At 68.4% G+C, this 112,848-nt stretch carries 98 protein-coding genes and 10 pseudogenes (2 of these 108 cut by a window edge); 48 read left to right on the top strand and 60 right to left on the bottom strand.

All coding sequences use genetic code 11. The features are described 5' to 3' along the window. Positions 1-153: the end of a VOC family protein gene (locus tag AAFF41_RS48805; RefSeq protein ID WP_319754106.1), read on the top strand. Its footprint begins 288 nt before the window's first position; only the last 153 of its 441 coding nucleotides appear in the window; its start codon lies beyond the left edge, outside the window; the stop codon is at positions 151-153. Between the two features lie 581 nt (positions 154-734). Here AAFF41_RS48805 and AAFF41_RS48800 read toward each other — a convergent pair. The 4 genes from AAFF41_RS48800 to AAFF41_RS48785 form a co-directional block, all read right to left on the bottom strand. Then, entirely contained in the window at positions 735-1,820 is a 1,086-nt protein-coding gene (locus AAFF41_RS48800; RefSeq protein ID WP_343326108.1) for an IS630 family transposase, read from the bottom strand. 245 nt (positions 1,821-2,065) lie between these two features. Then, on the bottom strand, positions 2,066-2,632 hold the full coding sequence (locus tag AAFF41_RS48795; RefSeq protein ID WP_343326107.1) for a hypothetical protein: 567 nt from the start codon (positions 2,630-2,632) through the stop codon (positions 2,066-2,068). Positions 2,633-3,147: 515 nt separating this feature from the next. After that, positions 3,148-3,240, bottom strand: coding sequence for a hypothetical protein (locus AAFF41_RS48790; protein ID WP_343326106.1), 93 nt, complete (start codon positions 3,238-3,240; stop codon positions 3,148-3,150). Positions 3,241-3,622: 382 nt separating this feature from the next. Beyond that, entirely contained in the window at positions 3,623-4,060 is a 438-nt protein-coding gene (locus tag AAFF41_RS48785; RefSeq protein WP_319754103.1) for a cupin domain-containing protein, read from the bottom strand. 410 nt (positions 4,061-4,470) lie between these two features. Here AAFF41_RS48785 and AAFF41_RS48780 point away from each other — a divergent pair, with 410 nt between their 5' ends. Continuing rightward, on the top strand, positions 4,471-4,896 hold the full coding sequence (locus tag AAFF41_RS48780) for a hypothetical protein (protein WP_319754102.1): 426 nt from the start codon (positions 4,471-4,473) through the stop codon (positions 4,894-4,896). 216 nt (positions 4,897-5,112) lie between these two features. On the opposite strand, the gene fabV is transcribed toward AAFF41_RS48780, so the two are convergent. Further along, positions 5,113-6,327, bottom strand: a complete 1,215-nt coding sequence (gene fabV / locus AAFF41_RS48775) for an enoyl-[acyl-carrier-protein] reductase FabV (protein ID WP_319754101.1) — start codon at positions 6,325-6,327, stop codon at positions 5,113-5,115. Further along, positions 6,324-6,488: a hypothetical protein gene (locus tag AAFF41_RS48770; protein WP_343326507.1), complete on the bottom strand. Its 165-nt coding sequence runs from the start codon at positions 6,486-6,488 to the stop codon at positions 6,324-6,326. The genes fabV and AAFF41_RS48770 overlap by 4 nt, the downstream gene beginning before the upstream one ends. 168 nt (positions 6,489-6,656) lie before the next feature. Here AAFF41_RS48770 and AAFF41_RS48765 point away from each other — a divergent pair. Together AAFF41_RS48765 and AAFF41_RS48760 are read left to right on the top strand one after the other, a co-directional pair. After that, positions 6,657-6,764: pseudogene (locus tag AAFF41_RS48765) on the top strand (IS5/IS1182 family transposase); the annotation flags it as partial. A 53-nt stretch (positions 6,765-6,817) separates the two neighbouring features. Further along, entirely contained in the window at positions 6,818-7,360 is a 543-nt protein-coding gene (locus AAFF41_RS48760) for a GNAT family N-acetyltransferase (RefSeq protein ID WP_319754100.1), read from the top strand. Positions 7,361-7,557: 197 nt separating this feature from the next. Here the strand turns inward: AAFF41_RS48760 and AAFF41_RS48755 are convergent, their stop codons facing one another. Continuing rightward, the gene (locus tag AAFF41_RS48755) at positions 7,558-8,169 is read right to left on the bottom strand and encodes a TetR/AcrR family transcriptional regulator (RefSeq protein ID WP_319754120.1); all 612 of its coding nucleotides are present in this window, start codon (positions 8,167-8,169) and stop codon (positions 7,558-7,560) included. A 146-nt stretch (positions 8,170-8,315) separates the two neighbouring features. Between AAFF41_RS48755 and AAFF41_RS48750 the strand changes: the two genes are divergently transcribed. Together AAFF41_RS48750 and AAFF41_RS48745 are read left to right on the top strand one after the other, a co-directional pair. Beyond that, complete coding sequence (locus tag AAFF41_RS48750) at positions 8,316-9,470, top strand: MFS transporter (RefSeq protein ID WP_343326105.1); 1,155 nt, start codon at positions 8,316-8,318, stop codon at positions 9,468-9,470. Between the two features lie 448 nt (positions 9,471-9,918). Further along, positions 9,919-10,854: an alpha/beta fold hydrolase gene (locus AAFF41_RS48745; protein ID WP_319754098.1), complete on the top strand. Its 936-nt coding sequence runs from the start codon at positions 9,919-9,921 to the stop codon at positions 10,852-10,854. Positions 10,855-11,320: 466 nt separating this feature from the next. On the opposite strand, the gene AAFF41_RS48740 is transcribed toward AAFF41_RS48745, so the two are convergent. Next, the gene (locus tag AAFF41_RS48740; RefSeq protein ID WP_257040034.1) at positions 11,321-12,418 is read right to left on the bottom strand and encodes an IS4 family transposase; all 1,098 of its coding nucleotides are present in this window, start codon (positions 12,416-12,418) and stop codon (positions 11,321-11,323) included. Positions 12,419-12,629: 211 nt separating this feature from the next. On the opposite strand from AAFF41_RS48740, the pseudogene AAFF41_RS48735 reads away from it, so the two are divergent. Next, positions 12,630-12,857, top strand: a pseudogene (locus AAFF41_RS48735) (IS110 family transposase); the annotation flags it as partial. Here the strand turns inward: AAFF41_RS48735 and AAFF41_RS48730 are convergent. Beyond that, positions 12,850-13,335 (bottom strand): hypothetical protein, encoded by a 486-nt coding sequence (locus tag AAFF41_RS48730; protein WP_319753980.1) that lies wholly within the window; start codon positions 13,333-13,335, stop codon positions 12,850-12,852. The pseudogene AAFF41_RS48735 and the gene AAFF41_RS48730 sit on opposite strands and share 8 nt — an antisense overlap. 327 nt (positions 13,336-13,662) lie before the next feature. On the opposite strand from AAFF41_RS48730, the pseudogene AAFF41_RS48725 reads away from it, so the two are divergent. The 3 genes and pseudogenes from AAFF41_RS48725 to AAFF41_RS48715 form a co-directional block, all read left to right on the top strand. Next, a pseudogene (locus tag AAFF41_RS48725) lies at positions 13,663-13,815 on the top strand (ATP-binding protein); the annotation flags it as partial. Between the two features lie 303 nt (positions 13,816-14,118). After that, positions 14,119-14,241 carry a VanZ family protein gene (locus AAFF41_RS48720; RefSeq protein ID WP_388417312.1) on the top strand — a complete coding sequence of 41 codons (123 nt, stop codon included), beginning with the start codon at positions 14,119-14,121 and terminating at the stop codon, positions 14,239-14,241. A 194-nt stretch (positions 14,242-14,435) separates the two neighbouring features. After that, the gene (locus tag AAFF41_RS48715; protein ID WP_343326471.1) at positions 14,436-15,680 is read left to right on the top strand and encodes a ricin-type beta-trefoil lectin domain protein; all 1,245 of its coding nucleotides are present in this window, start codon (positions 14,436-14,438) and stop codon (positions 15,678-15,680) included. Between the two features lie 520 nt (positions 15,681-16,200). On the opposite strand, the gene AAFF41_RS48710 is transcribed toward AAFF41_RS48715, so the two are convergent. Beyond that, positions 16,201-17,313 (bottom strand): ABC transporter substrate-binding protein, encoded by a 1,113-nt coding sequence (locus AAFF41_RS48710; protein ID WP_343326104.1) that lies wholly within the window; start codon positions 17,311-17,313, stop codon positions 16,201-16,203. 446 nt (positions 17,314-17,759) lie between these two features. Here AAFF41_RS48710 and AAFF41_RS48705 point away from each other — a divergent pair, with 446 nt between their 5' ends. Both AAFF41_RS48705 and AAFF41_RS48700 read left to right on the top strand, forming a co-directional pair. Then, on the top strand, positions 17,760-18,575 hold the full coding sequence (locus tag AAFF41_RS48705) for a class I SAM-dependent methyltransferase (RefSeq protein ID WP_343326470.1): 816 nt from the start codon (positions 17,760-17,762) through the stop codon (positions 18,573-18,575). Positions 18,576-19,187: 612 nt separating this feature from the next. After that, on the top strand, positions 19,188-19,892 hold the full coding sequence (locus tag AAFF41_RS48700) for a response regulator transcription factor (RefSeq protein WP_319753982.1): 705 nt from the start codon (positions 19,188-19,190) through the stop codon (positions 19,890-19,892). 55 nt (positions 19,893-19,947) lie between these two features. On the opposite strand, the gene AAFF41_RS48695 is transcribed toward AAFF41_RS48700, so the two are convergent. Beyond that, entirely contained in the window at positions 19,948-21,465 is a 1,518-nt protein-coding gene (locus AAFF41_RS48695) for an aKG-HExxH-type peptide beta-hydroxylase (RefSeq protein ID WP_343326103.1), read from the bottom strand. 96 nt (positions 21,466-21,561) lie between these two features. Beyond that, complete coding sequence (locus tag AAFF41_RS48690) at positions 21,562-21,696, bottom strand: hypothetical protein (protein WP_257017117.1); 135 nt, start codon at positions 21,694-21,696, stop codon at positions 21,562-21,564. 548 nt (positions 21,697-22,244) lie between these two features. On the opposite strand from AAFF41_RS48690, the gene AAFF41_RS48685 reads away from it, so the two are divergent. The 4 genes from AAFF41_RS48685 (at position 22,245) to AAFF41_RS48670 (ending at position 26,434) form a co-directional block, all read left to right on the top strand. After that, complete coding sequence (locus AAFF41_RS48685; protein WP_343326102.1) at positions 22,245-22,451, top strand: hypothetical protein; 207 nt, start codon at positions 22,245-22,247, stop codon at positions 22,449-22,451. Between the two features lie 375 nt (positions 22,452-22,826). Then, on the top strand, positions 22,827-24,464 hold the full coding sequence (locus tag AAFF41_RS48680) for a sensor histidine kinase (RefSeq protein WP_343326101.1): 1,638 nt from the start codon (positions 22,827-22,829) through the stop codon (positions 24,462-24,464). After that, the gene (locus AAFF41_RS48675) at positions 24,455-25,138 is read left to right on the top strand and encodes a LuxR C-terminal-related transcriptional regulator (RefSeq protein WP_343326100.1); all 684 of its coding nucleotides are present in this window, start codon (positions 24,455-24,457) and stop codon (positions 25,136-25,138) included. Before AAFF41_RS48680 ends, AAFF41_RS48675 begins: the two co-directional genes overlap by 10 nt. A gap of 501 nt (positions 25,139-25,639) precedes the next feature. Further along, complete coding sequence (locus AAFF41_RS48670) at positions 25,640-26,434, top strand: SDR family NAD(P)-dependent oxidoreductase (RefSeq protein ID WP_054228092.1); 795 nt, start codon at positions 25,640-25,642, stop codon at positions 26,432-26,434. Between the two features lie 166 nt (positions 26,435-26,600). Here AAFF41_RS48670 and AAFF41_RS48665 read toward each other — a convergent pair whose 3' ends face one another. The 3 genes and pseudogenes from AAFF41_RS48665 to AAFF41_RS48655 form a co-directional block, all read right to left on the bottom strand. Then, on the bottom strand, positions 26,601-29,375 hold the full coding sequence (locus AAFF41_RS48665) for a multifunctional oxoglutarate decarboxylase/oxoglutarate dehydrogenase thiamine pyrophosphate-binding subunit/dihydrolipoyllysine-residue succinyltransferase subunit (protein ID WP_425526216.1): 2,775 nt from the start codon (positions 29,373-29,375) through the stop codon (positions 26,601-26,603). 267 nt (positions 29,376-29,642) lie between these two features. Next, positions 29,643-30,017 (bottom strand): annotated as a pseudogene (locus AAFF41_RS52035) (transposase); the annotation flags it as partial. A 139-nt stretch (positions 30,018-30,156) separates the two neighbouring features. Further along, positions 30,157-31,644 carry an FAD-dependent monooxygenase gene (locus AAFF41_RS48655; RefSeq protein WP_343326099.1) on the bottom strand — a complete coding sequence of 496 codons (1,488 nt, stop codon included), beginning with the start codon at positions 31,642-31,644 and terminating at the stop codon, positions 30,157-30,159. 335 nt (positions 31,645-31,979) lie between these two features. Between AAFF41_RS48655 and AAFF41_RS48650 the strand changes: the two genes are divergently transcribed. Continuing rightward, positions 31,980-32,807 carry an alpha/beta fold hydrolase gene (locus tag AAFF41_RS48650; RefSeq protein WP_319753989.1) on the top strand — a complete coding sequence of 276 codons (828 nt, stop codon included), beginning with the start codon at positions 31,980-31,982 and terminating at the stop codon, positions 32,805-32,807. A 258-nt stretch (positions 32,808-33,065) separates the two neighbouring features. Here AAFF41_RS48650 and AAFF41_RS48645 read toward each other — a convergent pair whose 3' ends face one another. Both AAFF41_RS48645 and AAFF41_RS48640 read right to left on the bottom strand, forming a co-directional pair. Then, entirely contained in the window at positions 33,066-33,509 is a 444-nt protein-coding gene (locus AAFF41_RS48645; protein ID WP_319753990.1) for a VOC family protein, read from the bottom strand. 607 nt (positions 33,510-34,116) lie between these two features. Next, entirely contained in the window at positions 34,117-34,704 is a 588-nt protein-coding gene (locus tag AAFF41_RS48640) for a TetR/AcrR family transcriptional regulator (protein WP_319753991.1), read from the bottom strand. Here AAFF41_RS48640 and AAFF41_RS48635 point away from each other — a divergent pair. Together AAFF41_RS48635 and AAFF41_RS48630 are read left to right on the top strand one after the other, a co-directional pair. Next, complete coding sequence (locus AAFF41_RS48635) at positions 34,703-34,840, top strand: hypothetical protein (RefSeq protein WP_319753992.1); 138 nt, start codon at positions 34,703-34,705, stop codon at positions 34,838-34,840. The two genes, AAFF41_RS48640 and AAFF41_RS48635, sit on opposite strands and share 2 nt — an antisense overlap. A 259-nt stretch (positions 34,841-35,099) precedes the next feature. Continuing rightward, positions 35,100-35,849, top strand: a complete 750-nt coding sequence (locus AAFF41_RS48630) for a glucose 1-dehydrogenase (protein ID WP_319753993.1) — start codon at positions 35,100-35,102, stop codon at positions 35,847-35,849. Between the two features lie 161 nt (positions 35,850-36,010). Here AAFF41_RS48630 and AAFF41_RS48625 read toward each other — a convergent pair. From AAFF41_RS48625 to AAFF41_RS48610, 4 genes and pseudogenes are all read right to left on the bottom strand, one after another. Continuing rightward, positions 36,011-36,328: pseudogene (locus AAFF41_RS48625) on the bottom strand (transposase); the annotation flags it as partial. Positions 36,329-36,335: 7 nt separating this feature from the next. Beyond that, the gene (locus tag AAFF41_RS48620) at positions 36,336-37,019 is read right to left on the bottom strand and encodes an IS3 family transposase (protein WP_343326469.1); all 684 of its coding nucleotides are present in this window, start codon (positions 37,017-37,019) and stop codon (positions 36,336-36,338) included. Positions 37,020-37,076: 57 nt separating this feature from the next. Beyond that, positions 37,077-37,553 (bottom strand): transposase, encoded by a 477-nt coding sequence (locus AAFF41_RS48615; RefSeq protein ID WP_343326098.1) that lies wholly within the window; start codon positions 37,551-37,553, stop codon positions 37,077-37,079. Then, complete coding sequence (locus tag AAFF41_RS48610) at positions 37,522-38,967, bottom strand: aldehyde dehydrogenase family protein (protein WP_343326097.1); 1,446 nt, start codon at positions 38,965-38,967, stop codon at positions 37,522-37,524. Before AAFF41_RS48610 ends, AAFF41_RS48615 begins: the two co-directional genes overlap by 32 nt. A 267-nt stretch (positions 38,968-39,234) precedes the next feature. On the opposite strand from AAFF41_RS48610, the pseudogene AAFF41_RS48605 reads away from it, so the two are divergent. Continuing rightward, positions 39,235-40,424, top strand: a pseudogene (locus tag AAFF41_RS48605) (IS3 family transposase). Positions 40,425-40,773: 349 nt separating this feature from the next. On the opposite strand, the gene AAFF41_RS48600 reads toward AAFF41_RS48605, so the two are convergent. After that, entirely contained in the window at positions 40,774-41,421 is a 648-nt protein-coding gene (locus tag AAFF41_RS48600) for a cysteine hydrolase family protein (RefSeq protein ID WP_266593859.1), read from the bottom strand. Positions 41,422-42,795: 1,374 nt separating this feature from the next. Here AAFF41_RS48600 and AAFF41_RS48595 point away from each other — a divergent pair. Then, entirely contained in the window at positions 42,796-43,269 is a 474-nt protein-coding gene (locus tag AAFF41_RS48595) for a DUF6884 domain-containing protein (protein WP_343326096.1), read from the top strand. Between the two features lie 254 nt (positions 43,270-43,523). Here AAFF41_RS48595 and AAFF41_RS48590 read toward each other — a convergent pair whose 3' ends face one another. Together AAFF41_RS48590 and AAFF41_RS48585 are read right to left on the bottom strand one after the other, a co-directional pair. After that, on the bottom strand, positions 43,524-44,927 hold the full coding sequence (locus tag AAFF41_RS48590; RefSeq protein ID WP_319753799.1) for an SLAC1 family transporter: 1,404 nt from the start codon (positions 44,925-44,927) through the stop codon (positions 43,524-43,526). Between the two features lie 369 nt (positions 44,928-45,296). Beyond that, on the bottom strand, positions 45,297-45,560 hold the full coding sequence (locus tag AAFF41_RS48585) for a hypothetical protein (RefSeq protein ID WP_319753798.1): 264 nt from the start codon (positions 45,558-45,560) through the stop codon (positions 45,297-45,299). Between the two features lie 708 nt (positions 45,561-46,268). Between AAFF41_RS48585 and AAFF41_RS48580 the strand changes: the two genes are divergently transcribed. Both AAFF41_RS48580 and AAFF41_RS48575 read left to right on the top strand, forming a co-directional pair. Next, a complete protein-coding gene (locus tag AAFF41_RS48580) occupies positions 46,269-47,201 on the top strand; it encodes an NAD-dependent epimerase/dehydratase family protein (protein WP_388417251.1) in 933 nt (310 codons plus the stop codon). Further along, positions 47,198-48,121, top strand: a complete 924-nt coding sequence (locus tag AAFF41_RS48575) for an RNA polymerase sigma-70 factor (protein ID WP_343326095.1) — start codon at positions 47,198-47,200, stop codon at positions 48,119-48,121. The genes AAFF41_RS48580 and AAFF41_RS48575 overlap by 4 nt, the downstream gene beginning before the upstream one ends. 10 nt (positions 48,122-48,131) lie before the next feature. Here the strand turns inward: AAFF41_RS48575 and AAFF41_RS48570 are convergent, their stop codons facing one another. Continuing rightward, entirely contained in the window at positions 48,132-48,338 is a 207-nt protein-coding gene (locus AAFF41_RS48570; RefSeq protein WP_343326094.1) for a hypothetical protein, read from the bottom strand. Between AAFF41_RS48570 and AAFF41_RS48565 the strand changes: the two genes are divergently transcribed. Then, positions 48,316-48,897 (top strand): NADPH-dependent FMN reductase, encoded by a 582-nt coding sequence (locus AAFF41_RS48565; RefSeq protein ID WP_319753794.1) that lies wholly within the window; start codon positions 48,316-48,318, stop codon positions 48,895-48,897. The two genes, AAFF41_RS48570 and AAFF41_RS48565, sit on opposite strands and share 23 nt — an antisense overlap. Before the next feature lie 94 nt (positions 48,898-48,991). Here the strand turns inward: AAFF41_RS48565 and AAFF41_RS48560 are convergent. Both AAFF41_RS48560 and AAFF41_RS48555 read right to left on the bottom strand, forming a co-directional pair. Continuing rightward, positions 48,992-49,133, bottom strand: a pseudogene (locus tag AAFF41_RS48560) (IS5/IS1182 family transposase); the annotation flags it as partial. A 2-nt stretch (positions 49,134-49,135) separates the two neighbouring features. Further along, on the bottom strand, positions 49,136-49,744 hold the full coding sequence (locus AAFF41_RS48555) for a TetR/AcrR family transcriptional regulator (RefSeq protein ID WP_319753793.1): 609 nt from the start codon (positions 49,742-49,744) through the stop codon (positions 49,136-49,138). A gap of 181 nt (positions 49,745-49,925) precedes the next feature. Here AAFF41_RS48555 and AAFF41_RS48550 point away from each other — a divergent pair, with 181 nt between their 5' ends. Continuing rightward, entirely contained in the window at positions 49,926-50,378 is a 453-nt protein-coding gene (locus AAFF41_RS48550; RefSeq protein WP_319753792.1) for an iron chaperone, read from the top strand. A 215-nt stretch (positions 50,379-50,593) separates the two neighbouring features. On the opposite strand, the gene AAFF41_RS48545 is transcribed toward AAFF41_RS48550, so the two are convergent. Both AAFF41_RS48545 and AAFF41_RS48540 read right to left on the bottom strand, forming a co-directional pair. Beyond that, complete coding sequence (locus AAFF41_RS48545) at positions 50,594-51,499, bottom strand: 3-hydroxyacyl-CoA dehydrogenase (RefSeq protein WP_343326093.1); 906 nt, start codon at positions 51,497-51,499, stop codon at positions 50,594-50,596. Next, the gene (locus AAFF41_RS48540; RefSeq protein ID WP_343326092.1) at positions 51,496-52,485 is read right to left on the bottom strand and encodes a 3-hydroxyacyl-CoA dehydrogenase NAD-binding domain-containing protein; all 990 of its coding nucleotides are present in this window, start codon (positions 52,483-52,485) and stop codon (positions 51,496-51,498) included. The genes AAFF41_RS48545 and AAFF41_RS48540 overlap by 4 nt, the downstream gene beginning before the upstream one ends. 135 nt (positions 52,486-52,620) lie before the next feature. Here AAFF41_RS48540 and AAFF41_RS48535 point away from each other — a divergent pair. Continuing rightward, positions 52,621-53,469 (top strand): annotated as a pseudogene (locus AAFF41_RS48535) (RNA-guided endonuclease InsQ/TnpB family protein); the annotation flags it as partial. A gap of 522 nt (positions 53,470-53,991) precedes the next feature. Here the strand turns inward: AAFF41_RS48535 and AAFF41_RS48530 are convergent. The 3 genes from AAFF41_RS48530 to AAFF41_RS48520 form a co-directional block, all read right to left on the bottom strand. Further along, the gene (locus AAFF41_RS48530) at positions 53,992-55,224 is read right to left on the bottom strand and encodes a CaiB/BaiF CoA transferase family protein (protein ID WP_319753789.1); all 1,233 of its coding nucleotides are present in this window, start codon (positions 55,222-55,224) and stop codon (positions 53,992-53,994) included. Positions 55,225-55,229: 5 nt separating this feature from the next. After that, positions 55,230-56,456 (bottom strand): acyl-CoA dehydrogenase family protein, encoded by a 1,227-nt coding sequence (locus AAFF41_RS48525; protein WP_319753788.1) that lies wholly within the window; start codon positions 56,454-56,456, stop codon positions 55,230-55,232. 269 nt (positions 56,457-56,725) lie between these two features. Next, the gene (locus AAFF41_RS48520; RefSeq protein ID WP_319753787.1) at positions 56,726-57,874 is read right to left on the bottom strand and encodes an FAD-dependent oxidoreductase; all 1,149 of its coding nucleotides are present in this window, start codon (positions 57,872-57,874) and stop codon (positions 56,726-56,728) included. 174 nt (positions 57,875-58,048) lie between these two features. Between AAFF41_RS48520 and AAFF41_RS48515 the strand changes: the two genes are divergently transcribed. Then, a complete protein-coding gene (locus tag AAFF41_RS48515; RefSeq protein WP_343326091.1) occupies positions 58,049-58,666 on the top strand; it encodes a TetR/AcrR family transcriptional regulator in 618 nt (205 codons plus the stop codon). A gap of 163 nt (positions 58,667-58,829) precedes the next feature. On the opposite strand, the gene AAFF41_RS48510 is transcribed toward AAFF41_RS48515, so the two are convergent. Then, on the bottom strand, positions 58,830-60,104 hold the full coding sequence (locus AAFF41_RS48510) for an MFS transporter (protein WP_343326090.1): 1,275 nt from the start codon (positions 60,102-60,104) through the stop codon (positions 58,830-58,832). 126 nt (positions 60,105-60,230) lie between these two features. On the opposite strand from AAFF41_RS48510, the gene AAFF41_RS48505 reads away from it, so the two are divergent. Next, positions 60,231-61,166 (top strand): LysR family transcriptional regulator, encoded by a 936-nt coding sequence (locus AAFF41_RS48505; RefSeq protein WP_343326089.1) that lies wholly within the window; start codon positions 60,231-60,233, stop codon positions 61,164-61,166. Positions 61,167-61,331: 165 nt separating this feature from the next. Here the strand turns inward: AAFF41_RS48505 and AAFF41_RS48500 are convergent, their stop codons facing one another. The 8 genes from AAFF41_RS48500 to AAFF41_RS48470 all read right to left on the bottom strand — a co-directional run bounded on the left by AAFF41_RS48500 (position 61,332) and on the right by AAFF41_RS48470 (position 69,429). Continuing rightward, positions 61,332-62,039: a hypothetical protein gene (locus AAFF41_RS48500; protein WP_319753783.1), complete on the bottom strand. Its 708-nt coding sequence runs from the start codon at positions 62,037-62,039 to the stop codon at positions 61,332-61,334. 137 nt (positions 62,040-62,176) lie between these two features. After that, positions 62,177-62,335, bottom strand: a complete 159-nt coding sequence (locus AAFF41_RS52030; RefSeq protein WP_425526269.1) for an SsgA family sporulation/cell division regulator — start codon at positions 62,333-62,335, stop codon at positions 62,177-62,179. A 259-nt stretch (positions 62,336-62,594) separates the two neighbouring features. Then, the gene (locus AAFF41_RS48495) at positions 62,595-62,999 is read right to left on the bottom strand and encodes a hypothetical protein (RefSeq protein ID WP_343326088.1); all 405 of its coding nucleotides are present in this window, start codon (positions 62,997-62,999) and stop codon (positions 62,595-62,597) included. Between the two features lie 236 nt (positions 63,000-63,235). After that, positions 63,236-63,391 (bottom strand): nitroreductase family protein, encoded by a 156-nt coding sequence (locus tag AAFF41_RS48490; protein ID WP_319753781.1) that lies wholly within the window; start codon positions 63,389-63,391, stop codon positions 63,236-63,238. A gap of 303 nt (positions 63,392-63,694) precedes the next feature. Then, positions 63,695-65,713 (bottom strand): acetoacetate--CoA ligase, encoded by a 2,019-nt coding sequence (locus AAFF41_RS48485; RefSeq protein WP_319753780.1) that lies wholly within the window; start codon positions 65,711-65,713, stop codon positions 63,695-63,697. A gap of 16 nt (positions 65,714-65,729) precedes the next feature. Next, positions 65,730-67,352, bottom strand: coding sequence for a bifunctional 3-(3-hydroxy-phenyl)propionate/3-hydroxycinnamic acid hydroxylase MhpA (gene mhpA / locus AAFF41_RS48480; protein ID WP_343326087.1), 1,623 nt, complete (start codon positions 67,350-67,352; stop codon positions 65,730-65,732). Further along, positions 67,349-68,287 carry a fumarylacetoacetate hydrolase family protein gene (locus AAFF41_RS48475; protein ID WP_319753778.1) on the bottom strand — a complete coding sequence of 313 codons (939 nt, stop codon included), beginning with the start codon at positions 68,285-68,287 and terminating at the stop codon, positions 67,349-67,351. Before AAFF41_RS48475 ends, mhpA begins: the two co-directional genes overlap by 4 nt. Continuing rightward, a complete protein-coding gene (locus AAFF41_RS48470; RefSeq protein ID WP_319753776.1) occupies positions 68,284-69,429 on the bottom strand; it encodes a VOC family protein in 1,146 nt (381 codons plus the stop codon). The genes AAFF41_RS48475 and AAFF41_RS48470 overlap by 4 nt, the downstream gene beginning before the upstream one ends. 137 nt (positions 69,430-69,566) lie before the next feature. Between AAFF41_RS48470 and AAFF41_RS48465 the strand changes: the two genes are divergently transcribed. Beyond that, positions 69,567-70,202: a TetR/AcrR family transcriptional regulator gene (locus tag AAFF41_RS48465; RefSeq protein WP_319753775.1), complete on the top strand. Its 636-nt coding sequence runs from the start codon at positions 69,567-69,569 to the stop codon at positions 70,200-70,202. 789 nt (positions 70,203-70,991) lie between these two features. Here AAFF41_RS48465 and AAFF41_RS48460 read toward each other — a convergent pair. Then, positions 70,992-72,038: a zinc-binding dehydrogenase gene (locus AAFF41_RS48460; RefSeq protein WP_319753773.1), complete on the bottom strand. Its 1,047-nt coding sequence runs from the start codon at positions 72,036-72,038 to the stop codon at positions 70,992-70,994. Positions 72,039-72,170: 132 nt separating this feature from the next. Continuing rightward, complete coding sequence (locus AAFF41_RS48455; RefSeq protein WP_343326086.1) at positions 72,171-75,392, bottom strand: bifunctional cytochrome P450/NADPH--P450 reductase; 3,222 nt, start codon at positions 75,390-75,392, stop codon at positions 72,171-72,173. Between the two features lie 501 nt (positions 75,393-75,893). On the opposite strand from AAFF41_RS48455, the gene AAFF41_RS48450 reads away from it, so the two are divergent. After that, the gene (locus AAFF41_RS48450; protein ID WP_343326085.1) at positions 75,894-76,550 is read left to right on the top strand and encodes a TetR/AcrR family transcriptional regulator; all 657 of its coding nucleotides are present in this window, start codon (positions 75,894-75,896) and stop codon (positions 76,548-76,550) included. An 89-nt stretch (positions 76,551-76,639) separates the two neighbouring features. On the opposite strand, the pseudogene AAFF41_RS48445 reads toward AAFF41_RS48450, so the two are convergent. From AAFF41_RS48445 to AAFF41_RS48420, 6 genes and pseudogenes are all read right to left on the bottom strand, one after another. After that, a pseudogene (locus tag AAFF41_RS48445) lies at positions 76,640-76,849 on the bottom strand (alpha/beta fold hydrolase); the annotation flags it as partial. A 52-nt stretch (positions 76,850-76,901) separates the two neighbouring features. After that, entirely contained in the window at positions 76,902-77,654 is a 753-nt protein-coding gene (locus AAFF41_RS48440; RefSeq protein WP_343326084.1) for a TetR/AcrR family transcriptional regulator, read from the bottom strand. Between the two features lie 799 nt (positions 77,655-78,453). Then, a complete protein-coding gene (locus tag AAFF41_RS48435) occupies positions 78,454-78,783 on the bottom strand; it encodes an NIPSNAP family protein (RefSeq protein ID WP_319754566.1) in 330 nt (109 codons plus the stop codon). Between the two features lie 70 nt (positions 78,784-78,853). After that, positions 78,854-79,273: an SsgA family sporulation/cell division regulator gene (locus AAFF41_RS48430; RefSeq protein ID WP_319754567.1), complete on the bottom strand. Its 420-nt coding sequence runs from the start codon at positions 79,271-79,273 to the stop codon at positions 78,854-78,856. A 27-nt stretch (positions 79,274-79,300) separates the two neighbouring features. Further along, complete coding sequence (locus tag AAFF41_RS48425) at positions 79,301-79,555, bottom strand: hypothetical protein (protein ID WP_319754568.1); 255 nt, start codon at positions 79,553-79,555, stop codon at positions 79,301-79,303. 617 nt (positions 79,556-80,172) lie between these two features. Continuing rightward, positions 80,173-80,529, bottom strand: a complete 357-nt coding sequence (locus tag AAFF41_RS48420) for a hypothetical protein (RefSeq protein ID WP_343326083.1) — start codon at positions 80,527-80,529, stop codon at positions 80,173-80,175. A 492-nt stretch (positions 80,530-81,021) separates the two neighbouring features. Here AAFF41_RS48420 and AAFF41_RS48415 point away from each other — a divergent pair, with 492 nt between their 5' ends. From AAFF41_RS48415 to AAFF41_RS48405, 3 genes are all read left to right on the top strand, one after another. Beyond that, positions 81,022-83,484 (top strand): SpoIIE family protein phosphatase, encoded by a 2,463-nt coding sequence (locus tag AAFF41_RS48415; protein ID WP_343326082.1) that lies wholly within the window; start codon positions 81,022-81,024, stop codon positions 83,482-83,484. An 80-nt stretch (positions 83,485-83,564) separates the two neighbouring features. Then, a complete protein-coding gene (locus AAFF41_RS48410; protein ID WP_319754570.1) occupies positions 83,565-86,000 on the top strand; it encodes an ATP-binding SpoIIE family protein phosphatase in 2,436 nt (811 codons plus the stop codon). A gap of 392 nt (positions 86,001-86,392) precedes the next feature. Next, positions 86,393-86,938: a P-loop nucleotide/nucleoside kinase family protein gene (locus AAFF41_RS48405; RefSeq protein WP_319754571.1), complete on the top strand. Its 546-nt coding sequence runs from the start codon at positions 86,393-86,395 to the stop codon at positions 86,936-86,938. Here AAFF41_RS48405 and AAFF41_RS48400 read toward each other — a convergent pair. Further along, positions 86,885-87,514 carry an SbtR family transcriptional regulator gene (locus tag AAFF41_RS48400; RefSeq protein WP_343326081.1) on the bottom strand — a complete coding sequence of 210 codons (630 nt, stop codon included), beginning with the start codon at positions 87,512-87,514 and terminating at the stop codon, positions 86,885-86,887. The genes AAFF41_RS48405 and AAFF41_RS48400 overlap by 54 nt on opposite strands. Here AAFF41_RS48400 and AAFF41_RS48395 point away from each other — a divergent pair. Then, positions 87,422-87,826 (top strand): annotated as a pseudogene (locus tag AAFF41_RS48395) (aldo/keto reductase); the annotation flags it as partial. The gene AAFF41_RS48400 and the pseudogene AAFF41_RS48395 sit on opposite strands and share 93 nt — an antisense overlap. A gap of 267 nt (positions 87,827-88,093) precedes the next feature. Here the strand turns inward: AAFF41_RS48395 and AAFF41_RS48385 are convergent. Further along, positions 88,094-88,573, bottom strand: coding sequence for a DUF6194 family protein (locus tag AAFF41_RS48385; protein WP_343326080.1), 480 nt, complete (start codon positions 88,571-88,573; stop codon positions 88,094-88,096). Between the two features lie 47 nt (positions 88,574-88,620). On the opposite strand from AAFF41_RS48385, the gene AAFF41_RS48380 reads away from it, so the two are divergent. Then, positions 88,621-89,358: a MerR family transcriptional regulator gene (locus AAFF41_RS48380; protein ID WP_319754574.1), complete on the top strand. Its 738-nt coding sequence runs from the start codon at positions 88,621-88,623 to the stop codon at positions 89,356-89,358. Between the two features lie 343 nt (positions 89,359-89,701). On the opposite strand, the gene AAFF41_RS48375 is transcribed toward AAFF41_RS48380, so the two are convergent. Next, positions 89,702-91,222 (bottom strand): cytochrome P450 family protein, encoded by a 1,521-nt coding sequence (locus tag AAFF41_RS48375; protein ID WP_319754910.1) that lies wholly within the window; start codon positions 91,220-91,222, stop codon positions 89,702-89,704. Between the two features lie 752 nt (positions 91,223-91,974). Here AAFF41_RS48375 and AAFF41_RS48370 point away from each other — a divergent pair. Then, the gene (locus tag AAFF41_RS48370; RefSeq protein ID WP_343326079.1) at positions 91,975-93,168 is read left to right on the top strand and encodes a ScbA/BarX family gamma-butyrolactone biosynthesis protein; all 1,194 of its coding nucleotides are present in this window, start codon (positions 91,975-91,977) and stop codon (positions 93,166-93,168) included. A gap of 502 nt (positions 93,169-93,670) precedes the next feature. Next, positions 93,671-94,891 carry a GNAT family N-acetyltransferase gene (locus tag AAFF41_RS48365; protein WP_343326078.1) on the top strand — a complete coding sequence of 407 codons (1,221 nt, stop codon included), beginning with the start codon at positions 93,671-93,673 and terminating at the stop codon, positions 94,889-94,891. 723 nt (positions 94,892-95,614) lie between these two features. Here the strand turns inward: AAFF41_RS48365 and AAFF41_RS48360 are convergent. Both AAFF41_RS48360 and AAFF41_RS48355 read right to left on the bottom strand, forming a co-directional pair. After that, positions 95,615-96,718 (bottom strand): sensor histidine kinase, encoded by a 1,104-nt coding sequence (locus AAFF41_RS48360; RefSeq protein WP_319752675.1) that lies wholly within the window; start codon positions 96,716-96,718, stop codon positions 95,615-95,617. Continuing rightward, complete coding sequence (locus tag AAFF41_RS48355; protein WP_343326077.1) at positions 96,715-97,380, bottom strand: response regulator; 666 nt, start codon at positions 97,378-97,380, stop codon at positions 96,715-96,717. The genes AAFF41_RS48360 and AAFF41_RS48355 overlap by 4 nt, the downstream gene beginning before the upstream one ends. A 176-nt stretch (positions 97,381-97,556) precedes the next feature. On the opposite strand from AAFF41_RS48355, the gene AAFF41_RS48350 reads away from it, so the two are divergent. From AAFF41_RS48350 to AAFF41_RS48330, 5 genes are all read left to right on the top strand, one after another. Next, positions 97,557-98,792, top strand: a complete 1,236-nt coding sequence (locus AAFF41_RS48350) for a DUF418 domain-containing protein (protein WP_319752677.1) — start codon at positions 97,557-97,559, stop codon at positions 98,790-98,792. 119 nt (positions 98,793-98,911) lie between these two features. Then, positions 98,912-99,592, top strand: a complete 681-nt coding sequence (locus AAFF41_RS48345) for a histidine phosphatase family protein (protein WP_319752678.1) — start codon at positions 98,912-98,914, stop codon at positions 99,590-99,592. A gap of 200 nt (positions 99,593-99,792) precedes the next feature. After that, positions 99,793-100,317, top strand: coding sequence for an FAD-dependent oxidoreductase (locus tag AAFF41_RS48340; RefSeq protein ID WP_343326076.1), 525 nt, complete (start codon positions 99,793-99,795; stop codon positions 100,315-100,317). 440 nt (positions 100,318-100,757) lie between these two features. Continuing rightward, positions 100,758-101,540 carry a DUF4037 domain-containing protein gene (locus AAFF41_RS48335; RefSeq protein ID WP_415925994.1) on the top strand — a complete coding sequence of 261 codons (783 nt, stop codon included), beginning with the start codon at positions 100,758-100,760 and terminating at the stop codon, positions 101,538-101,540. Between the two features lie 217 nt (positions 101,541-101,757). Then, on the top strand, positions 101,758-102,018 hold the full coding sequence (locus tag AAFF41_RS48330; protein WP_343326075.1) for a hypothetical protein: 261 nt from the start codon (positions 101,758-101,760) through the stop codon (positions 102,016-102,018). 163 nt (positions 102,019-102,181) lie between these two features. On the opposite strand, the gene AAFF41_RS48325 is transcribed toward AAFF41_RS48330, so the two are convergent. From AAFF41_RS48325 to map, 5 genes are all read right to left on the bottom strand, one after another. After that, positions 102,182-102,556, bottom strand: a complete 375-nt coding sequence (locus tag AAFF41_RS48325; protein ID WP_319752681.1) for a zf-HC2 domain-containing protein — start codon at positions 102,554-102,556, stop codon at positions 102,182-102,184. Positions 102,557-102,703: 147 nt separating this feature from the next. Next, on the bottom strand, positions 102,704-103,399 hold the full coding sequence (locus AAFF41_RS48320) for a response regulator transcription factor (protein ID WP_319752736.1): 696 nt from the start codon (positions 103,397-103,399) through the stop codon (positions 102,704-102,706). Continuing rightward, the gene (locus AAFF41_RS48315) at positions 103,371-104,600 is read right to left on the bottom strand and encodes a sensor histidine kinase (protein ID WP_343326074.1); all 1,230 of its coding nucleotides are present in this window, start codon (positions 104,598-104,600) and stop codon (positions 103,371-103,373) included. Before AAFF41_RS48315 ends, AAFF41_RS48320 begins: the two co-directional genes overlap by 29 nt. A 530-nt stretch (positions 104,601-105,130) precedes the next feature. Continuing rightward, positions 105,131-106,231 (bottom strand): serine hydrolase domain-containing protein, encoded by a 1,101-nt coding sequence (locus AAFF41_RS48310; protein WP_319752738.1) that lies wholly within the window; start codon positions 106,229-106,231, stop codon positions 105,131-105,133. Positions 106,232-106,895: 664 nt separating this feature from the next. Next, positions 106,896-107,663: a type I methionyl aminopeptidase gene (gene map / locus AAFF41_RS48305; RefSeq protein ID WP_319752682.1), complete on the bottom strand. Its 768-nt coding sequence runs from the start codon at positions 107,661-107,663 to the stop codon at positions 106,896-106,898. 62 nt (positions 107,664-107,725) lie between these two features. On the opposite strand from map, the gene AAFF41_RS48300 reads away from it, so the two are divergent. The 4 genes from AAFF41_RS48300 to AAFF41_RS48290 all read left to right on the top strand — a co-directional run bounded on the left by AAFF41_RS48300 (position 107,726) and on the right by AAFF41_RS48290 (position 110,702). Beyond that, the gene (locus AAFF41_RS48300; protein ID WP_060896908.1) at positions 107,726-108,001 is read left to right on the top strand and encodes a helix-turn-helix domain-containing protein; all 276 of its coding nucleotides are present in this window, start codon (positions 107,726-107,728) and stop codon (positions 107,999-108,001) included. 925 nt (positions 108,002-108,926) lie between these two features. Continuing rightward, positions 108,927-109,280, top strand: coding sequence for a DUF1259 domain-containing protein (locus AAFF41_RS52025; protein WP_425526215.1), 354 nt, complete (start codon positions 108,927-108,929; stop codon positions 109,278-109,280). A gap of 7 nt (positions 109,281-109,287) precedes the next feature. Further along, positions 109,288-109,497 (top strand): DUF1259 domain-containing protein, encoded by a 210-nt coding sequence (locus AAFF41_RS52020; RefSeq protein WP_351520483.1) that lies wholly within the window; start codon positions 109,288-109,290, stop codon positions 109,495-109,497. Further along, positions 109,497-110,702: a cytochrome P450 gene (locus AAFF41_RS48290; RefSeq protein WP_319752683.1), complete on the top strand. Its 1,206-nt coding sequence runs from the start codon at positions 109,497-109,499 to the stop codon at positions 110,700-110,702. The genes AAFF41_RS52020 and AAFF41_RS48290 overlap by 1 nt, the downstream gene beginning before the upstream one ends. 430 nt (positions 110,703-111,132) lie before the next feature. On the opposite strand, the gene AAFF41_RS48285 is transcribed toward AAFF41_RS48290, so the two are convergent. Then, the gene (locus tag AAFF41_RS48285; RefSeq protein ID WP_319752684.1) at positions 111,133-111,741 is read right to left on the bottom strand and encodes a type 1 glutamine amidotransferase family protein; all 609 of its coding nucleotides are present in this window, start codon (positions 111,739-111,741) and stop codon (positions 111,133-111,135) included. Positions 111,742-112,234: 493 nt separating this feature from the next. Here AAFF41_RS48285 and AAFF41_RS48280 point away from each other — a divergent pair, with 493 nt between their 5' ends. Together AAFF41_RS48280 and AAFF41_RS48275 are read left to right on the top strand one after the other, a co-directional pair. After that, the gene (locus AAFF41_RS48280; RefSeq protein ID WP_319752685.1) at positions 112,235-112,642 is read left to right on the top strand and encodes a YciI family protein; all 408 of its coding nucleotides are present in this window, start codon (positions 112,235-112,237) and stop codon (positions 112,640-112,642) included. A gap of 8 nt (positions 112,643-112,650) precedes the next feature. Beyond that, positions 112,651-112,848 carry the beginning of an RNA polymerase sigma factor gene (locus tag AAFF41_RS48275; protein ID WP_319752739.1) on the top strand. 948 nt of this gene lie beyond the right edge of the window, so 198 of the gene's 1,146 nt are visible here — the first part of the coding sequence; it begins with the start codon at positions 112,651-112,653; its stop codon lies beyond the right edge, outside the window.

Below are 112,848 nucleotides of genomic sequence, written 5' to 3'. Positions count from 1 at the left end.
GCCGTCGACGACATCGACGACACCATCGCCCGCCTGCGCGCCCACGGCGCCGAACTCCTCGGCGAGGTAGCGCAGTACGAGAACATCTTCCGGCTCTGCAACCTCCGCGGCCCCGCAGGCATCATCGTCGCCCTAGCCGAACAGATTGGCTGACGCGGGCCTGCCGCGCGGAGCATGTAGACGGTCAGCTTCGCCATGACGCATCCGAGACAGGGGCGGTGCGGGCTGCTGCGCGAGCCCGGGGATTCCGCCGGCGGACGGTTGTCGGGAGCGGGGAGGACTTCGCGGGCCCGGCCGCCCAGCCGCTGGTGCGGAGGGGGAAGTCGGCGTACCGCGGTTCGGCGGCGCCCGTGCGAGCTGGACGAGCGTCTCACGCGGCACGCGACTGTGTTGCACACCGCGGCGCCGACCGTCGATGCCTCCCCCGCCGGGGGCCCGGCCGTTGGCACATCACCCTTCCGCCGATCCGGCTCTCCAAAGCGTGGGTCCAGCCCCGGCGTCGACGAGGGCGCCTGACAACGCAGGCGCACGGACCGGGCCCAGGACGCCGGCCAACACCGCAGCCGCGGGGCGCCGCTCGTCGTGTCGTACGGGCTCGGGCGACGAGGCGCCGACCCTGACAGCCGGCCTTCCCAACCCGAAGGCCCCGCTGGCCGAGGAGAACGTCACAATCCACTCAACCTGCGCGGCCGTCGTCATGTCACGGCCGACCCCGCGCTACCGCGTACGAGTCGTTACTGACTTTGTTGGTGTGATGTCGTCAAGGTGAGGCCGGTTCCGGTGAGGCACCCGTCGATGAGCTTGCTGCGGTATGGGATCTGGCGGAGGCCCTGTCGAAGGGTGCGCATCAAGTGGTCAGGGTTGATGAAGACAGTGTTGGCTTGGCTGCTGCGTCGGAGCAGTGACCAGATGCCCTCGACGGGGTTCAGGTCGGGCGCGTAGGCCGGCAGGAAGTGGCAGGTGATCCATGCGTGGGAGTCGATGAACTCCCTCAGCCTGGCGTCCTTGTTCACGTTCAGGTTGTCCCAGACGAGCTCCATCGGGGCGCCGAGCCGCTGGTGGGCGGTGATCAGTAGATCCCTGTCATCAGTCCAGGTGAAACTGCGTCTGCCGCCCCGTTTGTGATCGACGTGCCGCTTGGGCCGGTAGATCAGACGTGCGCGTTCGCCCTGCTCGTAACAGGCCAGAGCGGCGATCGAGAACCGGCGCTGGGCACGTCCGCGCACCCGAATGACCGGGCGTGCGCCCTCGCCTGGCCCAGGTCCGCGTGGGTGGGCGGCGTCATCGAGAAGCCTGCCTCGTCCTCGAAGCAGACCCAGGCCCCGAGCCCCGCCACGGTGTTTCCCCTGCGGCCAGGTCTCTTTCACCCAGCCGCTCACGGCGTCCTCGCCGCGCTCCACCGCACGACGGGCCGGAACCTGATGGCTGAAGCGTTGACGATGCAGCATCTGCGCGATCGCCGACAAGGTCATGCCTTTGTGGGAACGGCGCCCGATCAGGGTGCTGATACGCGACAGCGTCCAGGTCTGGTCCGGCCAACCGTGCGCCGCCGGCCCCTCGGCCAGATCCCGCTCCAGCACCGCAAACAGCGCCTCGCTCAGCTTGGGCCTGGACACCGGCCCCTGCGACGCCAGGGCATGCTCCCCGCCCTCCTCCCAGGTCCGGCGCCACCGCTGCACCGACCGCACGCTCACACGTAACTCCTTGGCGACCGCTGCATTGCCGTGCCCGACGGCGAGCAGCTCGGCCGCCTGCAACCGAATGCGCTCACGAAACGGCTGCCGCTCCGCGGTCAGCCCGCCCCCTTGCGCATACCTCATTCAACCGGCTTGTCGCAGCAACCACCCCTCGTCAGCTACGACATCACACCAACAACGTCAGTAGCGCTCCCTGAAGCATTGTCAGAACCCGCAGACATTACCCTCCAGCGAAACCGGGCGCTCTCCGGGCTGAGCAACAAACGCTCTCAGGTGCCGGATCTGGCACACATTCCGTAAGGGTGATGCTGATCGCGAGGTCCGCGAGCGAGGGTTGAGTTGGTGGGATGCGGCTCCTTCGTCGTCGATCAGCATTGCCACAGGAAGGCGGCCTGGGTGCAGGGCCCGCAGGCGAAGGCGAACGCCGTGCCGCAGCCGCCGAAGTTCATGGCCGTAGCGTGATCCGGTCCCTCCTCGAACTGCGCGACCAGGTTCATGGGCTGGCTACAGGTGGGGCATGTGGGTGTCTCATCAGCCTGAAGCCATTCGGGCTGCCCGCCGAGCTGTCCCAGGACGTGCCCCAGGCTGTTCCCGCTGCGGTTGCCCCATTCCTCGCGTGCACTGAAGTAGTCGGCGGAAGGCGAGGACACCGGCGACACAGCGTTGACGACCCCGAGGCGGAGAACTCCCTCGCCGTCGTCCGGTTCGGGTGCGGGTATCGGCCGCAGCGTTTCAGAGGGGAACAGCAGGGCGCGGTTACCTCCGGCCGTGGGGCTCCACTCATCGCACATACCGGGATCGTTCTGGCACATGAAGATCGCCATGACATGGCCGGCGTGAGGCGCCCCCACAGGGCCCAGAGGCATTCCTCCCGTGCGCGTGACCAGTGCATCAGGCTCGCCTGGTCCCGCGTAAGTCATCAGCGTCGTCGTCATGGAACCGGACCCTACGACAGCCCACCGACACCTCATGAGGCAAGGGCGGTGAGGAGGACGCGCTTGCGTAGCAGCTGGAGTTGACACAGCCGAACGTCTGGCGCCTGATCATCTGAATGTGCCTCACGCGGCCATCGACGGGTCCGGAGTCCAGTGGGTGGTCAGGCCCTGTCAGACCCTGGAGGACGGCGTCCCAGTCCTACTCCAGGCCGGTGGCGAAGGTGTGCAGGCCGGGCAGGTCTTCGGCACGGGCGGCAGTGAACCAGTCTTTGAGGTGGCCGAAGCGGGCGGTGAGGAACTCGGCGAAGGCTCGGACGAGTCGGCTCGCGGCATCGAGTTCGGGGCAGAGGGCGCAGACTCTGGCCAGCTACTGCCGGTCTTCATCCCGGAGTCTGTCGGGATGGCGCATCATCCATCCGGTGATGTCGCGGACACTTGTGAAGGCCATCGACCCCGGGGCCACCCGCCCCCCACGAGCACCAGCGCGTGCGTGATCCAGCCCACCCACCACAGGTTCACGAGTGTCGTGTCTCGCTCCTGCGCCCACGACGCGGAGCTCGCCGCTCGATGTCGAGGACGATCTGCCGCGGGACAAAGAAGTTGATCACCGGTATGAACCACGCGCCGATCGTCCAACCCCCGACTCGGGACCGAGGCCCGGAACCACACGAGGTGCGGCTGGCCGAGGCGTCGTGCGCCGAAGGCCGCTGCGGCGTTCTCTATGTGACGATCCAGCGCGACGGCGATTACGTGCTCTGGGACGAGTGGCGCAATCCCGACGAGGACGAAGTGGACCTGCCCGCCTCACGCTTTGAGGCTCAGGAGTACCAAAGAGAAGTCAAGCGGGCGACCGCGGACCGCAGCTGGGAATGGCCGGCGCGGATCGTTGCACGGCTGCTGGAACAAGACCTCCGAGAACGCACTGACTGGCTCGCACGGTGGGAGTGCGAACTCGGCGCCCTGTCCGCCTCCTCTTGTCGATCTCGCGGGTCAGCCTTCGGAGGGACGCGGGGCGCGCAGGTGCGCCCGTTCCTTGAGCTCCTCCTCGTCGACCAGCGTGAGCATCGGCTGACCCGGCGCGCACACCATAATCACCACGAACTTGGTCGGTGCGTCCGACAAGGCGTTGCCGTCCTGGTAGTGGATCACGTCACCACCTGGCTCCCAGAACGTCCCACCGGCCTCGACCACACGCTCTGGCTCACCCTCGAGCTCGAACCGGAGCGCGCCCTCCATCACGTAGCCGAACGACGGGCCCGAGTGGCGATGCGGAGGGAGCCCGGGGTGACCGGGAGGCCAATCGACGAGGATGGTCATTCCCGAACCACCTTCGGGAAAGAAGGGCGGAGTGACTTCCTGCAGCAACTTGACTTCGGGCGGCAAGGAGACCTCGTGGGCGCTCCCGTGCTCTGGGTTCTTCGCTGACATGTACCACACCTCCGTAAGCCTGCCCGGACTGGACGATCTTGGGTCGGCCACCGCATTCCGGACCGGTGTACCGACCCACTCGTTCGGCGGTGACCAAGTTCGCCGGTTCCCGGCTCACACAACTCGCGTCGCGATGAGGACATGCCACAGCCCGCATCCGTGACAGGCCGTGTGCCTTCTGCCTCGCCCCAACGGTCTCGACACCACTCTGCCTCCCGTCGGCGGCCGCCACAATCCGGGAGCCAGCGGCATCGAGGCCGCATCGCGCCATGTCATCGGCGGGCATCCAGCGCCGCATCAAGCAGCGTCTGCCCTGTTGTGATCTGACGCGCCGCTCGGGCGCTCGCGCAGGCGGTGCGCCACCATGGGGCTGTCCGAGTGGCAGAACGTCTCAAACTGGCGCGGGAGGCGTGGAGCGATTGCGGATCGCACGGGAGACGGTCGCCGAAGTGCTCGCGGAGATGACCCCGGAGGGGTCGGCGGTGGCCGTCGGTGTCGGGCAGCCGACCGCGGGCGAGCGGGTGGCCTCGGCGTATGCGGGGGCTGAGCGGCAGTTCATCGGGGTACTGACGGTGCCGAACTGGCAGCCCGGGATGGCGCCGGAGGTCCTGCCGCCGGTGTGTAGGGACATCGTGAAGGTCGTGGCGGACACGCCGGGGCCGGTCCGGGCCAAGCAGATCGTGCCGAGGATTGGACTGCCGGCCGAGACCGGGAAGATCGAGGGTACGCGGTCGAAGCTGAAGCGGCTGGTGGAACGGGGACGGCTGGACGAGGACACCCCGGGCATGTTCACTCCGGCCCGTCATCGAAGGGCCGTTTCGCCCAACTTCCGTTAACGGCAGGGCCCTTGCACGCCTACGGTCGAAGGTGCGACCCAAATCGAAGCACCGCCCGCACCGCCGCCATGGGCCGGGCGGGCCGCTGCTTCGGCACGGGTGAAGCCGCCCGCTCAGCCGGCGCGGCCACCAGGGCCTCCTCCTTGGCACGGCGCGCGGCGCCGATCACCTCAGTGCGTTCCTTGATATGGCGTTCCTCCATACCGGATGCCGGGGTCAGGGTGTGTGGGTGGGCCAAGGGATGTCAGTGGCGACTGCGGCGGTGTAGTCGACGCCCGGCACGGAGAATCCGTACAGACGTTGGACTTCGGTGCGGAACCAGGCATGGTCGGCGAGGTCGGCGATGGTGTTGGTGGTGGCGGCCTCCCAGCGTTCGGCGACGGCCGCCTGGACGTCGTCAGTGAGTTCCCAGTTGTCCAGGCGGACCCGACCTTCGTCATCCAGAGTGAGCGGGGCAGCACCGGTGAGCTGGTCCCAGAGGTGGGCGAGCTGGCGTACCGGCGGGACCATGGCCTCGCCAAGGACGCCGCGCAGCAGACCGGTGTACAGCGCGATGCCGGGGATGGCGGTGGACGACTGGGTGACGGCGGCGCCGTTGACGGAGGTCACGGCCCGCCCGCCCACCGTTTTCTCGAGCAGCTCGTTCAGGGTGCGGGCGGTGGCCTCCAAGTGGGCCTTGGCCGCGCCGATGGTGCCCTGCCGGTAGATCGCAGCTGTCAGCGGCGATCCGATGTACGACAGCGCAGCGGTAGCGAAGCCGTCGCCGAGCAGGTCCCGTCCGGCGAGGTGGTCGATCCAGCGTTCCCAGTCCGCTCCGCCCATCACGGCCACGGTCTGCTCGACGTCATCGCCCTCGGCGGGCCCCGTCTCGACCTCGCGGACCTCGGGAACGCCCTGGTCGTCGAAAAGCAGGGTCTTGGTGCGGTTCGCCTGGCCGATCGGTTTGAGGACGGAGGCGTACGTGGTGCCGGTGTCGGGGTCGGTGCGCCGGGGCGCGGCCACCGAGTAGATCAGGTAGTCGAGCTTGCCGCCGAATCGCTGCTCGAGGAGGTCGGCGACCTGGTTCTTCACCGTGTCGGAGAACGCGTCGCCGTTGAGGAAGACCAGATCCCGACCGGCGGTGCGGGCGATGTCGGCGGTGGCGGCGGTGCGGTACCAGCCGGCTGTAGCGGTACGCCGTTCGGTGGGGGCCTTCTCGAAGGACACCATGATGCCGCGGATGCCGGCGCGCTTGAGTCCGGCGAGAGTGGCCGCCAGGCCGTATCCGGCCGAGGAGCCGATGATCAGAGCCACCGGCCCGGCACCCTCCGGCGCTGCGACAGGGGCGGGGCATGCCTGCCACATGTCGGCCACCAACTGCTCGCAGCCCGCCGGGTGGGAGTCGAGGAAGAGGAAGCCCCGGTTGCGGGGGGTGAGAACGCGCTCGCTCACGATTGCAGTCCTTGGTTCGGCTGGAACAGAGATACGGCGACCAGCCGGGCCACCGCTTCCTGCAAGTCTGCGACAGGACGGACACGGACAGAGGCCCCGCCAGAGACAATGATCACGAGCCGGTCTTGGAGTGTTTCCACCACTTCCAGCAGCGCAGTCACTGCGGCCAGGCTCGCCCTTGCCGCCCAGCACTTCACCTACACCCTCCACTGATCCGCCACCGGGCCGGACGGAAGGGAGACGGGGACCTGCCGCCGCTACTAAGCGGGGCCGCAGCGCGGCAGATTGGGGTTTCCCCGTCGTCCAGGGATGCGGATGATGACGACGAGACAGGCTGCCGCCGCCCGCACAGGCGCTACGAGCGTAAAGTCGAGCGCTTCCTGGCCTTCGTCGGCATCGCCAGCGCCCTCATCTACTCGCGTCGCTACACCAACTGAGCTGATCTTTTATTGGTTTGCCGCAGGCCAGCCCGATCGGATAGGAAGCCTGCATGCTGAAGGGCAACAAGGTCGGGCTGAGGGCCCGGTACGAGGACGACATCCCGGTCCTGCGGGCCGAGCTCTACGACGACGTGGTCAACGGCTCGCGGGCCGAAGGCCGGCCGTGGCGGCCGATCACGCCGGGTTCGAAGGACTCGCGACTCGTAGTGGACGACAAGGAGCAGGGGCTCGTCCCGTTCTCCGTGGTGGAGCTGGACGGCGGCACGCTGGTCGGTACCGCGACGCTGTGGGGCATCGACCATCACAACCGGTCCGCGCACATCGGGTTGGGGCTGCTGCCGTCCTCGCGCGGCAAGGGCTACGGCACCGACGTGGTCGCGGTGCTGTGCCACTACGGTTTCGTCGTGCGCGGCCTGCAGCGGCTGCAGATCGAGACGCTGTCGGACAACGACGCGATGCTGCGCGCCGCCGAGCGCAACGGCTTCGTCCGCGAGGGTGTGCTGCGCTCCTCGGCCTGGGTGCTGGGCGAGTTCTTGGACCAGGTGCTGCTCGGACTCCTCGTCCAGGACTGGAAGCCGGACTCGAAGGACTAGCCGCCGCCTGACGGCCAAGGGCGGGCAGCGGAGCCGACATGGACGGCCGAGAGCCAGAACGAACCGGTCACTCAGTCGCTCCACGCCCTTGGCCACTCTTTCCGCGAGAGCGCCGACCGTCTGGGCATCACGCCGACCGCAAGTGCCTGTCGGCATGCCGGGTTGCACAGAGCCGAGTCCCGGCGGGCCGGTGCCCGTCAGCTTTGGGTGACGTCATCGGATGTTGCGCGGGCCAAGGTGTCCGCCACCGTTGTGCAGGCGAGCCGGGTCACGGAGCGCAGCTCGGCGTCCGAGGCGCCGGCACGGCTCAGTACGGCCAGCGACTGGTTGACAGCGACGACGAACGTGGCGAGCTCGTCGAGCGTTCGGCTGTCGGCCGAGGAGTCCGCCAGTGCCCTATGTACCCGCTGGCGCTGTAGGTCGAGCAGGCCACGCACCTGCACGCTGTTCTCCTCCTTCAGCGTCAGTGACTGCGCGGCGGACTGGGCGATGAGGCACCCCACGGGGACCGACGGGTCGGCGATGCGGCCCAGGATGACGTCGAAGAACGCCTCGACCGCGCGCACCGGATCACCGGGATGCGCCGCGAGCGCCTGCTCGTACTGCGCGCCGTAGATCGACGCATAGCGGTCGAGGCACTTGCCGAACAGGGCGTCCTTGTTGCCGAAGGCGCCGTAGAGGGAGCCGCGGCCGAGGCCGGTGGCCGAGCCGAGGGCATCGAGCGAGGCGTCCGCGTACCCGCGCTGCCAGAACACCCGCATGGCCTGGTCCAGGGCCGCATCGATATCGAACTGCTTTCGGCCGGACACAGCGTCCACCTCCTCCTTCATGTTCTTGTCACGTCTCTGCCGTGAGCCTACCCGCATCTTGGATCGATCGGTCGAGTCATCTTTGACCGATCGATCCAAGATGGTTAGCGTGAGGGTCCTGGTTCTCGCACTCGAAAGGGGGCACGATGATCGACGACATCGCGTCAGACGTCCGCGCACAGGCTGTTCCGTCCGTCGACGGGCGTCGGGCGCGCGCCGGGTTCTGGCTCGTGGCCGCGGTGTACACCCTGGTCATGCTGGGTGGGACGCTGCCGATGCCGCTGTACGCGCTCTGGGCGCCACGGATGGGCTTCGGGCCCTTCACCACAACGCTGGTCTTCGCCGTCTACGCCTTGGGGACCGTGCTCGCGCTGATGGCGTTCGCGTCGCTGTCCGACCGTGTGGGCCGCCGCCCCCTCCTGACTGCCGCCGTACTCGCCGCGGCCACGAACACAGCGCTGTTCCTCCTGGCCGACGATGTCGGAACCCTGCTGGCGGCACGGTTCCTGTGCGGGACAGGTACCGGTGTCTTCACCGCCACGGCGACCGCGGCGCTGGGTGAGCTCGCCGGAGCCGAGCACACCCGACGGGTGTCGACCGTCTCCACAGCGGCGAACATGGGCGGGCTGGGGCTGGGCACCGTTGCCGCCGGCCTGTTCGCGCAATACGGGGCGAACCCCACGCACCTGGTGTTCTGGGTCTACCTCGCCAGCCTGGTCCCAGCATTCCTGGCCGTCATCGTCACCCCGGAGAGGGTCACGGCCAGGCAGCGCCCCGCGACGTCGGTGCGCCGCCCGACCATTCCCGACGGGCGGGCAGCACGGACCGAGTTCCTGCGGGCCGCCACGGCCGTTCTCGTCGCGTTCGCGGTCAGCGGACTGTTCTCGTCGTTGGTGCCTTCCTTCCTCCGTGAACAGTTGCGCGTCCACAACGTCGCAGCTGTCGGCGCAGAGGTCGGGCTGCTGTTCATCGTCGCCCTGATCGCGCAGGTGGCCGCTCCGGAGCGGTGGATCACCGGGCGCCGGCCGGCTCCGGCATTCCTCGTAGCGGGCGTCGCGGTGTTCGAGGCCGGGCTGCGGCACGGTCACTGCCGACGTTCGCTGCCGGAACGCTTCTGGCGGGTACAGGCATCGGCCTGGCCTTCCGCCGCGGTGTCGGGGTCGCCCAGCGGCTCGCCGACCCGCGGCGCAGGGCGGATCTGCTCGCCACGTACTTCCTGTTCGCCTACACCGGCACGATCGTGCCTACGCTGGCCCTCGGACTCCTCGACCAGACCATCAACCAGGACGTCGCCACCCTGATCCTGGCCGTCGCCGTCGTTGCGACGACCCTCGCGAGCACACTCAGCCGTCCCACCACCGCCATTGCCTGAGCGACCGCCGCGCTGAGTAGCTCCGCCCCTCTCCTGCCTGCTCCATGAAACCCCGTCAAGTCCCGCGACAAAGAACTGGCGTACTGCAGCCACCGCGTACCCGAGTAGCTCTGCGTCCTCCGCACTCCCATGGCGGTCTCCGACTGAATACCTCAGGAGAGTCCATAAGGGCGCTGAACACCATAAACATGTGATTTGTGGTGCAGACGTACGGCATCTACGGGGCCACAGTGGGCGCTGCGGGCCTGCGCGCGTCGGGCCGACAGGACACGGATCTCAAGCACCATGCTCGCCACTCGCGTCGCGTTCACCACGCTCGCGGGCCTCGCCCTCGGCCGGCACACCGAACCAACACACCCAACACCGATGGAGGAAAAATGACCGACCCTGCCGCTATCACCGCCCGCCTCCGCGACAACCCGGTCCGCGATCTACCACTGCACGACCTGGCCGGCTTCACCCACCGCTGGGTCGACACGGGCGGCGTCCGGCTTCATGCGGTCGAGGGAGGTCAGCCGAACGACCCAGCCGTCGTGCTGCTCGCTGGATTCCCGCAGACCTGGTGGGCATGGCGCAAGGTGATGCCCGACCTGGCCGACCGATTCCACGTCATCGCGATCGACCTGCCAGGCCAGGGCCACTCCGAACGCCCGCACGGCAGCTACGACACGCACACCGTCGCCGCGTACGTCCACGCCGCGGTGAAAGCGCTCGGAGTTTCGACATACTGGCTGGCCGCCCACGACATCGGCGCGTGGGTCGCCTTCTCCCTCGCGTTGAAGTACCAGAGCCGGCTGCATGGCGTCGCACTCCTCGACGCCGGAATCCCCGGCATCACACTCCCCGACACCATCCCGACCGACCCCGAGGTGGCGTGGAAAACTTGGCACTTCGCATTCCATCTCGTGCCCGACCTGCCCGAGACACTGCTCAGAGGCCGCGAACGCGAGTACGTCGACTGGTTCCTGAAGGCCAAAACCCTCTCCCCCGACACCTTCGACGACGCCGAGATCGAGCAATACGCCGCGGCCATCGCCGCTGACGGCGGACTCCGTGCTTCCCTGGCCTATTACCGAGACGCCGCTGCATCGGCGCGAAAGAACCACGAGGCCCTTGAACAACAGCACCTGACAGTGCCGGTTCTCGGGATTTCCAGCAGCCACGGCTCCATCCCCGACATGGCAGCCTCCCTCAGGCCGTGGGCCGACAACGCGACCGGGATCGTCGTGCCGGACGCAGGACACTTCATCCCGGACGAACAACCCGACGCCGTCGCTGCCGCCCTGGCCGACTTCATCACTCAAGGCGCCTGACACGGGCCAACCCCCGCTGCCAGGCGACCTGCCCGTTCCGGCTCACCACGAACTCGCCGAACGCGACTCTCACTCCCGAGTGGGAGGAGCGACGACACATCCGGCCTCGGCGATCCGGCGTCGACGCGGGCTGCGACTGAAAGCCGCTCACCTCGGATGCTCCAGGGGCGGGTGACCAGCCAGGTCCCCCATTACCGTCTTCCTCGGCCCCGCAATGGAGTTCCCGGCCTCCGGGCCCGGCATGATTGCTCCCCCCCCTGTTGATCACGACAATGCCGTTGCTTTTGGTGGTTACTGCCATCTGTGGTTCACCGTGATGACGGCTGATGGGCGGCGGTGGCTAGCAGGTTCGTCGGGGGCCTTGCCGCTGAACGGGGTGATCGACGACTTCAGTTTGCGGGGGCAGTCGCGTGAGCGTCGTCGTGGCAGGAGAGACCAGCGGATCTCGGCAAGGCCGAGCAGACGGTCATGATTTCGGGCTGAGGGGGGAAAAGCCGCACGGCGCGATCACCGAGCGGCGGACCACATGCAGGGCCCGGGTAAACGATGTCCGATCGGCGGAAGTCTGCGCGATCCGGGCCACCTCGTTGAGCAGGTCGCGGGTCGCGTGGTGGACGATCAGGTGGGCATAGATCTCCTGCCTGACCCCGTCCGGAGTCTGCGATCGCAGGACCGGTCTGCCGCGCTGGTGAGTCTTGATCTCGTCGAAGACGATCTCGATCTCCCAGCGCCGGGCATACAGGGTGGCGAGTTCGGCGGCCGGATACTCCTCATGGTCCGTCAGGCTGGTGACAAGCCGGATCACGTCCGCCTGGCCGTCGACGCGGTACTCAATCACTCTCACCAGAGCTGGTGGAGCTTTGACGGTTCCGGCAGCCTTGGCGTGCTTGTTCGCCTGGATCCGGGCCAGGTAACTTCCGTCCGGCAGGACGTCCTGGACCCTGCGGGCGGCCCGCCGCTCGATCCTCCACAGCAGGTGGGCGCCCCGGTCGCGAAAGCGGTGCCAGCGGGCCAGGCCCCAAAGTCCGCGGTCGGCCAAGACCAGTGTCCCGGCCCCGATATGGGCTTCCAGTTCGTCGGACACGATCCGCTCGGAGTCCTTCCAGCCGCCGATCACCGCGTCCAGTACCGCGTGCGACGAGCACTCCGACACCGCGACCACCCGGGCCTGCGGATAGCCCATCGGACTGCGTTGCGAGCCGGACTTGCCGAACGTTTCCCGGTTGCCGGGCGAGTCGGGGACGGCCAGCAGCATTCCGTCCAGGGCCAGGACCCGTAGCCCGTGGAAGAGTTCCGTCCTGTGGCCCAACGGTCGGGCCACGGCCCGGAACAGCTCTCGCATGACCGGCCAGCCCAGCCTCTGCCTCGCACGCGTCAGAGATGACTTGTTCACCCCCGCCCAAGGCCGAAGCGTCGGCTCGCCGGCCTTCACCAGCCGCAGGACCTCCAGGTAGTCGGCCTGCGGAAACAGGCACAGTGCGAGCACGAAGTACACCGTGAACCGGGCCGACAGCACACGTCGGCGTTTCTCCGCACACCCAGCCTCGGCAACGACCCGGTCCACCAGCTCAGCAGGACACGACCGAGTCAGGATGCCCAACCCCAGCCGCTCCAGACGCGACACCAACACGCATGGCTCAACACCACGCACACCCCAAAAGCAACGGCATTGTTGATCACGATCTGGGGGGGGTGGTGTCACCGGCGCCCGGAGGCACTGGCAGACCGCTGATTAGGGGCATGACCACCGGTTCCTCTGGGACTTGGGAGGCTCATCGGGATCCTCGATCCGAGGTGAACAGCCCTCCCGACGCGGCAATAAGCAGCCTTCCGCCGCCCTCGCCGACCCGGCATCGAGGGCCTACTACGACATGAAGATCGCTCAGCGCAAGCACCACACCCAGGCCCTGCTCTGCCTCGCCCGCCCTCGGGCCGACGTGCTCTTTGCGATACTCCGCGACGGCACCTTCTACGAACCGCAGCCGGCGTCCGTGGTCATCTGACCGGCGGTTCAGCCAAGAGAACGACCCGATCGGCTTCCACATCGAACCCGAGCACCGAATGCCCACCATCACCCTCCGGATCCATCAGCACCGGCTTGCCCAGCCGTCGCCCGATCGCCCGCAGGAAGCCGCAGAACACATCGAGTCGGTCCTGTCCCTGCAGCTCCCGCAGATCAACGTCGAAGTCGATCTCCTCCGCCGCATAGAAGCGGAAGATCGCCAGCACATCGGCTGGCGGCCAAACTCGCAGCTCCGGGCACTCGGCATCAGCCGGGCGGGACAACACTGCTTCTGCCCGGGGCACGGGCATCACGACCTCGCCCTCGGAGTACTGGCACTTCCAGCCGCTCGCGCTGATCAGGTCGAGGACCGCCTGCCAGTCCTCCACCGAGGCGTCAGGGACACGCACGTCCGGCAGCGACCCCATCTCATCAAGGTCGAAGAAGTACTCGACGTCATCCCACAACAGATCAGACACCTCGCCATGTTGCCCGGCTCCGATCCTCAACGCAGCCCGATTTCCTTGACGAAAGCCGTGGGGGCACCCCCCGCTGCGACCGCAAGTGCCGCCAGCCGGCGTTCGCCCTGACCCCGGCAGGCCGCGCACAGCCCGCAGTTCATCCTCGTAGTCAACATGATCGCAACTCACAGATCGGCAAGCCACGTTCCAAGTGCCTCTGCCGAAGAGCGCCGCCGAAAGGGAAACACTCATGGCACATGCAGATCGCATCGACGTCCACACCAACGTCGTGTCACCGTTCTGGGGCGAGGCATTGCCGAGTCATGGTGGAGACCCGTCGGGGTGACGGAACGCGTACGCACCGATGAGCACGCCGGCGTCGGTCTCGGCCTTGCCATCGTGCACAGCATCGTCCGCGCCCACGACGGGACCCTCGACCTCGTCCCCCGCCCCGCCGGAGGTCTCCTCGTCACGGTCCGGCTTCCCGGCACACCGTAGGCAGGAGAGGCCTTTGGGCTCGTTCCGCAGTTAGCGATCAGCCTCAACGATCTCGTGCATGGTTGACGGTCGGGCCTCGCGTCGAGCACGCCCTGTCCCGGCTGAAGAACGCTGCGTGACCGAACCCCGAGTAAGTCTGACGACACCTACCTCCTTCTCATAGCCCGGGTCCTCGTCATCGCGACCATCGACGATCTGCCCCCGTCGGACGTCGTCGTCATCAACCGCGGTTTCCCTGACGGTGATCCAGCCGTGGTACTCGAAAAAAACCGCCGGACAGAACCTGGTGTCACCGCGACGGTCATGCTGCTGGTGACACTGGTCCAGGTAACGGTCATCAGCGGGCGCGCCTTCGACATCGACGACGTCATCCCCAACACCAGTGGCGTGCTGGTGGGTTGTGTCTGCTGTTGGGCCGGTGGCTGAGGCCTGGCGGTGCGCTCCCGCCGTCGCGTCCGCGACCGGCGCGACTCCCAGGCAGCCTGAGCCGAACCCGAAGTGCTGGTCCGGACCAAAGTATTGACACCCCCTTACCTCACTCCTTAAATCAAGAGGCGATGTACGCGCCCCCCACCTCAGTCGGCGCCCCCTTCTCAGGGCACCGTACGGAAGGGAGAGTCTTGGACTCCCCACGTCTCCTCCGCAGATGCCTCTTGGCAGCGTTGTCCGCAGCGCTCGTCACCGCTGCCGCCATCGTTCCCGCCCAGGCGGATCCCCCCACGGCGGCCGCGGCCGTCACCGCCTTCTCCGACACGTTCGACGGTCCTGCGGGCGCGGGCGTCGACACCTCGAAGTGGCAGATCGAGACCGGAGACAACGTCAACAACCACGAGCGGCAGTACTACACGTCCGGAAGCAACAACGCGACGTTGGACGGCCAGGGTCACCTGGTGATCACCGCTCGTCGCGAGAATCCCGGCAACTACCAGTGCTGGTACGGGCGTTGTGAGTACACCTCGGCCCGGATGAACACCTCCGGGAAGTTCACCGGAACCTACGGGCATGTCGAGGCGCGGATGAAGATCCCGCGCGGGCAGGGCATGTGGCCCGCCTTCTGGATGCTCGGTAGCGACATCGGACAGGTCGGCTGGCCGAACTCGGGCGAGATCGACGTCATGGAGAACGTCGGCTTCGAACCCTCGACCGTGCACGGCACCATCCACGGGCCCGGGTACTCGGGATCCGGGGGCATCGGAGCCGCCTACTCCCTGCCGGGCGGCCAGGCCTTCGCCGACGCCTTCCACACCTTCGCCGTCGACTGGGCCCCCGACTCGATCAGTTGGTCGGTGGACGGCACGGTGTACCAGCGGCGCACGCCCGCCGATCTGGGCGGCAAGACCTGGGTGTTCAACAAGCCGTTCTTCATGATCCTCAACCTCGCGGTCGGCGGCTACTGGCCGGGCGACCCCGACGGCTCCACCGTCTTCCCGCAGCAGTTGGTGGTGGACGAGGTGAAGGTGACGACGAGCGACGGTTCGGGGTCCGCCGGCGGCCCGATCACCGGCCTCGCCGGCAAGTGCGTGGACGTGGCCGGGGCGAACGCAGCCAACGGCACGCCCGTACAGCTCTACGACTGCAACGGCACCACGGCCCAGCAGTGGACGGTCTCCTCCGACGGCACCATACGCGCGCTGGGCAAGTGCCTGGATGTCACCGGCAACGGCACGGCGGACGGCTCGACCGTACAGCTGTGGGACTGCACGGGCGGGCCCAACCAGAAGTGGGCCGTCAGTGCGGCCCACGACATCGTGAACCCGCAGGCCAACAAGTGTCTGGACGCGACGGGCAACAGCTCGGCCAACGGCACCCGGCTGCAGATCTGGTCGTGCTCGGGCGGCGCCAACCAGAAGTGGACCGTGAACTGAGATTCCGCCACGGGGGACGGGGGACGGGGGTCCGGTGGGGGTTCGCCCCGGCCGGACCCCCGTACGTGTCCCCCGTGTTCAGCGCCCGGGGCGCACGGCCGGCCCGGGCTTCGTCGACCACTGATCAAGAACCGGCGCATCCTCGGCCAGCGCTGTGACCGGGAACGTTTGCCGACTTGCTCGTTGCGCCGGTTGGACGTGAATCTCCAACCAGGAGGCGGAACGGCACCACCGGTCTGGATCGGCAGGCTGACCGAGCAGCAGTTCTCGGCAAGCCCTTCACCCGCCGCTGGTCAATCCGCAAGCTCGCCGATCACATGCGTCGGAACACCACATCTCCCGGCCGATCACGATCGGTCGGGAGGCCCAGCACTGCTTCAGCGCTGCCGCAGGATCTCCTTCCGGCGTAAGAAAGCCGGGAAGGAGTCCCTGAAAACGGCCTTCGACCCCGAGCGCGCCCGCGTCGAATACGCGATCAGCGGGTTCGGCCAGATCGGGGCAGTCGGACTTCCGTGCTCTCTCAGCCGACGTGGAGGATCCGAAAGCGATCGGGTTGCGCCGGATCTCGATCAACGACCTGGACTGGCGTCCAAGCCCATTGCCAAACGCTGATGCCCGGCGTGCGGGAGAACTGGATCTGCCCGCGGGTGCCCTCGACTGCGACGCGCGGCCAGGATTCGGCAGTGCGCGCCCGGTCCGCGCCGTGAGAGCGCAGCACATCGGCGAGGACGGCGACCGTGTCGTAACCCTCGAAGGCGACGAACGAGGGCGCTTCGGCCAGTCGCTCGCGGAGCGCCGTCTCGACTCGTGCACCGAGTGGGCTGAGGCGCTCGGGCAGGTAGCGCAAGAACGGGATCGCGGCGCTGTCTTCGCCCAGCGACGTCGCCCATTGGGCGAACTCCGGTTGCCCGGCCGGTGCACCGATCATGATCTCGGCGAGGCGCTGGTCGCGGCGGACGGACTTGACGATTGACACTGCCGGCTCCGGGTGACCGACCAGAAGAAGGAGGGCTGTCGCGCGATGGTCGACGAGTTCGTCGCACACGGCCGTGGGGGCGAGCGCGCGCATGTCGAGTTCGATCACGGTGCCGCCGCGTGGAGCGAGGTAGTCCCGCAGAATGCGAGCCCCGGATGCCCAGTAGACACTCGGCTCGGCTGCTACGGCGATTCGGCTGTGGCCCGCGCTGAGGAGGAAGTCCGCGTAGATCCGCCAGCCGTGGGAATGTGCCGGGGCGAGGCGCGCGACCCATTCTGTCGGCTGTTCGGTGAGCGCGTCAACAACCGCTGACGAGCAGAGGAACGGCAGGCCGAGGGTGTCGGCCCTGGCGGCAGCGGCACGAGCGACGACGCTGTGATACTCCCCCGCCAAGGCAGCCACACCCAGGCGAGCCAATTCATCCACGGCCGCCGCGGCTCTCTGTGGATCGGCCGCGGTGTCTCGGACCACCAGCTCGAGTGGTCTTCCGACGATCCCGCCGCCGTTATTGACTTCACGAACGGCCAACTCAAGTCCAGCGAGCAGGTGTTGACCTGCCTCGACCCAGCCAGGTCGAGTCAGCGGAACGAGAGCGCCGATCCGGACGGTTGATCCGTCAGTCCGCTCCGCTGCAGGCGGCGATGGTGGCGTGTTCATGCGTTGGCGTCTCCCGAGTGACGATTCGGTCGCAGTTTGCCCGGATCGCAGAGTGAACGTCGGTGGCACCGAGAGTAGCCGAGCCGAGCATGGCCGGCTCCGGCGCCCCGTCCCGTGGCCGTCAGCCGGCCCTCGCGCCGTCGATCGAGCCCGATGGGCTTCGGGCAGCCCTGCCGTAACAGGTCCACCAGGAGTCGCCGAGGCTCAGTACCTGTTTCTGGTCTGGGACCGGCGACGAGCTGGTGGACGACTCGTTGAGCCGACATGGTCGATGGTGTGACGGATCTAGATGATCGATTCCAAGGGGTTCAGTGGTCGTAGGAGGTCAGTGCGCGCATGACCGGCTGGCCGCGCACGAGCCTGGCTCCCCTCGTCAGGCCTCCTTGGAATCGATCATCTAGGCTGGCGCGGTGACTGATGAGCAGGAGCGGGTGCAGCCGTCGGGAGTGTGGGCCACGGCGGTGGGGGTGGCCAGGGTGCGGGCGCTGGAGACCGAGCGGGAGAACGCGCTGTTCCGTGACCCACTGGCACAGGCCTTCGCCACCGCCGGCGGCCTGGGGCCGTCCTCGCCGCCGCTGCCCGGTGACGAGGCCGCGCGACGCCGCCGGCTGGGCGTGGCGTTCTCCATCGTCATCAGGACGAAGTTCCTCGACGACCTGTTGCAGCAGGCTTCCGCGTCCGGGGTCCGGCAGGTAGTGCTGCTCGGCGCCGGCATGGACAGCCGGGCCTTCCGCATGGACTGGCCCGAGGGCACCCGGCTGTTCGAGGTCGACACCGCCGCGCCACTGGAGTTCAAGGCTTCGGTGCTGCGCCAGGAACGGGCCGTCGCACGCTGCGAGCGGATCACCGTCGCGGTGGATCTGCGTGAGGACTGGCCAGGCGCGCTGGCCGCCGCAGGGCACGACCCGGCGGTGCCGACCGTGTGGATCGCCGAAGGACTGCTGATCTATCTGCCCGAGGACGCTGTGGAGCTGCTGCTGGCCCGGATCAGCGCGCAGTCGGCGGCAGGCAGTCGGATGGGGCTGACGTTGGGCTCGCGCGGCGTGATCGAGCGCTTCGGCGCGGACGCCGTGCCGGGATCGGCGGCGTCCATGTGGGTTTCGGAGATGCCCGACGACCCGGTGGGCTGGCTGGCCGGGCACGGCTGGGAGGCCGGCAGCCACACCCTGCGCGAGCGCGCTGCCGCCTACGGCCGCCCGATCAGTACCCCGCCGCAGGGCGAGGAGCGGCCTGGCGGACTGATCTCGGCGGTCCGCCGGTAGAGCACCTCGGTCATCGGCGTAGATCTCGAACGCCACGTTGACGCCGAACGGTTCTTCGCCAGGGGCCGGATGAGCCCCACCAACGGGCAGCATCGGCTCGATCTCCAGCGCGTGGTCCCCGATGGTGAACGGGACGCGCCACATCTGCCCGACCAGTTCCCGGTCCCCCGTGATGATGTGCCCATCACGCTCTCGGGTGACTTGGCCGATCATCGCGATCGACATGGCGGTCACCGTCCCCCACGGGTCAGGGCCCGGCAGACCGGGCCACCGGCGACAACACCCCGGCCCAACTCCCGGGCGGCGTCAACCTCACCGAACTGCCCCTGGTGGCGATCTTCTTGGACCGTAGGCCCTGCCGTGAGCCTAGGGCAATCCAGCAGGGTCCGCCGCTTGCCCAACGCACGACCAGTCGGCCCTCTCGGGCAACGGGAAAGGGCCACACGACACTGCTCCGGTGACGTCCCCCGACGCGCCACCGGATCCGCACATGCGCTGTACCGGCCGCCGGTCAACGGGGGTTCTACGCTTTCCCTCGAACGTTGATCATGGCGGTGTGGGGAAGACGCTTCGTGGCGCCTCACGCCGGCCCGGGTGTGAGGAAGGGCCAGAATGGCCAATGCGGTCCGACATAGCGGTACGCGTGTAGTGGTAATAGAGAGCATTCCCCTGATTCTGGGCGGCTTACGTTCCGCGTTAGAAGATGGCGGGATCACCGTCGCCGCAGGGACCCACGACCCGCACGCCGGTGTACGGGCGGTCCGGGAGAAGAAGCCCGATGTGGTCATCGTCGACCTCGACCTGCCCGGCCGCGCGGGAATCGGGCTGCTCCAGCAACTGCGTCGACAGTACCCGGCGCCGCGGCTGATCGCCGCGGTGTCCACGGAGCACGACGACGACAGCCTGCTGCTCACCACGCTGATGGCGGGGGCCACGGGCTACCTGCTCAAGAACACGGAGACGGCGGACGTGTTGCGCACCGTACGGGCCGTTCAGCGGGGGTACGTCACGCTGGGACCGCGGACCGGCGGCGAACTCTCCGCCCTCCTGGTGCGCCTGGCGGAAGCCGACGGCACGCTCCCGTTCCCGGCGCTTACCAACCGGGAACGGGACGTGCTGCGATTGGTCTCGCTCGGCTACGGAAACCGCCGAATAGCGCAGGAGCTGTTCATATCGGAGAAGACCGTACGCAATTACGTCTCGGCCATCCTGCCGAAAATCCATGTCTCCAGTCGCCTGGAGGCCATTGTGTCCGCACGGCTGGCCGGCCTGGAAACGGCGGACCCCAGCACCGGCACCGGCACCGCACGTACGTAAGGCGCAGCAGCGGAACACCCGTGTCCGACGGAACCGGCACCCGGAGCGGAGAGCGTCACATGTCGTGGGTGATGAGGTCGGCTGCCACAAGCCGACGCACGCTGTCACTCACCTGCCGGTTGACCTCCTCCGAGTCGGCCGGGAGATCGACCGCTCGGGCGTAGGCCGTGCGTACCGAGCCGAGGTCACGTCCGTCGCACAAGGAGTAGACCGTCCACGAGCGCGCGTTCAGCCAGTGCATTCGGGCCGACCGCGTGGGACTCACGACGAGTTGTCCGAGGCCGGGCAGGGCGCATGCGTCCACCGGGGTGATCCGCTGGAGGACACCTTCTGAGGGATTCTCCTGCGGCTGCCACGGTTCCGCCCGTCGGGTCGTCGTCTCGGCACGGTCCTGGGGCTGCGGAGCCTCGTCGTCCACCAGACGGAGCGTGGTGAGGAGCCAGCGGGCGAACCGGTGCCCGTGCTCGGTGAGCGCCTGCTCCGGCAGCGACAGCACGCACTCGGCGAGGTAGCGGGCCCGTTCCGCACTGGTCCGGTATTGCCCGCTGTGGGCGGCCGGCGTGCCAGGGCTGGGCTCGTCGAGGTCCTCGACCGACGGGGGCGGCCCGAACCTCTCCCGGACCGCTTCACCGGCGGAGGCCGCCGCAGCCCGGAAGACGAGCAGGTGCACGTAGAAATGCAGGGCTACGAACACCCGGATGACCGTCCACGAACCGATCCGCCACGGGATCGGGACGCGCTCGGTGGCGTTCCTGACCACGGAGCCCGTACGGAGCGCGTCGAAGAGCTTGAGGTGGGCGCCCTCGTGCAGCAGGCTCTCGGCGGCGAGCCACGGAGAGGTGCAGCGTTCGGGCGCCAGCAGCACCGTCGAGGGAAGCGGGTCGCCGCCGGACATGGACTGCAGGGGGCCCTCTTCGCTCTCCCTGTGGGTGAAGCCCACCATGGTGACGTGCCCGAGTACACCGGCTCCCGCGGCGGGCAACAGGGTCGCGAGGAGTTCCGCGCCCTCCCGCAGTACGGCGCGGACGCTCTCCGCCGGATCGACCGGGGGTGCCGCCCGGCTGTCGCCGAGCGCGCCACGGTACAGGTCCATGAGGCGCCCGGCCAGCTTCTCCTGCGAACGTCCGTGTGGCGTCGGCTCGGTCAGCACCCAGGCGTCCCCGAGACCGGGCCAGGCACTCCGGTGCGGACGGATGAGGGCTTCGCAGGGCCCCGTGGAGGACAGGGGGTCCGCCGCCGGGGTCGGGACGTAACCGCTCACGTAGGCGCCGAACGAGCTGTGTCCGAGTCGGCCGCTCTCCAGCCGCGCGAGGTCGACCTCGAAGCAGTTGCGCAGCACCGGGTCGTAGAGCAGCGGGCGGAGGTGTTCGTCGGTCGCCGCGGCCGTTGTCCGCAGCACGTCCGCTGCTTCGCCGTCATGCCGCGCCAGCATGGTCAGGCCCAGCCGGAACCGGGCGAGGTTGCGCTCGCCGATGGCGGCGGAGTCGCCGAACTGCCGATCGGCGCAGAGCATGGTGTCTGCCTGCGCCACCATGTCGGTGACCGGCTCGGCGGCGGAAGGTGAAGCGGGCAACGAGGACCGTCCTTCGGGGTCGGGCGGCGGACGTGGACGTAAGGCATCGGCACCGGGCCCTGTCTTGGGCCCGGTGCCGACCGGACGCGCCGCGCGTCAGGCGGTCCGGACCGCCTGGTACGACGGGAGCCAGGCGCGCTCCTCCGGTGCGTCGACGGCAACCTCGGGGGCTTCGTCGTCGAGGTAGGTCTGCGGAGCCAGGTCGGGGGTCTCGATGTGGTCTACCAGCATGTCCGGTCCCTTCGGTCGTCTGTGGACGGAGCAGGCCCGGGCAGGGCGGATGGCATCCGGCCCGGATGCGTCATTCTCCTGCACCCCGCGTCCCGTACCGATGGGACTGATGTCCTGAATTTTGTCCCGAGCCTCGGCAGACACGCTGATGGGCTTACGCCTCAGGCGTAACGGCGGGCTGGGTCGCGGGGCGCCCGGCACGCGGCTGCCCGTGACCTCCGCCCCCGACCTCGCCCCGCAACAGCGCGTCACGTATCGGGAAGTGCCGGCCAACCGGCGCTTCCGGCTGCTGTTCGTGACCCGGACCCTGACGGTCACGGCCGAGTCGCTGCGTATGATGAACCTTTCGGTGCTCGTCTTCGCGACGACCGGCTCACCCCTGCTGGGCGCCCTGACGTTCGACGTCGGCTTCCCTGCCACAACTCGCCGGTTCGCTCTTCCTCGGCTCGCTCGCCCCAACCGACTCATCGCCGAGACGCTCACCGGTGACGCCTACGTCCGGGGACGCTCGATGCGGGTTCGCCTATGCACTCGGACTCCAGCACCCCTTGCTCGATGCGGTCCCGGAGGCCAGCCGCGGCCAGGCGTTCGGTCTGCTCACCTCCGGGCTGATGACGGTTCAGGGAGCGGGACCGGTCGTGTTCGGGGCCCTCGCCGAGTTCACGGACGTCGGCGTTGCCATGGCGCTGGCCGGTCTCTCGACGGTGTGCGTGGCGAGGTGTGGGGCCCCGTGGCGCACGGGACGCGGACAGTAGGGCCCCCAGTAGACCTGACGCCACGGCAACCGGGGGCTCAGCTGTACGCCGGGCCGCAACTCGGCCCTCGCACCACGGCGTTGGCGGGATGAGGTTACGGTGTCGGCGCAGTACTCTGCCTGAGAAACGGTCAGTTGGAAGCCGTTGTCGTACCGATCATGGTGCGTTTCGGTTCGAGGGGCTCTCTCGGTCGTCCGATCCCGCACGTCCCGCCTTTCGCTTTCCGGTCGAACCTCAGGCAGGTGCTGCCCGGCCGGGGTAGGTGTTTGCCTACCTCAGAAGTAGGTTTCGGCCCATGGCGCCTGCTGGTCCCCTCGCAGCAGCATGATCTCCAGGACACAACGCGTGGCCGGGAAGACGAGACAAGGGGCGGATATGTGGCCGTTTCCGGTGGGCGGGTCGCTCTGGCCGCAGGGCGTGATCGGGGCTTTGATCGCGGTCTGCGCGGTGCTGGCCTTCAGGGCGGAGCAGGCGCGGGACCGGCTGGCGCGTACCGCCCGACCGGCTGGGTGGATCGGCTGGCCGGTCGTGGCGGGGCTGGTGGGTACGGCCGCGTACGGCAGTGTGAGGCTTCTGCTGCTCGCCCTGCACAACTCAGCCGGATTGCCCGGCTACGTCGTCACCCTGCCGGATATGGAACCCGTCGGTCTGCCCCTGGCGGCGCTGCTGATGGCCGGCCTGCTGGCCACTGCACTGCTCACCTCGACGCCGGCGCCCGGACAGAGGGTACTGCCCGTGGTCGCGGGGGTGACGGGCGAACTGCTGGAATGGACGTACTGGCTCACGTACCCCTCTGCTTCCTCTGGCCGGACACCGCTGAACGTCCTGGTGGGCAGTGTGAGTGTCCCCCTTCTCGCTGCCTTCGCCGGGATGGGTCTGGTCCGTCTCGCGAACGGCAGGCCCGCGCGGCTGGCCGGAGCCGACGCGGTGAGGTCCGCGCGGTGGGCCCTGCTGCTGCCCGCAGTCGTAGTGATGACAGGTGACCTGCTCGGCCTCGATCTGTGGCAGTCCGCGTCGCCGGGCGTCGGGATCGGCCCGGCAGTGGTGGCTTACCTGGTGGGGCTGGCGCTGCTGACGGCCGTCGTGGTCGGGCTGACGCGGTGGCCCAGGGCGGCGGCGGACCTGGCGGCCCTGGGGCTGGTGGGGATCGGGGCGCACAACGTCATTCAGAGCGGGTTCGGGCGGTACTTGGTGGTGGTGCACAAGGTCGGCTCCCCACGCGGACCGGTGCCGTCCCTCCCCGTTGAGGTGGCTCACCATGCGTCGGTCCTCGGCGGGATCCAGGGGGCGGTGCTGCTGGCCCTGGGGATCTGGCTGCTGCCACTGACCGTGCTGCCGGACGCCAGGCGGCTGTTGGGGCGGGAGCCGGATCCGGCGCTGACCCGGCGGGTGCGGGAGCTGACCGAGACGCGGGCCGAGGCGGTCAACTCCGCGGCGGCGGAGTTGCGCCGGATCGAGCGAGATCTGCATGACGGCGCGCAGGGACGGCTTGTCGCCATCGGGATGAACCTCAGGGTCGCCGAGGAGATGGTCCACAGCAGTCCGCACGAAGCTGCCGCGCTGGTCGTGGAGGCCCGCGTCGCCTCGGCGGCGGCGCTGGAGGAACTGTGCGGCCTGATCAGGGGGATGCACCCGCCGATGCTGGCCGACCGGGGCCTGGGGGAGGCGGTTCGGGCGCTGGCACTGGACCTGCCCCTGCCTTGTGAGACCGAGATCGATCTGCCCGAACGGCTCGACGCCCCGCTGGAATCGGCCTGCTATTTCGCCGTCACCGAGGTGGTGACCAACGCCGTCCGGCACGCCTCGGCGCGCGGCCTCCAGATCCGGATGGCCCAGGCGGAGGGGCTGCTGCGCATCGAGGTGGTCGACGACGGGGTGGGCGGCGCGGATCCCACCCGGGGCAGCGGACTGGCCGGGGTGGAACGACGGCTCGCGGCCTTCGACGGCATCCTCGCGGTCAGCAGCCCGCCCGGGGGGCCGACGATCGTGGTCATGGAGGTACCGTGCGGGTAGTCGTCGCGGAAGATCTCTTTTTGCTCCGGGAGGGGCTGGTCCGGCTTCTCAAGGCGCGCGGGTTCGAGATCGTGGCGGCCACCGACAGCGCGCCGGGTCTGCTCGATGCGCTGCTGGAATTCCGGCCGGACTTGGCGATCGTGGACATCAGGCTGCCGCCCACCCACACTGACGACGGGCTCCGTGCGGCACTCGCCGCCCGGGAACGGATACCCGGGCTGCCGATCCTGCTGCTCTCCCAGTACGTCGAGCAGATCTACGCCCAGGAACTGCTCGCCGACCAGGGGGGCGGGGTCGGCTATCTGCTCAAGGAGCGGGTGTTCAGTGACGACCAGTTCGTCGACGTGATCCGTACGGTCGCCGCGGGCGGCACGGTCATGGACCCCGAAGTGGTCACCAAGCTGCTCGACCGCCGCAGCCGTGGCGAACGCGAACCCCTCTCCAGGCTTACCGAGCGGGAACGCCAGGTGTTGGAGCTCATGGCCGAGGGACGCTCCAACAGCGCCATCGCGAACCGGCTCTTCATCAGCGAGAAGGCCGTGTCCAAGCACAGCACCAGCATCTTCACCAAACTGGAGCTCGCTCCTTCCGACGACGACAACCGTCGCGTACTGGCCGTTCTCGCCTACCTCATGTCCGTGCCGCGTGAAGGCCGCATTCCGCCGAGCCACTGAGCTGATGGAGATCAGGCCTCTGGTGGGCCGGGTCGCCGGCTCAACGTCCGGGCGTGGCCCGGTTCTGTTCAGAAACCCACGGAGGGTCCGTGACAACCACACCGTTCATGAGCCGAGAAGGAATGACGCGCTGTCGCATGGTCGGAGCCGCGCCGGCACTCGGGGTCGCCGTGCCGATCGGTGTCGCACGCCAGGCGTGGGCGGCTTCGACCGCCTCCGGCCCGGTGCAGCTCACCCTGCCCGTGCCCACCGTCCTTCGCCCCGCTGCTGAACGCGCCCATCCAGAAGTTCAGGTCTCTCGTCCAGGCCCCCCAAGGACCTGACCGACGAGGACGTCAAAGCCAGTACAAGAAAGTTCGTCGTCGACAAAGCCGAGAACGAGCTGTCGGCAGTCACCCGTACTGCCCCATCCCAGGGTTTCCGAACATGATCGAGCACTCCGAGGAGAAGAAGTGCCATGACGGCTGATAGCCGCCGAACCTGCGTCGGGAAGGAAAAGACATGCGCCTGGACCTCACGGGACGGACCGCGTTGGTGACGGGATCCACCCAAGGCATCGGAGCCGCGATCGCGGCCGGACTCGCGCGGGCCGGTGCCCGGGTCGGAGTCAATGGACGCGACCGGGGCAGGGTCGAGGAGGCCGTCAAACAGCTCAAAGCCGATGTGCCGGACGGCGACTTCCTTCCGGTCACCGCCGATGTCGCGTCCGAGGAGGGCGCCGTCGCCGCCCGGGAAGCCCTGCCGGACGTCGACATCCTCATCAACAATCTCGGCATCTTCGGCGCCAAGGACCCGTTGGAGATCACGGACGACGAATGGCGTCGCTACTTCGAAGTGAACGTGCTGGCCGCCGTCCGTCTCACCCGCACCTACCTGCCGCAGATGATCCAACGGGGGTGGGGCCGCGTCCAATTCATCGCCAGTGACTCTGCAGTGGTGATCCCCGCCGAGATGATCCACTACGGCATGTCGAAGACCGCCCTGCTCGCGGTCAGCCGTGGCTTTGCCAAGCATGCCTCAGGCACCCGCGTCACTGTGAATTCCGTCATCGCTGGCCCTACCCACACCGCTGGTGTGGAGGATTTCGTGTACCAACTCGTCGACCGTGACCTTCCTTGGGACGAGGCACAACGAGCCTTCATGCGAGAGCACCGCCCGCAGTCGCTGTTGCAGCGCCTGATCGAACCCGAGGAGATCGCCAACATGGTGGTGTACCTGAGCTCCGACCTGGCGTCCGCCACCACAGGCGGCGCACTGCGGGTCGATGGAGGGTACGTCGATTCCATCCTCCCCTAGGGACGGCCCGAGCTCCCTCGCCCATGTCCGACGAGTGGGGCTACCCGCTCCTGGGCGAGGCGCACTACGCAGGACAGTGTCGAGCAGCCCGTACGGCCGTTGGTGTCCCTGTGGTGGCGGGGTACCCCGCACGGGCGGAGGACACGTCCCCCGAACCGTGGCACGGTCACTGGAAGGCCGACGTCACGAGGTCCCGCTGTTCGCCGGAATGCCGGCGGGCAGAACCCACGGCGGGGGCCGGCGCCTGCGGGCGGCTGACGCATCCGACGGCACGGCCCGCCAGCCGTTGCACATGGGACTCCACGAAGGACCATGCGCCTTGGTTCTCCGGCTCCTCCTGCACCCATCGCACCTCGGCCCCGGCGGGGAAACGGGCGAGTTCCGCGCCCAACTCCTCCGTGGGGAACGGGTAGAGACGCTCAAGGCGGACGATCGCGGTGTCCGACAGACCGGCGCTTCGCCGATGGGCGTCAAGGTCGTAGAAGACCTTGCCCGAGCACACCAGCACGCGCCTGATCCGGGCGGTGTCCGCCGTCTCATCCGGTATGACCGCACGGAACGCGCCCATCGTGAGCTCCGTCAGCCCGGAGGTAGCCGCCTTCGACCGCAGCATCGACTTCGGCGTGAAGACGACCAGTGGCCTTCTGCGCTCGTCGAGCGCTTGCTGCCTGAGCAGATGGAAGTAGTTGCCCGGCAGGGAGGGCATGGCGACGGTCATGTTCCCCTGTGCGCAGAGCTGGAGGAACCGCTCGATCCTCCCGGAGGAGTGGTCGGGCCCCTGCCCTTCCAGGCCGTGCGGCAGCAACAGCGTCACCCCGGAGCGTTGGCCCCATTTCTGTTCGGATGAAGCGATGTACTCGTCGATCACGGCCTGCGCTCCGTTGGCGAAGTCGCCGAACTGGGCCTCCCACAGCACGAGAGCGTCGGGCCGCGCCAGTGAGTAGCCGTACTCGAAGGCCAGCGCGCCCAGTTCGGACAACATGGAGTCGTAGGGTGCGAAGTCGGCAGCCCGCGGGCCGAGGGAACTCAGTGGCGTGTGCTCCGCGCCGGTGCGCCGGTCGGTGAGCACGGCGTGCCGTTGGCCGAACGTGCCACGCCGGGAGTCCTGCCCGGCCAGCCGCACCGCAACCCCGTCCAGCAACAGGGAGCCGACGGCGAGTGTTTCCGCGGTGGCCCAGTCGATCGTTCCCGCATCCAGCATCGTGGTCCGCCTCTGGAGCTGCGGAAGAACGCGCGCGTGCACGGTGAAACCTCCCGGCACAGCGGTCTGGGAAGCGATCACCTGGCGGGCGGCGGCCTCCGTGATCGCCGTTACCGCCTGGGAGGCGACCACATGCTGAGCGCTCACAGGGTTCGTGGCGTTCATGGAGTTCACGGGCATCGGGGAGGCGGGCACCGGACGCGCCCGAGTCTGGGTGAAGGCCCGCTCGAGGTGACCCTGATAGTCCCGCAGGGCGCCTTCCACCTGACGCTCGGTGATGTCTCCCCGGTGCACAAGCGCCTCGGCGTACAGCTTGCGCACCGAAGCCCTGGCGTCGATACGGTCGTACATCGCCGGCTGCGTGATGGAGGGATCATCGACCTCGCTGTGCCCGTGGCGCCGATAGCAGATCAGATCGACGACGACGTCCTTGTGGAACGCCTGACGATAGTCGAAGGCCAGGCGCGCGATCCGCACCACGGCCTCGGGGTCGTCTGCGTTGACGTGGAAGATGGGGGCCTGGACCGTCCGTGCCACGTCGGTGGCATATGCGCTCGAACGGCCGTTGGCGGGCGAGGTGGTGAAGCCGAGCTGGTTGTTGATGACGATGTGGACCGTCCCGCCGGTGCGGTAGCCGGGCAGCTGGGACATGTTCAGCGTCTCGAAGACCACGCCCTGACCGGCGAACGCGGCATCGCCGTGGACGGCGACCGGCAGGACGGGGAAGGCTTCGCCACCGTCTGCGGCCCTGTCCTGCTTGGCGCGCACCACCCCCTGGGCCACCGGCCCCACGAGCTCCAGATGCGAGGGGTTCGCCACCACGCAGACGGCGATCATGCCGCCGTCCAAGGCACGGTAGGTTCCTTCCGCACCGAGGTGGTACTTCACGTCGCCGGACCCGTGGACCGACCGGATGTCCCCCGCATCCTCGAACTCATGGAAGATCTCCGCGTAGGACTTGCCGATGATGTTGGCCAGCACATTGAGCCGACCCCGGTGTGCCATACCGATGACGGCTTCCCTCACCCCGTGCCCGATGGAACGGAGCAGCAGGGCGTCGAGCAGCACGATCGCCGACTCGCCGCCTTCGAGCGAATACCGTTTCTGTCCCACGTACTTGGTCTGCAGGAATGTCTCGAAAGCCTCTGCCGCACCCAACCGGTAGAGAATCTGCAATTGTTCGGCGACGTCCGGTGGGGGCTGAGGCGATTCGATCCGTTGCTGGATCCAGCGGCGTTCCTGAGAGCTCTGGATGTGCATGTACTCGGTGCCGACGGTACGGCAGTACGACTCCTGCAGCGCGTTCAGCACATCGCGAAGCGTCATGGTGGCCTGCCCCGAGAACCCGTCGACGACGAACTCTCTTTGCAGGTCGTCGTCCCGGAGCCCGAATGCCGTGAGCTCGAGTTCCGGATGCGCGGCCGCCCGTGCTGCCGTGAGCGGATCGGTATCGGCCACCAGATGTCCGCGGACTCGATACGCCTCGATGAGCGCGGCAACGCGGACCGCTTTGACGGCCGCGTCGTCCCCGTCGTCCGCGCTGTCCTGCGCGGTCGTCGCGCCGTTGCGCGTCTCTTGGCGGGGCGCGGGGATCCGGGAGGCGAACAACTCTCTCCAGGTCCGGTCGACCGACCCCGGGTCGTGCAGGTATCGCTCGTACTGTTCGTCCACGAGCCATTCGTTGATACCGAATTCCAGCCCGTGCAGTGCCGGCTGTCCGGCGCGTGATTGCGATGCCACTGGGTGGATCGCCTTCTTTCCTCATTCGGAATGACCGATGACGGACACGGCCGGACCGCCGGTCGTCATGCATCGTGCCCGTGGGGTTCGCTTCCGCCGGGTATCCATTGTGGAGGCGAAACCGTCCGGCCGTGTCGCACCATCGACGCTATGGCACAGCGGGAGCCGAGCAAGACACCCAGGAATGCCATAACGCCGTCACATCAGGACATCGCAGCAGTGAGGCGGCCTTCGCGTGGAATGCTCCCACGCACAGCCGAATCCTGATCATCGGCCGCCGCGTGCCCCTGAGGCGAAGCCGTCACCACAACGAAACGAGGCATCCTGGCGCGAGCGTGCGCTCAACGCTGAGGCCGGGCCGTCCGCAGCAATTGACAGGAACAGAGGCAACGGCTGAGCGGACCGGTCACAGCCACCGGGCGGATCAGCCGTCGGCCAGAGCGTGGAGTCGACCGACACCAGCCAGTCGATGTCCCCGGCGGCGTCCGCCCGGACCTGGGCGGCGCGGAGCATCCGCTCGAACGTGCCGTCCGCCGCCCACCGGCGAAAACGGGTGTGCAGCGTGGCCCACGGCCCGTACCGCTCGGGCACGTCCCGCCAGGCCGTGCCTGTACGGAACTTCCACACGATCCCGTTGAGGACCCTGCGTCGTCCAGCCGCTTGCGCCCACGCGACGACACGGGCAGCAACGGCCGGACGAACTCCCCTTCGGCATCGGACAGTTCACGGCGACGTATCACCCGACCATGATCCACCACTCAAGATCATTTGACGACAGACCCTAGTCGGGTGAAGGGGCTACAGAGCTGGAGCCCTGTGTGCCACACCATTCGGTCAATGCTTGACGGGCCGCGTCGATGCGATGTTCAGGTGACTCGTCCGAGATGGCCCATGCGATATAGGCGTCTGGTCTGACCAGAACACTCTTTTTGGTAGCGCCCTTCGGGGATACGATCTCCACCTCGCCGGCCCACTCTGTGATCAGTGAGGGGAAGCGCTCCGTGTCGGACGGTGTGACAAGGACGAACCGTCGCTTACGGAGGGCTTCGTAGAGTCTGCGTCCGTCGCTGAGGAGGACGTCAGGTGCCCGCTTCCCGACAAGGGGATGCGCGCCGACCGCGACGGCGTAGGAAATGTCGATTCCCGAGATCGCCATGGCCAGTCGTCGGGCCACTGGTGGGGTTTGCAGCACCGTACGCGCTGACAAGTCACGGAGGCCGCACAATGCCCGTGGCGTGGTGAGGACGCCGCGGAGCAGTGCCCCGCTCATCCGCAGAACCCGGTGTCCCACCGGGTGCCGTTCGTTCTGATAGGTGTCGAGCAGGGTGTCTGGTGCGCGGCCACGCTGAACGGCTGCGAGTTTCCAGCTCAGGTTTGCGGAGTCCTGGATGCTGGTGTTGAGGCCCATGCCGCCGGCCGGGGAATGGACGTGGGCGGCGTCGCCGACGAGGAATACTCGGCCTACTCGGTAGCGGGGTGACTGGCGTTCGTCGCTGTGGAATCTGGAGAGCCAGCGAGGGTCGTGCATGCCGAAGTCGCTGCCGAGCGCCTGGCGGGCGACGTCTTTGATTTCTTCCAGATCGACCGATGCGTTGTCGGGCATGGGGTGGTGGCGATTCCAGGCCATGACCCTGAACCAGCCGTCGCCGAACGGGACGACAATGGCGAAGGCGTCTCCGGTCGCTGCCACGGTGGGCGGCTTCTTCGGCGGATCAGCCATCCGGACGTCTGCGAGCATCATGGAGCGAACGGCGGAGCGGCCGGGGAATGGGAGGCCGAGGGACTGGCGCACGCAGCTGTTTCGTCCGTCTGCGCCGACGACGAAGTCTGCGCGCAGGCTGTGTTCAGTACCGGCTGGTGTCTTCACGGTGACGTCGACACCGCTCGGGTCTTGCTGGACGCCAGTCACTTCGTGGGCCCGCATGATGTTCACGCCGTGTGTCAGGGCGCGGGACAGGAGCAGTCGCTCGGTGTTGTACTGGGGCGTCACGAGCACGTGGGGGTAACGGGTCGGCAGGTGCGACAGATCGATCCGCAGAAATTGCAAGATCGGGTTGCGGAGGCCGGTCAGCAGCAGGTCGTCGGCCAGGCCGCGGGCGTCCAGTTGCTCCATCGTTCGGGCGTGAACGGCGAATGCGCGTGTCAGCTGGGATTCCCCTTCTCGCCGTTCCACGACGGTGCAGCGCACTCCGGCCTCGGCCAGGTCACCTGCGAGCAGCAACCCCGCTGGACCAGCACCGACGACCAGCACGTCAACGTCGGATCCCATGTCCTGCCCTCCGCGTGTCACAGAACGAGTAGTAACGACCCGTGATCACCTGGCTGCCGCCCGCCACCGGTGGTGATGTTCAGGGCGGGTGGGTGACTGTGCCCGGGGGTGGCGTAACCGGTGAATCTCCTGACCGCAAGGACCACCGTACGAGGCAGACCACTTCCTCGCCTGTCAGGCAACGACCGTCCCACTCGTACCGAAGCGGTGGTTCCAGACGCGCTGAATCGCTGCCCCGCAATTAATGTTGACCTCATGCGGCGCCGCTTTCGCGTCACATCCCCGGAGGGCGTGACGTAAGGGGCCCGCGAGCGGACATCGAGAGGAGCGCAACCATGCCCTTCGCCACCGCCGAGGACGGCACGCAGATCTTCTACAAGGACTGGGGCTCGGGCCAGCCCGTGCTCTTCTCCCACGGCTGGCCGCTCACCGCCGACGCCTGGGACCCCCAGATGAAGCTCATGGTGGACAACGGATTCCGCGCCATCGCTCACGACCGGCGCGGTGGCGGCCGCTCCGGTCAGCCCTGGGACGGCAACAACCTCGACACGTACGCCGACGACCTGGCCGCGGTCATCGAATCCGAAGACCTGCACGACGTCATTCTGGTCGGGCACTCCACCGGCGGCGGCGAAGTCACCCGCTACATCGGCCGGCACGGCACGGCACGGGTCGCCAAGCTGGTCCTGCTCGGCGCGATCCCGCCGCTGATGCTGAAGACGGAAGCCAACCCTGAGGGCCTGCCGATCGAGGTGTTCGACGAGATCCGCCAGGGTGTGCTCACGGACCGCTCGCAGTACTACAAGGACCTCAGTGCCCCGTTCTACGGTGCCAACCGTGAGGGCTCGACCGTGTCCCAGGGAACGCGTGACGAGTTCTGGCTCTGGAGCATGACAGTCGGCATCAAGGGCGCCTACGACTGCATCAAGGCGTTCTCCGAGACGGACACGACCGAGGACCTGAAGAAGGTCGATGTGCCGACACTGATCGTGCATGGCGACGACGACCAGATCGTGCCCATCGTCTCCGCGGGCGCCAAATCATCCAAGATCGTCAAGGGCGCGCAGTATAAGGTCTACGAGGGCGCGCCCCACGGCCTTGCGATGGTGCCCAAGTACGCCGAGATCTTCAACAAAGACCTGCTTGAGTTCGCGCGGAGTTAGCGACGGCTCGCACCCCGGTGAACGGCAGCACTGCCTCTGGAACTGCTGGGAATCGGCGCTGCGGATTGGCCGCCCGGGATGGCCGGCTCATCGCCTGGCAGACCGCGCGTTGGCCGCATGCGCAAAGGGCCTTCGCCGGCCGGCCGCCGCAAACGTGCGTTAGGCAGCGGCGGCGGTCGGCGGCGCCAACCATGTCCCGGACAACTACGCCGGAGCGGCTGAATCTGGCTCGGCGGCCAGGTTGATCGGTTCGCCGTGTCAGCCGACCGGGCTTGCGCCTTGCTGGAAGACGTTGATGAGATTTCCGTCGTTGTCACGGATCGCGGTCGAGATACTGCCGTCGCCGAGGTCCATCTGCTCCCAGACGGTCGTCACCCCCAGATCACGGAAGGTGCGGGTCACGCTGTCGAGGTCCTCGACACGGAAGACCAGGGCCTTGTTGCCGATCGGGCGGATGTGGGCGGGGGGCTCTGCCGTCAGTTCAGGGATCCGCACACCGTTTGCGGGCTGAAGGAGCTCCAGCCGGAAACCGGGCCCCTCCAAGAAGGCAACGTCCGCTCCGATGGCGTCGAAGCGGGACTTCGCCAGCAGGGTGAGGCCGAACACCCGGTTCCACCACTGGATCGACGCGTCGAGGTCACTGACGGAAATCGTCACATTGTGGAGGGTGTAGGTGAAGAGCGGCTGGGGAGGGGTGGTCATGGTGATCACTTTTCGTTGGGCGTGTGCAGTCGTTTGCGGAGGGGCACGCGAGACACTCGCACAGTCCCGCCCCGGCGTTTCCCTGCCGTGCAGCGGAACAGTCTGTACCTGTCTACCGCCGACCCGACGTCCCCTTGCAGTAGCGAATCCGCGGGTCGCAGTACAAAGGTAGAGTTTATGGACCGTACAGTCAAGAACCTATGTCTCCTTCAAATGCGTTGCGAAGCCAGTCGATCAATGCACTATTTGAGCGCTCGCCGCGCCGTCGGCATGCGAATGGGAGCCGCGAACCAAGGTCCTGTGCGGGGATCTGTAGAGCTCGCCCGCAGCGCTCGCGTGAAACGGTCCGGCGCCGTCGGCTGCCAGAGCGTCGTCCGGCCCGCGGTGAGGCGCAGTCGATGGCGCAGCCGCACGGCCGAAGAGGGCCCACTCAAGGGCATGACGAAAGGGGCGGGTCGGCAACTGTGCTGGGGCGGGCGGCCGGGCCACTCGTTGGAACGTACGAAGGGCAGGTGTGCTGGACGCTCGCGTGCCGATCCCAGGCGGGCCCACCCGGATCGCTGTTTGTCGGCATATCACCTGTGGACGATGCCGACCCGCAGGATGGTCAGTGCCGGGACAACTGCTTGAGGGCGGCTTGGCCTATCTGCATCAGAGCTGAGCCGTCCATGTCGGTCTTGGCGAGAAACTCGATGCCCTGCATGACAGCGAGGAGCAGTCGCCCGAGCTCCTGGGCGTCCGCGCTCGGTTCGACCGTCCCGTCGTCCTGGGCTTCCTTTACGCAGGAGATCAGAAGATCTTCGACCGCTTGATAGGTGGTCCGGGCTCGGGAGACCACATCCGGATCGTTGCTGTGCAGCTCGGACGTACTGTTGACCAGAAGACAGCCGCGGCGCTGCGGGTCCTCCTTGAATCCCTTGGCCACCCCCTCAACGAGCAGGGTCAGGCGTTCGAAGGGCGTCCCGGGCCCGGTGAGGACCGCCCGGACGCCGTTCAGCTGTTCCTCGCGATAGCCGTCCAGTACGTGCAAGAACAGCTGCCGCTTGTCGCCGAAGGCGCCGTACAGACTTCCCTTGCCCAGTCCGGTGGCGTCCGTCAGGTTCTGCAGTGATGTAGCCGCGTATCCCTGATTCCAGAACTGCTCGCGCGCAGACTCCAGTACCTGGTTGTCATCGAAATTCCGCGGTCGTCCCATGACAACAGCATACGTTCTTCTTGACCTGCCGGTCCAGATCGTCGGGCACGCAGCACAGGCCCGGCTGCTCGCGGTGACGCGGGAGGACCTGGGCGTTCCCCTGGTCGCCGCCGCGCAGGGCCGCCGTGCAGGGTGAGGCCGGGCGATAGGGGGCGTGCAACGCATGGCCCTCCGTCAGGGGTTTTCCCGGCGCCCTCGCGGACAGGCCTGCGCCGGCCGCCCTGTCGCGCCTCGACAGCGTGCCCGCGGTCACGTTTTTGTCCGTGCGGTCCATAACAAGGTTCTTTACCGTATAGTCCATAACTGGGCTCGGAGCCGTCCGGTTCGGGCTGTAAAACCGCAGTGACACTTGGTGCACGACTTCTGGCGTTCGCACCGGACAGGGGTAAACGATCATGGGACAGCTTGACGGGAAGACGGCAGTCATCACCGGAGGCAACAGCGGAATCGGACTGGCCACCGCCAAGCGATTCGCACGTGAAGGCGCCCACGTGTTCATCACCGGCCGCCGGCAGAAGGCCCTCGACGCCGCGCTGGCCGAGATCGGCGGCGAAGCCACCGCTGTCAGGGGCGACGTCGCTGATCTCGCGGACATCGACCGCCTCTACGCGGCTGTCGCCGAGCGAGGCCGGCCCATCGACGTACTGTTCGCCAACGCGGGCGGCGGTCAGTTCGCTGCTCTTGAGCAGGTCACCGAGGAGCACTTCGACGCCACCTTCAACATCAACGTACGGGGAATGCTCTTCACTGTTCAGAAGGCCATTCCGCTGCTCAACGACGGCGCCTCGGTGATCCTGACCGGATCGACTGCCGCAACCTCAGGCGGCGCCGCCTTTGGCGTGTACGCCGCGTCCAAGGCCGCGGTCCGTTCCTTCTCGCGCACCTGGGCCAACGAACTGAGCGGCCGCGCGATCCGGGTGAACACCCTGGTCCCCGGCCCGATCGTCACCCCGGGCATCACCGGCCTGGCTGCCGACGCCGACCAGGCCGCACAGATGAGGGACGCCTTCGCCAGCCAGATTCCGCTGGGCCGCATGGGGCACCCGGACGAGGCCGCTGCTGCCGCACTGTTCCTCGCCAGCAATGAGAGCAGCTTCGTCACCGGATCCGAGCTTTTCGTGGATGGCGGACTCAACCAGATCTGATCGCCGCAAGAGGATGCGCTGTGCCTGTCCCGGCGAAGACGTCAGTCGCCGCGTCGCGATCACACCGGTAGTCACACCGAACCTAGCCTCGATCTTGCATGAGGGCCCGTCAGCAAGCTGACGGGCCCTCATGCAAGATCGAGGCTAGTGGACTGTCGCGGCTAATGTTTGGGATAGAGGTGGCGCAGTTTGATGCGTGCATCGTGGGTGGTGAATTGCCAGTCCACCTGACGCTGGTCGGTGTTGGTGGCGTTCTGCCAGGCTGAGAGTTCGGTGTTGAGTGTGTCGAGGTCGCCGATCCGGCGGTCGAGACATTGTCTGGTCAGCGCGGAGAGATCGGTCTCGGCGACGTTGAGCCATGACCCGTGTTTGGGCGTGTGGTGGATCTCGAGGCGCTGAGCCAGGGCGAAGGCGTCTTCCGGTTCGAACGCCTCGTACAGTGAGGCGACGCCGTGGGTGTTGAGGTTGTCCATCACCAGCCGTGGACTACCCCGACGCCGAGAACGTGGTATGTGCGGCCTCGCAGTCGGCGGGGCTGCGGTAGTCGAGGCTGCTGTGGAGTCGGTCCAAGTTGTACCAGCTTTCGATCCACTCAAAGATCGCGGTGTGGGCGGCGGACCTGCTGGGCCAGGGCTGGGTGCCGATCAGCTCGTTGTTCAGGGCGGCGAAGAACGACTCGGCCAGCGCGTTGTCCCAGCACTGGCCGGTGCGGCCGACGGATAGCCGGCCACCCAACTGGTTTGACAGCAAGGCGAGTTCACGGCTGGTGTATTGGCAGCCGCGGTCGGAGTGGAAGATCACGGAACCTGCGGGGCGACGCTGGTGGCAGGCGGCTCGCAGTGCGTCGGGGACCAGTTCGGTACGCAGGTGGTCGGCAGTGGTCCAGCCGACCACCCGGCGGGAGGCGATGTCGATGACGGTGGCCAGGTAGAGCCAGCCCTCGTCGGTGGGGATGTAGGTGATGTCGCCGCACCAGCGGATGTCGACCGCGGTCGGGTCGGGTCGGAAGTCGCGCAGGACCAGGTCCGGGCGGGTGGCCGCGTGTGGGTCGGGGATCGTGGTGCGGTGTCGTCGTCTGCGGTGCCGGCCGACGAGCCCGGCGGCCCGCATCAACCGGGCGATGCGTCTGCGGCCACAGCGCGTCCCCGCACGCTTGAGGACGGCGTGGATGCGCGGGGCCCATAGGTGCCCCGGGACCGGGCGTGGACCGCGGTGTGATCTGCTCGGTCAGCTCCGCGTCCTGCACGGCCCGGGGACCGGGGGTACCGGCGCGGCGGACGCGGCACGGGAGACCTTGAGCAGTTCACATGCGCGTTTGACGCTGTGACCTCCCTGTTTCTCCGCCTCGATGAACGGGTGCACCGTCACCGGGTCTCCTTCGCGAAGAAAGCCGGCCCGCTTGAGGATCTCCACGTCCTCCCGCAGGCGGCGGTTCTCCCGCCGCAACTGGGCCAGTTCCTCACGTTCGCTGCTGGTCAGGCCGTCACGCTCGCCGGCATCGACCTCCGCCTGCCGGACCCAGTCGCGCACCGCGGTCTCGGTCAGGTCGAAATACTTGGCGACCTGACCGACCGAGCGGTCACCGCGTCGGCACAGCTCGACGATCTCAGCCTTGAACTCCGGCGTGAACGAGCGCCGAGGACGCGGCTCCCGGAGGGCTGTGGGCGCCCTACTACAACGAAAGATCGGTGAGGACCAGCACACGCTCATAGGTGTAGTCCGCCATGGCGAACTTCACTCCTTCACGGCCGACACCAGACTGCTTGACCCCGCCGTAGGGCATCTGGTCGGCGCGATAGGAGGGCACGTCGCCGATCACGACTCCGCCGACTTCCAGAGCCCGATGTGCCCGGAAGGCAGCCTGCAGGTTGCGTGTGAACACCCCTGTCTGCAGCCCGTACTTGGAGTCGTTCACGGCCGCGAAAGCCTCGGCCTCGCTGGACACCTTGAGTACCGTCAGAACTGGCCCGAAGACCTCCTCGCAGGCCAGGGTCGTGTCTGCTGGAACATCCGCGAGGACCGTAGGCGTGTACGAGGCGCCCTCCCGCTTGCCGCCCGTATACAGCGTGGCCCCGGAACCGACGGCTTCGTCGACCCATGACTCGACGCGGCACGCTGCGTCCTCACTGACAAGCGGACCCACATCAGTTCTGTCATTCGAAGGGTCCCCGGTGACCTGAGATTTGACGGCTGCGACGATACGCGGCAACAGGCGATCGTACACCGCGGCGTCAGCTATCACACGCTGCACAGAGATACAGGACTGTCCGCCCTGGTAGTTGGAGAACGTAGCGATGCGCGCGGCGGCCCGGTCAAGATCCTCGTCGCTCGTAAAGTCGGCCAACACCACGGCAGCACCGTTCCCGCCGAGCTCCAACGTGCAGTGCTTTCTGGGAACGGAGTCCATGATGGCGTACCCGACCCTCTCGGAGCCTGTGAACGAGATGACGGGCAGGCGCTCGTCCTGCACCAGCCCCGGCATCCGGTCATTGGCGACCGGCAGGATGCTCCATGAACCGGCCGGCAGTTCGGTCTCGGCAAGGAGGTCACCGATGATCAGACCCGAGAGCGGAGTATCGGGCGCCGGCTTCAGGATGATCGGGGCGCCGGCCGCGATAGCCGGGGCGACTTTGTGGGCACACTGGTTCAGCGGGAAGTTGAACGGCGTGATCCCCAGCACAACGCCCTTCGGGAAGCGGCGGGTGAGCGCCAGTCGGCCCTGGCCGCCGGCGTCAGTGTCGAGCCGCTGAGCCTCACCGCTATTGAAGCGGCGGGCTTCCTCCGCGGCGAACCGGAACACGGACACCGCACGGCCGACCTCTACGCGAGCCCACTTGATCGGCTTTCCGTTCTCCGCGGAGATGAGCTGCGCGATCTCCTCGCTGCGCTCCATAAGGCGCTTGCTCACGTGGTCGAGCGCGGCGGCACGAACATATGCGGGAGTAGCCGCGAACTCATCGCGAACGGCATACGCCGCCGCCACCCCCTCCTCCACCTGCTCATCGGTGGGCACACTGACCTCTCCGATGAGCTGACCGGTCCAGGGGGAGGTAACAGCCAAGGTCGTCTCGCCGCTGGCCGGACGGCCGGCGAGCCAGAAAGCGCGGGTGGAAATCATGTCCGGTCATGGCCCTTTACGTCTGAAGGTGCGCTGACGTTCATCCGCCAACCGTTACACCGTAGGACCGCCGAGGTGACGGACGACTTGTACGTGGTGTAGTGATCGCATGCACGCGCATGCCCGAAGGTAGCCTTGAGTGCGATCGCCCATCCCTCGACCGAAAACTCGGGTCTGCCGCACGATCGGGTGACAACCTGACCTGCCCCACCTCTCAGGTTCCAGTTCTGCTGGCTAACTGACGGCCTTCACGAAAGGCTGCCGGACATGCCCCGCGCTTACCCCGCTGAGTTCCGCGCCCGCGCCATCGCGTTGGTGCGGGCAGGAAAAGAACAGAAACAGACCGCCGTTGACCTCGGCATCCATCCGGTCACGTGGCCGAAGTGGTTGCGCCAGGACGACATCGACAACGGACGGCGCCCTGGCAGGGTCTCGGAGGAGTCCGCAGAGCTGCGTGCAGCGCGGCGACGAATCCGCGAGCTGGAAACCGAGCTCGAGATCGTCCGCAAGGCCGCCAGGTTCCTCGGCGAGGACAAGCCGGCCCCAAAAGGCTCTACCCGGTGATCGACCGCCTCGTCGATGCCGGGGCACCGGTCGACCGATGCTGCCGGATCCTCGGGGTCGCCCGGCAGAACTACTACAAACACAAGCGCACCCCGACCACACCGCGGCAGCTGCGACGGGAGTGGCTGACCGGGCTGATCCGGGAGGTCCACGTCGCCTCACGCGGCACCTACGGCTACCGCCGCGTCCACGCCGAGCTCACCCTGGGCATGGGCATCCAGGTGTGCTCGAGGACCGTGTCGGAGCTGATGACACAGGCCGGGATCCACGGACTGCCCGGACCGGTGCGGATCAAGCGCCTGCGGGGTGTCGTCACCGCCGATGACCTGGTCAACCGGAAGTTCCATCGGCTGCGTCCCAACGAGCTGTGGGTCACCGACATCACGCAACACCGCACCAGAGAAGGCTGGGTGTACTGCGCGGCGGTCCTGGACGCGTTCAGCCGCAAGATCGTGGGCTGGTCGATCGACTCCAGACAGGGCTCCACCCTCGTGGTCAACGCGTGAGACATGGCCCTCCGCAACCGGCGCCCCGAACCAGGCGCGACAGTGCACGCCGACCACGGCACCCAGTTCACCTCGTGGGTCTTCGGGGAAAGGATCCGCTCCGCCGGGCTCCTGCCATCGTTCGGCACGGTCGGAGACGGCCTGGACAACGCGATGATGGAGTCGTTCTGGTCCTGGATGCAGATCGAGCTGTTGGACCGCAAACGGTGGAAGACCCGGGTCGAGTTGGCGAACGCGATCTTCGAGTACATCGAGGTCTTCCACAACCGACAGCGGCGCCACTCAGCACTGGGCTACCGCACCCCGATCGAGTACGGACTACTCTCCAAACAAGAGACGAGGAACTCCAGCCCTAGCAAGATAGACCGCCCGACACGACGGCGATAGCCGCGGTACACATCCGCCTGTCGGCAACTGATCCTGATAACAGCGAGGACGGTCGCCAAGAGCATGCCCACGACTATGACGGCTACGCCCGCGGCATCAACGGCTCGACCGGCGAACTCCACGATATTTCGAATTTCCACAGTATCCCCTAACTGTGCCGACCTGAAACCCGCTTGTCGGTGGTCCGTACCGTGGTTGCCACCGACGCGTCGTTCCGGGAGCCGGCCACGAAGGGACGATGCGTGTTCCCACAGCGCTTCCCGCGCAATGGGCCGCTGACTGCCGGTGCTGGTTGAGGCGTGCTTATCGGATGGGGCGTGAGGGCTGTTTTACCGGGCGGCGACCCCCCTCAGTGCATCAGGTCGACCAGTTCGTCCGTCGACAGCAAAGCATGGGCGAAGAAGCGGTAGTTGATCATGGCCGCCTGATAACCGTCGCCCCAGACCGGGTGTCGGGGTCCAGCTGTTGCATCCCTGACCACGGCGACTTCAAATCCCTCCTCGATGAGGTGGCGCATATGGGACTCAACGCACATGTTCGCCAACATCCCACCAAGAATAATTCCTTGAATTTTTCGCTTGCGCAATTGTAGTACCAGGTCGTTGGTTTCCGGCCCGAATACCTTGTGCGGACTCGCGACCACCGTTCTGCCGTCCTCGATATAGGGTTTGAAGCGCTCCAGCCAGTCCGCCCCGGAGTTCCGGAATCCTGCCAGATCGAGCTGTCCCGCCCGTGCGAAGGTATGTGTCTCCAGTTCGTTTGTCTCCAGCGGACCGTTCATTCGCCAACCGTTGTCGGTCGGGTAGAAGTAATGGGGCGAGATGAAGACCTCGTATCCGGCCGCCTTCGCTACCTCGAAGATTCTCTCCATATTCTCGACGGTCCTGTTTTCTGTGACGCTCGCCCCCACCACGTCCCAGTTCGCTCCGTCCTCGCTCAGCACGTCGTTCTGTGGATCAATGAACACGAGCGCCGTGTCGGTCTTATTGAATTCCACTTGCCCGCTCCTCCTGCGATTAACAGGCCACTGGTCTGATGGGCATTGGTGCAGCGGATGCCCTTCCGGAGCGCATTCCGGTCCGGTCACTAGTGGTTTTTTCACGTGCACCTTGGAGCGCGTGCCCCGAGGAGGCGCTGTCCCGGCTATTCGGCTCTCCGTCCACTTTGCCCCATCGCGGGACCTTCTGCATCGGTGAGCCACCTCGGTCGCTGCAGCCATCCGGAGGCGTGAACGGCCGTGGGGTAGGGGGATACTAGATCTGGTACTCCAGTCAGACTCCTGGTCCTGAGCTGCTTCTTCTTCGGTAGTGGCAGCGGCGGCAGGCTTTGGCTTGGTGGCACCTGCGCCGGGGGACCATTTTTGGGCGTGGAGATGTCAGTCGTGGTGGGGACGGGGATGCGGCAGGAGGGTGTCCAGTAGGCGCCTGATCTCTGCCACGGCTACCGGAGCGAGGACTGATCCGTTTCTGCCGCCCCCCCTTGACCAAGCACCGCCCGGGCAGCCAGGCCCCTCGCGCGGGCCGCCGCCAACCTGCGTTCAGTCAAGTCGAACAGGAAGTCGATCCGGCGCGAGAGAGGCCGCAGTACCGAGTGCTCCCCTGGCACGGGAGGTGAGGCCCGCAGATCTCGCAGCAGGGCCGCGACCTAGGACAGATTCCAAACGAGTTGCCGCACTGGCACTCCAGGTTCCACGTTCTCCAGCAGCAGAGCCCCGGCTGCGAGGTCCACTGCCAGCAGAGTGACAACCGACGGCGTATCTGCCCAGGCTCGCAGGGCTTCGGCCTCCTCACGCGCGGTCAAGGGCTGGGGCGTGAGCTTCAGCCACATCGAGGCATCTGTGTCACGCTGCAGGCAGCGGAACACCCGCGAGGTGCCTCCACCGCTCGCCGCAACAAGATCTAGATCCCAACGGGCAGCGAGCTCATGGAGGAGGGCCGCCAACTCGTCACACCAACCGAGCACATCCGAACCGAACGACGAGCCGGTCCCGGACCTCTGGCGCGACGCAGGCCAACTCTCTCAACACGTCCCCCGCAGGTGATCAATGCAGTTCCTGCGCATCCTATGAGCACGGCCCACGCACGCCCCACCACATTTCACTGTCACGGTTCGTGAAGATCAATCGCGTCCGACTGCCCAATACAGCGCTCAGGATTATCGACGCTTACCAATCCCGAGGCCGTCAACCTCCTGGCGATGCGCTCGGCCCTGCCCACCCCCGCCGCGGCCCGCTTCCGGCCTTCTGCCGGAGGGCCGGGCCAAACGATCAGTAAGCCGCCCGGCTAGCCATGGCACAGGCTTCGGGCCTTGTCCCGTTCACCTGGACGCACCGGTGACGGTTGATCCGCCGCCAACCCGTATGCGAGACCTTATGATTCGCGGGCTCGCATACGGGTTCCCTCGGCCAGACGCCCAGGATTCCTGGAACCCGCGCGCCTTCCCGTGCGGCAGCCGCAAACTGGGCCGGCGCGCACGAGCGGCAGACCTGTACGTCGGCTCCTATCACCGTGCGTGCCGCAGGGCGGCTGATGCGCTGCGGCCCGACCGGCTGCTCATCCTCTCCGCGCGCTACGGCCTGCTCGACCCCGACGACGTCATCGACCCGTACGACACACCTCATGGCGCTGCCGACGCCATCACGGTCCAAGCCCTACTGAAACAGGCCACGGTGCGCGACATCGTGCTCCTCGACCCCGTTGTGGCTCTCGGCGGCACACGGCATGTCGGCCTCGTCCGCACCATCTGGCCGCACGCCCAGGCGCCATTGGCCGGGACACGCGGCATGGGTGAGCAAATGGCCAGGCTCGCCGTGCTGCGCAAGGGGCACGAGCAGCAGCTGATGTGACACCGCAGGCCGCTGTGGGAAGGCGGCCCGGCCGCGCCCGGCAACCGCGTATCCTCGCCGCCGCTGCCCTGCTCTGCGCACGTGCGCAGAGCAGGGCAGCGGGGTGGCGTCCCGGTGGCCATGGTGCCTCCTGCCGGCGAGCAGGTACGCGGCGCGGACGGACGACCTCGCCCCCCCTGCTGCGCCCATGCACGCGAATGCCAGGCGGGCCCCCTCCGAACGCCCGGAGCGGGCCCGTCAGCGACAGGAGCCGTTCATCCCTCGTCGTGTGCCAGCGTCAGATCAAAGGCGTCCTGGCCGGCCACATCCAGGGTGAGGGATGCCGCCCGAGCCGGGTATCCCGCAGCGACGACGGTGTACTGGTCGGCTTCGAGACCCGTGAAGGTGTACGAGCCGTCCTCGGCGGTGAGCGCGATGCCGACGACGTCGCCCGCCGGGTCCAGGAGGGTGACGCGGGCCTCGGAAACCGGGCGGCCGTCCCTGGCACTGCTGCGGACGGTGCCCTTGAGCACGGGCGCCACGCCGTGGCGCGCGTCCGGCTCGGCGGGCCGACGGCGCGCGTGCTCGATGACGGGTCGGCGGCGCATGTGTCCGGCGGCGTAGCGCAGGGAGCGGCTCACCACCACCATCCAGGCAACGACCACCAGCACGTAGAGCACGACAGCCGCCCATATGAACAGCTGCGATCCGGTCCGCGCGGCGAGAGCGCTCGTGGCCGTCACACACGCGCCCACCGGGAAGATGAAAGACCACCATGTGGGTGCGAAGGGCAGCCCGCCCCAGACCGTCCGTGCGGTCAGCCCCGCGGCGAGCGCCAGCCACAGCATGGCGAAGCCCCATACCGACACTCCCCCCAGCAACGCGGCGACCGCGGCGCCTCGCGCGTAGGGCGCGGGCAAGGCGCTCGGCGCCGCAGCGGCCAGCGCGCCGAGCGCCGTCACCGACTGGCCCAACGCCCCCAGCCCGATCCACACCGTGGGCACCACGGTCGCGGCAGGTATGTCGTGGTGCACCAGGCGCCCGTAGATCATGGCCAGCACGAGCAGCGCCGCGACGAAGCCGAGCCCCAGCATCGCGTAACACCCCAGCAGCAGGGCGAGCCGCAGTTGCCCGGCCGGTGCGTGGGGCACCAGCAGCGCGCCCGTCGCGGCGGAGACCATCGGCGGCACCACCGGCATCAGCCAGCCGCCGAACGCCGAGTCCGGCGCGAAGCGGTGCCGGGTGACCATCAGATACGGCACCGTGCACGCCGTGACAAGACCGAGCACGGTACCGAGTGACCAGAGCGCCCAGTCCAGACGCAGCGCTGCCTCGAGCCCGATCAGCCGCCGACCCAACACCAGCGCCCCGGCGCCCACCGTGAGCAGCGCCACCGGCGGCGCGCCGAAGAACTGGGCCGCCACCGGATCAGCCGCGTGTACCCGCAGCGCCCGCTGCCTGAGGTAACCGACGGCCAGCAGGATCAGCAGCAGCGCGGCGCCCAACCAGACCACCGTGGCGAGAGTCCGCAGCCCGGGAAAGCCCCGGGGAAGCGTGACCGCCGCGTTGGCGACGATGCCCGTGCCCATGACCGCCGCGAACCAGCTGGGGCCGAATACCGCACGCGTGGTTGTCTCTGCGGCAGGCGGCAAAGGACGGGCGGACGAGGAGGAATTCATGACCCAAACCTATGGCGGGGCTGAGGCGGCACCGCCGGTCATGTCCAGATGCGAGGGGCTTGGAGCACATATCGAGCGACCACCACAGTGCGGCAGTCCCGCAGCGCACCCGTGAGAATCACCCTCCCCTGACAGTTCGTCATTGTCCAGCGACTGCCGCGTTGATGGCTCGCAGTGCGGCTCATGTTCAGTTGCACTGACCAGTTGTCGGCAGCGGCGACGACGAGGGCCGGCGGCGCGGCGACGGCCGAACGGAGCCTGTTGCGTAGATGGGCGGAGGTTCCTAGCACCCGGATACCGGGCGCCGTCCGTCCCGGGGCCCGCGGAGGTCTCCGGAGCACTCGGCCTCTCCCTTGAGGCAGCGACTTGCTACGGGGCTTGGCGGCACGCCTCGGCTGCGACGGCGTCCGCCACCCCGGCCCGGCCCAGATCGCCGACACAGCCGCTCTGGTCGCCCACCAGACCGACGTAACACGCCATCCGGACCGCGTCCGTGACCTCGGTGCCCTGGTCCCGGACATGGTTCTCGCAGGCCGCGATGTCCGCGTGAGCGGCTGGTGCGGCGATGACGGTGCCGCCCAGGGCGAGGGCCAGGCCGGCGAGAACACAGGGAATACAAGCCGAACGACGCATGAGGATGCACCTGCTCTCTGGGGCGGATCACGCGGTCCTGGGCGCGCCGAACCGCGGGCGGGGGCGGCGGCGAGCGAACGCGAGAGACGGAATCCCCCGGGGATCGAGCACCACAGGGGTCGAGCAGGCGGTGTCCCGTGCCTGTCGTGCGGGTGGTGTGCGCTTCCTCCGAGACCCGATCGGCCCGGTATCGGCCACCCTCGCTCATACGACGCTAGAGCACTCCGTACGCGCCCGCACTCCCGGAACGACGGATCCCGGCGCCCGTTCGCCGACACCGACGTCATTCCCCAGGAGCTGTGGCCGGGTGTTTCCCCAGTCACGGTGTCCTCATCGGGATCACCATCGCCTGCGACCGCGTCACCACCATGCGTTTGGTGTACCTGACGGCGCCGGCGCCGCGCCGTCGATGACGAACAGGCCGCGACCGTGCGCACGCCCGTCTCGCCAGGGAAGGCAAGAGCCCTGGCCGGTGCTTGTCAGCCGGGCTCTTCGGCTGTTCGCCGGGTGGGCAGCCCGGGCCCATCATGACGACCTGACGGCCGGCCTACGTACGGCGGGCCCGCCCCCGTCTCGGGCCGTGCCCGGGCGGCACCGGCGGCCTCCTCCCCGCCATTTCCCTCCCCCGCCCTCCGATGTCACAGAACGGCGGGGCTGTCTCGTCTCAGATCGTCGAAGACAGACTCCGAAAGCAGGAAGGTGATGGTCATGCGGGTGTTCGTGGCAGGCGGGAGTGGAGTCCTGGGGCGGCGGCTGGTACCGCAGCTCGTGGCTCGTGGCCACCGGGTGACGGCCACGACGACAAGCACGGCCAAGCTCGGCTTCGTGGAGCAACTGGGCGCGGACGGCGTCGTGATGGACGGACTGGACCCGATGTCCGTCGGCGAAGCGGTGGCGGCCGCCCGCCCGGACGTGATCGTGCACCAGATGACCGGGATCAGCATGGCTCACGCCGGCAAGCCCGACCTGAAGCACTTCGACCGCTGGTCCCTGCCCACCATCAGACTGCGCACCGAGGGAACCGATCACCTGCTGGCCGCCGCCGAGGCGACCGGCGTGCCGCACTTCGTCGCGCAGGGCTACGCCAACTGGAACGGGATCCGCGAGGGCGGCTGGGTGAAGACCGAGGAGGACCCGCTGGACCTGCACGAGAAAACACCCGCGCACCCGGCGATGGCAGCGTTGCGCCACGTCGAGGATGCCGTCACCGGCGCCGGCGGCGCGGTGATGCGATACGGCGCGTTCTACGGGCCCGGCGCCACCGACGACCAGGTCGTACTCGTGCGCAAGCGGCAGTTCCCGCTGGTCGGCAACGGCACCGGCTATGCCTCCTGGATCCATCTCGACGACGCGGCGAGCGCCACCGTCCTGGCCGTCGAGCAGAAAGCGAGGGGCGTGTTCAACATCGTCGACGACGACCCGGCCCCGGCCGCCGAGTGGCTGCCCCATCTCGCGGCGTGCGCGGGAGCCAAACGGCCGGTGCGCATCCCCCCGTGGCTGGCCCGGCTGCTGGCCGGACAGGTGGTGGTGACGATGATGACCGAGGGGCGCGGCTTCTCCAACGCGAAGGCCAAACGGGAGCTCGGCTGGGAGCCGCGCTATCCGTCGTGGCGGCAGGGCTTCAAGGAGGGGCTGGCGTGACCCGGACCGAGGAGTTCGAACAGCTGCGGCCCCTGCTGTTCTCGATCGCCTACCGGATCCTGGGCAGCGTGAGCGAGGCCGAGGACGCGGTCCAGGAGACCTGGCTGCGCTACGAGCTCTCCGCGACCCGGCCCACGTCGACAAAGGCGTTCCTCTCGGCCGTGGTCACCCGGATCTCGATCGACGTGCTGCGCTCGGCCCGCCGGCGGCGGGAGGAGTACGTCGGGCCGTGGTTCCCCGAGCCACTGCTCACCGACCCCTATGAGGACCCGGAGCACTCGGCGGAACTCGCCGACACGCTGTCGATGGCATCCCTGTTGCTGCTGGAACGGCTCAGCCCGCTGGAACGTGCGGTCTTCGTCCTGCGGGAGGTGTTCGCCTTCGGCTTCCCGGACATCGCCTCGGCGGTGGGCAGGTCGGAGGCGGCGTGCCGCCAGCTCGCGGTGCGGGCACGCCGCCACATGGACGCGGGCCGGCCCCGGTTCGAGGCCGACCGGAAGGAGCGCGAGAAGCTCGCCGAGCGGTTCTTCGACGCCTTGCGGGAGGGAAACATCGACGGGCTGCGAGAACTGCTCGCCAGCGACGTGTCGCTGGTCGGGGACGGCGGCGGCAAGGCCCCGCAGTGGGCCAGGGGTTTCTTCGGCGCCGACCATGTGTCCCAGGTGCTCGCCACCCTCCTCCCGCCGTTCATCCAGATCGGCGGCGTCGTGGAACGGCACCAGGTGAACGGCCAGCCGGGCGCGATCTTCCGCGACCCGGACGGCAAGGTCCTCAACACCTGGACACTCGACATCCTCGATGGACGGATCCAGACGATCCGCACGGTGAGCAACCCCGACAAGCTCGGGCACATGGGTCCCGTGGCTGACGCCTGGGCGGTCCTGCGCGCAACACAACGGGTCCGTCCGGACGCGGACTGACCCGATGAGCTCACGCCGCGGCCGAGGAAGTGGCTACAAGCTCCCCTTGCGGACGGTCAGCTGCCTCCGACACCGCCCACACACCGCTCGGGCAAAAAGCGGCGACCGGCAACGGCTTGTCGCGCCCCCACCAGAAACCGAGCAGCGACAGGTTCGGCGCACCAGCACCAAAACCAAGAAGAGGAGAATCGGGCATGATCAGGATCGGCATCATCATCGGCAGCACCCGCCCCGGCCGGAACGGCGACCAAGTGGCCCAATGGGTGCGGGACCTGGCGGTTGAACACGCAGGCGACGCCGCGGACTTCGAGCTCGTGGACCTGAAGGACTACGCGCTGCCGCTGCTCGACGAGCCCGTGCCGGCGCGCATGGCACCGGGCCGGCTGCCGCACACACAGCGATGGGCCGAGCGGATCGGATCGTGCGACGCCTTCATCGTCGTCACGCCCGAGTACAACACCGCCCCGCCCGCCGCCCTGACCAATGCCATCGACTACCTCTACGCGGAGTGGGGCGGCAAGCCGGTCGGTTACGTCGGCTACGGCATCTTCGGCGCCGTCATGGCGGTGCAGAAGCTCCGTGCGCAGGCGGGCCCGTTGCGGATGGCGGACATCGGGCCTCAGGTGGCGCTTTCGCTGCGCGAGGACTTCGAGGCCTTTGCCGACTTCCGGCCGCAGGAGCTGCACGTGGCAGAGGTGCACGGGCTGGTCGACGAGCTGCTGGCGTGGGCGCAGGCGCTCGGCCCACTGCGCGCAGCTTCCCGAGCCGCTGCTTGAACGGCCGAAACCCTATCCCCAACCTCTACAACGTTGGATCCGCTGTACGAACGATGAGGAAAGCCCAGACCGTCGCGGGCGATAGGGACCTTGGTCCCGTCCGCAGACGTGACAGCACACCGTCGATCACCTGACGGTGGTCCCGCCACAGACACCACCCGCCGCTCACAACTCGGCGACAGCGGCTCTGTCCGATCTCACGCCACATCCGTCAATTCTCCACGACGTACAAACAAGTTCAATGATCAGCCAGGCCCTGGTCGGTGGTTCCGTAGGCGGCCATGAACATGTCCAGCAGTCCGTCGATCGCGGCCTCGTCAATGGGGCGGGTCGACAGCAGGCTGCGGTAGTAGAGGGTGCCGCACAGCACCTCGGCGGCGAATTCCAGGTTCGCTGCTGCGGTCAGCTCACCGGTGTGCTGGGCGCGGGTGATCCGCTCGAGGGTGCTCTGCTCGACGGTGGCCAGGAATCGTTCGTGCAGGGTCGCCCGCAGCGTGGAATCAGCCTGCGCTTCCGCGATGACTGCGCGGTAGATGGGGCCGATCGGCGGGCTGGAGAGGGCGAAGCTCGACAGTAGGAACTGTTCGCGCAGATCCCTTCGGACGTTCCCGGTGTCGCGGTAGTCCAGGTCCCTGGTCCACACGTGACTGAGCGCGTCGAGCAGCAGCGCCGCCTTGGACGGCCAGCGCCGGTAGATCGTGTGTTTTCCGACCCCGGCCCGTCGGCCGACCGCCTCGATACTCAGGCCCGCGTACCCGACCTCCGCAGCCAGATCGAGGGTTGCCCGCAGCAGCTCTTCGGTGCGCACGGCACCTCGACGGCGTGGCGTGGCGGGCGTGTCGCTCATGCCACCAACTCTAACGGCACGCATCGTGCCGTTGACAACGCCGAGGGCCGCGCGCAGCATTCTGTATCGATCGGCACGGTGCGCGCCGATGCCGAGGTGACGGCGTGTCGCCACTGACGCCCAAAGTCCCGCCGAATCAGATCAACACCCGCCCCATCGGATCGACGAAGGAAGATCTGTCATGACCAGCACCGACAGCAGCACGCGCGAGGGATTCACGGTCGAGGAACGGGCCGCGATGAAGGACCACGCCCAAGAGCTGAAGACAGCAGCGCGCCGCGGCTCGCGCGCGGACAAGGCCGCGGAGGCGGAGCGGGACGTGCTCGCGAAGATCGCCGAGATGCAGGAGTCGGACCGGATCATGGCCGAACGCGTCCATGCCGTCATCACAGCCGACGCCCCGGTGCTCGCGCCGAAGCTCTGGTACGGGATGCCCGCCTACGCGCTGGACGGCAAGGTCGTCTGCTTCTTCCAGAGCGCGGCGAAGTTCAAGGCGCGCTACGCGACGCTCGGGTTCAGCGACCAGGCGAAGCTGGACGAGGGCACGATGTGGGCGGCCGGTTTCGCCCTGACCGAGGTGACATCCGAGGTGGAGGCGCGGATCAGCGCGCTCGTGAAGCAGGCGGTGGGCTGAGCCTAGCCCGGGGCCTGCGGCCTTTTCGCGCGCTCGGCGGCCTGGCGCTACTGATTCGGCGTCTGCTGCGCCTCCTCACTGACGGCGTCAAGGCGCCTGGCTGAGCAGCACAGCAGGCGTCGAGTTCCACTCACTGGTTCGGCCCTTTCTGGCTAGGAGCGCCGTCCGCCCGGAGGTCGCCGGGCGGGATTTGGGCATCATGTGTCAGACACGGCCTATCCGTTCGTTCCGGTCGGCAGCACGGCACGGGCGATGCCGGTGAGGTTGCCCTGCAGGATGAGAATCTCGCTCTGGTTCGATCCGTCGAGGTCCGCCGCGTAGACGTTCCCGGCGAGGTCGGTCACGTACATGCGGCCGTCCTCCGGATCGAGGGCGAGACCGATGCCTTCCATGAGGTGGGTCAGCAGGATCTCGGGGGTCCGCTGCCCTTCCGGCGCGTCCACCGGCGAGCGGTTCACACTGTTGCCCCGCGGCGGGTCGCCGCGATCCGTCCAGTACAGCAAGCGCCGCGTGAGGTCGAGCTCCAGGTCGATCGGCTCGGGCAGGCCGTCGAACAACACCTCGATGTCGCCGCGTTCGGCCGCACTTTCCCCAGCGGGCAGCTCGATTCCGGCGCGCAGGATGTTCCCGAGTCCCGCGTCGCTCGGGCCCTTCTGTGTCCAGTAGAGGTGTCCGCCGACCGGGTCGACGGCGACTCCCACGCACCAGTTGGTCTCGTCGCGCCGGTCGTCCTCTCCCTGCCCCGTCTGTACGAGGGTCTCCACGTTGTGCCCGTCGAGGTCGCAGCGCATGACGCGCATGCCTTCGCGATCACCCCAGTACAGCTTCCGGCCGGCGGCCTCGAGGTGGAGTTGCTTCGGCGTATGCGTGCCACCGCTCGGGACGATCGTCGTCCGGTTGTCTCCGTCCAGGTCCACGCGTTCGATCGAGCCGTCGTTCTCCGGCGGACGGCCCATGTTCGTCCAGTAGATGTGCCCGGCCCGGACATCGACGGCGATCCCGTCGGGAATCCTGCACCCGGTGACGATGACCTTCTTGTCGGAGCCGTCGGGGTTCACGGAGAACAGGCGACCGCCGCTGCTGGCCTCGAGCACGAACAGTCTTTCCTGGGGCCGCGTCACGATTCCCCCTTCTCCGGGCGACCGGTTGCGGCGCTCCGCGGGCCGAGCGGGTCGTGCTCGGCCCGCACGGACAGCAGGGCGGACAGCATCGCGTCGCGTCGGGCGGCCAGCTCATCGACCGAGTCGCCGTGCGCCTCCTCCAGGACGCCGCCCACGATCTTCTCCTTGAGCTCGGGCGTGAACTCGGGGGTGCCCAGGTCCTGCCAGGACGCCACCATCCGCGGCATAAGAGTGTCCATGAAGTGCTGAATGCCACCCTCTCCTCCGCCGAGGTGCCACAGCAGATGGGGACCCATGACGCCCCATCTGAGCCCCGGCCCCCAGACCACCGCGTCGTCGGAGTCCGCCACGTCGAGCACTCCCTCTTGGACCAGGTACACGACCTCTCGGTACAGCGCGGCCTGGATACGGTTGGCGACGTGCCCGGGAAGCTCCTTCTTGAGGTGAATCGGTCTCTTGCCGATCGCGGCGTAGAACGACATGACGTCCCGGATCGTCTCCGGGGCGGTCTTCGTCCCGCCCACGACCTCGACCAGCGGGACGACGTGCGGCGGATTGAAGGGATGACCGATGACGGTCCGCTCCGGACGCCGGCATTCGGCCTGGATGACGCTCATCGTGATGCCCGAGGAACTCGACGCGATGATCGCGTCCCGCGGCGTGGCGTCGTCGATGTCGGCGAACAGCTTGACCTTGAGTTCCGGACGCTCCGGCGCGTTCTCCTGTACGAAGTCGGCGTCCGCGACGGCGTGACGCATGTCCGTGGTGAAGCTCAGGCGATCGGGCGACGCCTCGGGCGCGAGCCCGATCGAAGCAGCCGTGTCCCATGCCGCCTCCCCATACGACCGCAGGGCCGCCTCCGCGGTCGGGCCGGGGTCCGTCGCCGTCACGGCGAAGCCCCGGACGAGATAGTGCGTCGCCCAACTCGCACCGATCGTGCCGGTACCGACGATCGCTCCGCGGTGGACGGGCTTGTGTGCATTCATCCGTTCCCTCTGTGGATACTCCGTCCTTCAGGGCGGAGAGCAATCGGACTCCAGCGGAGCAGGGCAGGGAAAGACGATCCGCCGCCGGGGCGGATCGCCGTTCACCACCAACTACCCGCAGACAGTGGCAAGTTGGAGTGCACCAGCTCGGCGTTCACGTTTCGTGACGGCCGGTTGAAGCTCGCGAAGATGGCCGGACCGCTGGACATCGTCTGGTCCCGCCCCCTGCCGGAGGGCCGTGTGCCGACGACCGTGACCGTGTCCCGGGACGCGGCCGGCCGCTGCTTCGTGTCGAAGCTGTGCGACGACCCGACGGTGAAACCGCTCGCGGCCACGGATGCGGCGGTGGGGATCGACGTCGGCCTGAACCACCTGCTGGCCCTGTCGACCGGTGAGAAGATCGCCACCCCCCGGCACGAACGCCGCGACCGCGCCCGCCTCGCCACGGCACAGCGCCACTGTGCCCGCAAGGAGAAGGGCTCCGCGAACCGGGAGAAGGAACGCCGCAACGTCGCCAGGATCCACGCCCGGATCACGGACCGGTGCAGGGACGGCCTGCACAAGCTGACCACTCGACTCGTGCGCGAGAACCAAACGCTCGTGATCGAGGACCTGACCGTGCGCAATATGGTCAGGAACCGGAAACTCGCCGGCGCCATCAGTGATGCCGCGTGGGCAGAGTTCCGGAGGCTTCTGGAGTACAAGGCCGCCTGGTACGGGCGGGACGTGGTGGTCGTGGACCGCTTCTTCCCCTCCTCCAAGTTGTGCTCCCACTGCGGTGCCTTGCAGGACAGGGTGCCGCTGCATGTCCGCACCTGGACGTGCGGCTGCGGAACGGTCCACGACCGGGACGTGAACGCGGCGAAGAACCTTCTGGCCGCCGGGCCGGCGGTGTCTGTCTGTGGAGGTGGTGTAAGACCTCAACGGAGTACTGCGGACGGGCAGTCGGCGACGAAGCAGAGAATCCCACGGCGTGAGCCGTAGGAATCCCCTCGTTTACGAGGGGGAGGAAGTCAAGACTGGTTCACTGCTCCTGAAGATCGGACACGGGCTGCGGTGGAAAAGCGGCAGAGGTGGCTGGCATCAGCGGCCGCGGCGTGCTGGCACATTTCTCGGCGAACGCCCGTACGCCTACCCGCGTGTCCTGGCCGGCGACCGGCCCGCTCGTGAGCTCGTCCTGGTGTCTGAACAGGTCGCTCTCCTTCGGGCCCTGCGTTTCGCGCGGGACCTCCTTGGCGGCTGCCTTCGGCGGCGTTCAGCGGCTCGTCCGTGGGCAGTACCCGCGGCGACGTGGAGCTGAAGTAGGTACGGCAGCCCGGCCAGTTCGCCCTCTGCCGTCACAGGACCGCGTAGGACCTCGGCCCACGACCGCCGCGAGCGGTACCGCGCCCTCGGGGCCGACGGCGTTCTTCTGCGCCAGGCGGTTGTTGGTGATGGCGATGGAAATGGCCAGCAGGTTGCCGCGGCGCTCGTGGAGCACTACGCCCGACGCGTCGGGCGCCACGCTCATCGCGCCCTCTCCGCTTCCGCCGGGCCGGGAATCGCTCCCTCGGCGCGCAGCTCTGCGATCTCTGCGGGGCCGAATCCCAGCTCGGAGAGGACCTCGTCGTTGTGCTCGCCCAGGTCCGGTGCCCGCTTCGCCGGGACCTTCGCGACGCCTCGCAGGTTGACCGGGCTGTTGATGGTGTACTCCAGCCCGCTGACTCCTTCCAGCGGTACGACGATGTCGTTCGCGCGCAGTTGCGGATCCCGCGCGGTCTCCTCGGGTGTCTGAATGAGGCTGTAGGTGACGCGTTCCCGGGCCAGGGCGTCCTTCCAGTGGGCGAAGGGCCGCGAACGGAACTCGGCGTCGAGCAGCTCGGTCAGCGCGGTGGAGTTCTTGACGAAGCCCTCGATGTCCGCGAAACGGGGATCCTCGAGCAGTTCGGGGTGCCCGATGGCCCGGGTCAGTCCCGGCCAGTGCGGGGTTGAGGTGACGAGCATGAACCATTCGCCGTCGGCGGTCCGGTAGGGATTGATCAGTGGGTTCGCGGGTGCCTTCCGGTCGTGCAACTCGAACGGCGTGCCGTCGGCGAGCGCGCCGGCCACGAGCGTTCCCGTGGCCCAGACGCCCTCGGCGAGCAGTGACGTCCCGACGCTGGCCCCTTGTCCCGTCCGCTCGCGGCGGTAGAGGGCGGTCACGATCGCCGCGTAGATCCCGATCGCCGACATGTAGTCGCCGCTGCCCCAGACCGGGACCGTCGGCGGGGCCCCCGCGTCCCGGGTGGAGGCCAGCAGCCCGCTGCGCGCCCAGTAGGCGGTCAGGTCGAAGCCCGGCTGCCCGGCGTCGGGACCGGTGTCCCCGAAGCCCGTGATGTCGGCGTAGACGACCCGCGGGTTCCAGCCCGCGACCTCGTCGTAGTCGAGGTGCAGCTTTTCGCGGGTGCCGTGCGGGAAGTTGGTGATCACCACGTCAGCCCACTCGACGAGGCGTTTGAGGACCTTGGTGGCCGCCGGTGTCTTCAGGTCGATGACCATGCCGCGCTTGTTGCGGTTGGCGAGGTGCCAGCTGTAGTTGGCCTGTGCCCGGGGGCTGGGCGGCACGGAGCTCAGCCCCCGCTGGGGGTCGCCCTTTCCCGGTGGCTCGATCTTGATGACGTCCGCCCCGAAGTCGGAGAGCACAGTGGCCGCGGCCGGTCCCGCGATGAAGGTCGACGCGTCGAGTACCTTCAGGCCGGTGAAGACGGATTCGGCGATCATCGTCGTCACCTCACGAAGGCGCTCAGGCCGTCGGTGACGGCGCGTCCGACGATGAGGGTCTGGATCTCCCGCGTGCCCTCGTAGGAGTAGATGGCTTCTGCGTCGGCGACGAAGCGGCCTACTTTGTAGTCGAGGAGGATGCCGTTGCCTGCCAGCAGTTCCCGCGCCCACCCCACGGTCTCACGCATCCGCACGGTGCAGTAGGCCTTGGCCAGGGCGGACTGTTCATCCCGGAATACCCCGGCGTCCTGCAACTGGGCCAGGCGCGTCATCATCCCGCACGAGGCCGTGGCGTTGCCGAGCATCTTCACGAGCAGGTCCTGCACGAGCTGGAAGCCCCCGATCGGGCGCCCGAACTGCTCGCGCTCCTTCGCGTACTGCAGGGCGATCTCATAGGCGGCGAACATCACTCCCACCGCCTGCCAGGCAACCCCGCTGCGCGTCTGGCGCAGGATCTTGGCGGTGTCCTTGAACGAGTTCGCGTTCTGCAGCCGGTTGGCCTCCGGAACACGGCAGCCGTCGAGCACGATGTCGGCGTTCTGCACGATCCGCAGCGCCATCTTGTTCTCGATCTTCGTCGCCGTGAATCCGGGGGTGTCCTTCTCCACGACGAAGCCCAGCACATGACGGGTCTCGACATCGCGGGCCCAGACGACCACCAGGTCGGCGAACGTCGCGTTTCCGATCCACCGCTTCGCGCCGTCGAGGATCCATGCGTCGCCGTCACGGCGCGCGGTCGTCTGCAGGCCGCCGGCCACGTCGGATCCGCCGTGCGGCTCGGTCAGCCCGAAGGCGCCGATCTTCTCGAAGCGGCTCATCGCCGGCAGCCACCGACGCTTCTGCTCGTCGGAGCCGCAGGTGAGGATGGTGCCCATGGCCAGACCCGTGTGCACGCCCGCGAACGTGGCCACGGACGCGTCGACATGCGCCAACTCCAGCGCGATGAAGCCCGCGAGGAGGTTGCTCGGCTTGGACTCCGGCGAGTCCGGGTCGGCCCAGTCCATCAGACCGAGCCCCCCGAAGCCCCCGATCAGCTGGAAGGGGAACTCGGCGCGGGCCCAGTGGTCGTCGACGATCGGTGCGACGTGCTTGCGGAGGAACTCGCGGACGGACTCGAGCTTCTCCCGCTCCACGTCCGACAGCAGGTCCTCGTAGGCGTAGAAGTCGGCGGGCAGCAGCCCCTTGTCCAGGTAGGGACCGGACCGTGTCGGCAAGGTCGTTGTGCCGCTCATTGCAATCTCCCTCAAGCGCTGGGGCGTGGCCCGGAGATTCACGCCACGTCAGCGCTCTCCGCTCCTGGCGTCTCGGTTCTCCGGCGCGATTAAACGCGGATCCTGGGCCGGTCCCCCGGACCCGCGCCGCGCACTGGTGCCGTTGTCGCCACGGACCACTCCAGTGGCCCGTCCCCACCTCATGCGCCCCGCCCTGCCCGGCACTCCGCCCCGTGGTCCTCCAGGCGTGATGGGGCGTTCGGCTGGTTGCTGGAGCCGCGCCCGCGAGGTCAGGGCCGGGACGGACCGAACCGCGCGATCTCGTCGGGGTCGGGCACGGACAGAAGGTGCTCAGCGCCGCCTTCGAGCATCTCGGCTATGTCGGTCGAGCGCGGGAGCATCGACTTCTCGTAGCTGTGTACAGCGTCGTCGATGGTGGCGGAGTGGACGAGTGCGAGCGCGAGTTCGCTGGCGTCGAGCATGGCGAGGTTGACGCCGACGCCGAGGGGTGGCATGAGGTGTGCGGCGTCTCCCAGGAGTGTCACGCTGGGCGAGTGCTCCCATGTGTGCGGCACCGGCAGGGCGAAGAGCGGACGGTCGACGTAGGGGCCGTCGTTGTCGGTGATCATCCGGAGTGTCTGGGGTGACCAGGCCGCGTACTCGCTCAACAGGTGCGCGCGGATGCCCTCGCAGTCCTCGGGGTGAAGCCCGTTCGTCGTGATCCAGTCCGCAGGGACGCGCCGCATGATGTAGACGCGCATGTGGCTGCCGCTGTTGCGCTGTGCGAAGAGGCCGCGCTCGCCGTCGGCGACGTGGGCACTGCCCTTCCCGACCAGTTCGGAAAGCTCGGGGTGCGTGGTCTCCATGTCGTCGAACCATGCCTCGAGGAAGCTGACCCCGGTGTAGCGCGGTGTCGCGGGCGACACGGCCGTGCGGACGCGCGAGAAGGCGCCGTCCGCACCGATCACGAGATCCGCTTCAACGGCCGTCCCGTCGGCGAATGTCAGCGTTCGCGGCCCGTCGGCCGGTCCGCTCACTGATGCGAGCGTGCGTCCCCACTGAACCGTCCCGGCAGCGAGCGAGCCCAGCAGGAGATCGCGAAGCTGTCCGCGGTCGATCTCGGGGCTGACCGTTTCGCCCGCGTCCGGCAGATGGTGGGCGAGGATGCGCCCCGCGGGGTCCATGCGGCGCATTTCCTGGCTCTCGAGCCTGGCGAGCGCGAAGAACTCCTCCAGCAGGCCCGCTTCACGGAGCGCCAGCTGGCCGTCTTCCTCGTGCAGGTCGAGTGAGCCTCCCTGGTTGCGGGAGTTCACCTCTGGATCGCGGTCGTACACCGTCACCGGGATGCCGTGCTGCTGCAGGATGCGCGCGCACGTCAAGCCTCCCGGGCCGGCACCGATGATGCTGATCCGCGCGTTCACGGGCGTCGGAGAGTCCACGGTGGATTCCTTTCGTCGGTGGGGTTCCGGGTGGCGCCGCGGCGCGGCGATGACCGGTGCCTCGACCCCACCGGGATGCGGCAACCCCTACGGAGACCACGAAAGCAGAAACGAGTCCATAAGTGCAACCGTTACAGTTTCTGCTTCATTCCAGTTATGCGGTACAGTGACGCCATGCCCGACTCTCCGACCGTTGGCCGTCGCGAGCGCAAGAAGGCGGCGACGAGGCAGGCCATCGCCGACGCTGCGCTGGACCTGTTCCTGGAACACGGCTTCGAACAAGCGAGCGTCCGCGACATCGCCGAACGAGCCGACGTATCGACGACGACCCTCTTCGCGCACTTCCCGAGCAAGGAGGCACTGGTCTTCGACCGCGAGGAGGAAGTCGAGGCAGAGCTGACCGCCGCCGTCCGTGAACGGCCCAAGGACCAGAGCGTGGTCGAGGCGCTCCGCGCCCACGCGCTGACGTCCTGGGTGCCGATCGCGTCGGATCCACGTCTGCATCAACTCACCGCGCTGGTGGACCGGACACCCGCGCTCCGCGAGTACGCGGAGCGTATGTGGATGCGGCACGCGGGCACCCTCAGCGCCGTCATCGCGGAGGAGCTCGGCCGCGCAGCGGATGATCTCGCATGCTCAGCACTCGCACGGTTCGTCCTGGAAGTCCCGACCTTGGCCAAGGGCCGACACGATGCACGCGCGACCGTGGAGACGGTGTTCGACCTACTGATCCACGGTTGGCAAGCACAGCACGATCCCGGGGATGCGATCACAGGCTCTTGCAAGAGCTGACACATCAAGACGGATCGACCCTGAAAGCTCCTGGAACCCCTGTTGCCTCAGCGTGAGCGGCGTCGGCTGCGGGAGTGGAACGGGATCGGCGTATGGCGGCGACCGCACGAGGTCCTGCTCGCCGAGCCGCAGACGGCTTCACGGTGACGGCGCTGGCGGTCCGTCAGGCGCGGTTCGACGCCGGCTCCGGCTCCGGCTCGGCGAGAGGCGCTGCCGCGCGGCGGGGAAGCAGCAACGGGGTCGCCAGCAGGAGCACGCCGGCCAGGCCAATGGCCGTACGCGCGCCGAGCAGGCCGCCCAGCACGCCCCAGACGGCCGTCAGGAGCGCGGTCGAGGCCTTGGTCGTCACGGTCCAGGCGGACAGTGTGCGGGTGATCCGGTCAGTCGCGGTGCGCTCGAGGCGGTAGGTGGCGTAGACGGGGTTGAAGACCCCGCAGCAGAAGATGAGCCCGAGCTCGACGCCCATCACGAGCAGCAGCCCTCCGGTGCCTGGCCCCAGAAAGGCCAGGCCGACGGGCCAGAGCGCGCGCAACGCCCCGGTCACGACCAGGACCTGGTGCTGTCCGAACCGGGTGACGAGCGGTCGGGCCAGCCGCGAGCCGAGCAGCCCGCCGATCGAGGGCGCGGCGAAGGCGAGACCGTACTGCCACGGTGTGAAACCGAGTCGGCCGAGCATCAGGACGGCAAGCAGCGGCTGGACGGCCATCACCAGGCCGTTGAACAAGGCGGTGTTGAAGAACAGCGGGCGCAGCGTCGCGTCGGCGAGGATGTACCGCCAGCCGTCGAAGAGGTCCCGGGCCCGCAGGTGCGCGGCCTCCCGGCGCTCGGGCCGCGGCTCGCGCCCGCCCGTCGCACGGATCCCCAGGGCCGAGAGCAGGTAGCTGACCGCGTCGGCCACCACCGTCGCCACCGGACCGAGGAGCGCGATCGCCGCGCCGCCCAGCGGCGGTCCGATGATCGTGGTCGTCCAGGCCGTGGACTCGAACCGGGCGTTGGCGACGAGCAGGTCCTCGGCCGGCAGCAGAGTCTTCAGGTACGCGCCGGAGGCGGCGCGGAAGGTGATGTCGGCCGCCGCGACGACGACCGAGACCAGCAGGAGCTGGAGGAAGGTGAGCACGCCGAGCGCGAACGCGGCGGGGATCGTCAGCAGCGCCGCGAACCGCACCAGGTCCATCGCGATCAGTACCGGCCGCTTGCGGCGGAACTCCACCCACGGGCCGAGCGGCACCGCCACGGCCGCGCCCACCGCAGCCCCCACGGAGGCGAGTGCGGCGACCTCGGCCGGTCCGGCGTGCAGCACCTGGATGGCGATCAGCGGGAACGCGCCGAAGGCGAGCCAGGTGCCGAGCGCGCTGGTCCCGTACGCTGCCCACAGCCACCCGAACCGCCACCCCAGCCGATGTCCGAGCAGATGTCCCAGCCGGTGTCCACTCCTCATGCCCGACGCCCCTCACCCGCACAACCGATCCGCGTTCGGAAACATCAAAGCGAGCGTCACACCAGGGGATCAAACAACCGTAGGGCCGCCGGCCACAACCATCGGTTGTGCTCGTAGGGTATCGGCATGGACCTCGATTCCGTCCGGACCTTCGTCGTCGCCGCCGACGCGGGCCAGTTCCAGGAGGCCGCCGCCGAGCTGGCGGTCACCCAGCAGGCCGTCTCCAAGCGCATCGCCGCGCTGGAGCGCAACCTCGGTGTGCGGCTGTTCACTCGCACCGCGCGCGGCGCCGAGCTCACCATCGACGGGCAGGCGTTCCTGCCCCACGCGCGCGAGCTGCTGCGCGTCGCCGAGCGCGCGGTCGCGTCCGTGCGCCCCGGCCGCCGTCCGCTGCGCGTCGACGTGATCGCCTCGCGCGGCGCGGCGGCGGGCCTGATGCGCGGCTTCTACCGTGCGCATCCCGAGATCGACCTCGACGTGGTGATGCTGTTCGACATCGAGACGGCTGTCGCCGCCATCCGGTCCGGTGCGATCGACGCGTCCTTCCGCGCCGTCGCCGCGCCCGGCCGGCCCCTTCCCGAGGACATCGAGTCCGTCCGGGTGCTCGACGAGCCGCTCCAGCTCCTCACCGGCCCCGCGCACGCGCTGGCGGGCGCCCGGTCGGTGACGCTCGCCCAGCTCGCCGGGCACCGGATCTGGATGCCCGGCATCGTCCCCGGTACCGAGTGGGCCGCCTACTACGACGACCTCGTCGCCGAGTTCGGCCTCACCATCGAGGCGACGGGCCCCAACTTCGGCTCCGACGCGCTCCTCGACACCGTCGCCGACACCCCGGCCCTGGCCACCTTCATGGGCGGGCACACCCGCCTCGTCTGGCCCTCCGGCCACGGCCTGCGCCGCATCCCGGTGACAAACCCGACGCCCGTCTACCCGCACTCGCTCCTCTGGCACCGGGACAACCCCCACCCGGCGCTGGCGACCCTCCGCGCCCACCTCGCCGCCACAGCGGCCGACCACGACGCCACCGGCACCTGGGCGCCGGACTGGGTGATTCCGCGCTGACCTCCGCCTCGTCCGTGATCAGCGTTGCCGGATCGACGAACAGCAGCACGGGGGCTGTTCTTGTCCGCCGGGGCGGTGTGCTGTGTCGCACCTTCGGTCGACCTTGCCGTACGTGCGGTGCGCCCACACGTCCGCCCTTGCCGATCTCATGACCATCTTCCCGGCCTACAGGTCGGTACCGGCGTTGCCGTCGTCGCTCGAAGAGTCCCGCTGCTTGGTCCCACCCTGAGCGGAAGCGTCGTTCTCCTGCTTGTCCAAGAGCTCCAGGAGCGCGGCGTCTGCCTTTTGCTGATCCTCCTTCGTCAGTTCAAGAGGTGCGTTGTTGTAGACGGCGTACCGGTCGGGATCAATGATGTTGGTGGTTCTCAACGTAAACGTGAGAAGCGGGCGCCACCCCTTGCGGTGGCCAACCCTCACTTGAATTTGGGCCTTGTAGTCACGGGCCTCCGGAAGCAGCCCGGGAAACGGTGCCTCGAGTTCGATGAACATTTGCAGAGCTTCTCTGCCGGCCACAACGAATCCGGCCGGCAACTTCAGTTCCTCGTCCGGTCCGGGTTGGAGACGAGACGGCGAAGACATCCACAAGAGCGGTAGATGAGAGGCGGGCTCATCAGGGAAGGTGAGCCTGAGATCCTGCACAACTATCGGCTTGGCCCCGGTGTTGTGAAGGACGAGCGGAAGCCGCAGGCGAACCAGAGAGTAATTGAAAATCGCCGCAAAGGAGTGAGGCTCCCATGTCTTCAGGCACCCTTGCCTGGCATTGATCCACCAGAATGAGGAGACCGTGAAGACCAATGCGCAGACCGACACGACGGCGGCGCCGGTAATCGATGAGGACGCATTCTGATCCACAGCGGTCATCAACGGGGACACACAATCAGTGTGCCAGCCTCAGGATGGCCACGCTCAACGTCGCCGCGGGGCTCAGGCACCGGGTCAGGGCGGTCTCGGCCTGCAACGGCACGTTCTGCCGCGATCAAGGCCAGAGCCTGATTCCGCGCAGGAAGACCTCAGCCTTCGGCGAGGAGGTGCCTGAGTAGCACGTCCGAGTCGGTGCGCTCGGACTCGGATCCTCTGGGTACGAGTGCCTCTGTCTCCTGCACGAACCTTTTGAGGTCCTGCACCGGAACTTCGAGCAATGCCATACCCTCGGGCGGCTTGAGGACGATGGAACAGCACCACGTCGCGCTCGCCCGCGCTCACGGTTCTCATCGACTTCATGCGTTCGCTCCTGGCGCCTCGAGCCATATGGGCATGCTTGCGGCGGAACCGGTGGCGGACAGCACGAGAGCGCTCGCGGGAGCTACATCCCGTGCCGTCGCCGGGGTGTCCGGCCGGTCGGCAGGAACAGACAAAGCCACCGCTGACTGCCGGGGCCATCACAGGGATGCAGGCAACCTCGGTTGCCCGGCAAGAGCCATGTTCGTGTCAGCGGCCACTGCCCTGCCGGTCGCGGTTGTAGAGGCTCCCGCCGTCGCGGTCCCCACCGCGATCGCCCCACGAGGAACTGGTGCCCTGGTCCCGGCGGTGGCCGTCACCACGGTCCCGGCGGTAGTCGCGGTCGCGGTCCGAGCGGTATGCGTGGCCGCTGTCCCGGTAGTAGTCGTGATCGCGGCCCGACCGGCGGTAGTCGCTCCGGTCCCAGTTGCGCTCATCGCCGCCCGAGCGGTGGTTGTCGGCCGCGACACCGACAGCCGGGCGCTGGACATGCTCGGGCACCGCAGCCGACGCGGTACCCCCGACACCGACTACGGCTCCGCCCGCCGCCACCACCACCACCACCACCACCACGGAGGTGATAGCGATACACATGCGCTTCGTCAGGCTACTCACGGGTTTTCTCCTTCGGGCCAGAGCAATCCGCCAGTACAACGGGTGCCCCCGTCACTGGTGCAGTTCGTGGGGCGCGGTTGGCCACTGCATGCGGGCTCGGTCGGCTCTGCTCTGCGTCACCGAGCGCGAGAGAAGTCGCTTTCGCGGCAAGACCCCAAGGTTCCATACGGTGTACGGGAACTCCCCGTCGAGTGAACCGTACGACGCATGGAAATGCGAGTGCGGAGTTCCGTCCGTCAGGCCCAGGCGAGGGCGTGCTCGACGGGCACGCGGGGCAGCCGCGGGAACCACGGCTCGGCACCCGGGTGACCGATGTTCACCACCAGATGCGAGCGCCAGCCGGTACCGGCGAAGAACTCCTCGTCCACGCCGGCCTTGTCGAAGCCCGCCATGGGACCGGCCGCGAACCCCGACGCGCGGACCGCGAGGAGGAAGACCCCGGTCTGCAGTGCCGAGTTGTAGTGTTCGCGGTGCGGGCCTCGGTGAACAGCACCTTTCGTCCGGCGTCGTCGAGGACATCGAGGGCCTGCGGTTCGCGGTCGGTCATGCTCATCATTTCTCTCTTACTTCGGTTGTGTGTGGTGCCGGGGCGGGTTGACCGCCCCGGCACCACCCCGTGGGGACGGGGTTTGCTGAGCCGGGCGGGGCACAAGAGCCCAGTGCTGTCACGTGGTCCTGTGCTCCCCTGGCCGACGTCATGTGTCGTGTGCTGGCCGCTTGTTCCGCTCCGCGCCCAGGCGGGCGAAGTAGGCGATCAGGTCGGGGTTGTCGACCGCCGCGGGGTTCAGGACCTGCTCGACGGGGGCACCCTGAAGCAGGCGCTTGACGGGAACCTCGAGCTTCTTGCCGGTCTTCGTGTGCGGGAGGGCCCCTACGGCGAGGATCTCGTCGGGGACGTGGCGGGGTGAGGCACCGGTGCGGATCGCTTCGCGGATCCGGACCCGCAGGGAGTCGTCCAGGGTGACCCCGTCGGCGAGGACCACGAAGAGCGGCATCCAGTAGCGGCCGTCGGGTTCCTCCGCGCCGATGACGAGAGCCTCGGTGATCTCGGGGAGGCGTTCGACGACGTCGTGGATGTCGGCACTGCCCAGGCGCACGCCGTTGCGGTTGAGGGTGGCGTCGGAGCGGCCGTGGACGATCACCGAGCCGTGCGAGGTGAGCGTGATCCAGTCGCCGTGCCGCCACACACCGGGGTAGGCGCCGAAGTAGGCGTCGCGGTAGCGGCTGCCGTCGGGGTCGTTCCAGAAGTACAGCGGCATGGACGGCATGGGCCGGGTGACGACCAGTTCGCCGACCTGGTCGAGGACAGGGGTGCCCGTCGCGTCGTAGGCGGCCAGGGCCACGCCGAGGCTGGGGGCGGACAGCTCCCCCGCCCAGACGGGGGTCGTGGAGGCGCCGCCGGCGAAGCCGGAGACGATGTCCGTGCCGCCGCTGGTGGAGGCCAACTGAACGCCGGCGCCCACGTGGTCTCGGACCCAGGGATAGGCGGAGGCGGGCAGAGCGGAGCCGGTGCAGCCGACGACGCGGATGGCCGACAGGTCGTGCACGGAGGGTTCGATGCCCAGCTTGGCCATGGTCAACAGGTACTGAGGACTGGTGCCGAAGACGGTGACTTTGTGACGGGCTGCCAGCTCCCACAGGAGGTCCGGACGGGCCTGCGGTACCGGGCTGCCGTCGTAGGTGCAGGTGGTGGCACCGGTCAGCAGGGTGGAGACGACCAGGTTCCACATCATCCAGTGGGTGGTGGTGTACCAGAGGAGGCGGTCCCCGGAGCCGAGGTCGGTGTTCAGGCCGAGGGTCTTGAGGTGTTCGAGCAGGACGCCGCCGTGCCCGTGGACGATGCCCTTGGGCAGTCCGGTGGTGCCGGAGGAGAAGACGATCCACAGGGGGTGGTCGAACGGCACCGGGGCGATGGTGAGGCACTCGACACGGGTGGCCGCGTCCTCCCAGGGAACCGTCAGCCCCGAGTCCCTGCCCTCCGGCCACGCAAGGCCCACGTGGTCCACGAGCACCGTGGCCTTCAGCGTCGGCAGGGCAGCGGCGAGTTCGAGCGAGGCGGCGCGACGGTCGTGGGTAGTGGCGTTGAAGAGGTAGCCGTCCGCAGTGATGAGCACCGTGGGGTCGAGCTGCGCGAAGCGGTCGGCGGCGGCCTTGGGTGCGTAGTCCTGGCCGCACACCGACCACACAGCGCCCAGGCTTGCGGTGGCGAGGAAGGCGATGATGGCGTGGGGGGTGTTGGGCAGATAGCCCACCACCCGGTCGCCCTGTCCGACGCCCAGGTCGCGCAGGCTGGCAGCGACGGAGGCGACCCGGGCGCGCAGCTCCCGGCCCGTGATCTCATAGCCTGCTCCTGTCTCGTCCAGGGCGGTGATCGCGGGAGCGTCCGGCTGCAGGTTGCGCAGCGCGTGATGCGTGTAGTTGAGGGTGGAGCCGGGGAACCAGCGGGCGCCGGGCATGGTCTCCTCGGCCAGCACCCGCTCGTACCTAGTCGTCGCGTCGATGTCGAAGTACTCCCACACCGCGGCCCAGAATCCTTCGAGGTCGGTGACGGACCACTCGTACAGGGCTCGGTAGTCCGTGGGGTCCTGGATCCCCTCGGCGCCCCGGTGCCGGGCCGCCCATCGGGCGAAGTCCGCGATGCGACTGTGGGCGGCCGACTTCGGGTCGGGAGTGAAGAAGGGTTCCGGATACGGCTCAGGGCGCGGGGTGGTCATGGTGTGGAGCTCCTCGTCAGGCGGGCCGGGCGTCGGCGGTATGGCGGGCCGTGTGCAGCAGGGCGGCCCAGGCGACGGTGTCCGTGAAGTCGCCGGTGCCGGCCGGGACGGTGTCCATCACGACGCGGTCGGGGCGCAGCAGGACGGCGTCGGCACGGCCGCGGGCCAGCCATCCGGCCAGGGTGCCGTCGTCGCCCAGATCGTCGACGCGGATCGTCGGGGCGCCCAGTGCCGTGGCCACGGCCGTCATCTGCGCCGTGGGTGGCACGGCGGTCAGGACGGCGAAGGAGTCCCCGAGGACGTCATCGAGGCGCACTCGCCTGCCGTCGTGGCGTACCCAGGGCTGCGGGCAGAAGGTGCCGGCCAGCATGCGGCCGGTCAGTCTGGGGCGGCGCCGTACGAGTGGACCCGCCGTCAGGGCGGGACTGAGGTCACGGCTCACCGCCGCGGTCACGCCGGGGATGCGACAGGCCGTGCCCACGACGGCCCGGCGGAACGCCGCACCCCGGTCCTGTCCGCCGGTCATGGCCCAGCCGACGGCGACCGCCACGCGGATCACATGGCGGGCGTGCGGTTTGCGCTCGCGTTCGTAGGTGTCCAGCAACGCCTCGTGCGCGCCCCGTTGGAGCACCCGGGAGAGCTTCCAGGTGAGGTTCTGGGCGTCGCGCAGGCCCGCGCACAGTCCCTGTCCGACGAAGGGCGGGGTGAGGTGGGCGGCGTCGCCCAGCAGGAAGACGCGCCCCTTGCGCCACCGGTCGGCGAGACGAGCCCGGAAGGTGTACTGCGCCTGCCGGATCACCTCGAAGTCGTCGCCCTGCGAGGCGTCGGGCGGCAGGTCCACCCAGGGGGCGACCAGCTCGCGCAGGCGCTCCCATCCGTCCGGGCCCTCGAGGTGCTGATCGTCGGCCAGCCGGAACTCCCAGCGGTAGCGGTCCTCGCTGACGCGCATGAAGGTGGCCGGCCGGGTGGGAGAGCAGATCTGCTCGGCGCCTTCCCAGGTACGCACAGGGCGGCTGGTGCGCACGTCGATGACCCGCCAGCTCTCCTCGAAGTGCAGGTCCTCCCACACGGCGCCGATGGCGTCACGGGTGACACTGCCCGCACCGTCGCAGCCGAGGACGGCATCGGCCCACAGGTGCTCCTCCTCGTCGCTGCCGTCGCGACGAAGGGTGACCCGGACCGGACCCGTCGGGTCGTTCGGTCCGTCGGTGTCCCGTGCGACGGACTGGGTGACGGACCCGACCTCCACTCCGCTCCACAGCTCGCACTCCGGGCGGCGCGTCAGGGCGTCACGCAGCAGGCGTTCCAGCTCGGGCTGGTCGAACATGCTGGTCTGCGGGAAGCCGTGGTGTCCGTGCATGGACCGCGGGAATTCGGCGATCACGCGGCGCCCGGCGTCCAGCAGCCGCAGTCCGGGCGCCGGGCGGGCGAGGGCGGCGAAATCCTCGTGGACACCGGCGCTCTGCAGGATGCGGCGGATCTCATCGTCCACGACGACGGCGCGTGGCAGGGGGTAGATGTCCTGGTGGCGCTCGAGGAGCAAGCTGCGCACTCCGTGCCGGGCGAGCAGCAGGGCGGCCATGACTCCGACGGGTCCCGCACCGATGATCACCACCGGTCTCCGGGCTGTGGCCTTCATGATGCGTCCGCGATGGGGGTCCGCTGCTCGCCGAGGTCGATCCGTCCGTCCGGGGTGGCGATCGTGGCGGTGACGAGGTCACCGTTGCGCAGGTACTTGGGGTTCTTGGCCTGGCCCTTGAAGAACGCCTTCCACTTCAGTGCGGGCGGCAGCAGTGCGGCGATCTTCTCGGCCGGCTTGGGCGGGGCTTTCAGGGCCGTGCCGCCGGGAGTGCCGGTCAGCAACAGGTCGCCCGGGGCGAGGGTCTGGAAGCGGGCGAGCAGGGTGAGCGCCTGTGCGGGCCGCACGATCATGTCGGCCAACGTGCGGTCCTGGCGTGACACGCCGTTGACCGACAGTCGCAGCCGCAGGTTCAACAGATGGGTAAAGTCCTCGGGCTCCAGTAGGGCCAGGTACGGGCCCGTCGGCGTGAAGGTCGGATAGGACTTGCTTTCGTAGAACTGGGTCTTGGTCAGCTGGACGTCGCGGGCGCTGACGTCGTTGGTCAGGACGAGGCCGGCGACGTACCGCGGCAGGTCCTGCTCCTCGACGACGGTGCCCACGGGCAGGGTCGCGCCCATGACGAGGCCGAGTTCCACCTCGTAGTCGAGGAACTTCACGTGTGCGGGGCGGATGATCGTGTCGTGGGGGCCGCTGACCGAGCCGGACGCCTTGCGGAAGAAGGTGGGCGGTATGTCGCCGGTGAAGCCCGAATCCTTGGCGTGGCTGTGGTAGTTGACCATCTGGGCGACCACCCGGCACGGGGTGGTGACCGGAGGCAGCGCCACCAGGTCGGCGACGGGTGTGCCGCTCTCGGTGGAGGCGGCGGCCTCGTGGACCGCGTCCCGGTCGGCGAGCAGTTCGGCGGTGGTGACGGCCTTGGTCTCGACGCGGACGGCGCGTTCGTCCCGGACGACCCACCAACCGTCGGTGGTACGCAGAACGTTGGTGCTCATGAGCTCATCGCTTTCATCAGGCCCAGCAGGCGTGCGGGGTCGAGTTCGTTGTCGCCACGCAGGGCCGTCATGACCTCGCGCAGCTTGGCGGGGGAAGGGTTGGCGCCCAGGAAGTCGCGGGTGACCGGCGGACCCCACTGGGCCAGGCCGCTCGCCGACATCGGCGCCCAGCCGGGCTCCAGGTCGCAGGAGAACAGGTCGCCGTCGGCGAAGTGCTCCAGCATGAAGTGGTCGGGGTCGCGCCAGTAGTCGAACAGCTGGCTGCCCTGAATGTGCCGGCCGATGCCCCAGCTGCGCTTGTATCCGCGCTCGGCCAGGTACTCCCCACCGACGGCGATCGCATCGAGGTCGGTGACCTGGTAGGCCGAGTGGACGTAGCCGGTTCCGGGCCCCAGGTGCAGGGCCAGCGTATGGTGATCGACGGCCATGCTCCCCTGGTCGCACCGGATGAACGCCATCGTCGGCCCGCGCCCGCGCTGCCCGTCCAGGAACAGGAAGTCGGACACGATCATCCCGAGGGTGTCCAGATACCAGTCCAGGGTGCGGGCGAACACCCGGGTTTCCAGTACCACATGGCCCAGCCGCTGGATACGGGAGGGCTCACGGGGCGGGCGCTGGGTGGCGTTCGTACGACGGTGATCTGTACCGAAGTTGAGGATCAGCGGCTCCTGCTCGGGCAACGCGGGAAGCTGCTCGGCACAGTGCACGACCCGGACCGGCAGGCCCGAGGGATCGAGCAGGGCGACCGACTGCCCACCGCCCGGTACGCCGATGTCCCGGACGGTACTGCCGGTGGCGCGGGCCAGCCGGTCCAGGTCGGCCCGCTCGGCCGCGCGGAACGCCGGCCCGATGAACCGGGACGCACGCCCCCTCCGGATGACCATGCAGGGTGAGCCCGCGAACGTACCGCGCAGCCACAACTCCCCCTCGGTGCGGGCGGCGACCGCGAACCCGAAGTCACGCGCGAAGACCTCGGCCCGGTCCAGGTCCGGCTTCTCGAACTCGAGCCAGGCCAGATCCGCCACCTTGATCACGGGATTCCGGGAACGTCCTGGGTGCTCTCCGCGCAGGGCGCCCTGCTCACTGTGGAGGTCTTGGTGGGGCGTCTGGGGATCGGCCCTGTTAACGGGGGTGTGGGACATGGTGCCCTCCAAGCAACACTGCTGTAATGAGGAAATCATCAACTTTGCCGTTACCCATCGTCAATAGGGTGGACTCGAATAATTGACAATCTCATCAGTAATGGCAGACTCATCGCGACGGTTGTTACACTCGCCGTATGCCGACGTCAGCCCCGCCCAAGAACCGCTTCGAGCGACGCCGAGCCGAGACCCGTCAGGCGCTCGTCCGCGCGGCCCGGCAGATCCTCGCGGAGACCGGGGACACCAGCGCCAGCATCCAGGCCATCGCCGAGCGCGCGGACGTCGGTTTCGGCTCCTTCTACAACCACTTCGAGTCCAAGACGGAGCTGTTCGACGCCGCGGTGACGGACGCCCTGGACGAGTTCGGTCAGGCCATCGACGAGCGTGTCGAAGGGATCGAGGACCCGGCCGAACTCGTCGCGGCGGGCTTCCGGCTCACCGCCCGCATGGCCGACTCCCACCCTGAACTCATGCGGATCCTGCGGGACCGCGGGCTGGCCTACATCCACTCCGAGCGCGGACTCGCCCCGCGAGCCCTGCGCGACCTGGAGAACGGCATCGCCTCGGGCCGCTTCACCTGCCGCAACGCGACCACCGCCCTGTCAGCCCTGGGCGGCACCCTGATGTCCCTCGTGGCGCTGCGGCTGGCGCGCCCCGACCTCGACGGGGACGAGGCCGCCTCGGACCTGGCCGAAATGGTCCTGCGCATGCTGGGAGTACCTCCGGACGACGCCCACCAGGTGACCCGGCGGCCGCTGCCCGGCCTCGGTTGACCCGAGCACCGGCTGCGCCAGGCGGCGTCACCCCTTCCGCTGGTGGCCGCGCACACCCTTGCCCTCGACCACGACCAGCCCGTGAGACCGGGCTTCCCCGGACACCGCGCAGCCAGATGCGGCCGGCTGAGACGTCGCGGTCCACCAGGGCGGCGTGACGTCGGCCGTGCGGACTTCCCCGTAGACAGTCTTCCGTCCCCGTGCCGCGCATGAACTCAGGCCCGCGAGCGGACGAGCTGAGCCACGACGTAGAGCAACGCCTGCGTCACGAGGTCCGCGAGCTGTGGGACGAACCGGACATCATGCAGATGACGGGTGAGAACGTCGACGTGCGCGTCGTCGCCCTACTTTTCGGCATCGAGCACGACATCGACCCAAGGCGGATCGCTCCGCCGGCCGCCCACCCAGAGCGCACGCGTCGGCCGGCAGCGCGGGAAGCCGGTCACAGCGATACTGCGGGCCTTCCGGCTCGCGCAGGGTCTCGTCCTCGACCGGCTGCTCGAAGAGCTGCCCGGCTCACCAGCGATACCGAGCCGATCAACGCGGCGACACGCAAGGTGATCGCACTGGCGACCGAGTACACGGACCGCACGCCGGAGACCGGCGTCCTGGCCTTCCAGCCTCCCACGCCCAGACATCACCCGGCTCGCCCTGCCCGACTTCACCTGCCCCGAAGTCGGTATGCGCCAGACCCGGATACCGGGAAACCGTGGGCGCCGGTGCTCCCTCAAGCACCGGCGCCCACTCACCCCTGCCCGAGGTGGTCCAGATGAACTTTCTGTTCAGTTGTCAGGGGACGAGGATGAGGCGGATCGGGTCGCCGATCTTGTTCTCCAGCCGGTTGACCGCGTCGGCGGCCTCGGCGAGCGGGAGGTGGTCGGTGATGGATGGGGCCAGGTCGAGACGGCCGACCTCGGCGAGGCGGACCAGCTCGGTGACGGACTCGGGGCTGCCGCCGTAGTGACCGCGCACCTGCTTGCCCAGGTAGTTGAAGGTCAGGCCCTCGGTGATGGTGAGGGGCCTGGGGCTGATGCCGACCAGGATGAGGACTCCGCCCAGGCCGAGTGCAGCGGCGGCCTGCTCGCGGACGGCGGGCACGCCGGCGCAGTCGAAGGCGAAGTCGAGGCCTCGTCCGGCGGTGGCCGCGCGGACCTGGTCGGCGAAGTCGGGGGCGGCCGGATCGAGGGCGAAGTCCGCGCCGAAGGCCAGGGCGCGTTCCCGGGCGCTGGGCAGCGGGTCGACGGCGATGATCGGTGCGGCGCCGGCCAGGCGGACGAGGCGTACGTTGTGGGCGCCGACTCCGCCCACGCCCCAGACGCCGACGGACTGGGCGGGGCGTACGCCCGCGGTGGTGACGACGGCGGCGTAGGGGGTGGAGACCGCGTCGGGGATGATCGCGGCCTGGTCGAAGGGGAGGTTGTCGGGGATGAGGATGAGGGTGTCCTCGCGGGCGACGGTGTACTGCGCCCAGCCGCCGTCGTAGTCGATGCCGGCGGTGCGCATCTGGGTGCAGGGGCGGCTGCGCACGCAGCCGGCGCACTGACCGCAGGTCTTGCCGGCCTCCAGGGTGACGCGGGTGCCGACGGTCAGGCCGCGCTTGAGGTCGGGGCCGAGGGTGTGGATCACACCGGAGACCTCGTGGCCGACGGTGACCGTGTCGGAGGTGGCGAACAGCGGGACGAGGGAGCCGTCGAGCAGGTGAACGTCCGAAAGGCAGACGCCTGCGGCCTTGACCTCGACGAGGACCTCGCCCGGGCCGGGCACGGGGACGGGGACCTCCTCCACGGCGAACTTCTTGCTGTCCAGGTGGAAGCGTCCGGCGAGCATGGTGTCCATGGTGCTCTGCTTTCTGTGAGCGGCACTCCCGGCGGTTCGGGCCGACGGGTGCCGTGCGATGCCTCGTGAGTGGGTGGTGTACGGGAGGGGTGCGGGGTGTCAGGACCGCCGCACCCTCCCGGCGTCTGACGGTCAGGCGAAGACGTCCTGCTGGTAACGCTCATCGGCTTCGAGCTGGGCAAGCCACTGCTGGGCGGCCTCGTCGTCGCTGCCGGTGTGCTTGCGGTAGATGGCGGCGAGCGCCTCGCGGACGGCGGGTGCCATGCGGCGGCCGTCACCGCAGACGTAGATGTACGCGCCGTCCTGGATGGCCTGCCACACGGTGTCGGCGGCGCCTGCGATGGCGTCCTGGACGAACCGGGCCGGGTGTCCGGTCACCGCGGAGAAGGCGGTGCGGACCCGGGCGATGCCGGACAGCGCCCACATCTCCATCTCGTCCCGGTAGAAGTAGTCGTGCTCGGGGTGACGGCAGCCGACGAAGACCTGCGACAGGCCGACCTGCGTGCCGTTCGCGTGCTGCCAGGCCCGCTCCTCGAGGAAGCCGCGCAGCGGCGCGATGCCGGTGCCGGGACCGATGAGGATCAGCGGCGTGGCCGGGTCGGCCGGCGGGGCGAACGTCGGGGACGGCACACGCACGTAGCCGTAGAAGACATCTCCGGGCTCGAGGCCTGCGATGTAGGAGGAGCAGGTGCCGCGGTACCGGCCGTCGCCGGACAGGGCCGGTCCTTCCAGCAGACCGACGGTCAGGCGCACGTGCCGGGGGTTGGCCAGCGGAGCTGAGGAGATGGAGTAGAACCGCGGGCGGATCGGGCCCATCATCTCCAGGAAGACCGCCAGCGGCAGTTCGACCGCGGGGAAGCGCTCCAGCAGGTTGAGCACGGAGACGCGCTTGCCCAGGACCTCGGTCTGGTAGCGCTCCTCGGCCTCGGCGGTGTCGGGCGTGTAGGCCTCCAGCTGCGGCCGGGTCCACGGGCAATCGGTGTGCTTGACCAGCGCCTGTATCTGCGAGCGGGTGGCCACGTCCTGCAGCTCCACGAACTCGGTGAACAGCAGGCCCGCGGTGACGGGAGTGCCCACCGGGAGGTGCGTACGGCCGCCCGCGGGCTGGTCCAGACGCAGGACCTGGTCGCGGTCGACACCGAGCCGCGCGAGGACCCGGTCGACCAGCTGCGGCTCGTTCTTGGCGAACACGGCCAGGTGGTTGCCGGTGTCATAGGTGACACCGTCGGGGAGTTCGATGGTGATGGACTTCGCGGCCGGGCGCGGCGGCTCGATGCTGAAGTCCCACAGTCCGGTCGCGTCGCTGACCAGCTCCTCGTTGGCGACCACGGTGAGGGGGTAGGCCTGCTCGGAGACGATCGCGGGACGCACCTCCGCCTCGGTCAGCAGCTGCACCTCGAAGCGCGGTCCGGTGGTTTCGGAGATGTCGGCGGCGTACTCCTCGGCCAGGGTGGCCCACAAGGTGTCCATCCAGCGGGTGGCCATGCCGTCGAAGTCACCGGCGGCGTCCGCGATGCCGCGCTCGATGACGCGGGTGGCGCCGGCGGCCAGCAGACCTGCCTCGATCCGCTTGGGGAAGCCCTGGTAGGTGGCCACCCACTGAGTGTTGCCGGCACCCAGCAGCGCGAACCGCACGTCGGACAGCGAGCCCTCCGGGAGTCCGGCGGCGAGCAGGTCGTCGAAACGCTGCGCGTTGTCCGGGGCCTTTCCGTTGTAGCTGGAGGCCACGACCACGAGCAGGCCCTCGGTGGGCAGGTTGTCACCCAGCTCGTCCAGGCCGACCAAGGTGGTACCGAATCCGGAACGCTCACCGCGGTCGGCGATGGTGCGCGCCAGGTCCTCGCACGAGCCCAGGCTGGAGCCGTAGGCGACGGTCAGGTTCACCCCGACACCGCTGACCGCGGCCTGCGCCCCCGTGTCGTCGGTCAGCAGGTCCACTGCGCCGAACATGGTCCGCTCGTGCTCCTGACGGGCCCGCACGTTCAGTTCGAAGCCGCCGGGCTTGCGCGTCAGCGCCTCCTTGACGTCCATCTTGTAGTCGTCGGTGTCGGCGAACTTGAACTTCTGCAGCACCAGCGCGAGGGCCAGACGGGCCTCGGTGAGCGCGAACTGCCGACCGATGCAGGCACGTACACCGTTCCCGAACGGCTTGTAGGCGTGCGGGTGGTGGTTGACCCGGTTCTCCGGCAGCCACCGGTTGATGTCGAACTCCTCCGGCCGGTCCCACGCCTTGGGGTGGGTGTGCAGCGGACCCTCGAGGATGTTGACCCGCGCTCCCTTCTTCAGCCCGTAGCAGCCGCCGATGACGGTGTCCTCCAGCGGGGACTTGCCGATCATCGGGATGGGAGCCCACAGGCGCAGGGTCTCCTCCAGGATCCGCGGGATCACGTCCATCTGCATGACCGTGTCGTAGTCCGGGACCGTGTCACCCGGCAGCAGCCGGTCCACCTCGGCGTAGGCCTGGGCCAGGATGTGCGGGTTGCGCATCAGCGAGTACGTGGCGAACGACAGCAGACCACTGGTGGTCTCGTGACCAGCGATCAGGAACGTCACCACCTGGTCACGGACGTTGTCGTCGTCCAGCCCCTTGCCGGTCTCCGGGTCCGTGGCCTCCAGCATCAGACCCAGCAGGTCGTCCTCACCCGTGGCCTGCCCCTCACGGCGCTCCTTGATCACACTCTCGACCAGGTCCCGCATCAGCCGGATGTTCTCGCGGTACTTCTTGTCATCGGCCTTGCGCATCTTGGTCATCATCGGCAGCTCCTGCGAGCGCCGCAGCGACTCAACCAGCGCCTGCAGCAGCGCGTTGAGGAAGGGGTGCAGATCCTCCTTGGCGAAGGAGTCGAACCGGTAACCGAAACCCGACAGGGCGATGGTGTCCAGGGTCAGCCGGGTGTAGTCGTCGGTGATGTTGACCGGCTGACCCTCCTTACGCTCCCACTTGCCCACCAGGTTCTGGGCGATCTCCAGCATCTGCCCGAAGTAGCCCTTCATCGCCCGCTGGCTGAACGCCGGGAGGAGGACTCGGTGCGCCATGCCCCATTCCTCTTCGTGCTGGTGGGCCGTGAACAGGCCGGCTCCCGCGTAGTCCCGGACATGGGCCAGCGGCGTCTTGTCGATCTGCTTGAAGAACCGCGTCTCGTCGCAGACCTCGGCCACCAGGTCCGGGTCCCAGACGAAGACCTGCTCGATGCCGGCGATCTCCATGCCGTAGAGCCCCTCGGGGAACTGCTTGGACAGCTTGCCGAAGTACTCCACCGGGTTGGTGCTGGGGATCTGCGGCGTGTGGCCGAAGAGCGGGACCCCCCGCGGAGACCGGATGGGCCGCAGGTCGGTCTCGGGCTGTGTGGTCATGACTGGCTCCTCCAAGGGGAAAGGCGGGCAGGGCGCCATTCGGTGTCGCGGGGCGCCGGTACGGCAGCACCCGATTTCCATACGCTGTATGGCTTCAGTGATACCATACGACGTATGGAAACTCAATCGGCAGGCCTGGGGTCGAGAAACGGGCATGTTCGGCTCATCAGGGACGGCGTCGCTGGCACAGCGGGGTCGCATCAAGATCAGGCGCTCCCGAACGCGCTCCCGACCGGAGGAGGCGAGGGGCGAGGCCGGCCACCGTCAGCGTCCGGCGTCAGTCCGCGAGATCGGGTATGGCGGGTGCGCCAGGGCCTCATCGGCTGGGCATACCTGCGATCTGCCGCCGCAGGCGAGCACACCGGGGAAGGGGGACGGCCGACGCGCTTTGCCTGATTCCATGCCCGCACGCGTCAGGCGGCAGTGCACCGAGGCCGCCGCTCGAGGGTCTTGCCGGCGCCACTGCCCTGCGCATGGGCGAAAGCTGGTACCATACACCGTATGGCGACTGAACGGAAGCCCCCTCGGGGCACGAGAAAGAGGGACGTACCGCTCACCAAGGACGGCATCCACGCCATGGCGTTGCAGCTCATCGACGCCGACGGGGTTGAGGCGCTCACCATGCGCAAACTCGCGACCGCGCTCGATGCGAACCCCATGTCGCTGTACCACCACGTGCCGAACAAGGACGCCGTGCTGCGCGGCGTGGCCCACCGGGTCGGTTCGCAGTTCAGCGCCGAGGAGCGGGGAGACATCCCCTGGCAGGACCGACTGCGTGAACTGGCACGGGACTTCCGCGAACTGTCGCACCGTCACCCGAAACTCATGGGGTATTCCTTCACGCGCCCCGACTACGTACAGCCGGAGGACCCCTTCTGGCAGGCACTGATCGACATCCTGGCCACCGCGAAACTGCCCGAGGAGGAGATTCCGCGCGTCGCCGCGACCCTGGTCGGTGTGTTCACAGGTTTGCTGCTCAGCGAACTGAACGGGGCACTGCAGCGGTGGGCCACTCTGCCACCGGCACCATCGCGCCCCCACGAGGAAGAAGCACCGCCGCCCTCCAAGGACGTGATCGACACCATGTTCAACTCCACGCTGGACGCCGCGGTCGCCGGAGTGGAGAACCATGTCGCACGAGCCCGCGAGAGGGTGTGACGGAAGCGAAACGGCTCCTCCTGTGGGGCGGTGCGCGGTCCGGCGGCGTCGCCGCCGGACCGGCCTGGTGCCGCCGCGACACCGAAGGGCCCATACAGGTCCACCGGCTCGCCCACCCGCTCCAGCCGTTCGATGAGCCCATCAACGTACTCATCTTTGGTGGAGCCGAAGCCGCGTGACCGGGGCGTGCCGAAGCCGGGCAGATCCCATACCTCGACGTCGCTCCGGATCAGGTGTCAGCGCGCGCCGTCCCACACATGGTGGGTGTCGGGAACGCCGTGGATCAGAACTGCAGGTATGACTGAACTCCCTTACCACTGAACAAAGACAGCATGTCCGGGCTTTCGTTTCTCACTGCTCTTTCAGGTCGAAGCCGGCCGCCATGTCCGAGACGGGATTCCCTGCGGACTCTCCTTCGCAGCGTGCGGCCGGTGGTCGGAGCTGACGGGGAATACGTCCGGAGGCGCGCCGGGAGTTCTGCGGGGGCCGGCCGTCGCGCGCATCGGCGTGATCGGCCGTGAGCCGACCTTCCATGCCGCTGATGATCGTGTCCAGCACCAGGCGGAACATCCGGTCCTCGCCAAAGCCCTCGTTCGTCGGCCCGTCCTCGCCGGAGGCGGGTGTGGCGGGCTGGAGGTTCGACCACCGGTGGAGCGCGCCGTTGAGCTCGGCGATCATCACGCCGATGACGACGGCGCACACGAGCGCGGCGAGCTGCGGGACATCCGACTGCGGAACCCCTGCGGCGTCCAGCACGGCGGTGAGCGCGACCCAGAAGGGATCTTCGGGCTGGATGAAGTCCGGCTGGCTGAACGAATAGGCCATGAGGTTGGGATGGCGGTGTGCCAACGTCCGGAAATCCGTGGCAAGCAGGCGCATGCGCTCCTGCCAGGGAGCGTCCTCCAGTGTCACGGTGCGGAACCGGGCGCCGACCATTCTCGCCACGCCACGCAGCAAGGCTTCCTTGTTCGGCACGTGGTGGTACAGCGACATGGGGTTCGCGTCCAGCGCGGCGGCGAGTTTGCGCATCGTGAGCGCCTCGACCCCGTCCGCGTCGATGAGCCGCAGGGCGGAGGTGCAGATCCCTGCCTCGGTCAGAGGCACATCCCTCTTCCGAGTACCTCTAGGGGTACGCTTCACTCTTTCCATACAATGTATGTTATCAATCCGTAGGCGAGCGAGGGGGACTCGCCGCCCGTGGTGGCGGTCACCCTGCGGACCTGCGTACGGCGCCCGAACGGGCGGGACGGCCCGTGATTCCTGCCCCTGGAGGTCGCCAGCGGCCCGTGGTCGGGCGGGCTGAGGATGTGGCGCACGAGGAGGCGCCCATCTCATCCGGGAAGGCCCTCTCCATGCGGCCACTGCAGAGGCGCGGTGTGCTGCGGCCGATCCGGCGCGACCCATCCGTGGCCGACCTGATGGTGTACACCGTCGACGGACCCCCGGGCGCGCTCTGCGCGCGACAGCCCGCCCAAGCGCCTCGGGCTCACCCTTGCCGCTGGTTCGCTCGCCTGGACGGCGTACATCGTCTTCGGTCTCGTGCGGTCCCGGGCACCGCAGCGTCTGGCGATGACAGGGCATGGACGCTGCCGTGCGGCTCGCTCGCACTCCGGACCGCGACATGCGCATGACTCGACCGACCCAGCTTCTGCAGCGGACACGGCAGGGACCGAAGCCTGGCGTACGGTGTCGCCGGTACGGGTTCACTCCCCGGCCGGCCGGGCTTCCATGTCACTGGGCGTCGCCGCCCGTACCGACACGCACTCAACCGGGCCTTCCCCACCCCCCCGACCTCGCCGATCTCGTCCCATGCCCGCTGCGTCCGGCGAGCGCCATGGCCGAGTTGCACGACGCTCTGGCTCGAAGGACAAGTCCCTGCAGACTTCGAACGGCTCGGTACCTGTCACCGCAAGGGCGAGTCGGCGGTGGGCGTCAGGACGGACTCGGCGACGCCGACGATCTGACTGATGTCGAAACCCTCCATGTCTGCGCGGAATTCGGGGCTGGAGAGGTACGCCTCCAGCCGCTCCTGAACGTCGTCGGCGTCCTGGTAGGAAACGAGGGCGTACAGCTGGGGCGCCTCACTCCCGGGGGCCGCAGGCACCGTCCAGACGCCATGTGTGGCGATCCTGTGCTTGGCCATACCGGGAATGTGCTGGGCCCAGATGTTCTCGTAGGCGACGAGCGCCTCAGGGCTGCGCAGTGTGTAGACACGAAGCTGGTACTGAGACATGAACACTCTTTCCTTCTCTTCTGCCGACGGGACAAAGATCTCCAGCGGCACGGCGGTTGGGAGGCTTCCCTCAGCCTTTCGCGAACAAGTTCGCCAGTTCGAGCTCCCAGTCGATGTGCCCGGACTCGGCACCTCGTGGCACCAGCGCCTCCGTGTCCGCCAGGAACGTCCTGACGTCCTGGATGGGAACCTCGAGCAAGGCGGTGCCCGCGGGAGCCCCGAGGACGACGTACATCACTTGGTCACCACGGCCGACGGCCGGCCAGACCCGGATGTCCCCACAGCCCGCGGAACCCTTCAGGCCATCGGCCAGAAGGTCACGCCCCAGGACCCATTCGGCCGGCTTGTCAGTGCCGGTGAAAAAGACGGCACGGACGACATACGGATCAGCGGGCTCGTACCGCAGGCTCATACACATGGACAGCGAGCAGGTGGGCGAGACGACAAGCTTCACGGCCACCCCCTGCATGACGGTCTTCAAAGACTCCATCGACTTTCACTCCCGGCCGGGCGGCGGTCAGCGAACGCTGATCTCAACCTGGCTGACGTGATACCAGCCACGGATCTCGTCCCAGGAGTAGCCCAGGTCGAGCAGGTAGCCGACACCGTGGTCCCAGCGGTAGTCGCCGACGTTCACACTGACGGCCGGACGCTGGACGTGCGCGGATGCAGAGGTCGCGGCCGAAGCGGTACCCCCGGCACCAAGAACAGCGACACCCGCGACCGCGACGGAGAATGCGGTGACGACAACGCGCCTCGTGAGCTTCTTCATGATCTCTCCTTCCCGATTGGTGCGATCTGCACCATCGGCTACACGCAGGCGATGTGCGGCACCTGGCGTGGTCCGACAAACACTTCCATACGGCGTATGGAAGTACCCCAGAATTACCATACGACGTATGGAACTGTCGAGGCGGCGAAAATGGCCCGCACGGCCGGCAGCGGCACGAACGGCTCGACGTCCTCACCGAGACCGCGTCGGCCGCATGGACGAAGTACGACTGGCCTTCGAGGAGATGCTCACCCGCCTCGACCATCTCGGGCCCTAGGACGAGGAGATCAGTTACACCAGCGAGCAACTGTGAAGCAGTTCCGCGTCGTTCGCCCAGCTTCCCCTCTTCGGCGCGGCCTTCGGACTCGGCCATGCCCTGGCTGAGCCGTCGCCCTGGGCGGACGAGTTGCCCGGGATTTCCATCTCCGGAGCCGTGGCGTGCGGGCGCGCGGGTGGAGAGACCAGCCGCCCCGGTACATTACGCAGGCTGCGGGAACCGGTGCGCAGTCGGCGCCGGTCGGCCGGTGCGCGACAGAATGCTCTTCACGCTGCCGCGGGAAGGGGCCGCAGGGCAAGGTCGCGGGCCTCATCCGGGGAGAGGCCGAGTATGTGCAGGATCATCTCGGCCATCGTGCCGGCGGCGTGGCTGCTGTCGGCCCGGGCCGGTTGCACCACTGCTCCAGGAGCGCCAACAGGCTGCCGTTCAAAACGGCCAGGGCGATCACCGGGTCGACCACGGTGAACCGGCCTGCGGCCATGCCCTCCTCCGCGTCGCGCTTCGCCCGCGGAGCCAGTCCGTCGCCGGCGCATATCCGACCGAGCCGGCTGTGGCACAGGATCTGCATGATCTCCGGATATGACTCGGCCATGCGCGCGCTGAGCCGCACGCCTCCAGCTAGGCGCTCGGCGGGATCATCGACGCCGTGCGGGCGTTCGGCGACGGCTTGGGCGTACTCCTCCAGCGCATCGGCCACGGCCGCGTCGAACAGGTCCGGCTCGCCCGCGAAGTGGCTGTAGAAGGAGCCGAGGCCCCCGTCCGCGCGCTCCGCGTGCCGGTGCTGGTGCCGCCGGGCTCGGCCAGAATCTGCCGCGCGGCGCGGACGAGCGCCTGGCAGGTGTCGGCACGACGGCGTTCGAATCGGTTCCTGCGTGGTGCCGGCATCGCACGCTCCACAAATAGGAGCAGCAGTTCTGATGACTTCATCATTGCACTGCCCGCCTCGACCATCCACCCTGACCCGCCAGTCCGACCCCGCAGGGGGGTGCGGCGTGACAGCACGCGATTGCATCTGGACATTTGATCAGTTTCGAGGGGCTTGACGATAAAGCGGTCGTATCTGACCATTTCATCAGAAGTGGACAAAGTCGTCCAAGGTAGGCAGACGCCGTGCCGGCTTCCACCACGCCGACAGACCGGGCCGACACCGCACATGCCGACGCTGTCTCACACCGATGGGAAGAACCGGATGACGAACACCGACCACATGCCACTCACCGAACCGGTGAGTCCCCGAGAGATACCCGATGCGGCCATAGCGATGCTCGATGCGGAGGGGACCGTCGTGGGGTGGACGCACGCCGCCGAGCAGCTTGTCGGGTACTCGGCCGGGGAAGTGGTGGGCCGGTCCGCCGCACACGTGCTGCCACCCGCCGAGGACGCCCCGAGTGCTTCGGCGTTCGCCGAGCAGTGTCGTGCCCAGGACGGCTGGTCCGGCACCGTGACGGTCCGCCACCGCGACGGCCATGCCATCAAAATGACGCTGCGGATCTCACGGCTGTGGGGGCAGGACGCCGGCACCCGCTGGCTGGTGTCCGTGACCGACATAGGCACCCTGTCGTCGGGGGCGTCCACCGGAGCTGTGCGGGAGTCGCTCCTGGCCCATGCTCCGGTCGGCATCGCCGTCTATGACCCGCAGCTGCGCTGTACCTGGGTCAACGACGTCATGGAGCGCCACGACGGCACTCCTCGTGAACGACGGTTCGGACACCGCCTGCGGGACTCACTGCCCGCCGTCGAGGCTGAAGCGCTCGAGGTCGTGATGCGGCAGGTTCTGGAGAGCGGGACCACCATGGTCCACGAGTACCGGGCGTGGTCGTCGACCGACCGGCGCCGGGAGCACGCGTTCTCGGCCTCGTTCTTCTGCCTCCAGGACGCGGACGGCACGGCACTGTCCGTGTGCGCCATGAGCGTGGACGTCACCGGCAACCGGCGGGCGCGCGAGCGCCTCGCCATCCTCAGCGAAGCCGGCACGCGCATCGGCAGCACCCTCGAGGTCATGCGGACCGGGCAGGAACTGGCCGACCTCGCCGTGCCCCTGCTGGCCGACCACGCAGTCGTCGACCTGATGGAGTCGGTTCCGTTCGGCGTGGATCCCTCGGCGGGCACCGGCAAGGCGAACGGCCGCCCACCTGTGCTGCGCCGTGCCGGTGTGGCCTCCATCGATCCCGGTGTCCTCGAGTTGCCGTGGGTGCGCCAAGAGGTGATCCGTCCCTTTCCGACCTCGCTGTTCGCCACCGCCCTGCGCACAGGCAGGTCTTACCTGGAATCGGTGCTGGACACCTCTTCAGGCCCCTGGGTCAGTCACGACCCTGTGCGAACGCAGAAGCTCCGTGACAGCGGCGTCCACTCTTTGATGGTCGTACCCGTCCGTGCGCGGCGCTGTGTGCTGGGACTGGCCGTGTTCGGCCGCTCCGAGGAGCCGACGCCGTTCCAGGAGGACGATCTCCTCCTCGCCGAGGAGCTCGTCACCCGGGCCGCGCTCAGCCTGGACAACGCTCTCCAGTACGCCCGCCAACGCACTGCGGCCCTGACGCTCCAACGCGACCTGCTCCCCCACCACGTGGGAGGCGGCGCCGCCCTCGATGTGGCCTCACGCTATGTGCCGGCCGACATGGACCACGGCGTGGGAGGCGACTGGTTCGACGTGATCAAGCTGTCTGGCGCCCGGGTGGCCCTCGTCGTCGGTGATGTGGTCGGACACGGCATCAACGCCGCGGCGACGATGGGCCGATTGCGCACCGCCGTCCGCACGCTCGCGGACATGGAATTGCCTCCCCACGAACTGCTGACGCACCTCGATGACACGGTCAGGCGGCTGAGCGAGGAAGATGCCGACGCTCCGGACCAGGCCCCCGCGGCGGTGGGCGCCACCTGTCTGTATGCCGTCTACGACCCGGTCATCCGGCGGTGCACGATGGCGCGGGCCGGGCATCCCCCGCCCGCGATCATCGACCCGCAGGGCCGTATCACTTTCCCCGACATGCCCGCTGGGGCCCCGCTCGGCCTCGGTCTCGGTCTGGTCCCCTTCGAGTCCGTGGAACTGGAACTGCCCGAGGGAACTCTGCTCGCGCTCTACACCGACGGTCTGGTCGAGTCCCGCGACGACGACATCGACGTGGGCCTGGACCGCCTGGGCGCCGCCCTGGCAGAGTCCGTTTCGTCCCTGGAAGACCTGTGCTCTCACGTGATCGAGACCCTGCCGACTCAGGCCCCGGCCGACGATGTCACCTTGCTCCTTGCGCGGACTCGCGGACTCGAAGCGGCCCAGGTCGCCTCCTGGGATCTGCCGAACGAGCCGGCCGCTGTCCGCATCGCCCGGCAGGCAACCGCCCGTCAGCTCAGCGAATGGGGACTTGAACATCTGGTGGCCACCGTGCAGCTGATCGTCAGTGAACTGGTCACCAACGCCATCCGCTACGGCGGCGGGCCGATCCGCCTACGCCTCATCCAGCACCAGGTCTTGACCTGCGAAGTCTCCGACAGCAACACCAGCCACCCACGCCCCCGTCAGCCCCACACCATCGACGAGAACGGCCGCGGTCTTTTCCTCGTCGCTCAGTTGTCCCGCAGGTGGGGCTCCCGCTCCGCGACAGACGGCAAGGTCGTCTGGGCCGAACAAGACCTGCCCTCCAAAGCCCTTGCGGCGTGACGCACTGCCGACCGGGCGGCCGACGGCCGCCACAGCATGCCGATCCCTCGAGCCGCAGGCTCGCGCGAAGGAAGCCCCACATGGACATAGAGAATGTCAACAACGCCTGCTCGGCAGGCGCCCGCCAAGGATCGACGGGCGTCTCCGGTTCCGGTCCCAGCGGCGGGTCGCACGCCTTTGACGGTCCGGCAGCCGCCGTACTCGACCATCGAGGCGCGGTGGTCCGGTGGACTGTGGCAGCAGAGGAGCTGACGGGGTTCCGCGCCGAGGAGGTCTGTGGCCGCCCCGTGCGGGAACTGGTGGCCGACCTCCCGGACGACCTGCCTGACGCGGAGATGCCGGCATCCGGCCGGGTACGGCTGTGGCACCAGTGCGGCGACACCGTCGATGTCACCTTCCGGACCACCAGGGTGGGGTGCTCCGGCTCGACGGAGGTCCTCGTCCTGGCGGCCCCCACACACCACGTCGCTGGCCACGAGCACGGCGCGGCGCTCCTGCGTGCACTGTCCGCACAGAACCGGATCACGATCGCTGTATACGACACGGATCTCACCACTGTGCAGACGAACGCCGCGCCGGGCACTGTCGACGGCCGTCCAGTACAGCCCGGCGCTCGGCTGAGCGACGTGCTGTGCGCCAAGGACGCCGAGCGCCTCGAGGCACTGCTGCGCCAGGTACTCGAGACGGGTGCCCCAGTGGTCCGCAGAAACCAGCACGTGAGCTGTCGGCACGATCCGGCGCGGCAGCACGCGCTGTCACTGTCCGCCTTCCGTCTGGAGGACGCGCGAGGACGCCCCACGGGGGTCGCGGCCCTGTACTTCGACAACGCCGACCAGATGCGCGCCCGCCGTCATCTGGATCTCGCCCGCGAGGTGGCCGAGCGAGTAGGAAAATCCCTGGATGTCGTGCGCACTGCGCAGGACCTTGCGGACGTTCTCGCACCTGCCTTCGGGGATCTCGCCGCAGTCGACCTTGCGCACTCCGTTTTCGACGGGGACGAACCCTCGAAGCAGCTGAACGGTGGAAACATGGGCAACGCGGCCCTTGCGCCGGCCGGCGCAGACTGGCCGGCCGGCATCAAGCGCGGCGAGTCCATCCCGCCCCTTCCCGACCACCCCCTGCTGCGCAGCTTCCGCCACGGCGAGCCGGTCGTGTTCGGCCTTGACGACTTCATCGCCATGGTCAAAGACCCGCAGCTGATCGAGTATCTCGTCCCGAGGGACACCCATTCGGTGATAGTGGCACCGTTGCATGCCCGCGGGCACACGCTCGGCGCCATAACGGCCTGGCGCTGCGGCCGATCCGACCCCTTCACCGAGGACGAGGCGGATCTCATGAAGCAGATCGCCTCACGGAGCGCGCTCGCCATCGACAACGCCCGCCGTTACACGCGCGAGCACCGGGCCGCCGTAGCGCTGCAGCAGCGCCTCCTTCCCCCGGCCACGACCGACACTCCGGCAGCCGAGACCGCCGGCGTCTACCTGCCCGCAGGCGGCGGAGCGGACATCAGCGGCGACTGGTACGACGCCATTGCCCTGCCCTCTCTCCGGGTGGCCCTCGTCGCCGGAGACGTGGTCGGCCACGGCATGCCCGCGAGCGCCACCATGGGCCGCCTGCGCGCCGCCATCCAGACGCTCGCGGACCTGGAACTCGAACCGGACGAGCTGCTCACCCGGCTCGCGGACCTGATCCAACGCCTCGCGGCCGAAGCCCCGTCCGGCGACCGCGACATCGTCGGCGGCACATGCCTGTACGCGGTCTACGACCCGGTCACCAGGCGCTGCGCCATGGCCAGTGCCGGGCACCCGCCACCCGTCCTGGTCCGGCCCGACGGGACCGCCGAAGCAGTCGAGATCTCCCCGGGGCCACCACTCGCCCTCAGCGGCATGCCGTACGAGACCACCGTGATCGACGTCGAGCCGGGCAGCGTCCTGGCTCTCTACACCGACGGCCTGGTCGAACGGGGCGATCGCGACATCGGCCAAGGCCTGCCGCGCCTGACGGAAGCCCTCGCCGCGCACTGCCGTCCGGATCGTGCCCTGGACGAAACCGGCCGGGCTCTCCTCGCCGACCTGGCGGACCAGGCGCCGCGCGACGACGCGACCCTGCTGCTGGCCCGCACCCGCGCCGTCCCAGCCGCGGACACCGCTCACTGGGAGATCCCGGCCGATCCGGCCGCCGTCTCCAAGGCTCGAGAGTGGATAACCCGCCAACTCACCACGTGGGGCCTGGACAACCTCCTCTTCACCACCGAACTCATCGTCAGCGAACTGGTCACCAACGCCATCCGCTACGGCCGTCCGCCGATGGACCTCCGTCTGATTCGCCACCACGTCCTGGTGTGCGAGGTCACCGACTCCAGCAGCACCCAACCCCGCCTGCGGCGTGCCCGTACAACCGACGAGGGAGGACGCGGCCTGTTCCTCGTCTCGCAACTCGGCGGACGATGGGGCTGCCGCCATGGCCAGAACGGCAAGACGATCTGGTCCGAGCAAGCCATCCACGGTTCCCCCTGAAGCCACAGATCACCGAGGTGGGGCGGAGCAGAGTCACTCACAGCTCTGATGCCTCTCGACCCGGTGTGCCGTGACAGCAGCCGCCCGAGGCGGGGGCTGCGAGCAGGAGCGGACTCCCGCCTCGTGGCCGCGGCGCGGCTCTGCCCGATGGAGGCGCAGCGACGGGAATCAGGTGTCAGCACCGAAGCCCGGCTTGGCATTGATCACGGAAGAGACGTCGACGACCACGACACTCGCACGTCTCGCCGGCGTCAGCTTGGGTTCGGGCCCACCTATCGATCTTCCAGGCATGAATTGGCGATGGAATGTGGCCTCACCCAGGTCGAGCGGCATGCTGATCCGACACGCCGGGTTCGACGCGCGGGCCTGGCGACGGGGTGGGGAGGATCGCGTTGATCGTCTGGGTGAACGGTGCGTTCGGCAGCGGGAAGACCACGCTGGTCGACGAGTTGCGTCCTCGTTGGCCCGAGGCACTGGTCTATGACCCGGAGATGGTGGGCTTCGTGCTGCGGGAGATCGTGGAGGTACCGACCGGCGACTTCCAGGATCTTCGGTTGTGGCGGCGACAGGTTGCCGACCTGGCGGTGGGACTGATCGAGGAGTACCGCCGTCCGGTCCTGGTCCCCATGACCGTGGTCGACCCCGGCTATGTCGGAGAGATTTTCGGCGCGTTGAAGAACGCGGGCATCGACCTTCACCACTTCTTCCTCAAGGTCTCTCGAGAGACCTTGGAGAAGCGGATCGACGGACGAGTCTTCTTCCCTGACGATCCCGAGCGGGAGGAGCAGGTCCGACGCTGGGGCAAGGACAGGATCGAACCGTGCATGGCCGCGGTCGACACCCTGCCCGGCGACACGGTGTTCCTGGACGGAGGGCTGACACCGTCAGAGTTGGCCGACCAGGCGTTGGCCCGTATCGGGGTGGGTTCGGTCGGGTAGGACATCCGGGCGTCGCGAAAGGCGCCCGGGGTAGGGCCAGTCGAGCGGGTAGACAACTTCCGGAGCGAACGCCTGGATCAGGTCGAACCCGTCGTACAGCCCGACCCGTCTGCCTCTATCTCCATTCGCGGGCCACAAGGGCGCACTGAACCGGGCCGAAAGGTCTCCAGGATCACGCCTCGGCCGTACCGGTGTTCCCTCGGCCGTACCGACGTTCAGGGGATGCGGACGTGTCCCGGCCTGCAGGCCGTCCATGAGGAGCTTGATCTGTCGGTCGGCCTGGCCTTTCCAGTCTCCGGTCACGTCCAGGCGTAGAAGCCCACTCATGGCCAGCATCACCTCGGCTGTCTCAAGGTCGGACCGAATCGTTCCGGCGGCGACGCCCGCGGCGACAAAGGTGTCAATCGTGTCGCAGAACTGCGCGTACGACTCCGACGCCCGTGCTCCATTGAAGGGCCCCACGCTCCGCAACGCTTCGGACATGTGCTGCTTCGCGACCCGCAGACTGGCCAACCGGCCCATCCACTCACGCGGTGCATCTCCGAGGCCGATGCCGCGCTCCTGCGGCGTGCCCACGCCGTTCATTCGATCGCTGCGGTGCAGAGCGAGTACTCGATCTGGTCCCGCGATCCCGAGACGGCGGTCGCGGACTGCCTGCGCGAACTGGGTGTGGCACTGGTGGCGTACTCACCACTCAGCCGAGGCTTCCTGGCGGGCACGGTCGATGTGACATCCCTGCCGCCGGGCGACGCCCGTAAGAGGCTTCCCCGCTTCCGGACGACGGCCAACCAGGTCATCGCGGACGTCGTCCGCGCGCTGGCGGAGAACAGGGGTGTCGCTCCGGCCCAGCTGGCGCTCACCTGGGTGCACGCGCGCGGTGAGCACCTCGGGATTCCCGTGGTGCCCATCCCGGGAACCAAGCGCATGAAATCCGGCGAGGGCGAGGTTGCGGCGGTGGGCAATGCCGGTCGTGACGTGGTGGACGCCGTCGCCCGTGAGATGGCAGTCGCACAGGATCTTCCGTGTCTACATGCGGGCGAAGCCGTGCGCGACACGGGCGCGAGGCTGTTTGTGGACCTTGTTGTGCGTCTGGCTCCGTTCAGGGAATTTCGTCCAGGGAGTCCTTCTCCCTTGTCCGCTTGCTCCGGAACCGTGTCAGTCGTTCTCCTGCGACCTTCGCGTTGCGTGTCGCCGCGCGCACCGGGCACGAGCGGCGTCGTGGGCGCTGCGCAAAAGCTGCACGGCCGTGTCCGTCGTCCTCTCACCGGGATTGACGACAGAGATCCAGCCGAGTGCCCCGTATACCGGGTGCGGCATCACGCTGTCGGCCCCCGCGTAGTCGCGAGGTCGGGTGAGGCTGCGCGGCTCCTCCCCAGTGAGCTCTCGGAACGTCGCACGGTCGACGTGAATGTTCAGGCGCCAGCGGCCCGGAGAGTCGAGGTCGGACACGGCGTCGTCAGGGTAGTTCTTGGTGACGATGGTCCCGTAGGGCTGGACGTTCGCAGGGACCTCACCGTCGGGGGCGTAGTAGAAGAACGCATCTCCCCACACGAGCTCGGGGAAATCGCCGCCCTCCTCCGGGACAACCACGAGCGCGCCGGCGAAGCCTCGCACGGTCGCGATGATCTGTTCCATACTCATGGTTCAAGCATCACCTTCAAGTGCTTATGTGGGGTTGGCTGATGGGCGAGCTGGTGAGCGGTTCGCGACGGGTACCGCTCCGAACCGTCGATGTCGCCGGAGAGTCGGGGTACTCCGTGCAACAGGTTCGCGACCTGGAGCGTCTGGGAGTCATTCCCCCGGCCGCTCGATCGAGCAACGGATACCGTTCCTACACACCGCTGCACGTGCATGCCCTGCGCGCCTATCGAGGTCTCGCAGGCGCTGTTGGGCCAGTCACGGCCCGGCACATGCTCGCGAAACTGCGTACGGAGACGATCGCGGAGGCCGCCTCGGCGATCAACGCGGTCCATGTTCGGCTCGCGCGGGAACGAGAGGAGGCCCTGCGCGCTCAACAAGCGTTGCGTGCGATCCAAGCCGAGGCGAACACACCCGAGTTCGAGCAAGAGAGTGACGCGATGACGATCACACAGCTCGCCGGAGCGCTCAATGTACGTCCCTCCACTCTGCGGTTCTGGGAGCAGGAAGGGCTTGTCACGCCCGAGCGAGTGACGTCACTGCAAGCACGTCGCTACGATCTTTCAGCCATCAGAGCGACCCGAATCGTCGCGGCCCTGCGTGGCACCGGTTACGGCATTCCCGCAGTGCGCCAGATCATGGACTCCCTGCACCAACTCGACGGCCTGGACAAGACCCAACGCATCCTGCAACAACGCCTTGACCAGATCGCCACACGGACGGTGGCCCTACTCCGAGCGGGCGCAGACCTGGCAGCCGTCGTTGGCGACCACGGCTCGTAGGCGCTGGTCGTCAGCGTGGCGAGTACGCCAGATGATGAAGCGTCGGATCATGCTGCCTTGCTCTTCGTGTCCGGCGTGATCGGTGCCGTCGAGGGTGAAGTGGCGCAGGGCGGTGAAGGGAGTAGCTGTCGCACACGACCGTCGGGCGGATCGTCGCTGAGTGGATGGTGCATGGGTAGCGGCAAGGTGTCGGCAGTTCATGCGAGCCGCATATAAGCGCCTGGTCGTGCCGAGAGATCGGCAGATGCCGTTCAAGGCCCTGTTGCTCGTCGCCGGGAGCCCGTGCACATCTGCCCAGGGGCCATCGTCCCGAGCCTGTTCGAACAGGGTGCAGGCCGGCGCGTCACCTCACCCCGTCGGCGGGCGGTCCCAGCAACACCGGAACCTCCCGCGGCCCGTTCGAAATGAACGACTCCGTCGGACGCAGCGCACCCGGCTCCACCGCCAGCCGCATCCCTGGAAAGCGGTGGAACAGCGCCTGAAGGGCAATCTCGGCCTCCAGCCGCGCCAACGGCGCGCCCAGGCAGTAATGCACCCCATGACCGAACGACAAATGCTCCCGCCGCGTCGCTCGCATCACATCGAACCGCTCCGCATCCTCCCCGTGCACCCTCGGATCCCGCCCCGCCGCCGCGAACCCGATCACCAGCGCATCCCCCCGCGGGATCACCGTCTCTCCCACCCGCACATCCTCCACCGCATACCGCAAGATCGCATTCGCCCCCGGCGCCTCCACCCGCAACGCCTCCTCCACCACGTCCCCCCACGACGCCCTCCCTGACCGCACCAACTCCAACTGCCCCGGATCCCGCAGCAACAACACGACCGCGTTCGCCAGCAGATTCACCGTCGGCTCACACCCCGCGCTCAACAACATGATCAAGTTGTCCACCAACTCCTTCTCACTCAACCCCCCACCCTTCGGGGCCTCCGGGCCACCCGCGCCCGCGACGTCCGTGAGGTCCGTGAGGTCCGTGAGGTCCGTGAGGTCCGAAGCGGCCGCCGGATCGGCGGGATCCGCTCCGCTCCCCACAGCGATCAGCGCACTCGTCAGGTCCTCACCTGGACGACGCCGCTTGAACGCCACCAACTCCCCCATCGTCCGATACAGCGCCGCGTAGTTGCGCCGCGCATCCTCCAACGACACCCCCGTAGCGAAAAACCCCTCAATGATCTCCCGCAACGCCCCCCGGAACTCCTCCGGAATCCCGAACAACTCCAGCATCACCCGGCTCGGCAACGGCTGCGCATACAACCCCCGCACGTCCACCACACCGCCCCCACCCCGCGCCGCCGCCTCCATCCCATCCAGCAGCACTGCCGCGATCTCCCCCACTCGCGGACCCAACAACCCCACCCGCCGCGCGGTGAATGCCGATCCCATCAACCCCCGCAGCCGGCGGTGCTCCGCCCCGTACGACGTCACCAGATTCTGCACCGACACCCACACCGCCAAGGGCCACTCCGCCCCCACCTCACCCCGCTGCCACGCCGGCCAATGCCGATACGCATCTTTCGAGACCCGACCATCCGTCAACAACCCACGGATAACCGCCGGATCCGTCACCGCCCAGGCTCCCACCCCACCCGGCAACACCACCCGCACCGCCTCACCCTGCCCCCGCAGCAACGCCCCCTCCCCCTGCACATCCCGCCCCAACCCATCCATCGCATACGGGCACCCACCCCGCCCAACACGCAGATCCGGCACGCCCTGCGCATCCGGCACGTCCTTTTGGTCCGGCCCGTTCGGCACGGCACGCAGTTCCGCCACGCCACCGCCGCCCCGCAACTCCCGCTGCTCCTGCTGCTCCTGCAGGCCCCGCTCATCCCGTCGACCCTGCTGCTCCTGCTGACGCGCCACCGGACACCTCCACGACATAGACCGCGAAAACTTCCCGACAAGCACTACAAACACACCCCGGCGCCACGCCCGCACCATCACCCGGACGCCCGCCAGGGGCACAACCCCACACACACGCCAGCCCCCGCCCCGGAGTCCCGCCATCAGCCATGGAACCCTGACACCCGATCCCCCGCGGCCCGCAGAAACCCAACCCCTGGGCACACGCCTGGGACCGGGCCCTGGATGCACACCCGGACCCCAACACCAGCAATCGCCCAGCCCCACACCCGGCGCACCCTGGCACGCACCTTGGGTGCCGGTCACAGGCCGTGTATATCCGGGTGCCGGCCCCGGGCCATGCGCATCCCGGAAGCCGTCCCCCCGACAGCACCGACACCCGACAGAGAACCACTCGCAAAACAAAACCGCTCGGCCGGTTTCACTATAGCCTCACCCGAGACCCACACAAGAGACCCCAGCACACCCCCACAACCACCCGACCCCGAGCCTCGCACACCACCCCCAACCCCCGGAAGACACCCGCAGAACGGAATCAAAACCCCCGCTTATCCAGCGAAGATCCCCACCCCACACCCACAGCGAACCAATGAATATGCACCCCGCACACCCCCACCCGACCCCCCGGACCAACCCCCCGGCCCGCCCCCGCGAAATTCCCCGCCCACCCTTGAAAAGAAAACCGGTAGGTTCGTATCTTATGACCCTGCACGGTCCATCCCGGCACCTCCCACAGCGCCACGGAGACCCACATGACCCTGCTCACCGTCCACCAGGACAACCACCCCACCCCCGCCACCACGGCAACGGGAACAGGAACGGGAACGGCAACAGGTACGGGAACGGCAACAGGCCCCCACCCGGCAGCAGAACCAGACCCCGCCACGCAGACCAGCACGGAAACAAAAACGGGCACCGACACCCGCGCAAAAACACCCGTCGACCCCGCCCGCATGCCCCGCCTCACCACCACCGTCCCCCGCGAATACGTCCACCGCTCCACCCTCGCCGAGGTCTTCCTCACCGGCTGCGAACAAACCGGCAACACCCACTACACCCTCACCGCCCAATGGCCCCGCGCCCACACCTTCTTCACCACACCCGACGGCACCCACCACCACCCCCTCCAAGCCGCAGAAACCATCCGCCAAACCGGCATCTACCTCGCCCACGCCGAACTCGGCATCCCCCTCGGCCACCACTTCCTCATGCGCAACCTCCACCTCACCACCCACCCCCAACACCTCACCATCGGCCCCACCCCCACCGACCTCACCCTCACCGCCACCTACACCCCCCACCACCCCCACACCAAACGCCCCACCGACTTCACCATGCACATCACCATCACCCGCAACGGCCACCCCACCGCCACCGGCACCGGCCGCTTCACCTGCCTCACCCCCACCACCTACCAACGCCTCCGCCACCCCCACACCACCACCCCCACAAACACCACAAGCACCACAGCAGCAGGCACCACCGCGATCGGCACCAGCACCGCCGGCACCCAACACCAACCCCCCAACCCCCCACCCACCCACTACGGACGCACCCTCCCCCACGACATCGTCCTCACCCCCACCCCCCACCCCCACACCTGGCAACTCACCCCCAACCCCCACCACCCCATCCTCTTCGACCACACCACCGACCACATCCCCGGCATGGTCCTCCTCGAAGCCGCCCACCAAGCCGCCACCGCCCACACCCACCCCACCCCCACAACCCACCCCACCCACCCCACCACCCTCCACGCCACCTTCCACCACTACACCGAACACCACACCCCCACCTACATCACCACCCACACCAACACCAACACCAACGACCAAACCCCCACCACCCACATCACCGCACACCAAAACAACACCACCGTCTTCACCGCACAACTCACCACCCACACCCCCACCGACACGACCCACAAGAACGTTTCATCCCGGTGAGGTTGTCTGGTTCGAGGTTCAGGTGTCGCGCCAGTTCGAGGTGAATTCGCGGGTGAGCCGTCGACTTATGAGGGAATGACTTTGAATCCTTCGGTGCCAAGGTCGCGTTGGACGACTTCCACGTCGAGACCAAGGCGGGCGCCTTGGTCGATGGCTCCGCGCGGGCACGTTCGCGGAGGTCGTCTCGCTCGGCGCGTCCAGCACGCAGGCTCTCTGCTCGCCGTCGCGGCCTTCGGCCTTCCGCTCCCGCACGGTGCAAAGTCATGTGGCAGGTATCGCCGGGAAAGGCCGGTACGCGCGACGTAGAGGGTGACGTCGATATCCAGGCTCACTGACTGGACCTCGCCGAGCCCGACCACCGCGACTCACCCCCGCGGCCGGGCTGGGACCGGGCTTTGCCGCGATCGGCCGTAATCCGCTTGACCTGGCCACGGGTCAACGCTGCACTGTGGCGGGACACCACGAGTCGTGGTGCCGGTACCCCAGGGAGGCAGCGGCAGCAATGGAGATTCGTCCCACGACCGACCAGGACCTCGACGTCTTCGTCGACACACTCCATGCCGCGTTCGGACGCTTCCCGGAAACCCCGACCGAGGGCGGCGGGGTCTGGTGGTCGGCGCTCGAAATGGACCGCAACCTGCTCGCCCTGACGGCGGACGGGCGGCCCGTCGGCACCGCCGGTGCGTACTCCTTCGAGCTCACCCTGCCCGGTGAGATCCTCGTCCCGACCGCCGGGGTGACCGCCGTCGGCGTCCTGCCCTCACACCGACGCCAGGGTGTGCTCAGCGCGATGATGCGGCATCAGCTCACCGAGCTGCGAGCGCGCGGGGAGTTCCTCTCCGTACTGCTGGCCTCCGAGGCCCTGATCTACCGCAGGTTCGGCTACGGACCCGCGACCTACACACAGCGACTGACGGTGCCGCGCCACCAGGCAGCCCTCGCCCTCCCCCGGGCGCGCGGAACGGCCGAGGCCCCAGAGACCGGCTCGGTCGAGGTACTGCGACGCGCCGAGTGCGGCAAGATCCTGGAAGAGGTCTACGACCGCTACCGCCGCGCACAGCCCGGCGCGCTGTCCCGGCCGCATCGCTGGTGGGCCTTGGGCGCGGGGCAGCCCCCGGTCGCTTCGGCGCCACGCTACGTCGCCGTCCACCGGGACGCCGACGGCGTCCCGGACGGGTACGCCAGCTACTCGATCGGCGATCCCAGCACCTTGACGGTGGACGAGACCATCGCCGCCGACGACGCCGTCTTCACAGCCCTGGCCCGGTTCGTGCTCGGACACGACCTGGTCACTCAGGTCGTGTTCAAGCACTTCCCGCCCGAACACCCGCTGCGCTGGCAGCTCGCGGACTTCCGCGCCGGCCAGGTGAGTCATGACACCGACTGGCTCTGGGTACGGTTGCTGGACATCCCGCGCGCACTGACCGCGCGCGGCTGGTTCATGGACGGCGAGCTCGTCCTCGACGTCGACGACCCGTTCCTCGGCGAGCACAGCCGCTACCTGCTGACCGTCCGGGACAGCAAGGCCGACTGCGTCCCGACGGACCGGGAACCCGACCTGTCCCTGGACGTGAGCGACCTGGGCTCGATCTACCTCGGCGGCACCGCCCCGAGCACGCTCGTGCGCGCCGGACACATCCGGGCCCACCGCCCGGGCGTGGCCACCCTCGCTGACGCCCTCTTCCGAGCCGACCGCTCCCCGCACTGCCTCCACTGGTTCTGACCGCAGGCTCGCCGACCCTGCACAAGTGATGAACAGGGGGAGCGGTTCGGTGAGCATCCGGGCGACCGAAGGGGGACTTTGACCGGACCGAATCCGACGGACCGACCGCGGCAAGAAGGGATCTTGGATCCATCCGACCTGTGACGGCAACGCTCTGCGGATCCCGCTCGGCATCTCCGCCGCCCACGCTGATGGCTTCGCATCCGAGGCATCCGCCCCGGGATCGCACGCGGCGGGATCGACCCGTCCGGCCGCCTGGGCTGCCACTGGTGGGTAATCGAACGAACCGTCTCCTTGCCGACGAGCTGCCGGTGGCCTCCAACGACGCCACGAACGCAAAACGGAAGGCTTCCTCGGCTTCGGCGGCTTCGGCGGACTCACCGGACTCGCCGCATTTCTGATCGGATACCGCCGACCGGCCTAGGCGGTCAGGGTCCGAGCCGGTTGACTGCGGATCGAGGCAGATCAGCCCCATCGAGTCGGCGAACACCGCAGCAAAGGCACAGCCGCACCAAAGGCGGAGGTCTCATCCGCCACGCACACGCTCCAGCGCATTGGGAAGGAGATCAGCGGACCGCTGGCCTCCCGGATGCGAATCCTCCCAGGAGCAAACGCCCGGGGTCCCTCGCACGAATCAAGGGGTCCCTCGCACGAATCAAGCTGAAGGGTTTCTCACTCGGAGCCCGCTCCACCACTTCGGTCGTGGCGGCGGCCAGTAGTCCGTCACGACTCGCCCTCGGCTGGAAGCTCGAGGCGCAGTTCGTAGCCCCCGTCGGCCGTTGGGCCGGAGGTGACGGTGCCTCCAAGGAGTGCGGCACGCTGCCCCAGGCCGACCAGACCGTGGTGCGCACTGGGCAGAGGGAGAGGTGGTCGGGACGGTGCGGTGTTGGTGACCGTGGCACGGATGGCGCCGCCCTCGTTGCGGATGCGAACCGTCGCACTGGTCCCGGGGGCGTGCTTGCGTACGTTGGTCAACGCTTCTTGGACGGTGCGGTAGATGGCGCGCTGAACGGTGGGCGGAAGGTCGTCGGACACGTCGGTCTGCAGCTCGACCTGGATGCCGCTGTTGTCGACCAGCCGCTCAAGGTCGGCCAGGGACGGCTGCGGTGTCAGCTCCGTGGGGCGGCCCCCGGAGGCCCGCAGGACGCTGACCATGTGCCGCAGTTCGTCCAGGGTCTGCACGCTCAGCCGCCGGATCGTGGCGGCGGCCTCCTTCACTTCGGCGTCCCGGGCGCCGACCTGAAGGGCTCCGGCCCGCACCGCGATCAGGCTGACCTGGTGGGAGACCACGTCATGCATCTCCCGGGCGAGCTGCGCACGTTCCCTGGCCAGCACGGCCTGGGCGGTCAGCAGCCGCTTGTGGTCACGCGCCTCGGAGATCTCGGCGAGCCGCTGCGACAGATCGCGCCGGGTCTGGACGAGTTGGCCCAGGAAGACAGGAGCGGCCGCCGTCGCCGCGGTGTAGCCCAGAGTGACGAGGGTCGAGGTGGCCGCGAGGTTCAAGTGCAGTGACGGCCACGAGGTCATGTCGCAGATCGTGAATATCGTCACGCAGACGGCCAGCAGGGTGCGGTGTCGGGTGAATGAGGCCAGGGTGTACAGCGCGGCCAGCGCGGCGAAGACCGCGTCGGAGACCAGGACGGCGGGCAGCGTGAGCAGGAAGGTGAGCAGCGGCCGGCGACGGCGCAAGAGAAGGGAGAAGGCGGCAACCAGGGCGCACCCCAGGCGCAGCGGCTCGTCGATGTGGACCTTGACCCAGACATCGACCAGCGAGGCTCCGACGAGGACGGCGTCCAACAGCGGGGCGGGCGGGCGGCGAGGGGTCATCCCCCCTCCTGGTCCCGCGGCGGTTTGAGAAGGCAAGCCCCTTCGGCGATCCGGGAGGCCTGGCCGCGGCCGTCCACCTTGAGTTCGGTGAGGATGGCGCTCACGTCATCCTTGACCGTGCTCGTGCTCAGATGCATCCGTGTGGCGATGTCGCGGTTGGACAGCCCCTCGCCTATGAGGACGAGTACGGCGCGCTCGCGGTCGGTGAGTCGGACGAGGCTGCGAGCAGCGGGTTCCTGGGGGCCGGCGTTCAGACAGACGTCCACGCCCGTCCGGGTGACCTTGGACGACAGTACGGTGCCGCCGGCGGCCAGGGTCCGCACCAGCAAGGGAAGCTGCTCGGGGTCGGTGTCCTTGAGCAGGAAGCCCGCGGCGCCCGAGCGAAGTGCCGTTGCGACGTGTTCGTCCATGCCGATCGTCGCGAGCATGGCTACCACCGGAGGGTGGGAAAGCCGACGGAGGCCGGCCAGGACGGTGAGGCCGTCGACGTCCGGCATCCGGATGTCCAGAAGCACGACGTCAGGACATATCTCCTGCGCCACCTGAACCGCCTGGCTGCCGGGAACCGCCGCAGCGACCTCGATGTCCTGTGCCGCGTCGAGGATGTGCTGAAAACCCTTGCGAATCAGGGCCTCGTCGTCGACCACCAATACTCGGATCACGGGTGCTCCACTCACCATGGGGCCACTGTCCGATTCGTACCATGTCGTGACACTCCCGGCTGGTTCACAGCATCGAATCCAGCCAGTCGGCGGGGGCTGCCTCGGCCAGTCGGCGGGGGCGGTTCCGGACACCTGCCGGATGGTTGTGACGCACACCGTCCAGGACCCTGGATCACATGTTGCACGCCGTATCAGAGGTCGCACCGTCCGGGGCGGCATCCGCTGTGGGGGCGGGTCCCGCCCCCTCCCTTACGGCGTCAACAGGACGGCTGATCGGACTCGACCTGGCCCGTGGCCTGGCGGTGTTCGGCATGTACGCGGCCCACGTGGGTCCCGACCCGTCGGTGGGCGGCCCGCTGGGCTGGGTGATGGAGGTAGCACGCGGCCGGTCCTCTGCTCTGTTCGCCCTGCTTGCCGGGTTCACCCTGGTCCTTCTCACTGGTCGGCCACAGCCACGGACGGGGCGAGCCGGGCGGCAGGCCATGGGCAGGGTACTGATCCGCTCCGCCGTCCTGGTTGCCCTGGGGTACGCCCTGACCTGCCTGGACACCTCGGTCGACGTGATCCTCGCCGCTTACGGAACGGTCTTCCTCCTCGCCCTTCCGCTGTATCGGCTGCGGGCCGACACCCTGGCCGTCATCGCCGCGGCGACCGCGCTCGTACTGCCCCAGGTCCTGTATCCGCTTCGAGCCGCGGTCGAGGGTGGGAGCTGGGCCGACGCCGTCATCGCCCACGACCCGCTGGCCCGGATCACCGATTCGGACGGGTTCATTGAATTGTTCATCACCGGCGCGTACCCGGTGCTGACCTGGCTGCCCTTCGTCATCGCCGGAATGGCAGTGGGCCGGCTCGACCTCACCAGACCGGGCACACGCTCCAAGGTCGCCCTCCTCGGCGGCACGCTGGCCCTGCTCGGCTACGGCGGCTCCTGGCTGGCCCTGCACCTGGTCCCCGGCGCGCAGGCAGCCGTGAGCGCTACGGCGGACGGCGGGTCGGCCGCATCGGCCTGGTGGTCCGACGCCGTGGGCTACCCCTCCACCAGTACCCCGGACTGGCTGCTGGTGGCCGCACCGCACAGCCAGACGACCTGGTCGATCCTGGGCAACACCGGCGTCGGCCTCGTGATCATCGCCGCCTGTCTCTTCGCCACGGACCGGTCGGCCCGCCTGCGGCGGCTTGCCGCGCCCGTCATCGCGGTCGGCTCGGTCTCCCTGACCGCCTACGTCGGCCACATCATCGCCATCAAGACCCTGGGCATCGACGACCTGCCGACCTCCGCTGCCCTGCCGGCCCTGGCCTGCTTGGCCGCGGCCAGCATGCTGCTCGCCGTCGCCTGGACGCGGGCGTTCCGGCGAGGACCGCTGGAGTACATGCTGCACGCCGCCACCGCACCCGCCCGCCTGCTCAATTAGCCGACTGTGGTCCAAGCCCCTTCCAGGACACGAACTCCATCGCCGATTCCGCGGCGCCCACGGTTTCCGAAGGTCTCGAACCATCCGGCGTCACGCCGGGCCAGGAAAGAGGTAAGCCGATGTCGGTCCGCCTGACATTCATGTGCGCGACAGCCGGGGACACCAGCAGGAACGCAGTCTTCGGTGACGGTCTCCTCAGCGAGCACGGCCTGCACGAGGCACGCCTCGTCGGGGCCGCACTCCCCCCGTACTCGCTGGCCATCCGGGCACCGTCGACCCGCTGCGAGCAGATCGCCGACGCTCTCGGCCTGAACGCCACGCTCGAACCGGCACTGCGCGACTTCGACTACGGCACCTGGCGTGGGCGCACAGTCGGCGAAGTCACGGCGTACGACCCCTACGGGTACGGCGCCTGGCTTACAGACCCGGATGCCGCGCCACACGGAGGCGAGTCGGTACGCCAGCTCTGTCGCCGAACCGCCAGCTGGCTGAGCAGAGTGCCGCCTGGCACGGGCGACGCACTGGCCATCACCGAGCCGGCGATCATCCGGGCCGCGCTCGTCCATGCTCTGTCCGCACCGCCAACGGCCTTCTGGCATTTCGATGTGCCACCCCTGTCCGCGGTCTCCCTCACATTGCGCGGTGACCACTGGAACGTCCGGCCCGGGCCCGTCATCCCTGGAGGCGTCGGCACCAGTCGCACTGTTCCCGTGCCATGTGTCGCTGCACGAAACCAGACGACACTCCTGTGGGACGAGACGGCGAACGACGAGCGGTACGACCTCGTCGCCTGGGTGTGACCCGCCAGCACGCTCATGTGCTGCCGTCGGATAGGCGGCAGCCGTGAGGGTCCTGGGAGCCCTCCATAAGGCATGCGTGGGTGGCGAAGTCCCGCTCGTCGAGCGGACGCCGCGGTTCGCCGAGATCGGTGCCGGAATCCGCACCATGCCTTGGCCCCTGCGGTGCGGCCCCCCTCGGTTGACCTGAACACCATGGTGGGATGAGGCTGCTCGGCGACGGCGCCCACACAATGGAGCCGTTCCAGGCCCGGGGTGCGGCGCAGGCGATTCAGGACGCGGCCGTGCTCGGCGACGCCCTCGCAGGTGCCACGTCACCCGAACCCGAATTTCCCGACGCGCTCGACCGGTACGCGCACCGACGGCTCTCGATCACCACGAGCGTGGGGGCCGGTTCCGCGCGGGCGAGCGAGGACCACCACCTGCTGGACCGGCCCGAGGCCCAGGCGCGGGACGCCCACATGGCCGCACACGCGGCCGTCCGATCGCTCACACAGGTGGCGCGGCCGACCGTTGCTGACCCGACCCGCCGACTGCCGACCAGCCGCTCCTGCAGCTTGGTTCCCTGCCGATACGGTACCGAGCGGCAGCCTCACGCAAGAGCTCGACCACCACCCGGACTTCGGGTGGGAAGCCACGCGCACCGGTTGCTCGCTGGTCCGCGATCGCTGAGGGAGACCGCGAAGGAGCTTGCCGCCGGGGGGACGCTGAAGCACGGCCCGAAGTGACGTCGAGGAACTCGACGCCGCCATGCAGAAGTTGGCCCGCCGCTCCTCGAGCGTACGGTTTCCTCACGAGTGGAAGACGGCGTGAAGGCACCACGCATGCCCCGCCATGAAATGGGCACGGCTTGCCAGCATGAGCGTCACGAATATGCCGGCTTTTATTCCCGGCCTGGAACTCTCCCGCCGCTTCTACACAGAAGCAGTACGCCCCCTGTTGGAGGAGGCCTCCCCCGCAATCCCTCACTCCGCAGCACGCCTGGGCAGCGGCTCCGAGGTGCTCGGCTTCGACACCCCACGCTCCGCCGACCACGAATGGGGCCCCCGTCTCCAACTCTTCCTCCGCCGCCAGGACGTCTCCCGGCACGCGGGACGCATCAGACACGTACTCGCCGAGCACCTACCCCACCGACTTCGCCCCCACCGGCGACCGCGACATCCGCGTCATGCGGGCCACCGACGGCCCCGTCCACCACCGCATCGAAGTCACCCACCTCTCAGGATGGTTCACCGACGCACTCGGCTTCGACCCGACCTCCGGCATCACCCCGTGGGACTGGCTCGCCACCCCCACCCAGCTCCTCGCCGAAGTCACCGGCGGAGCCGTCTTCCACGACGGCCTCGGTGAACTCGCTCCCTTACGAACGGCCCTCCGCTGGTACCCGCACGATCTGTGGCTCCATGTCCTGTCCTGCCAGTGGCAGCGCATATCCCAGGAGGAGGCCTTCGTCGGCCGCTGCGGCGAGGTCGGCGACGCGCTCGGGTCCGCCGTGGTCGCCGCCCGCCTCGTGCGCGACCTGATGCGCCTGTGCCTCCTGATGGACCGCCGCTATCCGCCCTACAGCAAGTGGCTCGGCAGCGCGTTCGCTCGCACCCCCATGGGCCCTCGTCTCACCCCCGACCTCACCGCCGCCCTCGCCACAACCGACTGGCGCGACCGCGAGCAGCATCTGGCGCACGCCTACGAGACGGTCGCGGGCCTGCACAACCAACTGGGCCTGACCGACCGCGTCGACCCCGTCACTCGCCCCTACCACTCCCGCCCCTTCCAGGTTCTGCGCGCCGACCGCTTCTCCAAGGCCCTCACGGCCCGCATCACGGACCCGACGCTTCGCGATCTGCTGCCCGTGGGCTCCGTGGACCAGTTCCTCGACAGCACCGACGTCCTGAGCCGCCCGAAACTGACCCGCGCGGCAGGCCACGCCGTGCGCAAATCCAGGTCGGAGTGAACCTGCCCTGGGCTTCCGAGCCAGCGGCGTGTCACCGGCCCAGGGAGTCGACGATTCTGGAGCATGATCCGGCCGACGCTCAGACGGCCCAGCCGCGGCGTGCCGAGGAATTTCCCCGGACTTCGATGTGCTCGTGGGCACCGCATCCATAGGGTCATCGCCAAACGAGTCGCTCCGCAGCTCGGAACGGTAGGAGTCCGGGCCGTTCGGCACCGAGATGGAGCTGTTCGTCCTCGCCGCCGCTGTCCCCGAGGTCGACGACGCCTCGATGGCCGAGTTCACCGAGTGGGCCATGGACCACGTGAAGAGCCTCCGCAGCGGTCTGCCCGGCGCCCGCAACGCAGCGATGATCCTGCCCGCCCCGGCCGGCGGCAGCGTCCAGCCGGCCGCTAGGAACTGGGCTGCCAAAGACGCACGGATCCTCGGGAGGTCCCTGATCGGCCGACCCGTCACGGTGGAGTCGTCGGCCTCGAGCTGAGGCGATCGTCAGGCTCAGGAATCAGACCGACGGCGGTGGACCCCTCCGCCGTCCGTCTCTGCATCGACCGTACGAGTGCTCTTCGCCGGTCGCCAGTGAGACGCCGCAGAAGGGTCCCCTTCCCGTTCCGCCCCAGGCACCTCGTCGCATCCGCGAGATCTGCTCACCTGATGTGCGACGTGGTCCTGCTGACCCATTGGGGCAGCGTGAGCTGCATGGTCAGGCTCGCTCGGTGTGGCCTGCGGTGACGGGGCGACGAGTGGCCGCGATCGGGCCGGGTACCCGCGTGCGTCCGCGTACTTCGGCCTTTGCCACGGGCCAGAGCGTCGCGCAGAAGAGACAGGTGTGCGGGCACGGCTGCGAGGCGGTCGTACTCGCCCCGGCATGGGTGGCAGGTCGCCAGGTGAGCCCGGACCGCGCCCGTCTCATCGAGGGCGAGGGTCTTGCGTTCGCTTCCGGCCAGAAGCTCACGGATCGTGCGGCATGCCTCGAGGGCCGTCTTCTCGTCGGACTTCGTCAGGCACTGGGTTGCGGTCATGGTGAAACCTCCGTTCAGGGTTTCACCTTGGCCCACGAGCGGCCCTCAGCGCGTCGTCCCCACGCAGCGACTTCCGGCTACCACGACTGCAGTACGCGGTACGTCGGTCTGCGGCTGGGGCAGAAGGTGGACACACCGAGCCGGCGACTACGCGGGTTGCTGGGATTGATCTGGTTCCGTGGCCGGACTGACCAGCCCGCACTGGTAGGCGATGACGACGAGCTGGGCCCGGTCACGAGCTGCCAGCTTGGTCATGGCCCGGTTGATGTGGGTCTTGGCGGTCAGCGGGCTGACGAACAGGCGCTCGGCGATCTCGTCGTTGGACAGGCCCAGTGCGGCGAGGCTCGTGACGTCGCGTTCCCGCGGTGTCAAGCTCTCCAGCCGCTCGTGTACGGCCGTCGGGCATGGGTCCGGCTGGGCCAGAAACCGAGTGATCAATGCTCGCGTCGCTGACGGGGACAGCAGCGCCTCGCCGTCCGCGACCGTGCGGACGGCATCGAGGAGTTCCTCGGGTCGCGCGCCCTTGCCGAGAAAGCCGCTCGCACCCGCACGCAGTGCGTCGGCGACGTGCTCGTCGTCTTCGAAGGTGGTCAGGATGAGCACCTTCACACTTGCGAGATCCTCGGACTCGGTGATGAGCCGTGTCGCCTCGAGGCCGTCCATCTCCGGCATGCGGATGTCCATCAGCACCACGTCCGGGCGCTGTGAGCCCGCCAGCTCGACCGCCTCACGGCCATTGGACGCCTCGGCCACGGTCTCCATGTCATCCGTGGCGTCGAACAGCATGCGGAACGTGCCCCGCAGCAGGGCCTGGTCATCGGCAAGCAGTACGCGAATCGTCATGTTCATGTCTCCGATTCCCTGCCGGACCGGGGCGGAGCGGGAGTTCCGCGGTCACTGTGAAACCGCCTTCGGGGCGCGGTCCCGCATACAGCGTGCCCCCTATCGTGGTAGCCCGCTCACGCATCCCGATCAGCCCGTGACCGGCCCCCGGGTGAGGATGGTGCGGTCCGGCGCACCCGTCGTCCTCGACGGTGATCGTCAGCCGTTCACCGTGATAATGCAGGAACAATCGGGCATGGTCGGCACCGGCGTGCTTGCGCACATTGGTCAAGGACTCCTGCACGATGCGGTAGGCGGCCAGGTCGACCGCCGGTTCCAGCGGTTCGGTGATGCCCAGCCACGTGTGACTCACGGCCAGCCCGGCGCGTTCGAACGACGCCAGAAGTGCTGGCACCTGGGCAAGGCCCGGCATCGGGTCGCGGAGCGCCACCGGCTCGTCGGACTGCCGCAGCAGGCCTACGGTCACCCGTAATTCGTCCAGCGCGGAGCGGCTGGTGTCCCGGATGTTCTCCAGAGCCCTCAGGATTTGTTCCGGGCGCTGGTCCACCAGGTGGACGGCGACGCCTGCCTGAGCGTTGATCAAGGCGATGTGGTGCGCGACGATGTCGTGCAGTTCGCGTGCGATCCGAACGCGTTCGGCCGCCACTCGCTGCTGTGCTTCTTGCTCGCGGGTGCGCTCGGCGTGCTCCGCTCTTTCCTCCACGGCCGCTACGTAGGCGCGCCGTGAGCGCAGTCCGTCCCCGACGGCGGCCGGCAGGGCCGTCCAGGCCACCATCGCGGCCTTGTCCGGGTCCAGCCACGAATCCGAGGTCCACACCGCGTCGGCGCCCACCAGGACGGCAGCCGAGACAGCTGCCGCGGTCCAGGCGGTACGCCGGTCGGTCCGCAGGGCCACGTTGTAGATGGACGCCAGAACCGGGCTTGTCACCAGCGGGCTCTCCCGAAAACCGAGCATCTGAAAGATCACCCCGCAGCCAATGGTGACGGCCAGTACTCCGAACGGGTGACGGCGCCGCCAGAGCAACGCGGAGCAGCCGACGGCAGCCAGCACCACGGCGGACCAGCGCAGCACGAACTCGTGCTCGTGCGGGTCGACCGAGGCAGCCACCACCGACAGCACGCACAGCACAGCCACGCCCAAGACGTCGAGCGTGCGGCTCGGGGCTCGCCCTCGCCGCCTCCAACCGTTGAGCACCGTCATGACATCACCGTAGGGTCGGTGGCCGGGTCGGGCATCGTTTCACCACGGCCCGATGCGGAGCGAGAACTCATCGACGCCCGCTGACACTGCCACGGTTCTTGTTGTGGTTGCAGGGCAGTTTGGCGGGCTGTGCCCGCGTCGTTCGTAGTGGCTGATACGGGCTGGATATCGGCATCGTCGGACCTCGGCGACGCTCAGGCGGATGAGTTCGGAGGATCCGTTCAGCTGGGGCGCTTCGGACCAGCTCCCCCAGAGTGGTCCCTGCCGTAGATCCGCAGGCCGTGGCCCCTCGGCGCGTGGCCAACCCAGTGCGTTAACGATGGGCAGTGGTTCGCCGCCGTAGCCGCTGCCACGAAGGGGAGCGCACGGTCCGCGGCCGCACCACCGAGTGCATGCAGCCTGGATCTTGGTGGCCGAGGAACAGTCAAGTATTACCAGTCTCCAGAGCCCGTCCGGGACGACCAGACGATCGACCATCAACACACAGGGCAACGGGGCCACCGATTGGGATGATCTCCAAGTGGCGCGCTTCACCGGCAGAGGGCCGTGTCTACGACACCGTCCATGTGCTCCTTGACTGCCTGGCTCGGCTGCATGGTCACGGCGACGTTGGCCGCGCGCCCGTCCTCGGTGACGCCGCCTCGGGTCTCGTATCCCGTCATGCTGCCGCCGTGGCCCCAGTACACCTCGCCGCACGACAGCGGCGTGCTCACGAATCCCAGCCCGTAGCGGGCACCGGCGGGGAAAGGGTAACTGGCGGGGACGGTGGTGCGCATCTGGTCGAGCTGAGCCCTCGGGAGAAGGCGGCCGGCCAACAGCGCGGTGAAGAACCGGTTCAGGTCGGAGTTGGTGGACACCATCTGGCCCGCAGCCCAGGCCCAGGAAGGGTCCCATTCCGTGGCGTCGACCAGAGGCGCGCCTGCCGAATCCTGGTAGTAACCCCTGGGATGGCGCTCCCGGATCGTCTCCTCTCCTGGGACGGGAAAGTAAGTGTGGCGCAATCCGATGCGTTTGATGACGCGCTGATCGATCTCCTCGGCGAGGGGACGGCCGGTGACCTTCTGCACGATCAGGCCGGCCACCAGGTAGTTCGTGTTGCTGTAGGCCCAGTTCGTGCCGGGGGCGAAGTCGGCCTTGTGCTGGAGAGCGAGGTCGAGAAGTTCGCGGGGGTCGTAGTAGCGGATGTCGTCGCTGAGGTACTTGCTGTAGTTGGGAAGTCCGCTGGTGTGCTGGAGCAGTTCGCGGACGGTGATGTGACGTCCGTCGATCCCGTCCCCGCGGACGAGACGGCGCAGATAGGTGTCGACCGGGGCGTCGAGGCCGATCTTGCCTTCACCGACCAGTTGCAGCACGACCACTGCCGTGAACGTCTTGGTGTTGCTGCCGATGCGCACCTGACCGTCCCGCGGCACCTTCGCTCCGGTGGCCAGGTCACCGACCCCTGCGGTGTAGCTCCGGGCGCGGCCGTCACGGTCCTTGACGCTCGCCAGCACGGCGGGCACGCCGTCGGTGTGCACCAACGCGTCCATGCCCCTTTGAACGGTGTGCGGCCTGGCGGCGGCAGACGCCGCGGGCGGGGCCAGGGCGCCCATCGTCATGACGCCGACGGCCACCGCGACCGCGGCCGGCAAGGCTCTGCGCCGACCGCTCCGCCGCCCGGACGAACGAAACCTCTGCCATGCCTGCTCACGCACGAGCCAACTCCCATGGAAGCATTGGGTAACCACCGGCTTATGGCCCCAGCATCTCGGAGGCGACCGCGCGGGACGATCGTGGTACCCGCCCACCTCTGGGTAGGGCTAGCCCCCGCCGCGTGGTTGGCGGGGGACGCCCTGCACGCGCGGAGATCACGTACCTGTCCTCGCCCAGCGCGGTGCCGACGAAAGGACGGGTGTACGGGTCCAGCACCCGCGCGGCCTTGGGCCGGAAGGCCGGTCGCGTACGAAGATCCAGGACTGGTACTGCCAGGGCTTGAGCGCGTCCTGCTTGAGTCAGCGCTCCAAGGTGGAAGGGGAGTTCGACCCGGAGCTGGTCCGGTCGACCGCCTCCGGACCAGTTCCGGGCAGGACCAGCGCGACTGCGGGGCGCTGGTCTTGGCGGGTGACTGGCGGGCCAGCGCCTTGACTTCGGCGACCTGCAACGCGGTGAACGAGGCCGGCCGACCGGACCGCTTGCGGTCGGCGAGGGCGGGCAGGCCGCCGGCGCCGGTAGGAGCCGTGATCGGCGGTCGGTGCGGGCCGAGCATGCCCGAGCATCGCCGAGGTGTCTGGCGGCCGGCTGGGAGCGGATTCGAGGTCAGGGCAGGGTGAGGATACGGGGGCCGTCCTCGGTGATGGCGATGGTGTGTTCGATGTGTGCGGCTCGGCTGCCGTCGCTGGTGCGCAGGGTCCATCCGTCGGGGTCGGTGTGGTAGTCGTTGCGTCCTCCGGCCATGAGCATGGGTTCGATGGCGAGGGCGAGGCCGTGGCGCAGGGGGAAGCCGCGGCCGGGTCGTCCGTGGTTGGGAACGTGGGGGTCTTCGTGCATCTGGCGGCCGATGCCGTGGCCGCCGAAGTCGGCCGGCATGCCGCAGCGGGCCTTGCGGGCGACGGTGCTGATGGCGTGGGAGATGTCGCCGATCCGGTGGCCGACGGTGGCGGCGGCGATGCCGGCGTCCAGGGCCTGTTGGGTGGCGGCGATGAGTTCGAGGTCGGCGGGGCGAGGGGTACCGACGGTGAAGCTGATCGCGGCGTCGCCGGTCCAGCCGTCGAGTTCGGCTCCGCAGTCGATGCTGACCAGGTCGCCGTCGCGAAGGCGGTAGTCGCCGGGGATGCCGTGCGAGACGGCGTCGTTGACGGAGGCGCAGATCACGGCGGGGAAGGGGGTCGGGGCGAAGGAGGGCTGGTAGCCCAGGAACGGAGAACGTGCTCCGGCCTCGGTGAGAACGGCGCGGGCGGCTACGTCGAGCTCGCGCAGGCGGACTCGCACAGCTGCCGCCGCGCGGGCGGCCGCGAGTGCATGGGCCACGACGCGTCCGGCTTCTCGCATCGCCTCCAGTGCCGTGTCGGTCTTGATCTCCACCATGTGCCGTGACTCCCTGCCATGCGATGCCGCCCAATACTTATACCGGTATTAGTATCACGGGTATGGTGAGAGTTCCTTTGAGTCCGCAAGAGCGGCAACGCGGAGAGCGCTTCGGGATCCTGCTCCGCCGGGCCCGCGGTGACCGCAGCATGGTCGACGTGGCAGCAGCCGCCGGGGTGTCCGCCGAAACGCTCCGCAAGATCGAGACCGGCCGGGCCCCGACCCCGGCCTTCTTCACCGTGGCAGCCCTGGCCCACGCCCTGCACCTGTCCCTGGACGACCTGGCCGCCGCCTGCGCGGAAGGCGCCGAAGGCGGCGAGCAGGCCATGTCGGCGTGACCGACAGGCGCGCCATCCGGCGGAGGATCGGATGTTCCTCACGCAGCACGATTCGGACACGTCCGTCGATCCCCGAAGGACTTCGAGCGCCGACCAGAACCTGCTGACGGTCACCCGTTCCCCGGTCGGCCATCCGGGACTCCGGAGCGCGGACGGCATCTTCCAGTCGGACGGCCTGGAGCGCCTTCGCCAGGCGGCGGACCTGTACGGCTGGGGCGGGTTGGACGGCCCGGCTGCGCCGCTTCCCGCTGAAGCGGCGCAGCGCGGCAGCGACAGGCCCGCACGCGTAGGCCATATGGGTGACGCGTGTCGCCGAAGAAGGCCGACGACACCTGAACACGCGCCCGGGGCGACCTCGTCGTAGAAGTCGTGGCGGGCAGCACTCGGAGTGCGGTCTTCAGCGTGGCTCAGCGGCGCCCGGTCCACGCCTCGACGGGGCGACACAGCGACCACTGTGCCGGATGGGGCTGGCTGACACCTGCGGGCGGCACGGACAGCCTGGACGCGGGCGGACAGACGCCTTCCGCCACGATCCTGGGCGGAGCCGCGCGGTCCGCATCTCCACACCACTCGGCGCCGCGTCATTCCGCCGCCGCGGCCTCTCCGGCAGACGCTGGTCGGGACGGCCTCGATGGCTCGCGCGGGGAGCTGCCGTGCCGGCGCGGGCCATTGGCGGCAGCCAGTTAGCCCACCTGGCGGGATGTGGCTGTGCCGATCAGCGTTCCACGAGGTCGACTGTGCTTCCATCGCGCCAGGAGGCATACGACATGGCTGACAAGCGACAGCAGGACACCCACGCTCGGCTCCCCCGTCCCGGCGCCGTGTGCCGGCCACGGCCGCCCCTGCGCCCGTACTCACCGGTGTGCCTGCCAGGGCCCGCGCCCTGTCCGCCGGACCGGACGACCGCTCCCCGGCCGAGCCGGTAATGACCGAGCCGGCGGACCGGGCGGGCGTGGGCAACGTTCTCGGCCCGACCGGTGATCTGAGGCGGTTCACGTACCACTCGGGCTTGCCGCGCCGGGACCTCACGGCCTTCTCTCGCGGCATCCGGATCAACCGCGCGCTCGTTCGGGGCACGCGCGCGTCCTACGTCCGTCACTCGGACCACAGCACGCTTTTGCTGGGCGCCGCCGTGGTCACCGAGCGCGAACTGCAGATTTTCCGATGCCCGCCGCGAGACCGTCGCCGACGGCCCTGCGATCCGGCCCTCGAGACCGGTCGCCACCACCTCCGTCAGCTTCCAGCCGCTCGGCGGCGGAAAGGCCGCCCTCAGCGGTGACCTGGTAGTGATCGCCAGGGAAGCCCAACCCGTCCTCGTGGCCCTGCCGCGCGGTGGCGTCAATCTCGTCGAGGCGCGCCGCCAGAACCTCACCGACGATCCACACCTGTTCTTCGTCCACTACTGGGCTGTCGGCGATGCCGTCAGCCTCGCCAAGGCCATTCGCCGGGCCGTGGACACCGCCAACGTCGTACGCATGCCCGGAGGAGCCGCCTGATGACCGCGGACAACGAGACAAACATCTGCCCGTTCGACTTCAGCGAAGCCCTGGAGTTCGACCCTGAACTCGCGGACCTGATGGACCGCGATTCCCCCACTCGCATCCGGCTTCCCTACGGTGATGCGGACGCCTGGCTGATCACCGGATTCGATGCCGTCAAGCAGGTGACCACCGATCACCGGCTCAGCCGGGCCGCCATCATCGGCCACGACTACCCCCGGCTGACCCCGGAGCCCATCGTCTCGCCCGAATCGATCAACGTGATGGACCCGCCGCACAGCAGCCGAGTCCGCCAGCTGGCCTCGCAGGCCTTCACCCAGCAGCAGGTCGACGGAATGCGGAGCCGGATCATCTGGCTCGCGGACGTCCTGCTGGACAAGATGGAGGAGGACGGCTCGCCGGCGGACCTGGTTCAGTACCTCTCCGACCCGCTTCCCCAGCACACCATCCTGGACCTCCTCGGCGTCGAACAGGAGGACTGGCCCCAGATGCAGGAGTCCGTGCGCCAGTTGCTCGTCGTCGGCGCGGGCAACAAGGAGGCCGCGGCGAGTGCCAAGGCCGATCTGACGGACTACTTCGCCAAACTCGTCGAGCAGCGCCGGAGCTCACCCGGCAAGGACCTCATCAGCGCGATGGCCGCAGCGCGAGACGGCGAGGATCAGCTTGACGACAGGGAACTGGCGGTCATGGCACTGACGCTGACACTCAGTGGCCAGGACACGGCGACGTGCCAGATCAGCGACATCGCCTACTTGCTCCTGACGCGTCCCGAGCTGATGGAACACCTCAGGCGTCGGCCGGAGTCCCTGACTGACGTCCTGCAGGAGATGCTCCGCCACATCCCGTTCCGCAAGGGGGTCGGTATCCCCCGGGTGGCCCTTGAGGACGTGGAACTGGACGGCGTACAAATCCGGGCGGGCGAATTCGTCCACGTGTCGTACCTGACGGCCAACCGGGACCCGAAGCGCTACCCGGACGCGCACGTCCTCGACCCTGACCGGCCCTACCAGCCGCACATGACATTCGGCTGGGGCGGACACCGATGCATCGCGGTGCCCTTGGCCATGGCGGAGATGGAAGTGGCGATCGGGCGCCTCTTGAAGCGCTTCCCCGGGCTGCGGCTTGCGGTGCCGCCGGAGGAAGTGCGGTGGGACACGGAGACGATCCGGCGCTTTCCGCTGGAGCTGCCGGTGGCTTGGTAGGAACGCCGCAATCGCGCCGGACCTGATGGGCTAGTGCATCGGCTCGCTCGGTCGATGCGAGCCCTTCAGGTGGGGGCACGGTGTACGGCGTGACCGGCAGGCACGCACCGTAGTCGCAGCAGCATCCTCGTCCACCCCTCGTACGAGCCCCGGCGCCGGGCCCAACGGTGGGTGGACGAGTCGTTGGGCGAGGAGGGCGGGCGGCCGCTGACGCTCGTTCAAAGTGCCCCTGTCCGAGTGGGTCGCCCGGTACGGGAACTCGCGGAGCGTGCGGGGGCCTACGATGCGCGATGGCTTCCTGTTCAGAGGACCCGTAACGAGGATCAGTCCGTGTGTGTGACGATCAACGACCGGTCAACGCCACGCCCTCAATGCGTTCAGGAGTCGTCGCCATGACCGCAGGCGGCCCCGCAGGACTGCTTGCGGGGCATCAGCCCAGTACGACCTCTCCCGCGTGGACGGCGCGCATGGCGCGCGCGACGGTCTCCTGGTTTTCGCCGACCGGAGCCACGTACCCGATGACGTCGCGCGCGGCGTCCTCCCCGAGCGTCCGGGTGATCACCCACGTGGCGAGATACTGGGACGCGAGACAGCCTCCCGCTGTAGCGATGTTCCCCTCGGCGTGGAACGGCGCGTCCAGCACGGTGACGTCGCAGGCCTCGACAAAGGGCCGGCTCGTCATGTCCGTGCAAGCCGGCATGCCACCCAGCAGACCGAGCCGCGCAAGGACCAGCGCGCCGGAGCACTGTGAACCGATCAGCTGTCGCGAAGGGTCGAGCGGCAGCCTGGAGATCAGCCGGTCGTCGGCGACCACGTCACGCGTCCTCACTCCGCTGCCGATCAGCACGACGTCGGCTTCGGTCAGAAACTCCATCGAGCGCTGCCCGGTCACCTCGACGCCGTTCATCGACGTGACCACCGGCGTCGGCGTCGTGATGAAGGCTTCCAAGCCGTCCTTACGGCACCGGTTGATCAGCGCGGAAGCGATGAAGCTGTCGAGCTCGTTGAACCCGTCGAAGGTGACCACGGCTACCTGCATCACAACTCCTTAAAGCCGGCAACAGATCTCCAGTTTCCCTGGCTCGCAGTTCCGGAGCACGGGCCAATCCTCGACTGGTGGTATGCCTACCACTGCTCTGCGCTTCGAGCTCCGAGCCTGAGCACCGTACTTGCTTGTCCCGCTGACCGGCCGGCCCGCCGACGTCCCGAGGCTCTCCAGACTCAGTTCAGTTCAGCGAGAGCACGATCGTGCTCACCCTCGTCGGTGGGCGCGCACGCGACTGTCCATCGGCGATCTCGCTGCATCAACTGCGACGGCACTTCCAGCTCGCGGAGGAGAAGGAGCCCATCGTCCAGGTCGCTGGACCGCGCCAGCGCCCGCGCGGGCTCTCTCACGTCGGCGTCTTTCCAGAAGTCGACGATTACAAGAGCCAAAAAAGAATTCGGACGGCGATGTCGAGAACCCGTGGCCGGCTCCGTCCCTGTAATGAACGCGACCACAATGGGTCGGACCAGCATCGAGGAGAAACACGATGGCCAAGTACTTGCTGCTCAAGCACTACCGCGGCGCTCCGGCTGCGGTCAACGACGTGCCCATGGACCAGTGGGCGCCGGAGGAGATCTCGGCCCACGTGCAGTACATGAACGACTTCGCGGCCCGGCTCGGGAAGACCGGCGAGTTCGTCGACGGTCAGGCGCTCGCGCCCGAGGGGACGTGGGTCCGGTACGACGGCGAGGGGCGCCCGCCGGTCACCGACGGCCCGTTCGCCGAGACCAAGGACCTCATCGCCGGCTGGATGGTGATCGACGTCGACAGCTACGAGCGCGCCGTCGAGCTGGCCGGGGAACTGTCGGCCGCCCCTGGGGCGGGCGGGAAGCCGATCCACGAGTGGCTGGAGCTGCGTCCGTTCCTGGGCGTGAAACCCACCATCACGGAATGATCGCCGACGTGAACGAGGTCCTCCTCCGGAGCCTCACGCCGAGCGTGCTCGGGATCCTCGTCCGCCGCGGAGCCGACTTCGCGGCGGCCGAGGACGCCGTGCAGGACGCGCTGGTCGAGGCGCTCCGCGTCTGGTCGGCCGACCCGCCGCGGGACCCGAAGGGCTGGCTGGTCACCGTGGCCTGGCGCCGGTTTCTCGACGCGACC

The organism is Streptomyces mirabilis, from assembly GCF_039503195.1.
GTDB classification, from domain to species: Bacteria; Actinomycetota; Actinomycetes; order Streptomycetales; family Streptomycetaceae; genus Streptomyces; species Streptomyces mirabilis_D.
The sequence above is the reverse complement of the archived record's forward strand: the minus strand, read 5'-3'. Positions and strand labels throughout refer to the sequence as shown.

Bases quoted from the DNA above. Each gene is read 5' to 3' on its own strand.
- AAFF41_RS48345 (WP_319752678.1), top strand. From the start codon at position 98,912: ATGTCGGTCCGCCTGACATTCATGTGCGCGACAGCCGGGGACACCAGC.
- AAFF41_RS48360 (WP_319752675.1), bottom strand. From the start codon at position 96,718: ATGACCCCTCGCCGCCCGCCCGCCCCGCTGTTGGACGCCGTCCTCGTC.
- AAFF41_RS48465 (WP_319753775.1), top strand. From the start codon at position 69,567: ATGCCGACGTCAGCCCCGCCCAAGAACCGCTTCGAGCGACGCCGAGCC.
- AAFF41_RS48455 (WP_343326086.1), bottom strand. From the start codon at position 75,392: ATGACCACACAGCCCGAGACCGACCTGCGGCCCATCCGGTCTCCGCGG.
- AAFF41_RS48655 (WP_343326099.1), bottom strand. From the start codon at position 31,644: ATGGGATCCGACGTTGACGTGCTGGTCGTCGGTGCTGGTCCAGCGGGG.
- AAFF41_RS48640 (WP_319753991.1), bottom strand. From the start codon at position 34,704: ATGGGACGACCGCGGAATTTCGATGACAACCAGGTACTGGAGTCTGCG.
- AAFF41_RS48300 (WP_060896908.1), top strand. From the start codon at position 107,726: ATGGTGAGAGTTCCTTTGAGTCCGCAAGAGCGGCAACGCGGAGAGCGC.
- AAFF41_RS48610 (WP_343326097.1), bottom strand. From the start codon at position 38,967: ATGATTTCCACCCGCGCTTTCTGGCTCGCCGGCCGTCCGGCCAGCGGC.
- AAFF41_RS48325 (WP_319752681.1), bottom strand. From the start codon at position 102,556: ATGACCGCAACCCAGTGCCTGACGAAGTCCGACGAGAAGACGGCCCTC.
- AAFF41_RS48485 (WP_319753780.1), bottom strand. From the start codon at position 65,713: ATGACCACCCCGCGCCCTGAGCCGTATCCGGAACCCTTCTTCACTCCC.
- AAFF41_RS48550 (WP_319753792.1), top strand. From the start codon at position 49,926: ATGACCAGCACCGACAGCAGCACGCGCGAGGGATTCACGGTCGAGGAA.
- AAFF41_RS48760 (WP_319754100.1), top strand. From the start codon at position 6,818: ATGCTGAAGGGCAACAAGGTCGGGCTGAGGGCCCGGTACGAGGACGAC.
- AAFF41_RS48435 (WP_319754566.1), bottom strand. From the start codon at position 78,783: ATGTCTCAGTACCAGCTTCGTGTCTACACACTGCGCAGCCCTGAGGCG.
- AAFF41_RS48415 (WP_343326082.1), top strand. From the start codon at position 81,022: ATGACGAACACCGACCACATGCCACTCACCGAACCGGTGAGTCCCCGA.
- AAFF41_RS48565 (WP_319753794.1), top strand. From the start codon at position 48,316: ATGATCAGGATCGGCATCATCATCGGCAGCACCCGCCCCGGCCGGAAC.
- AAFF41_RS48490 (WP_319753781.1), bottom strand. From the start codon at position 63,391: ATGGCGGGCTTCGACAAGGCCGGCGTGGACGAGGAGTTCTTCGCCGGT.
- AAFF41_RS48510 (WP_343326090.1), bottom strand. From the start codon at position 60,104: ATGAGGAGTGGACACCGGCTGGGACATCTGCTCGGACATCGGCTGGGG.
- AAFF41_RS48570 (WP_343326094.1), bottom strand. From the start codon at position 48,338: ATGATGATGCCGATCCTGATCATGCCCGATTCTCCTCTTCTTGGTTTT.
- AAFF41_RS48350 (WP_319752677.1), top strand. From the start codon at position 97,557: ATGTTGCACGCCGTATCAGAGGTCGCACCGTCCGGGGCGGCATCCGCT.
- AAFF41_RS48290 (WP_319752683.1), top strand. From the start codon at position 109,497: ATGACCGCGGACAACGAGACAAACATCTGCCCGTTCGACTTCAGCGAA.
- AAFF41_RS48700 (WP_319753982.1), top strand. From the start codon at position 19,188: ATGGCCAATGCGGTCCGACATAGCGGTACGCGTGTAGTGGTAATAGAG.
- AAFF41_RS48585 (WP_319753798.1), bottom strand. From the start codon at position 45,560: ATGCGTCGTTCGGCTTGTATTCCCTGTGTTCTCGCCGGCCTGGCCCTC.
- AAFF41_RS48475 (WP_319753778.1), bottom strand. From the start codon at position 68,287: ATGAGCACCAACGTTCTGCGTACCACCGACGGTTGGTGGGTCGTCCGG.
- AAFF41_RS48340 (WP_343326076.1), top strand. From the start codon at position 99,793: ATGAGGCTGCTCGGCGACGGCGCCCACACAATGGAGCCGTTCCAGGCC.
- AAFF41_RS48630 (WP_319753993.1), top strand. From the start codon at position 35,100: ATGGGACAGCTTGACGGGAAGACGGCAGTCATCACCGGAGGCAACAGC.
- AAFF41_RS48410 (WP_319754570.1), top strand. From the start codon at position 83,565: ATGGACATAGAGAATGTCAACAACGCCTGCTCGGCAGGCGCCCGCCAA.
- map (WP_319752682.1), bottom strand. From the start codon at position 107,663: ATGGTGGAGATCAAGACCGACACGGCACTGGAGGCGATGCGAGAAGCC.
- AAFF41_RS48720 (WP_388417312.1), top strand. From the start codon at position 14,119: ATGCTGCTGGTGACACTGGTCCAGGTAACGGTCATCAGCGGGCGCGCC.
- AAFF41_RS48555 (WP_319753793.1), bottom strand. From the start codon at position 49,744: ATGAGCGACACGCCCGCCACGCCACGCCGTCGAGGTGCCGTGCGCACC.
- AAFF41_RS48645 (WP_319753990.1), bottom strand. From the start codon at position 33,509: ATGACCACCCCTCCCCAGCCGCTCTTCACCTACACCCTCCACAATGTG.
- AAFF41_RS48590 (WP_319753799.1), bottom strand. From the start codon at position 44,927: ATGAATTCCTCCTCGTCCGCCCGTCCTTTGCCGCCTGCCGCAGAGACA.
- AAFF41_RS48315 (WP_343326074.1), bottom strand. From the start codon at position 104,600: ATGACGGTGCTCAACGGTTGGAGGCGGCGAGGGCGAGCCCCGAGCCGC.
- AAFF41_RS48330 (WP_343326075.1), top strand. From the start codon at position 101,758: ATGGAGCTGTTCGTCCTCGCCGCCGCTGTCCCCGAGGTCGACGACGCC.
- AAFF41_RS48385 (WP_343326080.1), bottom strand. From the start codon at position 88,573: ATGGAACAGATCATCGCGACCGTGCGAGGCTTCGCCGGCGCGCTCGTG.
- AAFF41_RS48795 (WP_343326107.1), bottom strand. From the start codon at position 2,632: ATGACGACGACGCTGATGACTTACGCGGGACCAGGCGAGCCTGATGCA.
- AAFF41_RS48595 (WP_343326096.1), top strand. From the start codon at position 42,796: ATGATTCGCGGGCTCGCATACGGGTTCCCTCGGCCAGACGCCCAGGAT.
- AAFF41_RS48320 (WP_319752736.1), bottom strand. From the start codon at position 103,399: ATGACGATTCGCGTACTGCTTGCCGATGACCAGGCCCTGCTGCGGGGC.
- AAFF41_RS48800 (WP_343326108.1), bottom strand. From the start codon at position 1,820: ATGAGGTATGCGCAAGGGGGCGGGCTGACCGCGGAGCGGCAGCCGTTT.
- AAFF41_RS48530 (WP_319753789.1), bottom strand. From the start codon at position 55,224: ATGATCGCCGAATCCGTCTTCACCGGCCTGAAGGTACTCGACGCGTCG.
- AAFF41_RS48525 (WP_319753788.1), bottom strand. From the start codon at position 56,456: ATGAGCGGCACAACGACCTTGCCGACACGGTCCGGTCCCTACCTGGAC.
- AAFF41_RS48690 (WP_257017117.1), bottom strand. From the start codon at position 21,696: ATGCTGGTAGACCACATCGAGACCCCCGACCTGGCTCCGCAGACCTAC.
- AAFF41_RS48505 (WP_343326089.1), top strand. From the start codon at position 60,231: ATGGACCTCGATTCCGTCCGGACCTTCGTCGTCGCCGCCGACGCGGGC.
- AAFF41_RS48450 (WP_343326085.1), top strand. From the start codon at position 75,894: ATGGCGACTGAACGGAAGCCCCCTCGGGGCACGAGAAAGAGGGACGTA.
- AAFF41_RS48335 (WP_415925994.1), top strand. From the start codon at position 100,758: ATGCGGGCCACCGACGGCCCCGTCCACCACCGCATCGAAGTCACCCAC.
- mhpA (WP_343326087.1), bottom strand. From the start codon at position 67,352: ATGAAGGCCACAGCCCGGAGACCGGTGGTGATCATCGGTGCGGGACCC.
- AAFF41_RS48580 (WP_388417251.1), top strand. From the start codon at position 46,269: ATGCGGGTGTTCGTGGCAGGCGGGAGTGGAGTCCTGGGGCGGCGGCTG.
- AAFF41_RS48785 (WP_319754103.1), bottom strand. From the start codon at position 4,060: ATGTCAGCGAAGAACCCAGAGCACGGGAGCGCCCACGAGGTCTCCTTG.
- AAFF41_RS48380 (WP_319754574.1), top strand. From the start codon at position 88,621: ATGGGCGAGCTGGTGAGCGGTTCGCGACGGGTACCGCTCCGAACCGTC.
- AAFF41_RS48515 (WP_343326091.1), top strand. From the start codon at position 58,049: ATGCCCGACTCTCCGACCGTTGGCCGTCGCGAGCGCAAGAAGGCGGCG.
- AAFF41_RS48540 (WP_343326092.1), bottom strand. From the start codon at position 52,485: ATGAATGCACACAAGCCCGTCCACCGCGGAGCGATCGTCGGTACCGGC.
- AAFF41_RS48430 (WP_319754567.1), bottom strand. From the start codon at position 79,273: ATGGAGTCTTTGAAGACCGTCATGCAGGGGGTGGCCGTGAAGCTTGTC.
- AAFF41_RS48470 (WP_319753776.1), bottom strand. From the start codon at position 69,429: ATGTCCCACACCCCCGTTAACAGGGCCGATCCCCAGACGCCCCACCAA.
- AAFF41_RS48285 (WP_319752684.1), bottom strand. From the start codon at position 111,741: ATGCAGGTAGCCGTGGTCACCTTCGACGGGTTCAACGAGCTCGACAGC.
- AAFF41_RS48745 (WP_319754098.1), top strand. From the start codon at position 9,919: ATGACCGACCCTGCCGCTATCACCGCCCGCCTCCGCGACAACCCGGTC.
- AAFF41_RS48365 (WP_343326078.1), top strand. From the start codon at position 93,671: ATGGAGATTCGTCCCACGACCGACCAGGACCTCGACGTCTTCGTCGAC.
- AAFF41_RS48370 (WP_343326079.1), top strand. From the start codon at position 91,975: ATGACCCTGCTCACCGTCCACCAGGACAACCACCCCACCCCCGCCACC.
- AAFF41_RS48670 (WP_054228092.1), top strand. From the start codon at position 25,640: ATGCGCCTGGACCTCACGGGACGGACCGCGTTGGTGACGGGATCCACC.
- AAFF41_RS48680 (WP_343326101.1), top strand. From the start codon at position 22,827: ATGTGGCCGTTTCCGGTGGGCGGGTCGCTCTGGCCGCAGGGCGTGATC.
- AAFF41_RS48635 (WP_319753992.1), top strand. From the start codon at position 34,703: ATGACAACAGCATACGTTCTTCTTGACCTGCCGGTCCAGATCGTCGGG.
- AAFF41_RS48650 (WP_319753989.1), top strand. From the start codon at position 31,980: ATGCCCTTCGCCACCGCCGAGGACGGCACGCAGATCTTCTACAAGGAC.
- AAFF41_RS48280 (WP_319752685.1), top strand. From the start codon at position 112,235: ATGGCCAAGTACTTGCTGCTCAAGCACTACCGCGGCGCTCCGGCTGCG.
- AAFF41_RS52025 (WP_425526215.1), top strand. From the start codon at position 108,927: ATGACCGAGCCGGCGGACCGGGCGGGCGTGGGCAACGTTCTCGGCCCG.
- AAFF41_RS48460 (WP_319753773.1), bottom strand. From the start codon at position 72,038: ATGGACACCATGCTCGCCGGACGCTTCCACCTGGACAGCAAGAAGTTC.
- AAFF41_RS48710 (WP_343326104.1), bottom strand. From the start codon at position 17,313: ATGAACACGCCACCATCGCCGCCTGCAGCGGAGCGGACTGACGGATCA.
- AAFF41_RS48425 (WP_319754568.1), bottom strand. From the start codon at position 79,555: ATGAAGAAGCTCACGAGGCGCGTTGTCGTCACCGCATTCTCCGTCGCG.
- AAFF41_RS48750 (WP_343326105.1), top strand. From the start codon at position 8,316: ATGATCGACGACATCGCGTCAGACGTCCGCGCACAGGCTGTTCCGTCC.